The organism is Flavobacterium sp. ZB4R12, from assembly GCF_048276375.1.
In the GTDB taxonomy this organism is placed as follows: Bacteria; Bacteroidota; Bacteroidia; order Flavobacteriales; family Flavobacteriaceae; genus Flavobacterium; species Flavobacterium gawalongense.
Map to the genome: position 1 here is coordinate 1 of NZ_JBLNKS010000015.1, position 115343 is coordinate 115343.

A 115343-nucleotide genomic window follows, 5' to 3' on the forward strand; every position below is an offset into this window, starting at 1 on the left:
AATATAAAGTTAATAAAATTTACAATGAAAAATAAACCCATTTTAGGATTAAGAATTAATGTAAATTTATATCAGGATTAATAACAAAAAGTGTAAACTTTTTTCAGGACGAGACACAATTTAAATCTGTGTTAATTTGTTCGATCCGTGTTATCTGTGTTCTATTTTCAGATGTGTCCAGACGGTAGGCCATTTTGGTTCTCTTCTGTATTTAACTCCAATGTGAGATCATTTGTAATAATCTTTCTTCAAAAAACGGATTGTTTGATTTACAAAACTTAATTTTGCAAACCCGTTTCAGAACATAATCCAACATTTAAAATTTTACTTTATGTCTTACCAACCTGTATTTGCACTTTTCTGGGAAAAGGTAAAAGAAAGCATCCAAAATGGTACTTACGCCAAATTAACGTTAGCCAAAACCATTGGTGATACTGAATTGAAAAATATTTATGTGCGTCCTGTTTTATTAGAAAATGACGTTTTCAGTCTTTCCGTTACGGCACGATATAAAACCGAAGAAGTAGAAAGTTTCCACACACTTGATGAAGCTTTTATTGTATTGGCTCCTTATATGAACAACCCTTTTTTGACAGCACTATTATTCACAACTGAGAATGATATCACATTTAAACTCAATAAAAAAAGAGTAGGAAGCATTATTGAACAGGCGCCAACTTTTAAAAACGCTTCGGATGTAATTATAGAAATGAAAGCGAAAGGACTTTAGTGTTCAGTGTTCAGAATTTAGTGATCAGTCATCGTTTGTCTGTAAAACAAGACTGAAATCAATATTTTTTTTGAGTAGAGCAGTTCTATTTAGACGTCGAAAAACTGATCACTGAACACTGCCAACTACTTCTCCCCTTCCCATTCGGCATAAAACTGCGAAATAAAACCTTCCATATAACGGTGTCTTTCCTTTGCAATTTGTTTTCCGGTTTCAGTATTCATTTTATCTTTTAAGAGCAATAACTTTTCATAAAAATGATTGATGGTTGGAGAATCGCTGTTCTTGTATTCTTCCTTTGTCATCCTTGTATTTGGCGCTATTTTAGGATCATAGAGCGTTCTGTTTTTAAATCCTCCATAATTGAACGTTCTTGCAATTCCAATGGCTCCTATGGCGTCTAATCGATCCGCATCCTGAACAACATTCAGTTCTATTGAAGAGAATTTCTTTTCGAAATTACCACCTTTATAAGAAATGTTATCAATGATATTGACAACATGAACGATGATTTCTTCGGAAACATTTTCTGACTCTAAGAATTCTCGAGCTATTTTAGGTCCAATAGATTCATCGCCATTATGAAACTTACTATCGGCAATATCATGAAGCAAAGCCCCAAGTTGAACAACAGTGGTATTACAAGCTTCGTTTTTAGAAATCAAAATAGCATTTCTATACACTCTTTCGATATGAAACCAGTCATGCCCACCTTCGGCATTTTCAAGTTTTGCTTTTACAAAAAGAATTGTTTTGCTTATTAAATCCGTCTTTATCATTGTTATATTTGGTAAAAAAAATGTTGATTTTCAAAGACTAACTTCAAAAATCAACATTCATTATTCTTAAATCAAAAATTTAAATTCTAGCTGGCTCTACCCATTTGAAAATATGTGACTCTTGTGGAATGACCAATCTTTCAGATATTTTCGCCATTCTTCCTGGTAATTTCATCAAATAATCACGTGCTTTCTCTGCTTCATCCGTCAAACCGGTAATTTTATCAACTTCCCATTTGTCAATTAACTTTTGCATAATATCTACATAATCCGCAGCGGTATAAACGCCAATTCTTTGCGCCGAATCAGAAAACTGTTCGAAAGCAGTGCTTATTTTTTCACCGGATTCTCTTAAGAAATGTGCTGGCATAACGATTTTTGCTTTCATCATATATTGAAAAGCAAGCATCATTTCGCTAGGATCTACCTGAAAAATACGGTTTACAAATTCGCTATACGCATGATGATGACGCATCTCGTCACCAGCAATCATTTTGCACATTTTAGACAATTTGTTATCACCATATTTCTTAGCCATTTGCGCTACTCTGTTGTGTGAAATATAAGTTGCTAACTCTTGAAAACTAGTATACACAAAGTTTTTGTATGGATCTCTTCCGGTTCCAATATCAAAACCATCGTTGATAAGGTGTTGCGTTGTCATTTCTATTTCACGCATGTTTACGCGACCTGACAAATACAAATACTTGTTCAGTAAGTCACCGTGGCGATTTTCCTCTCCAGTCCATTGTCTGATCCATTTAGACCAACCATTTCTCTCTACGTTATCAATTCCTTCTACGTCCATTAACCAGGATTCGTATGTTGGCAAAGCTTCCTCAGTAATGGTATCCCCTACTAAAGTTACCCAGAAATCATATGGTAAATCTTTTGCAATTTCACGCAGTTCTTTGACCTCATCAAAAAAAGTATCGCTTTGAGAATTAGGCAAAAAATCTGTTGGTTGCCATATTTTTTCTACTGGAATTAGATACTGATCGACAAAGCTATCTACGTTTTTTTCTAAAAACTGCATTACTTCTAATCGAATGTTTTTTATTGACATTATATATAAATTAAATTTTTATTCCTTGAACAACTGCTGTTTTTGTTTTTTCCATTAGTTCCTTAAAATCATACTCTTTAACCGCTAACGGTTTATGTACCACAAAGGTAAGGTGATTTCCTAAACCTAGAGGAAAAAATCCATATTTAACTATTTTCCAAGAATTGTTTATACTTACAGGAATCACATATGCTGATGGCGCATATTTACATAAAATTTTTAACCCACTTTGAGCAAACTCTTTTGGTTTCCCTGTCTTACTTCGCGTTCCTTCCGGAAAAATAACTGCGGAACGATTGTATTTTTCAATATATTCCGACAATCCCTTAATAGCTGGAATAGCTTGCTTTGGATCTTTTCGATCAATAAGTACGGAACCGCCATGACGCAAATTAAACGAAACACTTGGGATTCCTTTTCCTAATTCTTTTTTACTGACAAATTTACAATGAAATCGGCGAAAAAACCAAATCATAGCAATAATATCGTACATACTTTGATGATTGGAGACAAAAATCAGAGGAACATTTTTAGGAATATTTTCTATATTTTCAAATTTATAGGTTGTCCCTAAAAGATTTGTGCATTTTAATAGGAAAAAATTCAGATAATCAACACTTTTTTTATGGGCCTGATAACCAAAAACATGGAAGCAAACCCATTGAATTGGGTGAAAAATAACCAAGGTAAGACCAAAACATAAATAATAAATTATGGATATGGGATACGAAATCAGTTTTTGCATGCTTTAAAAATTTGCGACAAAAGTAAGAAATATATTTTTAGCCCGATTTTAAATCCCAAACAATATACAGGCTCAACGTTTAATCGTAACTTTGCAAGTCAAAATCTATGTCTTTTTTCTATTAAAATGAACTTCACTTACCCAAAAAACGAAAAGCTAAAAAGTAAAATCACCATTGGATTATTGTTTTCTGAAGGGAAATCAGTATCCAAATATCCTTTGCGATTGGTTTATTATTCGGGTGCTTTGGGTAGTCCTGAAACATCGGAAGAAAAAATCAAAATGGGTGTTTCCGTTTCTAAAAAATACTTTAAGAAAGCCGTTGACCGCAATTATTTCAAACGTGTACTTCGTGAAACCTATCGTCTCAACAAACATTTATTGATTGATAATCTGGACCAACCATATGCTTTTATGTTTTTTTACCAAAGCAAGGACCGATTGAGTTATGAAGAGATCAATACCAAAACCATTCAATTGTTTGAGAAGTTTTTGGCTCAAAACAGCAAAAAACATTTGTCAGGAAACGACTCAAATTTAGAAAATAAATAATTTCAATTTTACTAAATAAAGCAAATCAGCGTTTCCATTTAGCCCGGTATTATTATTGGTGATTTATTCTTAATTTAGTAGTCTCAAATTTAGTCCAAAAAACCATGAAATTCTTTTTCAAAAAAAAATTCATAATCCCTATTGTCGCATCGGTATTTCTTTATGTTGGTGCCAGTTTCAAAGACGATTTTTTTGAAATAGCCAAACAAATAGAGATTTTCACCACCCTTTTCAAGGAGTTGAATAAAAATTATGTCGATGAAACTAATCCTGGTGACTTAATGGATAAAGCCATTAAAGGCATGTTAGCCAGTTTAGATCCGTATACTGTTTATTTTAACGAACAGGATGTGGTGAGTTTTAAAATAAACAACACTGGAGAATATACCGGAATAGGTGCTTTACTAACCCGAAAAGACGGCAAATTAATCGTTAAAGAACAATATAAAAATTTCCCGGCAGATAAAGCGGGGCTAAAAGCGGGTGATGAAATCACTCAAGTTGGAGACATTCTTTTGTCTGATTTTAGAGAAGATGCTTCACCGTTGTTTAAAGGAGCAAAAAATACTAAAATTGACATCAAATACATCCGTCAGGGAAAAACTTATACCACCCAAATTGTTCGGGATGAAGTTGAAATAAAATCGGTTCCTTTTTTTGGTAAAATAGATGCCGAAACCGGCTATATTGTTTTATCGCATTTCAACAATAAAGCTGCTGTAGAAACTAAAATGGCATTGGAACAGTTAAAAAATGAAGGTGCAAAAAGAATTGTTTTAGATTTGAGAGGCAATCCCGGAGGACTTTTGAACGAAGCGGTAAATATTTGCAATCTCTTTGTTCCCAAAAATGAAATTATAGTAACCACAAAATCAAAGATAGAAAAATTCAACAATACTTATAAAACAACCAGAGAACCCATTGATACTGAAATTCCTTTGATCATAATTGTAAACGGAAAAAGTGCCTCGGCTTCAGAAATTGTTTCGGGTGCTTTACAGGATTTAGATCGTGCTGTGGTATTAGGAAGCCGAAGTTTTGGAAAAGGATTGGTACAAACTCCTGTTAATTTAACGTATGGAACGCAACTAAAAGTAACTATTTCTCGTTATTACACGCCTTCTGGCAGATGCATTCAAGCCTTGAATTATGCCCATAAAGACAAAAATGGGTTGGCCACAAAAACGGAAGAGAAAAACTATACTGCTTTCAAAACCCGCAAAGGAAGAACGGTTTATGATGGTGGGGGTATTCAACCCGACATTGAACTTGACGAAACAAAATTAAGCCCGATAACAAATGCGTTAGTAAAAAACGATGGAATCTTTAATTATGTGACGAGCTATTATTATAAGAATCCAAATTTAGGGAATAGCATCCCAACGATTTCTGATGCTGATTTTTTAGACTTTAAACAGTTTTTAAAAGCACAAAAATTCTCCTTTGACACTGAAACCGAGTTGGCATTGAAAAACACTTTGGCTGTAGCCAAAAAAGAAAAAATAGACGAATCCATCATCACAGAATACCAACAATTGCTTGCTACTCTTCAAAAAAGCGAAGAAACATTACTGGATAAGAATCAGAAAGAAATTAAGAATTTAATTTTAGAGGAAATTATTAAACGCTATCAATACCAAGAAGGTTTATATCAATATTACATAAAAAACAATTCTGAAATTAAGAAATCCGTTAGCATTTTGAATAATAATACAGAATACAAATCCATTTTAAAATTGTAATGAATAAATATTTTAAAATAACACTCTTATTGTTTTTTGGATATCTTTCAGCTCAAGAAAAATCCGTACAAACTGTCTATTTTGATTTTGATAAATACACCCTTTATGATCAACAAATTAAAACTATCACTGATTTTGTAAAAAAATCAGACACTACAAAGATTGAATCTATCCAAATTTATGGCTATTGTGACGACAGAGGTGACAATGATTATAATTATAGATTATCAACTAACCGTGTAAAAACAGTTCAAGACATACTCACTTCTAATAGTTTCAACAAAAATAAAATTGTCGTTATTGAAGGTAAGGGACGCGTAATTTTGAAAAAAGATATTGAGGAAAATTTAACTGAAACCCGGTCTAAAAACAGACGCGTCGATTTGTTTATTGTTAAAAAAAATAGTTTCGGAAAAGGTATTTACAATTCTTTTCAGGAAAAACATAAAGTTGGAGATCGTGTTTATTTAGAAAACATCTTATTTGTAATGGGTAGCAGTAAACTTACCGAACAATCCAAGCAAGAATTAGACAAAACGGTAATGGTATTGCAAAAAAATCAAACCCTACAATTTGAAATTAGAGGACACGTATGTTGTACGCCCAATTATTACCCTGATGCAATAGATGAATTTACTCGTGAAAGAAAACTTTCGTTGAATCGTGCCCGAAATGTCTACAGATATCTGATATCAAAAAAAATTAGTCCGCAACGAATGACTTACAAAGGTTGCGGAAATAAATTCCCTTTAGGAAAAGGAGATGCGCTTGACAGAAGAGTCGAATTTCTTATTTTAAAAATATAATTATACTTTCTGCATTTCGATATGTGGAATATCATCTTCTAAATACATTTCGCTGGTTTGAACAAAACCATGACTCTCGTAGAATTTTTTCAGATACAATTGGGCGCCAATAGTAATTTGGCTTTCGCCAAAATAAAGCTGAATTCCCGCAATAGCTTCTCTCATTAAATCATGCCCCCATTTCCTGTCGCGGTAATTTGCAGCAACGGTTACTCTTCCAATAGAAGCATTATCAAAACTGATTCCTGCTTTGAAAAGTCGGGCATGAGCCACAATTGCACCTTCAAATTCTCCAAAGAGATGCAACGCCACTTTGTCTTTACCGTCAAGATCCAGATAAACACAGTTTTGCTCCACTACAAAGATCTCACTTCTTAATTTGAGTATATCATATAGTTCATGTACCGTAAGCGCCTCAAAAGGCTTTATTTCCCATTCTAACGCCATGGATTATTTCTTTTTTATATTAATTTTTAATTTAGAGTAACTAGACATTACCTTTTTTCAATTTCAACTGATTTTATAATGGATTCCAACTCATGCATCAGGTCTCGTTTTTCCTTTGATGGTGCATAACAGAAACCTTCCAAAACCAAAATTCTATTATTTTCCTTATCTATAATAGCATAATTGATGAAAGGACCCGCCATAAAATCATTTTTCAATTCCCAAGTTCCTTTGGTTTCGTATGTTTCTTTCCCGTCAAGAGTAATCTTTGAAAGATATGGTGCATAGGCCTCCTCAGTAATCATATGCGTATTTGGTTCTGTACCGCTAATATATAAATTACCTATTGAATCTCGCATTTTTATGATATTCGAAATCAAATTTGAGTTCTTTTTAATGGAGTTTAAAGGACCCTGATAAATTAGCAGACTTGTATTTCCGCCGACAATTTCCTTCTTTAACCACATGAAATTACTTTTGTGAAGCACATAAGTATAACTGGAAGGAATCTTTATGGAGATATGGAATTTATTACTGATTAATTGTGGATTAAGTAGCGACTGACTATTGATTCTCTGGCTTTCGGCTATTTCTGCCTGCTTGATCAACTGAATCATTTGGGGAGCATTTTTTTCTAAGCATGCTATAATATCAGCCCCGGTTTTTCCTGAAATATGAAACACATTTTGAGGTGATGCATATTGATTTTTCTTTATTTCAAATTTATTTTGCTCTTCTTTCTTTACCACAATAATCGCTCTGGTATCCGTCATGAATCCCTCCAGAAGTTTGACCGGATATTGATTTATGGTAAATAGCGGTTCTTCTTGTGGCAATCCAATTACTGGTGATGCAAACTTATTTCGAATACTGTCTCCTATCTCACCATTCCACAACTGATCATCAATAATAACCGAAATGGTATTGATTTTCCCAGTCGTTTTACGATGCAAATTATCGTTCTTCTTTGTACAAGAAAAAAATAAGAAAGAAACAAGAAGGCACAAAAAATGGATTTTATTCATTATAATTTAATTATGAAATCGCCATTAACAACAAGTTTGCGCAAGCAAACACCAATAAATAAAAAGGCGATACCATATATGACAACTAACAATTAAATTTTACATATATGAAATAAAACCCAAATTTATAGAAGTTTATCGTATTATCCGTTTATTTTTAACTTCATTCCGGATTTAATATTCCCCCCGCGAATATCGTTCCATTTTTTAATATCTGAAATGGTTACCCCGGGATATTTTTTGGCAATACTAAATAAGGAGTCCCCTTTTTTGACATAATACTCAATACCTGTTGCTAAGTTGGCTTTTTTCTTGAAGGAATCGGCGGTCGCTTTGTCGGTAGTAATCACAATTTCATCTTTGGCAACAATTAAAGTAGCACCTAGCGCAATGTTGTGGTCCGATAAATTATTCCATTGTTTTAAATCGGCTAAAGTAGTGCCAAATTTATGGGCAATATTTCCTAGATTGTCTCCTTTTTGAACCACATATTCTATGTCTTTTCGTTCTGGATTAGAAGCCAATTCTTCTTCTTTATTAATTTTAACTTCAGAAGCAACTACTCTTTGACTTTCCGAAATTGTTTCTGAAGGAACTGCCTCCACTTTTGGTTCTTTCTTAATCGTTCTTACGATACTTTGTTCGGTAATGATTTTTAAACTTTTACCATAAGGAACAGCATTGCTTTTCAATTTATTCCATTTTTTTATATTGGAAACGGCAACATCATATTTATTGGCAATTTCACTCAAATTATCTCCGCGTTTTACTTTGTAATATTTTGTTTTAGGAAGCGTAATCCGTTGTGTGGTATAATTCGTAGTATCACGTACAACAATCGCTTTTGTAACCTGAAATGGTTTTTCACGAAAGTCAAGTTCGTGTTGGGTATACGCATAAATTTTAGCTTCATTTGAAGTAAATACAGCTACTTTATCTTGTGGCAATCTCAAAAAATGATTTTCATCATGATAAACTGGAACTACATTCAACTTATAGGAAGGATTCAACAACTGCAATTGAGCTACGGGAACATCAAGCAAATCTGAAATTTGTTTGAACGACATTTGCTTCTTAATCATTATGGTATCAGTGGCAAAATGTTTTACTGTTGCTCTATTGGGAATAATTCCGTGTTCCTTGTGGTATTCATAAATATACATTGTCGCCAGGAAAGCAGGTACATAACCTTGCGTTTCTTTTGGAAGATTTTTTCTAATGTTCCAATAATTTTGTTGACCACCAGAACGCCTAATTGCCTTAGAAACATTCCCTGGACCTGAATTATAAGAAGCTAAAACCAAATCCCAATCACCGAATATTTTGTACATATTCGTCATGTATTGGGTTGCCGCTTCACTGGCCTTCAAAGGATCGCTTCGTTCATCAACATAGGAATCAATTTTCAAACCATATTGTTTTCCCGTTTGATACATAAACTGCCATAGTCCTGTAGCCCCCATTTTGGAAACTGCTTTTGGGTTCAAAGCGGATTCCACAACTGCTAAATATTTTATTTCCAAAGGAACATTTTGTTTGGCAAGCGCTTCCTCAAACAGCGGGAAGTAATACTCCGAAATAGCCATTAACCGTTCAAAGGATCTCTTTCTGTTTTTTAGGAATGACTTGATGATATTTTCCAGACCTTGATTGTACTCAATATTGAAAGGTGATTTTGCATCCATTGCCGCCAGTCTTTCTTTCAAAAGTTCAGTAGGCAATTCATAATCCACTTTTTCGTCAATATTGATGTTTTTTATATCATCCGTTATATTGTTGTATAAATCTAAGTTGGTCAATTCTTTCATCCACAAACTATCAACACAAGATGCCATTTCATCTTTTACGAAGGTTTTCTTGATAGAATCTAAATAGGATAATTTTGGTTCTACTTTTACAAAGTTTTTATTTTCAACAACTTCTTGCGAAAACAAATGCACTGATAACAATAGAAATAACGATAGGGTGGTATTTTTTACATTCATATTTTAATGATCAAAGTCCTATATTTCAAATGATTACATTGGTATTTTCTACAAACATAACAGGTTAAAACTAAAAATTTCTTTAAATATTGTTAAAAATGCAACTTTCAGTTCAATTATGAAGAATTTTCCGTGATTTCATTGTGAAAATTCCTTTTAAAACACAATTCATCAAATTTTAAAACTAAAAAAAACCTTAGCGACAAATAGTTCATCGCTAAGGTTTCTTATTATTATAGATAAGGTATTTTTAAATCTGGATTACAGCTTAAAATGAAACCTTTTTAAATCATTGTATTAGTCAAGTATCGCAGCAATTCCTGGCAATACTCTTCCTTCAAGCATTTCTAACATGGCTCCTCCACCAGTTGAAACATAACTCATTTTGTCTTCTAGTCCAAATTGTTTAACTGCTGCTACTGAATCTCCACCACCTACAAGTGAGAAAGCTCCGTTTGCAGTTGATTCAGCGATGAAGTTTCCAAGTGCAATTGTTCCGTTAGCAAAACTTTCCATTTCAAAAACTCCTAATGGACCATTCCAAAGAATAGTTTTAGAATCCATAATTACTTTTTTGAAGTTTTCCAATGATTTTGGTCCAGCATCAAGTCCTTGCCATCCGTCAGGAATTGCTGAAACATCAACAATTTGAGTATCGGCAGTATTTGAAAAAGCATTTGCTGCCACAACATCAACCGGAATATGAATTTGAACTCCTTTTTCTTTAGCTAATCTCAATATTTCCAATGCCAATTCCTGTTTGTCATCTTCACAAATTGAATCTCCAATTTTACCTCCTAATGCTTTTACAAAAGTAAATGTCATTCCACCACCAATAATCATGTGGTCGACTTTATCCAGAATATTCTCGATAACCGTAATTTTAGAAGAAACTTTAGATCCACCAAGAACTGCTGTTACTGGTTTTTCGCTGTTTTTCAAAACTTTGTTCAAGCTTTCGATTTCTTTAGCTAATAATAATCCGAAACATTTTTCAGTTGGGAAGAACTGAGCGATAATTGTAGTCGAAGCGTGTGCTCTGTGTGCCGTTCCAAAAGCGTCGTTTACATAAATATCACCAAGTGACGCTAATTCTTTTGCGAAAGCAACATCTCCAGCTTCTTCTTCGCTATGAAAACGCAAATTTTCCAATAATAAAACTTCTCCCGCTTGTAATTTTTCAGCAGCATTTTTAGCTTCCACGCCAACACAGTTTGAAGCAAACTGAACTGGTACTCCAAGCACTTCCGAAGTTGTTTTTAGGATGTGTTTCAATGAATACTTTTCTTCAACACCTTTTGGTCTGCCTAAATGTGACATCAAAATTACGCTTCCGCCTTGAGCAAGAATAGCATCAATAGTAGGTTTTGCCGCTTCGATACGAGTGGCATCTGTTACATTGAAATTTTCGTCCAAAGGCACATTAAAATCAACGCGTATTATTGCTTTCTTATTTTTAAAATTAAAATCGTTTAAAGTTTTCATTAAGTATATTTTTAGTTTGTTTTTTTTGAAAGAATAACAAATATAGAACTTTTCAGGAACTAAAAAATAAGAATAGTTTGAAAATTAGGGAAATCCACTAACGAAAACGTTGTAATAGTCGCAAATTATTTGTTTTTTGGAATTAATTTCGAAAAACATTCGTCTCTGAAATCTTTCCTTTATGGAATTTCTAAAACGATAAGGAGCGCATTTTCGGATAACGCTTCCCATTCTAAGGAGTCAATTCCTGACAAACTTAATCCGTCTTTTGATTCTAACAAACGATTTTCCACTTCAAAAGCTCCATTAATTACAAAAACAAAAACGCCGTTTGAACTATTTTTTAGCGAATAAACCCCTTCTTTTCTTCCGTCATACATTCCTATAAAACCCAATGCATTTGAAATTTCGAATAATGGAATTAATTGGTTCTTATCGGTTAAACCAAAATCAAACTGTTTGAAATTGCTTTCGAAATCTTGAATTTTGGCATTGAATCCTATTTGTAAATAACTGACATTTTCTTCCTCATAAGAATTAGAAAGTTTGAAAGACATTTCCTTTTCAGCAGAAATAATTCGGATTTGTTCGACTCCTATAAAACTTTCATTCCCAAAACTGTCTTTATAATCTACTCCGCCAAACAGCGGTAAAATAAGTATTGCTGTATTGGCTTCCAGAACTGTTTTGGTTGCATGTTGAGGCACCAGTATTTCTTCATTAAAAAAATGTAAAACTCCGAATGGTTTTCTACTTTCTTCGAAATAACTTCCAAAATTTAAAGTAGAAAAACAGCTGTGTCCATTTGATTCAAACTGCCTTCTCAATTCGGATTTGAATATTTGTGCAGGATTTTGTTGTATCATTTTGATGGCTATTACTTCTAAATCAGCTTCTCTAACCCGCAACATTTATGGTATGCTCCAAGACAAATCCTTCAGCAACACTTCCTGTAATCGTTGACAATTCATTGGCTACACCATCCGAAAACACATTATCACTGGCATTATAAGTATATCCTGTCATTCCTTTAGAATATCCATTAGCAGTTGAGGCATTTACTACTACAACGGCACTACCGGAACCTTCAGGAAATGCAATTTGAGTAACTAATAACGATGTTCCAGAGGCATTATAAACATGGACATGAATGTGTGTTGCTCTACCGCTATACCATCCCGGAAAAATAGACTTGAAACTAACTATTCCATTCGCATTTGTAGTTTGTCTTCCTCTCAAAAAGTGAACTGCTGTAAAATCTGCTGATTGCATTCCGGTTCCGCCATATTCTGAATAATAGCCATCCTTATCACAATGCCAAATATCTACAATGGCTCCTGCTAAGGCGGCACAACTGGCATTGGTGTTTTTTATCGTAACGTTAATGGTAAATCCTACTCCCGTTCTATCGCTAACAATATTAGTCGTCACTAGTGACGAAGGTATTTTGGTAGGAAATGGCCCAGCTGTTTCTGTTGAAGTGACGGTACAACTCCCAGAATTGTTAGTAGAACCTGTACTCGTTGTAGTTTCTGTTGAAGAAATCGCATCATCACTGTTACAGGCCTTAATTATAGGAATGACCAAAGATCCTAATCCTACTAATCCTAATCCTCTTAAAAATTCTTTTCTTTCCATAGCAAATACTATTTTAATGTTACAATTATAAAAGTATTTAAATGTAAATAAGTGCTAAAATTTATGAGGTAACCGAAAGATTTTATGCGGTAAACAAATAAAAATCAGAATAAATTTGTAATTTTTTAACAATAAAACAACATGCTTATTCTTTATTTATTACGGCAAAAAAAGCACTTTCATAACTCGCACTCACCGGAATTTCCTCCTGATTGATGTAAATTATTTTGTTTCGCACTTTTTCAATTTTTGAAATGGGAACAATAAAAGAACGATGTACTCTTATGAATTCAGGGACAGGCAACTTTTGAAGGATCGTTTTCAAAGTCATTCTGGCGACAATTGTTTTCTGATTTTGTATGTGAATTTTCAGGTAATCATCTAACCCTTCATTATATAAAATATCCGAGAACAGAATTTTAATCAAACTATAGTCGGCACGGATAAAAAGATAGCGTTGTTCCGGATTTTGGTTTTGTAATTTCCATTGGGAAAAGGCTTTTTCGACAGCTTGTTGAAATCGTGAAAAAGAAAAAGGTTTCAAAATATAATCGGTAGCGCTCAATGTAAATCCTTCAACTGCATATTCAGAGTATGCAGTAGTAAAAATTACCATCGTTTTATGCGGTAAGTTTTTAAAGAAATCAATCCCGGAAATAGATGGCATATTAATATCCAAAAACAATAAATCAACAGGATATTTCTTCAAATATTTGAATGCCTCATCCGATTTAGTAAATGTTTTTTGCAAATCGACATATTCTATTTTATCGCAAAAACTTTGCAAAATATCCAATGCAGGTGGTTCGTCATCGAGTGCAATCGCTTTTATCATCCTACTTTGATTGTTAAGGTTACGGTATAATTCTCCTGATTATCATCAATTTTTAAAACATGGTTGTTGGGATACAAAAGAGACAATCTCTCGATTGTGTTTTGCAATCCAATCCCGCTATCCGATTGAATGGATTGCACTTTATAATTAGAAACAAATAAAGTCAAATAATCCCCAACAATTGTAATCCGAATAGCGATGTCGGAATTCTGATTTGGATTCACACCGTGCTTGAATGCATTTTCTATAAATGAAATTAAAATAAGTGGTGTGATGCATTTGCCGAAAGCGTTCCCTTCAACAACATAATCAACTTTTACTGTGTTGCCCAAACGGGTTTTTTGAAGCTGAACAAAATTGTTGATATAATACCATTTTACTTTTGATTTTACTGGAATAAAAAACACCGCGTCTCTTCGAGTGATTTTGAATAGTAATGCGACAGCTTTACTATTCAAAATTGTATCGAGAAGCTTACAATGTTAGGGTTCTCGATACATTTTATTAAAAAAAGCTATCGCATTTTTTAATAAAATACTCGAACTGACGCACACAGTTAAATTGATTTATCACAGTAAATTTAAAGTCTAAATGATATAATTAATTCTTTATCCAAAGCAATCACATCATCATTAGCATTCGTTATTATATACCGCATTAATTCGGATAATTGTACCACAGCATCGGCCGTTTTATCATCTTTTTTTATGGCTAAAGAATAAATGCTATTCAAAGTATTAAACAAAAAATGAGGATTAATTTGTGCTTTCAAAAAGGATAATTCCGATTTCATTTTATCCTTCTCCACCTTCTGCAACCGAATATTAATAGCAAATAATAAACTGGAAACAACCCCAATTAAATAAACCAAAGTGGTGTGTCCATATTGAGTTGGCGGCCCGCCAATTGGTTCCGAATTCATGGGTTTTGGCGGAGGCATTCGTCCGTTTGGTGGGTTTCCATGTCCAAAATCCAGAAAATTACGTTCCGGATGATCAAAGACAGTTGAAATCCATAGAAAAAACAATAAAAACAGCACAATGACACTAAAGTATAGCATCTGTTTTTTTGAAAAATAAACTTTAGGGATTAAATAGTAATAATTGAAGTAGAAGAAAACCAGCAACATAAAATAGATAAGAAAATATATTCTGTCATGACCATTACTTGCTAAATTCGGCAAACTAAAAACACTTCCCGATGAAGTAAATGCATAAGGCAAAAGCAAAAATGCTAAACATAAGCAAAAATGCAATGCGTAAAAGGAAATGTTTTTTTTCATGAATACTACTTAACCAATCAAATTTAAGATTCTTATTGGAAGCATTCAAATTATTGCGGTAAAAACATCGATTGTTGCGATTTAAATGAATATTACCCCATTTAAATGTAACCTGATAAATTGCAACGTTTAACTAATTCATTTGAATTATTAATCGTGTACCGGACTTTGTGTACAAGGACAGTTACTAATGCCCGCAAGAAAATCAAGTCCTATTGTAACGACATGAGTTCCTGTATTAAATGCTGCTAACTGATTAAGGGTAAGTTGGTAGGAGTACCCAAAATAAAAATTAGACTTCTTAAAACCAAGCATTGGCCCCAAATTTAACGGTTTAAAAAATTGATCATTAAGAAAACGGTAGGATATTCCAGCCCAATAGTAATCCTCATATTTATTAAAATGCCTGTATTTTATATTAACATCTGTACTGGAACGTTTGTCACTGGCAAAAAATTGATAGAAAACAGAGGGTTCGTACTCCACCCTGCTATTGGTAGGACTTTTAAAAACATAGCCCGAATAAACCTGATAGTTTCTAAGTAATACAGGCTCTACACCTGAAAACTTATCTGCATTTTTATTTAAAATATTACTGGCATTAAGACTCAAATAAAATGATTTGTTTCTATACAATGCGCCTACATCAAAATTGTTATTTGATACAAATCTATTGTCTGTAATACTAGGGTCTATAACAGGAATTTCATAAGTCGTATTAAAATTATTAATATCTATTTTAAAATTATTAATATTATAAGAAATCCCTAAGGACAAATATTGTTTGGTATAATAATCCAGTATTAAATGATGCGCAAAGGAAAATTTAGCACCCGTCTGTCTAGTATTCCCATTACTGTCATTATAAAAAGACACTCCAACTCCTGATTGATCCGCAATTCTAAAATCGGCATACACCGATTGATTATCCGGAGCATCTTTTATACCAACCCATTGAGTCAAACCATTAGCCCTAATTTTAAGATTATCTCCGATTCCTGCGAACGTTGGTGCTATTACGAAATGATTATCTGCTAAATATTGTGTGAAAACCGGCAAATTTAACTCTTGGCTATAACCCGAAGTTACAGCCAAGAGAAGAAATGATAGTATTAATTTTTTCATTTGAGTCATTTTAATTTGGGACACCATGGCCATTGGGTTTATTTATTATCTGTAAAGGGTAAAATGACCTACAAATTCGCGAGCATCTTTCAAATCATTCAATTTTAAAACATACCAGTAATCTCCGGAAGGAAGTTCATTACCATTGTATTTTCCATCCCAATACTGGCCTAAACGATAGGTTGCTATTTTTCGTCCGTATCTGTCAAAAATATCAAATGTCAAGTCTTTATAATTTATTGTACATCCGGGAGCCCATCCATCCATCACTCCATCACCGTTTGGCGTAAAGTAATTTGGAACACATACATCTATGTACTCAAAATATCGGGTAGCTGAAGCCACACAACCATTTGAATCCGTAACCTCAACCGTATAATCCCCCGATTTGTAGATGATGAAAGTATTCTTCGTACCATAGGATTCACCATTAAGTGTATACTGATATCCGCCGCCGCCGCCAGTTGCTGTCGCAACAATCTCATTTAATCCCCCATCGCTCAGCACTAATGCCAGCGGATCAACTTGTAAGATATCAAAATTTGCGGTTCTTTGGATACATCCATTGGTATGTCTGACATCGATATAATGGTTGGTGCCCGGCACCACATTTGTAAATATATTACCCGCCTGATAAGGTGTACCATCCAGTGAATAATCCACATCGGTCAGATCAGTTATGCTGGCATCTACTGTTACAGTAACTGAATTACTGGCCGAATTGTTCACACAACTGTAATCTACCACGGCTATCGGATTTATTTTAACAGATTCCGGCATAGCAACAACAAATTCAACGGCACAACCGTTGGCATCCTGAATATAAACCGTATGGGTTCCTCCTGCCAATCCTGTGAAATCAAATTGTGTCTGAGTCAAAGTACCTGTTGTATAAACTCCGTTAACGTTATCTAAACTGACACCATACGGCATCGTTCCTCCAACAATATCAACACTAAATGCTCCGTCTTTATCTCCAAAACAAATTTCAGGAAGCATTGATCCTGCAATAAGCGACGGAATTATTGGATTCGGTTCACTAATAACAATACCGGTGATGTACTGATAACATCCATTTTCGTCCTGGACAATAACATCATAAAGACCCGGTTGAAGGTTTATGAAAATACCTGAATCAAAAAATTGATCCAATCTAGGAGAAATAGCATATTTAATAATACCGGTACCTCCAGAGGCAGTAACGGTTATTTGTCCGTTTCCTTGACCGAAACAAGTAACATTAATTTCAGTATGCGCTGCACTAATTGAAGTCAAAGGCTCAGTGATAACGATAGGAGAACCTGTGGTTGTAGTACAATCTCCACTGTCCACACGAACTTTATAATTTCCTGCCGGCAATTGTGTGAAAGTACCCGGGGAAGTTTGTGTAGGTACAAATGCTAACGGAAGACCTGCCCCATCCAGTAAAGTGTACACATAATTCCCTAAACCTCCCTGAGCATTGGCAACAATTACTCCTGAAACATCCCCTTTACAATTGATGACAGCATTGGTAGTATCTACATTCAAAATAAGTGTTTCCAATGGCGCTATCTCAATATCATTTGAAACAATACCAACACAACCATTAGCATCCTTAACGTAGTAATGATACGTTCCAACTGGTACCGGGAATGTTATTGAATTAGTGAAAGTGCCCAGATTTGTAGCAAAATTAGAGTCTGCACTATAAGTATAAATTCCTGTTCCACTCGTTGCACTTAATGTAAGTCTGGTTTGAGTTAAACAGGTTTGCGTTGTCGCTACCACTAAACTGGCGCTTACTTTTGTTGGTTGGGCAATAACGATAGGAGTTGAAGTAGCCGAACAGCTGTAGCCATCGGTCACGGTAATCGTGTAAGTTCCTGCACCTAAACCACCAAATACAGGCGAAGCTTGCGGACCACTGGCAGTAGCCGGAACCAACGAAGTGGTATTCAAGGTGTACCTATAATTCGATCCTTGACCACCTGAAGGTGAATTAACCGTAATCGTAGCCGTCTTATCTCCAAAACAACTCAACATCGTTGTATTTGGGCTTGCTGTTACGGTAATTGGTGTTGGAATCACCAAAGTTACATTTGTTGTAGCCACACATCCTTTACTGTCTCTTACGTTAACCGTGTAAGTACCCGCGGTTAAATTGGTAAAATTACGCTGGGCAGAATAGGCTACAGTTACCGGTCCGGTCAATTCAAACTGATAGCCTCCCGGCCATCCGCCTGTGGCTGTTGCAGCAATACTTCCGTCATTATTTCCTGAAACGCATGTGATTTGAGTATGGGTTTCGGCTATCGCCAAAGCTGCTGCAGGTTGTGTGATGGTAAAGTTTTTACTCGCGGTACAATACGGACTATTCGTTAAAGTAGCTGTTATGGTATAGATTCCGGCAGCCAAAGTACTAATCGTGATAGGTCCGGCAGTAGCACTTGTACCGGATGTAACCGAATTGCCAAGCGCATCAACTATTGTATAGCTAAACGGTCCCGCCTGATTCGGATTGGTCGCCGTAATTACCCTGTCGATGAAAGTTACATTGGCGCTGCCGTTTGTTCCTCCAAAACAAGTCACATCTGTGACACTATTGATGGTTAAGTCGAAAGTGTTCGGTTCGTTTACGTAATGAACACTTTTTACACTACAAGCTGTTGCCGGATTTGCAACCGTAATCAGGTAATTACCAATATTTAATCCTGTGAAAACTCCTGTAGTGTTAGTAACATTATAATTAGCCCCAATGACTCCAGTTGTCGCATTAGAATCAGCTACCGTATATTGTAAACTGGCAGGTGTTCCTCCGATGCTGCTTACTGACACCGTGATGTCTTCCAGATTTGTACAGGTAATCGCCCTGTCAACATTTACCGTTACTTTGTCTAAAGCGATAAATGGGACTATTGAAATTGTTGCCGGTGCAGTACCGATACAAGCTTTACTGTCATAAACGTTTACCGTATAGGTTCCTCCCAATAAATTGGCTTCAGTATATACATTGTTAGCTCCAAACTGAACTACCGCCCCGCCTTTTCTAAATTCATAATTATACACTCCTGAACCGCCAGTTACTCCCGTTACGGTAATCGTAGCGAAATTGGTCGCATTCGAACCTGCATTACAACCAAATTGTGACACCGTTGGAGCCGGAACTGTTATAATAGCCGGTTCAACTATAGTAATGGTTTGAGTTGCCACACAACCTCTGGCCGAGGTTACTGTCACTGTATAATTTCCTGCTGTTAATCCACTAAAGATATTAGATACCTGAGCCGGTCTTGTTGCAGTACCTGAAAGACTGTAGCTATAAACCGGATTATCATTCACTCCCGGAGCCGGTGTAGCCATTGTAGCGGTGATGACACCGTTGCTTCCGCCGTTACAGCTCACATCCGTTTTTGAAAGCGCAAAACCGGTGATTGGCGTTGCCGCTCCTAAATTTACCGGAATTGACTTTGTACAAGTGGTTGTAATATCCCTAACCGTTACCGTATGCGGTCCCGCTGCAATAGCAGCAAAGTTTGTCGAAGGTTGATAAGTACCGGCATCTAAACGGTACTCATAAGTACCGGATCCTCCGGTAGCGGAGAGTGTTAACGCGCCATCCCCGTCCATACAACTTGGCAAAGCGGTAATAGCTGCCTGCAATTGCAACGCCGGTAAAATGCTAATTAAACCTGATACAATTGTTGTACAACCATTTTTGTCTTTTACGGTCACATTATAGGTTCCCGGTACATTCACTGTAAAAGTTGGACTCGTTTGGAATCCTGCACCAATACTATATTCGAATGGAGCCATTCCTGTAGCTACATTTACTGTAAAAGTATAAGTTCCTGTTGCACTCGGACATTGACTTAATCCTGTAACTGTTATTCCAGAAGGAAGAGGATCTGTTGCAATAGCAATTGCTAATGGTGTTGTAATCACACAACCATTGCCATCTTTCACATACACATCCCAGGCTGTTGCTATAGCCGGATCTAAAACAGCTGAAGCAGAGCTAGAAAAAGTTCCCGCCAGATTACCGCTTATTACATACGAATAACGATATGGCGCAACTCCTCCGGAAGCAGTAACACTTACTTGGGCACCAAAATTACAATTGGCATTAACAAATGGATTAGCCACTAAAGCCAATGGTGCAGATTGCGCAACATTTATGGATGTTGTAGCAGTACATCCTGTAACCACATCAGTTACTACTATAGTTTGCGTACTTGCGGCTGTTAATCCTGAAACTGTTATCGTTGGATTTGTTTGTGGTGTACTTACAGCTCCTCCGTTGATTGAATAAGTATATGTGCCTGTAAAGTTCCCTATTGTAAACAATACTTCTCCATTAGATCCCGGATTACAGGTCACATTACTCATCAATTGACCTGAAACCGTAATATTATTTACCGGTGCTACCGTATATGATTCCTGGTAGGTACATCCGTTCGCATCGGTTACTTGGAATAAATAGGTTCCAGGTGTCAGACCGGCAAACGTAGTTGTCGTTTGCTTAGGTACTACCACTGGCGAAGGTGCTATTGTTTCATATTGCAACACTCCAACTCCAACTCCACCGGTAACTCCGGTAATTTCAACAGTACCGTTAGCTAAACAAGTAACTGGAGAAGTGGTATTAAAAGTCAAATCTGTCGGTGGGTTTAAAGGCGGGATATTAACACCATTCACTAAGGTAAATAAACATCCGTTGGCATCTTTTACCCAAACGTCAAAAGTGATTCCTGTATAAGACTGATAGGTATTTGATGACGTATAATTAGCTCCGCTATTAAAACTATAAGTATAAGGTGCTGTTCCTGAAACTCCGGTTACCGTAACCGTTGCCAGTTGTGCCGCATTTCCTGCACCGCAACTTAAAGATGTCGTCATTAACGAGGTGGCACTTAAAGCATTTGGCTGGGTAATGCTAATTGAAGTTGGTGCTGAAATACAATTTTTACTGTCTTTTACAATAGCCGTATACGTTCCTGCCGCATTCAGCCCTGTAAATACATTTGAAGGTTGGAAAATTACTCCGTTGTCTATACTGTACTGATAAGGAGCGATCCCATCTGCCGCAGTAATCACAATACTGCCATTCGAACCGCCATTACAACTTACATTAGTTTGAGCAAAAGTCAATGTTGGAGTCGTATTTGGTGTAACAATAATTTCATTAGAAATTGCCTGACAACCTTGACTGTCGGTTACTCTAAATACATAACTACCCGCTGTATTGGTTATAAAAGGAGAAATTGTCGGCGCATACCCGCCACCATTGAATGAAACTTCATAAGTTGTATAAGTTCCTGTGCCTCCGCTTGGAGTTAAAGTAATACTGGCATCAACTGCGCAGGTTAAATCTTGCGTCAAGTCTGCTTGTAATAACACTTGTGGTTTTACTTCATAAGTAGTAGCAGCTATACAACCATTACCGTCTTTGATACTTACATTGTACGTTCCAGGCGCATTGACTGTAAATGTTGGGCTCGTTCGGTAGGCTCCACCTATACTGTATGTTGGTATACCTACATAAGTTCCGGTCAACGTTATCAATAATGGCGATCCTGTAAAACATTGTAAACCTACTGGGTCAATAGTTGGAGACGGATCTATTGTAATTGTTTTATCTATTTTAAATTCACAACCGTTGGCATCTTTAACCCAAATATCCCAATTTAGTTTTAAAGGCAATGGCAAAGGATTTAATACTCCCAAATTACTAGTATTGTATGCTCCGGCTTGTGGCGCATTATCCTGGACAAACGCATATTGATAAGGGCCTGTACCACCAGTTGCAGAAACGGTAATTTGAGTACCCGTGTTACAATTGGCATTTGTTTCATTCGAAATTGTTGCCTTGAGTGGTTGTATGGGTTGTGTTATCTCAAAAGTGTAAGCTGCAGAACAAAGTGTGCCTGTTACTTCTTTTACTTTCAAAACATAATTTCCAGGAGGTAAATTAGCAATATTTCCAGATACTGGTCCGCCTAATGTACCCGTTAATACCCCATCTATTGGTGGAATAAGTGGCATTAAAGTTAAAGCATTTACGATCTCATACTTAATATCTGAAACCGAAGAATCAAAATCCCGAACTGTAAATGAGATATTACCATTTGCACTCCCATTACAAGTAACATTTGTAGTACTTATTCCGGAAATATTGATTGTCGATGGAGAGTTAGGTGTTTTGAATTCATAAATTGAAATACAATCAAAAGCATCTTTTACTTGAAAAAAATAGGTTACACCATGTAATAAACCAGTAAAAGTATAGCTATTACTTGCTATAGCGGCTGTTTCAGGTTGACCAAAAATGGAATATCTATAAGGTCCTGTACCTCCCGAAGTTGTTACTGTAATATCAACACCCGTTGCACAATTATTTGAATCTACTGTACCTGATACTACTAAATATGGAGGTGTTTCTATTCTCTTTTTAATACTTCTGTATTCACATCCTTTTGCATCAACAATTGTAATATAATAATCCCCAAAATTTAAACCTCCAAAATTATGAACTATTGTTGGCGAAGCCCCTGCTTCTGAATAAGTGGCTATTAAATTAAACGAATTGTCATATAAATTATACGTGAATGGTTCCACTCCACCAGAAATAACTGAAACATCAAAACTTCCAGGTGTATTTGCATTGCAAATTATTGGATTACTTACAATCCCAACTGTAATAGGTAACGGTCCTTTTAAAATAATTGTTCCCACTGCATCACAACCTTTATTATCTCTAACAACATAATCATAATTTCCCGCAGCTAAACCGCCAAAAATATTTGAAGAAACAAAAGTACCTGTCACTCCTGTTATACTGTATGTAAAAGGACCTTCTCCTGTTAAGGCTGTTAATTTTATAGATCCGTCTGTGTTCCCATTGCAGGTAGGGTCAACCGCCGTATAACCTGCTGTAGGTGAAACTGCCGTTGTAGTGGTAATATTTGTTTCCTTTGTACAACCATTAGCATCTGTTATTTCAAACTGATAGGTATCTGCCGTAGAAGCTGTATAGGTAAAAGTGTTCCCTGCAAATGCTGTTGCTGCACCATAAGTGCCAGTTCCTATTTTAACTTTATATGAATATGGCAATTTTCCTCCATTAGTAGTCACATCTATAGTAGCACCAGTTGGTAATGAACACGTTAAATCCTTCGTTAAAATAGCATTGGTTGTTAACGGAGGTGACACTATTGTTGGTGTTGTGCTTGAATTGATACAGCCATTCCCATCTTTTACGGTAACCGTATAACTACCTGCGGCATTTACAGTAAACACAGGACTGCTTTGGTAAGAAACACCTCCATTTATACTATAACTTAATGGAGAAATTCCTGTCCCTGTTGCAGTAAAAGTAAAGCCCGTTGAAACAAAACATTGATTTGAAGCTAAAGCTGGTGTACTAACCGTTGGTAAAGCATCACTAATCACGGTTACTGTGGCAGTTGCAATACAGCCATTAGCATCTTTCACATACACATCCCATGATAGGTTTGCTCCTGAATTGGTATCAACAGTTATTATATTACTGTTACCATAAGTTGTCGGAGCGGCAGCACCCGCAATCACAGCCGCATAGGTATAATTTAGCGTTCCTCCTGAAGCAGTTACCGTAATTTGTGAATTATCATTGTTACAATTCACATTTGTGGCAGTGGCGGTAAATGTTAATGTAGCTGTAGGTTCTGTGATTGTTACCGAAGCGTTTTTGACACAACCTGTCGCATTATCTTTAACTTGTACAGTATACGTACCCGCAACCAAATTAGTTAAGGTAATAACATCTCCTGATTGACCTTGCGTGTATGGTAATGCAGCAGGAACCGTTGTTACTGTAATAGTATAATTTCCTGTAGAACTAAATCCCGAAACCACATAAGTAGCAGCTCCTGTACTTCCTCCTTTACACAATACATCGCTGGTTACATTGCCTGAAATGGCAATTGGCGTAACTGACAGTACATTGTGGGATTGGGTATAATAACAACCGTTGGCATCGGTTACTTTGAAAATGTAAGTACCGGGTAATAATCCTGTAAAAACACCTGTAGTATTTGAAGTTGCAGAAGCTAGAGGAAAAGTAATTTCATAAATTAATGTTCCCACACCCGTTCCGGCTGTTGGTACAACTGTGACTGTACTTGTTGTTACAATACAGGTAACCGCAGTGGTGCCAATGGTACCGGCAACAGGCGGGTTTAATTTTAATAGTGTAACGGAGCCTCCTGTTGTACAACCGTTAGCATCCCTAACAGAATACGGAATCGTTTGATCTGTTCCGTTATCATTTATGGTTAAGGTACTGGTATTTGTATACCCTCCACCGTTAAAACTGTACTGATATGGAGCTGTTCCTGTGGTAGGGACTACAATTGTTATTGTCGCTGATTGTTTGGTATTGGTAGCACTACAACTAAATGCAGTTGCAGTTGCTGAAGCTATCAAAGCTGTAGGCTGTGTTAAAGTAACCGTTTTGGTTATAAAACATTCTTTACTGTCTTTGATGTAAAAAGTATAGGTTCCGTCCCCTAATCCTGAGAATAACGAACTCGAAACATACGTAATTCCATCGGTGCTGTAAGTGTAAGGTCCAACTCCACCTGATGGTATTATTTGTACAGATCCATCTGAAACTCCATTACAGGTAGGATTTACAGAATTCAGTGTTGCCGTTACAGGTACTAGAGGATTTATCGTTGCTGTTGCCGTAGTACTACATCCTTTTGCATCTTGTATCTGAAATTGATAGGTGCTTGCAACAGCAGTGGTATAAGTAAAAGTAGTCGCTGTTGGTTGCGCTATTGTCCCGGGACCTGTTCCAGAAAGTACCGTTACCACAAACGGCGCATTTCCGCCTGTGATTGTCCCTGTGATTACTGCATTTGGACTGGCGGTACAATCTAATGTTTTGATATTGGTGATCGCCGCTGTCAATTGAGGCGCAATAGTAATATTACTTATGGTCGCAGTACAACCAAAACTATCTGTTACCACAATACTATGCGTTCCCGACCCCACATTATTGAACGTATTGGTGTTTTGAGCCGGAGCTCCATCTAAACTATACACATAAGGCGAAGTCCCTCCTGAGGCATTTACTACTAATGAAGCTTGGTTCACGCTATCAAAACAGATATCTGAACTTGGATCCAGCGTTGCTGTTACTGTTGGCGGAGTTACTACTGTCAAAACCGTCGTGTCATCGGTACAATTGTTGGCATCATAGCCCCGAACAATATACGTTCCCGGCGCAACATTAGTAAATATTCCGGTATTTTGAGACGGTCTGACATTGGTCGTTCCTACTGCATCCCATAATTCATATCGGTATGCTGTAGTTCCTCCAGTTGAACTGGCAGTAATGGTGGCTCCGGTAGTACAAGTTGCCAAACTAGTTACACCAGCGGTAGTCACCAATGGTGCTGGTGCTGTTAGAATTTGGGTAAATGATTGTACACAGGTTCCAGTCGATGTAACATCATAGCGTACTTTTACATTATAGGTTCCATTGGTTAATCCTGTAATCGTATAAGGAGATGTCATTTGGGTAACCCAATTCACGCCATTATCAACAGAATATTGAAAGCCTTTTGTAGCTTTAAAATATTGAGCTGCTATAGTAATTGTTCCGTCTGCAACTCCAGAACAACTTATAGATTTGAAGCCAGTAATCGCAGCGGTAAACGCATTTCCTGATGCCACCACAAAAGAAAAATCACTTTGAGGCATACAGGATAAGGCAGTACTTGTCGAAGTATATTTAACTGAAATCGTATGATTCCCCGAAGTTACCCCAACAAAAATATTTGAAGGGACATTCGTATTGGGTACTCCATCTAAAAGATATTGATAACTATAATTTGCATTTGGAATAGTTGTAACCGTTACGGTACTCGTTGCAGTACCGTCACAATTAAAGACAGGATCAGTATACGCAATAGTAGGTTCAACCGGTACGGGGTCAATGACAATATTTGACATGGCATAAATACAGCCATTGGCATCTCTAATGTATACCGTGTAGGTTCCCGGTGCTTTATAAACATCGTTAACTGTTGTCCATGTCGCCTGATTGTCAAAGCTATATTCATAAGGGACTGTTCCCCCTTGCGGATTGGTAATACGGATTTTACCTTCTCCGGAAGGGCCACAACCCGCCAGTTCAGACACTCCGGCAGAGGCCGTTAAAGCAGTCGTTGGTTGTGTTATGGTGATTGTTTGAGCCGTAGTGAAACAATCGGTACCAGCCAGTGCGTATTTAACAATCGCATTGTATGTGCCGGCACTAAGGTTTGAAAAAGTCGGATTGGCTAAATAAGAAGCTCCATTATTAATACTATAGGCCAGAGTATAGCCATTGGCATTGGTAACATTAAAATTAATGGCACCGCTGGTATCATTATAGCATTTAACATTGGTTTGACTAACCGTATAAACTGGTGGAGGCGTTGCAGCAACGGTTATTGTGGTGGTTGCGCTACAACCTTTACTGTCTTCAACAATTATGGTATATATTCCCCCTGAAGGAAGTGGATTCGTAACTGTAATTTGTGGAGTGGATTGAAAATTACTCGTGCCATTGATATAATAAGTATATGGCGGGATACCTCCGACAGGATATACTGTAATTTCCCCGTCAGCACAGGTCAATGGTTTGGTAAGAGCCGAAGTGGCCGTAAGCAGCGGAGGATTTATTATTTCAATATCTTCGGAATAATCACAACCATCATTGGTCCAAACTCTCGCGGTATAAATTCCGGGAGTTAAACCCGAAAACTCATAATCACTGGTCATTATAGGGCCTACACTGTTAACCAATGTTGCCCCTTGATAAATACTAAAATAATATTGCGGACGCACATCATTGGCCGCCAATTTTATCGCTCCTTTTCCTCCGTTACAAAGCGGTTGGCTAACAAATTTTGAAACCGTAAAATCTCTTTTTCGGATAAGAATATTCGGTACCGTAAAAATACATGGATTGGTAGCTACCCCTACTTGTCTAATATATACCGTATAGGAATTGGGCGTAGTAATAGAAAACACGTTCGAGGTTTGGTATGGTCCGGCAACATTCAAACTATATTCATATCCACCCGGAACTCCTCCAACTGTAATTTCACCCAAGGTATTACAGATGATATCCCGGGAAGTAACCGTTGGATTTAAAACGTTTTGATATACATTGAAATAAAAAACACTGTAACAGCCTCCAACATAATTTATGGTAACCCTAAATTGTCCCGCAGTATTTGCCGTGTAGTTGGGGCCTGTACCGACCTGATTCCAGGTACATGCTGAATTTTCATTCGCACAATTAGCAACGGTAACTGCCGCACAACTGCTTTCATTTAATTTTTGCCATACAATTGATGCCGCATCACTGATTCCTGTATTAATCAATCGGGTAGCATTGGCACCACACAGGAAAATATTAGGCAAGACCTTTCCGTTGTTCGGACAAATAGGCAATAAATCTGCAAAAGGGATAACCGGGTTCGTAATTGTATTTCCATAAGGAACAACGGTAATCTCTTCATCAATAGACAAACAGGTACCCGAAGCGGTATTACGCACATAATAAACCCCTGTTTGAGTGGCCGTATAGGTTTGAGCGGTTCCAATAACCGGTGTTCCTGTTGGACTTGTTGACCAAGAATAGCTGGCATATCCATCTGAGGCGGATAGTACCACACTGACCCCGCACAAGACTTCGGTTCTCTGAAAGGTACAATTGGTAATTCCTACTAAAAAATTAGTAGGCTGTGCTGTTCCAAAATTACAAATGGTAGTAGAAAAACTAGCATCATCCGTAATTTGATTGGTATTTACTATCCCTCTATACGTTGCAAAAGCCTGATTCTTAATTTCATTCGAACAGGCATTACTCAATTCATTACAAGTGGGAACCACCTGTACTTTTATTCGTATGGTATATTGAGGGTCATTAATTTCTACGGAAGTATTGGGAATCGAAAAAATAATTGTCCTCGTTAACGGATTGTATGGTTGTACCGTTGCCCCGCCTGAATTGGTTAAATCGATATCCCCAGGATAATTAAAAATAATATTTTCCGGAAGTATGTCTTTTATCGTAAAATTAGCCACATTGTCATTCCCAATATTTTGATAATTAATTTCATAATACAAATTTTGCCCTAAAGTAACATTAGCGTTACTGGCATCATTCCCGGAAGCATCTTCCACTGTTTTAGTGAGGGCAATATCAGGGGCAATAACATCTACGGCAAAAGCATTAAAAAAACTAAAAACGGGATCAGCCTGACCTTTAGCTACCTGCACGGTAATTGTCGCAGAAGTGGCATTATGGTTAATAACCGATTTTTCAGCACTTAAAACACTTTCTATACCCGTATCATACCCTAAAGTATTGCTACTGCTGGGGACTCTATCCGTAAAATAACCATTTGCGTCAGTTATAGCACTATTAAAAAATTTATTGGAAGCCCTTTGAGGTGCATTAACGATGGCTTTACCATTGATTTCCGTTTTACTTCCAATCTCTCCTTTATCTCCTTCCAAACTCGCAAAAGCATATTGTATGTCTATAACTCCGGAAGGCGGTGTTCTAAAACCTGAAATAGGAATAGATAAAGTTTTATCATCATAAATACTGCTGAATCCATCAAATGTGGTGATTGATTTAGTGGTTGCCTTAGCATCCTCATAGACCACAAAAAGTGTCCATCCGGCCGATAAACCTGTCGATGAATTAGATCCTAAACTCGAAGTGACATTAGCTACCGTGAAGGTCCCTTGGGGGTTGGCTAAACCGGATACTAAAGTGGTCACATCAGCATAACAAGCGTAAGGGGTATTTGTAGGCTCATTTTTCCCTGCTGCAATGGGAGCAACTACTGCATCATAAATAAGTTCGCCTGTAATATCCTTATAGGTTGTATTTCCGGGCAATTTCAATTTTATTTTATTGATATCGGTTCTACTTTGTGGCACCTGAAGTATGGCTCCCCAATACAATCCCGCATAGGCAATTTTAAAACAGGTTGTAGTAGCGGGCATTTTTAGATTTGCACTACTTGAACTGAAGGTAGTAGCATCAGAATCAATATCAATATATTGCATATTTGTACTCTGGTTGACACTATTGTCATTGAGAGCATTGTTATTCTTACCCAGAATATTGTTCCCAATTAATAACATATTTCCTTTTAACTCTTTATTATACCTAATGGTAAACGGTTTGTAGTTTTGGGCATTGGATGTCAAACACACGAATGCGGTTATAAAAACCAAAAAAGTTTTAAGAATGGGACTTACGAACATAGTCTCCTTTAGTTTGCTATTACCTTTGGTGAATTTCAATCTAAAGAAAACTTCAAACCAATTAAAAATAGGAATGCTATTAACTAAAAATGTTATAACAATTAGTAGGTAGATTTTTAATTTCATTGGGTAAAATTATTGTTCCAAGCAATATTGCCTGAAGGTTTTTTTATTGATTTAAATCAACCCCCAGGGGCATGAGGGTTAATTTAAAATTGTACAAAACTGGATTTATTTTTTAAAAAAAATTAATCATTACTGTCTTTTTCATAACTGATTTTATTCATTAATTTTCTATTTTAACTATAGACAACTTACCATTGTAAGGCTTATTTCCTTTTGATTTTAACGCTTTTTTCGCATCTTCTATAGTATCAAATTTATCATAGTAAATGAAATATTTACTTGTGTTAACATCGTAGAAGAAATCTATATTTGATTGGCCTGCAGCAACCGATCTTGTTAAAAAACCATCTCTTTTAGCAACATCATTATGCACAGCAACTATTAAATAATACCCACTCTCCACATTTTTAATATTTTTTAAGATTTGCATATTAGACTGCTCATCACCATAATCAAAATCCTCCGCTTTTAAAGGAACTGCACTAAAAGGGGTCTTCTCTCTTATTCGGTTTAATGTCGCTTTATCCTGCAAATACCTACCTTGATCATTCTCAAAAGCAGCACGTTTTATTCTTCGTTTTTTCTCAATCTCAGTATCCGCTTTAATTTTTTCTAATGAAGAAATTAAAATCAAATTTGACTGTTCCGTTTTTAATTGTTCCGCTTTTAACGTTTCTACTGTTTTTAGATAGTATTGACTACTTGCGTCGTTTTTATCAGATCTTTTTTTGAGTCTTTCTTTGTATAAATTATCTAATTCAATAATCTTTTCACTCTGACTTCTATTAAGTCCTGCTAGTTCTGATTTTAAAGATTCCAATGCACTGTTTTCTGCAGAAACACTTTTGAAAGCCTTAGGCTCTTTGAAAATACCTTTTTCACTTAAATCATTTTCTTCTTTTAAATCTTTAAGGTCTCTTTCTTTATTCGCAACCATTACATTGAATTTTGTCAATAATTGTTGTTGGATATTTTTAGAATCTCCTACCAATTTGGCCAAATTATCCATCGATTTAGCATTATCATCCTTAGGTATGTCGGCTAATCTCGCTTGGGAGAGAGCATCGGCTTTGGTTTTGGCATCCGCAGCTAATTTCTCTTGGGTAAGAGCATCTGCTTTAACTTTAGCATCAGTAACTAATTTCTCTTGGGCAAGAGCATCCGCTTTGGCTTTCGTTTCAGCAGCCAATTTCGCTTGGGCAAGAACATCCGCTTGGGCTTTGGCATCCGCAGCTAATCTCGCTTGGGCGAGAGCATCCACTTTGGCTTTAGCGTCCGCAGCGAATTTCGCTTGAGCAAGGGAATCGGCTTTAGTTTTAGCATCCGCAGCTAATTTTGACTGAGCAAGAGCATCCGCTTTAACTTTAGCATCTGCAGCCAATTTCGCTTGGGCAAGGGAATCCGCTTGGGCTTTGGCATCCACAGCTAATCTCGCTTGGGCGAGAGCATCCGCTTTGGCTTTAGCGTCCGCAGCGAATTTCGCTTGGGCAAGAACATCCGCTTTAACTTTAGCATCTGCGGCTAATTTCGCTTGAGCAAGAACATCCGCTTTAACTTTAGCATCTGCATCTAATTTCGCTTGGGCAAGGGAATCAGCTTTGGCTTTAGTATCTGCGGCTAATTTCGCCTGAGCAAGAGCATCCGCTTTAACTTTAGCATCCGCAGCCAATTTCGCTTGGGCAAGAGCATCCGCTTTGGCTTTGGCATCTGCGGCTAATTTCGCTTGAGCAAAGGAATCGGCTTTAGTTTTAGCATCCGCAGCTAATTTTGACTGAGCAAGAGCATCCGCTTTAACTTTAGCATCCGCAGCCAATTTCGCTTGGGCAAGAGCATCAGCTTTGGCTTTAGCGTCCGCAGCTAATTTCGCTTGAGCAAGGGAATCGGCTTTAGTTTTAGCATCCGCAGCTAGTTTTGCCTGAGCAAGAGCATTGGCTTTAGTTTTAGCATCCGCAACTAATTTCGCTTGAGCGAGAGTATCCGCTTTGGCTTTTGCATCTGCGGCTAATTTCGCCTGGGCAAGAGCATCCGCTTTAACTTTAGCATCCGCAGCTAATTTTGACTGAGCAAGAGCATCCGCTTTGGCTTTAGCATCCGCAACTAGTTTCGCTTGAGTGAGAGCATCGGCTTTAATTTTAGCATCAGCAGCCAATTTCGCCTGGGCAAGAGTATTGGATTTGGGTTTAACTTCAGTAGCAGATTTTGCTTGAGCGGCAGCATCGGCTTTGGCTTTAGTGTCTGCAACTAATTTAGCTTGAGTAAGAGCTTCGGATTTGGCAGTGGTTGCTAGTTTTGTTTTGGCAGCAGCATCGGCATCCAACTTGGCTTTGATATCAGCGGCTAGTTTAGCTTTGGCATCTGCGATTTCTTTCAGTTTAAACAATCGTATTTCTTCTTTTTCAGCGACCAAAGCAAGTTTAAGCTCCTTCAATCTTTGAGCGTCAACAGGAGATAAAATCGCGGATTCTTTTGGTTTTACAGGAACTGATTTTCTTGTTTCTGCAGCAGGAACAATAGATCCTTCTTCCTCATCATCTCCATAATAGTAATTATTACTTTTAAATTTATAAGCAAAAACAATTTCATGCGAAGATCCAAAATTTGATAGACTACCCATCCCCTTTTCAAAATTATACTCAAGAGAAATTTTTGGAGTTATATTCAAACCTATTCCTCCGGAAATCCCATATACAGTATTATAGCCTGCTTGGGTCCAAATCCCTTTAGGAATAGCAAACATCATTAATCCTGAGATAACCGTTTTATCTTTTTTAAACGCCGTCTTAACTAAAGCAGAAAATTTACTTTTATCAAAAAAACCGTAGGTGTCTAAATATCCTGTATGCATGATGTGGGCTTCAATACTTTTTTCAGGATCGTCTTCAACTGTTTTAGACGTTTTAAGATTATATAGAATCAGATTATTTACTGATAGGCCAAAATCAAGAAATGCTGTCCCGTAGTTTATCCCTGGATTTACAGTAATTAAGGCATTTGAAGGTATGTTTTCTAATGATGGATCCGGATAATTTGTAACAACCTTAGTTTTATTTAAACCACTTTTATAAAATCCTACATTCATACCAAAAGTTAGATTACTATCTTCTTCTAGTACAACATTATGAGCAAAATTTGCAACAGCACCAAAAGTGGTTAAAACACCATAATTTTGTTGAAACAATCCAACAGCAATTCCTTCATTTTCTCTAAATCTTCCGGAATAACTGAATAAATAGGTCTGTGGGGCATCATCAAATTGGATCCATTGTCTTTTATTATAAAAACTGACAATGGTACTCTGTTCTCTAACAAAACTAAAAGTAGGATTTATGAGGAATTTATTAAACTTTAAAGAATTTCGAACCGGGAGCGTAAATGAAACAACTCCATCCTCTTGGGAATAAAGCATCTGTTGGATACAGAAAAAAAAGACGATAACTAAAAAAATGTTTTTCATACTATTCCACTATAGTTATCGATCCCTTTTTAACTTTATGGTCTTGAGTCGTGATGATGTAATAATAAACTGGATTTACATTTTTGAAATCTATTCCGTTTTCTGGCCAATTATTTTGATAATCATTTGTTTTGAGTACTACTTCACCTAAAGAACTGATTAATAACACCTCTGTATTTGTCCCGCTTACATATTCTTGCGGTATAATCCAAGTATCATTTATACCGTCTCCGTTAGGGCTTATTAAATTTGGTATGTTTGCAACATCTGGAAATGGATTAGAATCAACTGCTGTGTTTACTACGAAAGGAAATTCGTTTGACACAACACATCCTGTAGTTTGAGTAATTACTACTTTATAACTTCCTTTGGTCGTTACCCCATAAGTACTTCCTGTGGAACCCGGAATAATAGAATCATTTAAATACCATTTGTATTCAGGATTGGAAGCCGTTGTTGTGACCGTTACTGCCAAAGTTTCATCTGGCGAAATCGTATTTGTATCTGGAACATTGATACTGCTTGTGAATTGATAATTTTGTAAATTGATAGAAGCATTAGCCACACAGGTTCCAAAATTAACAGCTACAGCATACTGTCCTTTTTGATTGGTTATATAGGTTTGACCTGTTGCTCCGGATATAGCTACATTATCCTTATACCATTGGTAGCTATTGCCTGCTACTGTACTTAATGTTGTTGAATTTGCACTCGAACAAAAAGGATTTCCAAGACTGGAAGTTATGGTGGTAACAGCTCCTGAAGTAGCTTCGCTTACGGTTACTCTGTTGGAGTAGGAATCTGAAGTACAGGAGCCATAATTAGTTTCAACATAATATTTCCCTGACTGATTCACGGTTAAACTTTGCCCTGTAGCTATAGGAGTTAAACTTGGTTCCTTAAACCAATTATAAGTTAATGAAGGGTATTTTAGTGGGGAATCATTAGATCCTGTACCGGGATTGTCTATTGTTAAAACATAACTGCCGCCGGAGCAATAAGTGGCGGTCGAAACAAAATTGTTAATGGAAAACGGAGCATCCTGAGCCTTATAATAGGCCGAAAAACTAATAGAATTAGGACTTGTAGCCGCTGGACTTGTACTTTTTATTCTTAGTTTATATTTTTCTCCGGCAGTTGTCGTTGGTACCGAAAAAGTTAAAGTTGCCGGAGAAACAGTAACAGTACCCGCACCAGAAGTAAAAACAACCGTAGGACTGGTAAAACCTCCGTTGGGATCTGAAAGTTCTACTACAAATTGATTTGTAGAACTCAAACCCGAAACTGGTGCAAAAGAAAAGGTTACATTAAAGGTATTAAAAGAAGGATTGGCACAAATTTGACTAAAAGGTAAAGTAGGCGTGCCAATAACTATTTGAGCATTTATACTATTAGTTAAAGGAAAAATAAAAAATAAAAAATAAAAAGAATATTTATTTACAATAGTAGTCATTGTGCATTCAATCTTTATTTTATCCAATTCATGAACATAATTTATAACACTGTTACATTGTATTTTTTACGTCTGAAATGAAAATCCTCCGAAAAAATAGTTCTTTTAATGATCGTTTGATGCCGTGATTTTAGCAATTCGTAATCTAAAGTCAGGCTTTTTTTCATTAAAGAGGTCAATAAATGTTTCCTTATTATCACTTTGAGAATACACATTAGAGAATGCACTATTGCCATACCAATTCTCTAAATCTTCATTATCCGAATTATATTCTGTAAAAATATTCCCTTTACAAAAATTGAAATACATCTCTTCAAATTTTATTTTTTTTAGATTTTCTCCGTTAATTTCAATTTTATTATTCAATAATACTGCGGGGTTAAAACCAGAAATTACACTTCTTTTAAGGTCAATAGAAGCATTTTCAGAAACATATACAGCTTCTTTAACTAAACCTGATTGAATATCGGCACTTATGTTTTCGCTATTATTAATCAATGTTAAATTTGTTGCAATAACTGATGTTTGCTTTTTAGCAAAATCAACTTCTTCTTTTTTATCATAAGAAGCAACATCTATACATCGTGAACCTAAACTACTTGTTAAATAAGAAGATCGAATTGCTAAGGAATTATCTATTCGACATTGTGTTCCAAAATTAAATTTATAATCATCACTACTTGACTTTAAAGAAACCATCTTATTTAAATTAAGTTCTCCACCAAATATTTCAAAAGAATCACCCGCAGAATAACTTACCATTATGTTCTCTAATATCGTTTTGTTCCCTACACCGGCTAACAATAATGCATTAAAATTACCTACTCCCTTAATTTTTTTTCCGGCAAATTCTATCCTTACAAATTTTAAAACACCTGAATTACTATTTACATTGTTACCTCCATAAGACGTTAAAGAAGTATCCAGATCAAAATTCACGGATGAAGCATTTCCAAATTTATTTGTAGGTGCATCTCCCAGTATAATTATTCCTCCCCAATCTCCCGCTTTTCTAGTGCTTCTGTTAGAAGTAAAAACGATTGGATCAGTCTCTAAACCTTCGGCAATTATAATGGCACCTTTAGTAATTATAAGAGAAGCGCCAGATTCATAATCCCCTATTATCACAGTTCCGGGTTCAATGGTAAGAGTTGCATTATTTGTTACGAAAACACTCCCTTGCAACATGTAAATGTTTTTCTTGTATAATTTTGTATTTACAGCAATATTACCCGCCAATATTTGATTTGCTTCACCATAATCAACTTTGTAAGGTTTAAATTCTGTCCAGTTATTTAACCAGTTATTAGAACCCGTTATTCCTTTTTCTTGCTGTGCACTTACCCCACAAACTACTAAAAGGAGCATCCATATAATTTGAGTAAAGTTTTTCATGGTTAAAAAGATATAAAATATTAATACTTGGGAACTATTTGAGTTAATAAAATTAAAAAAACTCATTACGAATTTTCTGAACTGCTTCAGAATACATCGATAACGAGTTTAAAAAAAAAATTAATATTCGATTATCGCTGCAACATTCTAAATCTAAAATTACTTGTTAATGAACATTAAAAAGGGAATTAAACTAAGCCTGACTAATCATTACATATCATTGAATTCATGTAGTGATTTCAATGTGTTTTCATAAAATAAAATTGCTGCCACTAAATTATCGGTATCTGAGTAAGGCACCATTCTCCTTTGAAACGCAACGGTTACGTCAAGAAAACTTGTAGTACTTTCGGCCTGTTCGGCCAAGATCTTTCTATTATCCGCATCATTGGGAATTCCCAAATCAGTCATAGTGACACCTGGTTTTGTAGCTAAGGCAATGTAGGGCAGTGTTTTAACAAGAACTTTTATACGCTCAATATATAATTCTAATAACTCCCCTTTTTTCATCCCTTGCAACTCTTTCTGATCATGGTATTTTTTTATTAATGCGGATGTACTAATAATACTTTTAGGAGCATTTTTATCTTGTGCGGAAACAATGCCTGTTGCTAACAAAAAACACACACTGAAAAAAATAATTTTCCCTTTCATACTTTTAATTTACAAATTAATTTATCAAACAAAAATATACAATAAAATTCAATTTACAACTTTGATACTGTTTTTTTTTGATTACAAAGGATTACAAAATGTAAAAAAAACCGTATTATATCGAACAAATTTGCATTTTATCGGATAGTTTGATTTTTTACTACATAAGTGGTAATAGGGGGATTAACAGGACTTTATAGCATTATGAAAGACTCCAAAAAAAAAACATTAATTCTCGTAACCAAATTTTTATTTATTAATATTAAACCTACACGTAAATAAAATAAAATTGTTGCTTTTTGACAAATAACAAGTGCTTTTATCTTTTTTAAGTCTTTTTTACCCAAAAAAAGTTAATTTTTATCTTAAAAAACAGCACTTATTCAATGTCATTTTTAAACATACTTTTACTGAAACTTTGCATCCTAAAATTTTAGACTAAACCATTTTCTGCTATCTTTGCTTCATGCAATTTTCAGAAATTTTAGGACAAGAACACATTAAAAGTCATTTGACAAAAAGTGCTGATTTGGGCAGAATCCCGCATGCACAATTGTTTGTTGGTCCTGAGGGAAGCGGTACTTTACCTATGGCGATTGCTTATGCACAATACATTATCTGCAGCAATCAAAACTCAGAAAACTCGGGTTCAAACGAAGCTTGCAACATCAAATTCCAAAAAACTTCGCATCCGGATTTGCATTTTATTTACCCAACTGTAAGTACCGAAGATGTAAAAACGAAACCAAAAAGCATCGATTTTATCACGGAATGGAGAGAATTTTTAAACCAAAATTCATACGGAAGTTTGTTTGATTGGTACCAAACCCTTGGTGTTAAAAATAAACAAGGAGAAATCAGGGTTGACGATGCCCAGGAAATCTTGAAATCTTTGGCTTTAAAATCCTACGAAGGCGGCTACAAAGTAATGATTATTTGGATGGCCGATAAATTAAATATTGCCGCTTCCAATAAATTATTGAAATTACTGGAAGAACCTACAGACAGAACGGTTTTCATCTTGATTTCAGAAAATGAAGAAGATATAATCCAAACCATTCGTTCCCGATGCCAAGTCTTACATTTTAATGGTTTGAGCGAGAAAGTTATCTCAGAAGCCTTAGTTTCTAAAGAAAATACAGAGCCTAAAACGGCTTTAAAAATAGCGCATCAAGCACAAGGAAATTATAACAAAGCACTGCAATTATTACAACCGGATAGCGAATCTGTTTTTTTCGAAAAATGGTTTGTTGATTGGGTTCGTGCCGCTTTTAGAGCCAAAGGAAATGCGGCCGCCATTCAGGATTTGATTCAATGGAGCGAGCAAATTGCCAGTTTAGGAAGAGAAACCCAAAAGAAATTTTTACATTTTTGTATCGATATGTTCCGTCAGGCTTTATTGCTGAATTATCAAACTGAAAGCTTGGTTTACATGGAACCACAAGTGGAGAAATTCAAACTGGAGAATTTTGCCCCTTTTGTAAACGGCAACAATATAAATGATATTTTTAAAGAACTTTCGGATGCAATGTATCATATTGAACGCAACGGAAATGCAAAAATTATTTTAACCGATTTATCTATAAAACTTACCCGTTTAATTCACAAAAAATAAAAACATGAACAACATTACTTCTATTTTAATTTTGATTTTTCTGGCTATTACTTTTCTGCAATCCGGTTACGACAAACTGTTTTATTGGAAAGATAATGTTGACTGGTTAAAAGGTCATTTTGCTAAAACACAATTAAAAAACCAAGTGCCTCTGGCTTTACTGAATATTTTAATTTTAGAATTAATCTCAGGTATTTTATGTGTGGTTGGCTGCATCGAATTATTGGTAAACAATGGAAGAATATTTGGCTTTTACGGAGCGGTTTTCTCCTGCATCACTTTATTGATGTTGCTTTTCGGACAAAGATTAGCCAAAGATTATGATGGTGCCAGAACGATTGTTATCTATTTTATACCAGCTATATTGGCCGTTTATTGGTTAAACTAGAAACCACAATATTATTTAAAACAACACTTACTTTTTATACAAAAAAATGACTCCAAAACATCCTTCAGAATCCCTGACGATATTAACCGATTTGGTTTTACCGAGCGAAACCAATCCTTTGAATAATCTTTTTGGTGGCGAATTGTTAGCCCGAATGGATCGCGCAGCGAGTATTGCAGCCGGAAGACATTCCCGAAGAATAACCGTGACCGCATCCGTAAATCACGTGGCGTTTAACAGAGCTATTCCACTGGGAAGTGTCGTAAATGTTGAGGCTAAAGTCTCCAGATCTTTCAGAAGTTCAATGGAAATATTTATTGACGTTTGGGTAGAAGACAGACAATCTGGAAACCGTACCAAAGCCAATGAGGCCATTTATACTTTTGTAGCTGTTGATGAAAGTGGAAGACCTGTAGAAGTCCCACAAATAATTCCAGAAACAGAACTGGAAAAACAACGCTTTGATGCTGCATTAAGACGCAAACAACTCAGTTTAGTTTTAGCCGGAAAAATGAACCCTCACGACGCCACTGAATTGAAGGCGCTGTTCCAGTAACAAGCATAATTAACTTGTTTTGTTTTTATTAGAATTTAGATTTAAATATTATGACTATCCGTAAATAATACTAAAGGAAAATTAAACACTAATTCGTGAAATTTGTGGAAATTCGTGGCTAAAAAAATAATTATAGTCCGCTTAGCGGACAGTCATATAAAATATTCTTGAAAGAGAAAATTTACATTAAAAAAAGAAGTATTTTTACGAAAACAAATGTTCTTACATAAATGAAATTTTCAGGATAATTAGTCACCCTGTCAATTTCTTACAGTTATAAAATAATACAAATAGATGAAAGAAAAGGTAAAAGAGAAGATGAGTACAGAGAAAGAATCCAAATTAAAAGCGCTACAACTTACGCTTGACAAACTAGACAAAACGTACGGAAAAGGAACCGTAATGAAAATGGGAGATAAAGCCATTGAGGAAGTAGAAACTATTTCATCAGGGTCTTTAGGGATTGATTTGGCATTGGGGGTTGGAGGATATCCAAGAGGAAGAATCATTGAAATATACGGTCCAGAATCTTCAGGAAAAACAACTTTGACGCTTCACGCCATTGCTGAGGCTCAAAAAGCGGGTGGAATTGCTGCTTTTATTGATGCGGAACATGCTTTCGACAGAAATTATGCAGAGAAATTAGGTGTAGATATTGAAAACCTAATCATTTCTCAACCAGATAATGGGGAACAAGCTTTAGAAATTGCTGAAAACCTGATTCGTTCAGGAGCAATTGACATTGTTGTAATTGACTCGGTTGCCGCTTTGACTCCAAAAAGTGAAATCGAAGGCGAAATGGGAGATTCTAAAATGGGTCTTCATGCACGTTTGATGTCTCAAGCATTGCGTAAATTAACAGGAACGATCAGCAAAACGCATTGTACCGTTTTCTTCATCAATCAATTAAGAGAGAAAATTGGAGTAATGTTCGGTAATCCGGAAACTACAACAGGAGGAAATGCATTGAAGTTTTACGCTTCGGTTCGTTTAGACATCCGTCGTTCCACTCAAATAAAAGATGGTGACAATGTACTTGGAAACAGAACCAAAGTAAAAGTGGTGAAAAACAAAGTCGCTCCGCCTTTTAAAATTGCTGAATTTGACATCATGTATGGTGAAGGAATTTCAAAAACAGGAGAAATTTTAGATCTTGCAGTAGAATTTGAAATCATCAAAAAAGCGGGATCTTGGTTCAGTTATGGTGAAACCAAATTAGGTCAAGGCCGTGATGCTGTTAAGTCTTTAATAAAAGACAATCCGGAATTAGCGGATGAATTAGAAGAAAAAATTAAAGCCAGAATAAAAGAATTAGCAGAAGCATAAAACTAAAACCCGAAAAATTTTTCGGGTTTTTTTATTTTTACACGCAACCTTTTTCAAAAATTTTTATCTAATAAAAAAAACAGCCTCAACCTCATTTGAAGAAGCTGAATAGTATAAATTTAAAAAATGAAAAAATGAAAAAATTTGCCCTGTTTATTCTGTTAATTACAACCCTGACAGGATGTACTCTTGATAATGACAATCGAGATTCCTACACCTATGAAGTGCTTCCTGTTGATAGTTATACCCTGCCTGAAAAATTTACATTGGGAAATACGTATGAAATAAAATTAAAATATACAAAACCTACTGAATGTCATTATTTTCAAGGCATCTATTATAGTAAAGACCTCAATATACGAACCATAGCCATTCAAACAGCTGTAAATAACAACCAAGTTTGCACGCAATCAATCCCAGCGCAGTCGGAGATTTCTTTTAATTTTTATGTAACAAATACCGGATCTTATATTTTCAAATTTTATATAGGAAAAGATGCCGCTGGTATAGAACTTTTTGAAGAAGTAGAAATTCCTGTAGTCAACTAACAAATAGAATAAATTCTGTGGGATTAGATCAAATAATTAATGACTGTAAAAAAAATTACCCCAAAGCTCAAGAACAATTGTACCAATTGTTTGCTAAAAAGTTTTTTGGGGTATGCTTAAAGTATTCCAGTAATTATGCGGATGCCCAAGACAATTTACAAGATGGATTTTTAATTATCTTCAGAAAAATAGAACAGTTTAGCGACAAAGGCTCTTTTGAAGGCTGGGCCAAAAGAATAATGATAAATAATGCACTCCAAAAATACAGAGGTGTTCGGTATATGGAGGTTATAAATGAAAATATTCCTGATACGGCTATTGAAGTTGACGACGAGAACATTTCTATCGATTATTTAATGCAAATTATTCAAGAATTACCCGACCAGTATCGATTAGTCTTCAGCCTCTACGTTCTCGATGGATATTCTCATAAAGAGGTCGCAGAAATGCTTAAAATAACAACAGGGACCACAAAATCCAATCTTGCCAGGGCACGATTGATTTTAAAAGAGAAAATAGAAGCGTACACAAGAATTGAAATAAAGTCATTGGCAAAATGAACGATAAAAAAAACATAGACCGACTGTTTCAAGAAAGATTCAAAGATTTTGAAGCAGAACCAAACAATCAGGTTTGGATAAACATAGAAGCGGCTTTAAATGAAAAAGAAAAAGAACGAAAAATAATTCCGTTTTGGATGCAATTTTCAGGAATTGCCGCTGCTTTTATTTTAGGTTTATTTGCCTTGAACACGGTTTTAAAAACGAATCCTGAAATTGAAAACAGTATCGTTTTAGACACAAAAGTTTTAATAAATTCTCCTGAACACAAGGATTCTATTCCAAATAAAATGGAAAAAGAAACAAATCCTTTCGATATAAAAAACAGTCAACAAGTAGTAATAACTAACCCAAAAACCGTTAGAAACCATGAAAAAGAAATTACACCTTTTGCTCCATCAAAAGCCGCTGATGACAAAAAAAAGAATCAGAATAATACTAACCTTTATTTCTCAAAAAATCATCCACCGATAAAACAAACAGCGAGTGGTAAAGGCGTCATTAATTACAACTCATTAATTGTAGATAAAAACAGTGCGCAAAATACAAACTCGTTTGAGAACATTCAAAATCAAACGCTGGAAAAAAAGGCGTTCCAAGAGAAAAACGATTCTAAAATTGCAGTAATAGAATCTAAAAAACAACCCTCAATTATTCCGGAATCTCCAAACGAATTAGAGGAAATTCTAAAAAAGAAAGAAGAAGAAAAACAAACTGTAGTTCTTAAAAACAAATGGCAAATTGTTCCTAATGTAGCTGCAGTGTATCTGAATTCAAATTCGGGTGGATCGGCTATTGATCCTCAATTCTCAGAGAATCAAAAAACTGCCGATAACAGCCTAAGTTTTGGTATTGGAGTGAATTATGCTGTTTCTAAAAAAATAGCCTTACGAACCGGAATTAACAAGCTCACATTGGGATATAATACAAATAACGTGGTCTATTCAGCTGGTTTATCAAACAATAATTTGGCGAATATTAGTTATACCTCAAATGCATTAATTGAGATTAAAAACGAAGCCGCCCTTAATACACTAATAACTTTCGAAAAAGACCTGCAAAAAACAAATACAGGCGCATTAAACCAGAAAATGGGCTATTATGAAGTGCCTTTGGAACTTTCTTATGCAGTTTTAAACAAGAAATTTGGTATTAACGTCATTGGAGGAATAAGTATGTTATTTCTAAATCAAAATAAAATATCATTAGTTTCATCTGACACTAATGTGAAATTAGGAGAAGCAAAAAATTTAAACCAAATCCATTTTAGTACCAATGTTGGGTTGGGATTTAAATACCAATTAGTAAAATCATTTCAAATAAATTTTGAACCTATGGTTAAATATCAATTGAATACGTACTCCAGAGATTCTGGAAACTATAAACCTGTTTTTATTGGATTATACTCTGGTATAAGTTATACTTTTTAGTTTTATCAAATACTATTAATTGACTATAAATTATTTCCCGTACTTCCTCCCGAATTTCTTTCCGGTCTACCCCTTTTTTACCCAAAGTTTCCACGTGTGAATGTATTTTAACCCGCATAAGTCCGGGACTCCCACTAAAAAAAGTGTAGGAAAATCTTTTTTTATTGTCAGCAAAAGTAATGGGAACTATAGGTATTTGATGTTCAATTGCCAATCGAAAGGCACCATCTTTAAAAGTATCCAATATAACAGATTCATTATCTGGAACTCCACCTTCGGGGAAAATACAAATACTTAATCCTTGGTTTATCCTCTTTTGTGCCCGATTAAAAACTTCCATTCTACTTTTAGAACAACTTCGATCAACCAAAATACAGGTTCTTTTGTAGAAAAATCCAAATAAAGGAATTTTTGACAATTCTTTTTTACCCACAAAAACAAAAGGATTTCTAATTGCAGCGAGCATCAGCATAATATCTACCATAGAAGTATGATTGGCAACAATCATATAGCTGCTATCCCATTTCAGTCCTTGATTTTTGTCTATTTTGTAATAAAAACCCATTCCGAAAAGAATGATTTTTGCCCAAATACGGGCCATCTTAAAAAAGTAAGGATAACCACTTTCAGTCAAAATAGAAAGCACTAAAAAAGGAAACATCACAAGTATAGGAATGGCCATTAAAACATAAAACCATATGCGCCAAAGTGTCCAAAAAATAATTTTCAATCCTCTCATAAGGTCAAAAATAAGGAATCATATGTTAATATTATTAAAAGAATTAAATTTGAAACCTATTTAGTACTATAAAAACCTAAAAACCTTGTGAACTTTGCGAAAATCTTTGCGAACTTTGCGATCAAGAAAAAAAACATAATGGCAAAAATACTTACTGGTGTTCAAAGTACAGGAACTCCGCATTTAGGAAACTTACTTGGCGCAATCATTCCCGCAATAGCATTATCAAATAAATCCGAAAACGAATCGTTTCTTTTCATTGCCGATTTGCACTCGATAACACAAATAAAAAATGGCGAAACCTTAAGAACAAATACCTACAGTACTGCAGCAGCTTGGCTTGCCTGTGGTTTGAATGTAGATAAAGTAGTTTTTTACAGACAATCGGATGTGCCACAAACAGCGGAATTATCATGGTATTTAAGCTGTTTTTTTCCTTTTCAACGCTTGACATTAGCCCATTCCTTCAAAGACAAAGCGGATAGACTGGAAGATGTCAATGCTGGTTTGTTTTCGTATCCAATGTTGATGGCTGCCGATATTTTATTATACGATGCCCAATTTGTTCCTGTTGGAAAAGACCAATTGCAACACCTTGAAATTACACGCGATGTAGCGTCTCGTTTCAACCACCAAATGGGAGAAACTTTTGTACTTCCTGAAGCCAAAATTCAAGAAGACAGCATGCTTATTCCTGGAACCAATGGTGGTAAAATGAGTAAATCAGCGAATAACATTATCAATATTTTCCTGGACGACAAAGCGTTGCGTAAACAAGTCATGAGTATTGAAACCGACAGCACGCCACTGGAAGATCCAAAAAATCCTGAAACTTGTAATGCGTTTGCCATCTATAAATTATTAGCAAATGAAGAACAACTAGACATTATGAGAACCAATTATTTGGGTGGAAACTACGGGTACGGTCACGCTAAACAAGCCTTATTTGAATTAATCACAGAAAAATTCAAAACCGAAAGAGAAAAATACAATTACTACATGAACAACCTTGATGAAGTTGATGAATTACTTAAAAAAGGAGCCGAAAAAGCAGCAGTTGTTGCCAATGGCGTTTTGAATAGAGTAAGAGAAAAATTAGGGTTTGAGTAAATCTATAGAAAAGTTATCTATCTCATTCTAAATACAATAAAAAAACATAAATTTGCAAGATGCTATCTAAAAAACAAATAAATACCATTATCAAGGTATTAAAGCCTTATAATCCAAAAAGAATTGGGTTGTTTGGTTCTGTGGCAAGAAGTGAAGAAACAGCTTCAAGTGATATTGATATTTTATACAATTTCAATTCGCCTGTTACTTTATTTAACCTTGCAGAGATACAAGATAAACTCCAAAAAATCTTAAAAAAAGAGGTAGATTTAGTCTCAGAAAATGCAATACATCCTAAATTGAAAGATTATATTTTTAATGACTTGAAAGTAATCTATGAAAATTAACAAAAACATTTTCAGATTAGAACACATACTTGAATCTATTGAAAAAATCCAATATATAGTTAAGGATTTAGACTATGGAGATTATTTAGAAGATTGGATAAAACAAGACGCAATCGTCAGAAATTTTGAAATTATTTGGAGAAGCAATTGCTAATTTAGATGATGAAATAAAAGCTAAAAACCCCGATGTTGAATGGAAATTAGCAAAAGATATGCGGAATTTTTTGGTTCACGAATATTTTAAAGTAGATTTCAAAGCCGTTTGGGATACCATAAATATTCATTTGCCAAAGCTAAAAGATCAAATTACTAAGACCCTCGAAGAGACAAAAAACCTTGACTTATAGTAATTTATCTTTTTATATTGCCTCAAACAATTTCCCTGGCAAAGGTCGAATTACCCCTTTCAGTTCCATATTCAAAAGCATTCCTGAAATCCTATAAATGGGAAAATCACAACGCAAGGCAATAATATCCATTACTTCTTTTCCGGTTTTTAAAAGGTAATCGTATACTTTTTGTTCCTCTTCATCTAAAGTCACAAACAATTGTTTTTGCACGGGTTTTGTTTCTTTCTCTAAGTCCCAATTCAGGATATAAATTAAATCCGCTGCGCTGGTGAGCACATTTGCTTTTTGGGTTTTTATCAGGTTGTTGCACCCTTGGCTGTATTTATCGGTAACACGTCCAGGAACGGCAAAAACATCGCGGTTGTAATCATTGGCCATGTTGGCCGTAATCAATGAACCGCCTCTATCGGCTGACTCAATTACGATGGTAGCTTCAGACATACCCGCAACGATTCTGTTTCTTCGAACAAAGTTTTCTTTATCAGGATTCGAGGAACTCCAAAACTCGGTCATAAAACCACCGTTTTGTTCCACTTTGGCCACATATTTTTTATGGGTTTTCGGGTAAATTTGGTTCAAACCATGCGCTACAACTCCTATCGTCTGTAAATTATGTTCCATTGCCAGTTGATGTGCCACGATATCCACCCCATAAGCAAAACCACTTACGATTATGGGATCCAGCGGTGCCAAATCTTCAATCAGTTTTCTACAGAATTCTATTCCGTAAGACGTAATTTGACGCGTTCCCACAATACTGATTATTTTTTTATTTTTTAAGTCGATATTCCCCGAGGTAAATAACAAAAGCGGGCCGTCGATACAATGTTTCAACCGTTCCGGATATCCTTCTTCTTGAAAATAAACGGCATTAATGCCATTCGATTGTATAAACTCAAGCTCTTGAGTAGCTTTTTCGAAAACCGATTTGTCCTTTAAATTTTTCAGCAACATAGAACCCACACCATCAATTGCCGCAAGTTGTCCTGTTTTGGTATTGAAGACTTCTTCGGCACTTCCGCAATGGGTTAACAATTTTTTGGCCATAATATCACCAACTCCTTCTACTCTTTGCAGCGCCAATAAATAAAATAAATCCTGTTCTTTCATGCTAATCATTTGTGGGTGAAATGTATAAATTTTTATGCGGATTGTTAATAAAAATTGTGAATAAAATTTTGATAACTATTTTCGTTGTATAACTTTGTACGTATGAAAATCGAACTATACATCGCGCAGCTTTTATACCGTTATCAATGTGTAACCGTTCCGGGATTCGGAGCTTTTTTGACCGAAATTCAGTCGGCTCAGCTGAATGAAAGCACGAATTCATTTTCTCCACCAAAAAAAATGATTTCTTTCAATGCTAATCTAAAGAATAATGATGGATTATTAGCGAATCATATTGCTCAAGCTGAAAAAACATCTTATGAATATGCCGTAAGCGCCATTCAGTATGAAGTCTTTACTTGGAAAAAAGCATTAGAACAAAACAACGTGTTTTCTATAAAAAACATAGGCGATCTTTGTTTGAATGCCGATAATAATTTGGTTTTCACGCCTTACGATCAAACCAATTATTTGGCAAGCTCTTTTGGTTTAGCTCCTTTTGTTTCTCCTCTTGTAAAAAGAGAAATCTTTGAAAAACAAGTAATAGCAATTGAAGAAAAAGAAACAATTCAATTGGTTCCTGAAACAAGGACAGCAAGTCCATATTTAAAATATGCCGCAATTTTTGTATTAGGATTAGGTCTTACAGGAAGTGTTGGTTATTCTATTTACCAAAACCAAATTGCCTCAGAAACAATACTTGTTGAAACTGCTGTTCAAAAACAAGTACAAAATAAAATTCAGGAAGCTACTTTCTTTATCAAAAGTCCAGTTCCAGCTGTAACATTATCAGTTAAATCAGCCGTTAAGGAAGTAAAAATGCCGTATCACATTATGGCTGGTGTTTATAGAGAAGAAAAAAATGCAAATAAGACATTTAATCAATTAATTCATTTAGGATACAAAGCACGCCGTATTGCTCCTAATAAACATGGATTATTTCCTGTACTTTACGGAAGCTATTCTACTTTTTCAGAAGCGCAAAAAGCACAATCTGAAATTCAGAAAAAGCATAATCCAGAAGCTTGGATATTGATTGAATCACTATAATAAAAACAAAAATTAATAAATTATCTCTTTTCGAGATAATTTAAAATTTTGTGATTCTTGATAGTTGATTAATTTTTAATTAATTTTACATCAATAAGTTAAGATTTAAAAAATGAAACTCACTGCAAATCAAATTAATTTAATCAAGGATTTTTTTTCAAGACAACCCGTTTTGAAAGCCTATTTATTTGGTTCTTATTCAAGAGGTGAAGAAAATGAAAATAGTGATGTTGATTTATTGGTTGAATTAGACTATACACAGCCTATTGGTCTGGAATTCATTCAAATGCAAATAGATTTACAAAAATTACTTTCTAAAAAAGTAGATTTGGTTTCTGCAAGAGGATTGTCAAAATACATAAAGCCTATTCTAGACAAAGAAAAAAAACTAATTTATGCAAGATAGATATTCGTCACTATTTACATTAGAGTTTGTTTTTACGAAAAGCCAGGGCATTCTCTTTTAAAAAATTAATTTCTTTCAATATTTGAATTTCACAAAAAATGATTTTAATTGAAAATAAAATCAAGATAGATTAGGTAATAAAGTAACTCTTTTCAGAATTGGGTTAGTTCAAATTCAAACTCGCTTTGAACATTCTCAACTCTTCCCAGGTAAATTTATCGCCGTATTTTTCTTTTAAAGGCGAAATTGACTCTTCTTTGTAACCATAAAACGCTTCGGTCAATTCCTGAATTTTATCTTCTGGTAAAACATCATTAATGCTTATTGTTTTTGCAATAATCAATTTGGTTAAATGCCCTAAAATAGTATCCTCAGTGAACTTTCTAATAGCAGCAATTTCCTTGATGGAATTCTTCTCCAGCCACAATTCATAGGTTTCCTGCACGGTAGATTTCTTAGGTTCTTTTTTATCTGATTTCTTTTTTGAAGTGTAGCGTTCTAAATCTTTTTCATCCTCGATCAAGGTGATATTTACTTCCTTGAATTGATTTTGAATTGCTTCCGTTTTTCGGCTGATGTACTTTTTTATCTCTGACGAAGTCAATTTCTCTTTCGAAATAGTTTCACCTGCAACAACCGTTTCTATCAATAATTTGGCTTTCATTAATCGCAGAACGGCTTTGGTTTGCAATTCTTCCAGAACGATTAATTCATCGTAAAACGCTTTTACTTTTTTGATGCGTTTTACTTCCTCCAGTTTCCAAAGGATTTCAAAAACCAAATCATCCATTGGCTCCAGAAAGTAACGGAATGCCGCTTGAATTCTTTCCGAAATATGGTTTAAATCGGCGGTTTCCTGGCTGAAAAGCTTATTCAATTGTGATATGAATTTTTTGGATGGATCCAAAAGCTGTTCGATGACTTCCGTTTGTTTTTTGGCCCAAACGGCATGTTTGGATTTCTCTGAATTTTCTGAATTTTCTGTGTAACTGAATTTATGATTGCGCCATTCCTGAGCCAAATCACCCCAATCGAACGTGTTTATCAGATAGTTATGGATAAAATTTTTGGTTTCAAAATGCAATGCATTTTCTAGATACGAATCCGAAGCTTTGTTCAACGAATAATCCATCACATCCTGATCGTTAGAAATCCCGTTCATTTGCAGCGGAGAAAGCAAAATAAGACCCTCTAACGAGCGCAAACGCGACAACGCGACATATGCTTGTCCCGGAAGAAAAACTTGCGAAACATCAAGCGCAGCTTTATCAAAAGTCAATCCCTGGCTTTTATGAACCGTAATAGCCCACGCTAATTTTATCGGATAATGTACAAAAGTACCTAAAACCTCTTCTTCAATTTCTTTGGTCAATTCGTCTACTTTATAACGAATGTTTTGCCATTCATATTTTTCGACTTCTATGGTTTTGTTTTCTTCTGGAAAATGAACCAGAATTTCCTGACTCGAAAGCGATTTGACAATTCCCATTTTTCCATTGAAGTAGTTTTTGTCAAAGGACAAATCATTTTTTACAAACATGATTTGCGCTCCCACTTTCAACTGTAATTGTTGTTCCACCGGAAATATTTTTTCGGGAAAATCCCCAACAACATCTGGTTTATAAGTCACTAGCTTTCCTTCTAAATCTTCCAAAGCCTGCGCATTCATCGTATCGGCTTTGGCATTGTGCGTGGTTAAAGTGATATACCCTTTATTGGCTTTTAAATCAAAATCCGGTTTTACGTATTGATTTAAGGTTTGAATATCTTCTTGAGAAATCTGGTTGTTTCGCAGGTTGTTTAAAACCGCAATAAAAGTATCATCCGTCTGGCGAAAAATCTTGGATAGTTCAATGTATAACGGTGGATTTTGCTGCACGACATGCGAATGGAAAAAGAATTTTCCTTTGTAATATGTTTTTAACGTTCGCCATTCTTCATCCCGAATTACAGGAGGCAATTGTAATAAATCCCCGATAAACAAAACTTGGACTCCACCAAAAGGAGTGTTTTTTTTACGGACCGTTTGCATCATATAATCCATAGCGTCCAATAAATCAGCACGAAGCATACTGACTTCATCAATTACCAACAATTCCATATTGCGAATCACGGATTTCTTCAAACCGCTCATTTTGAAATGCCTGCGCAAAGTAGCTTTGGTTTCAAATTTGGTGCTTTCGGAAAATTGAGGCGAAGAATTGTCCGGAATAAATCCTCCAAACGGCAGCTGAAACATGGAATGTATCGTTACTCCGCCGGCATTTAACGCGGCAATTCCCGTAGGCGCAACAACAACGGTGTTCTTGTGCGTAGTTTGGATAATTTCGCGTAAAAGGGTAGTTTTTCCTGTTCCTGCTTTTCCGGTAAGAAAAACAGAGCGGTGGGTTTGATTGATGAATCGTAAAGTGTAGGTGGCGGCTTCTGAAATGGTTTGCATTAGGCGTGTATATATAGAGCTAAAGTATTGAAAATAGGAATACTATTTTAATTTTTGGAAAACATTTTATGTTTATAATTCGAATGTTTTTTAGCCCCGATAGCAGCGGAAATCCTCGAAATTTAGAAAGTGATTTTTTTCTGGTCGGAAAAGAGCAACCAAAGGAAGCTCCTTTTATGGGTAAGAAAAAACATTTTCTAAACGAGAGATTGAAGCAGATAGCGGGAAATAGCTTCAAAAAAAATGCCTCCAATCTAAATTTAGACGAAGGCAATCTTTTGAATTAATATAAAAAAATTATTTTTTAGCTTCTGCTTTTTCTTCCGTTTTAGCAGGTGACTTGTATTTCTCATTTAACAATTTGATGATCTCTTTTGTGATATCAAATTTGTCCTCAGCGTATAGAATTGAAGCGGCGTCACCTGTACCGTAGATGTATGCATATCCTTTCTCTTTACCGTATGTTTTGATGAATTTTTTCACACCACTTACTAAAGAATCCATTTCTTTTCCGCTTTCTTGTTGCAATTCTTGAGACAACGCTTGTTGCGCATAACTTAATTGTTGCTCTCTTTTTTGCAATTCAGCACCTTTTTGTTGTGCCCAAGCTTGACCATTTGCTTGTGCTTGACTTTGAAAATTAGCTGCATCTTGTTTAAATCTTGCAATTTCAGCTTCTAATTGTCTGCCTTTTTCTTCTGCTCTTGCTTTATATTTTGCTTCAAGGTCTTTTGCCTCTGTATATTCTTTCATTAATTCAGAAGTGTCTACGTAAGCTGTTTTTACTTCCTTAACTTCTGCTGGTTTGTTACAAGATACAAGTGAAATTGAAAGTGCGATAATTACTAATGCTTTTTTACTCATATTTTTAATATTTCTTTTTTGGTATTCGTGAATCTTCGATTTCATTTTAGTTAATTTCTAATTTTTAAGTATTGGTGACAAAAATATAAAAAAATAGATAGCATTGACATAAAGTTTAAAAAATGCTAAATATTTATGATATAAGATTTTACTATTGTGATTAATGAATGTATAATTTATGACTATTAAAAACAGACTTCATATCTTTTAAATAAACCGATTAGTTTAAAAATCCGACAATCACCTCAATTTCACCAAAAAATGCGCTTAAATGCACTTAAAATGAATTTTAGTTGTTTTTCAGGATGTAAATGTGTGAAGAATACTCAAAATTCTTCTTAGCTTCCCAATTAGATTGTAATCCGATAAAAAAGGCTTTTATAAAATTCATTTTTCCTGTTTTGTATTTTTCCGAAAGCAAGCTCACATAAAAAGAATCAAATTTCATAGGAAGCACTTTTACCAATTTCATTTCTTCTTTTTCGAAAAGCATTTTTATAGCCGTTTTAGAAAAATGCCAAAAATGAATCGGCACATCATAAGCAGCCCAAAACTTTCCGTAATGTTTTGCGTCGAAAGATTTAAAATTAGGAACGGCAATAATTAAAGTTCCGTTTGGCTTTAACAATCTTTTCAATTCTTTTATTTGGTTATCCAAATTAGGAACGTGTTCCAAAACATGCCACATCGAAATCACGTCAAAAGAATGATTTTCTAATTCGCTTGTTTTCCCAACAAATGAAACGCCTTTCCTTTTTGCAATAGCCTTTGCTTTTTCGCTTGGCTCCACTCCTATTGTATGCCAACCATTTTCTTTGGCCACTGATAAAAAATCTCCTGTTCCGGCACCAATATCTAAAACACTCCCTTTATTAGATTCTAGTGAATTGATTAAATTCAATTTGTTTTTAAGCGCAATGCTTTTAACAAAATGATACGCTTTTTCAAAGAAAGATTTTTTACTGTCTGTGTGTGAAATATAATCAACACTTTCGTAATATTTCCCTAAATTTTCTAAACTGGGTTGTGGAGATGTAATCAACATATCCAACTTCTCGTCATGATATAAGTCGAACATTTCCTGAGAAACGGAATGATCTTTAACGGTTAAAAAAGGCTGTTTGTTTAAAAAGTCCATTAATTAATATTGCTTTTATATTTTAATTTTAAACTAAACCCTGAAAACACCAAAGGATACTTTCAGGGCTGAATTATTTATTTTTGTAACTCTTCAATTATGCTAAGGCTTTACACCGTAGTTTCACGTGGAACAATCGGTTTAAGATTGTAGATTACCGACTTTTGATTACAGATTTAAATCAAAAATCGGTAATCTTAAATCTGCGATCATAAATCTTACCTTCCCATATAAATCAACAATACCGAAACATCGCTTGGCGAAACGCCGCTGATTCTTGAAGCTTGAGAAATCGTTACCGGACGAATCTTACTTAGTTTTTGCTTTGCTTCAATTGACATTGATTTTATTTTATTATAATCAAAATTCTCTGGGATTTTTACATCTTCCAATCGAGTCAATTTATCAGCGTTGTTTCTTTCTTTTTCGATATAACCGGAATACTTCACTTGAATTTCGGCTTGTTCCAAAATTTCCTGATCCAAATCATTCTCTGCAACATACGTAGCGACCTTTTCGAATTTCATTATATCTTCCAAATCAATTTGTGGACGAGAGAAAACTTTAAACATTTTGTCTCCTTGAGTAATCAGGGCCGTATCTTTTGATTCTAAAATAGGATTTGCTTCTGCAACCGAAACACTCGTTTCTTTGAAGAAAGCCACCATTTTTTCAGATTCATTTAATTTGTGCTCCATTCTGCGTAAACGCTTTTCAGAAGCCAATCCAATTTCATGCGACATAGGTGTTAATCTAAAATCGGCATTATCCTGACGAAGTAACGTTCTGTATTCAGCACGGGAAGTAAACATTCGATAGGGTTCTTCTGTCCCTTTGGTAATTAAATCGTCAATCAAAACACCAATGTACGCTTCATCCCTTTTCAAAATTAACGGGGCTTTTTCATGCACTTTTAAATGCGCATTTATTCCGGCCATCAATCCTTGGGAAGCCGCTTCCTCATATCCGGTTGTTCCGTTTATTTGTCCAGCAAAATATAATCCTTCCACTAATTTAGTTTCTAAAGTATGTTTCAACTGTGTTGGTGGAAAATAATCATATTCGATTGCATAACCCGGACGGAAAAATTTCACGTTCTCAAATCCTACAACGGAACGCAACGCTTTAAATTGAATATCTTCAGGAAGCGAAGTTGAAAAACCATTTACATAAACCTCACACGTATTCCATCCTTCTGGCTCCACAAATAATTGATGTCTTTCCTTATCAGCAAAACGATTAATTTTATCTTCGATGGACGGACAATATCTTGGCCCAAGGCTTTTTATTCTTCCGTTAAACATTGGTGAACGATCAAAACCTTCTCTCAAAATATCGTGAACATCAAGAGAGGTGTACGTCATGTGACACGATTTTTGAATAACCAGTGGTGAAGTCACATCTGAATAAGAAAATTTATCTGGTTTAGCATCTCCTTTTTCTTCATTCATTTTAGAATAATCCAAAGAACGGCCATCCACTCTTGGAGGCGTTCCTGTTTTCATCCTTCCTGCTTGAAAACCTGCATTCACTAAATCTTCGGTAATTCCATAAGCAGCGCTCTCGCCTGCTCTTCCTCCACCAAATTGTTTTTCGCCAATATGAATCAAACCGTTTAGGAAAGTTCCATTCGTCAACACCACAGATTTAGATCGAATCTCCACTCCAAGCGAAGTGCGAATCCCTTTAATTTTTCCGTTTTCAATAATCAACCCTTTCACCATTTCCTGATAAAAATCAAGATTTGGAGTTCCTTCCAGCATCATTCGCCATTCCTCAGCAAAACGCATACGGTCACTTTGAACTCTTGGCGACCACATCGCAGGCCCTTTGGACTTGTTCAGCATCTTGAACTGAATAGCAGTTCTATCCGAAACAATTCCAGAGTATCCGCCCAGCGCATCAATCTCACGCACAATTTGTCCTTTTGCAATTCCCCCCATCGCTGGGTTGCATGACATCTGGGCAATATTCTGCAAGCTCATTGTTACCAATAAGGTTTTCGAACCCAAATTCGCAGCAGCAGCAGCAGCCTCAGAACCGGCATGTCCCGCACCAACAACTATCACATCATATTCATCTAGAAACATCTTCTTGTATGATTTAATCCTTCAATTGTATTCCGGATTGTAATTTTGAAATCTATTTTTGTTTTGTTCCACGTGAAACATTGCATTATAAAATCTGCCGGTTATAAAAATGTTCCACGTGAAACACTTCGGCTTTGCATACTAAAAAAGAATTACCGTTCCACGTGGAACAGCGCTAATTTTTCATCTTCTTTACTACGCATTAAGAGCTCATCGTCCTCACCTTTGTCTTTGTATCCACAGTAATGCAAAACTCCATGAACCAAAACACGCTTCAATTCATCTTCAAAAGGAACATTAAAATCAACAGCATTGTCTTTTACTCTTTCGACAGAAACAAAAACATCGCCACTCAACTCATTCCCCATCGTATAGTCGAAACTAATGATGTCTGTTAATGTGTCGTGATTAAGGTATTCTAAATTGATTTTATGCAAATACTCATCATCGCAAAAGATGTAGTTTATCTCTCCCTCTTTCTTGTTTTCTGAAGTAATAACATTAGACAACCAAAAAGCAATAGCTTCTTCATTGTCTAAATTAAAGTCGGTTTCGTAATTAAAATTGATCATTTTTTATTAAAATATTCTTGAACCTTTTGATTAAAATTCGAGCGCAAAGGTAAGGATTGTCTATTTAATATTTCTATGCTATTCAAATAATCTAATAAAGCAGCTGGCAGCGCATTAGATTGATTATTAAACTCCTTTTTATTGGTTTCTGATTGGCGCTTATTTTCCTCCCCTTGTTGTTGTAGAGCAGTATTTAATTTTAATAATTCCTGCTTCATATTTAGAATTTTTTGAAGGGTTTCGTTTTTAAATCCTTTGTTTAATAACTGCTTTTCAATTTGCTTCATTTGTTCCAAAGCATTTTTTCCATTACCTCCTAAACCTTGTTTATTTAGTTCATTTTCCAAAGCTTCACGCAACTGCTTTTGCTCTTTATAAATTTCCATTATTGCTTGGGCATCGCCTTCACCTCCATCGCCTTGTTGACTTCCATCTTCTCCAGATTTTTCTTCTTTACCGCTTTCCCCTTTTTGACCAGCATCTGGTTTCTGACCTTTTTTAATTCCTTCCTTCATCTTCTCACCTAAGCCTTCTAGTTTTTTTATAATATCCGGCAATTGCATTCCTTGTCCTTGACCTGGTTTTGGTTTTCCTGAACCCATTCCAGACAATGACATTTGCATATTATTAAGCATGTCACTAAGCATGTCTGCCAATTTATTCGCAGCAGCAAGAGAATATTGCTGATGGGATAATCCTTTAGGAACTAAAGCATCGGATAAACTCTCTAAAGATTTGTCAATATTGTAATGTACATTGCCAATTTCTTTAGTCACCTCTTCGGCAATTTTAGGATTTCTTAAAGACATCGCAAACAAACTATCATCTACATGTTTGAACTGTTGTTTTAAATCCTGTTGGATTTTAATGTTTTTATTATAACCTGGAGAACCTGCTTTATGACCTTTAAACTGATTCATTAAATCTTCTTGTGATAAAGAAAATGCCAATAAATTATCCAGAATTTGTCTCAACATAGCGACATCCTCTTGCAATTGTTCCTTCTCATTTCCCTCCAAAGTTTGTGCCATTTTCATTGCCATTTCTTTCATTTTTTTGGCAGCACTTTTTTGATTTGGTTTCGCCTTATCTTTCTTGTCTTTCTTCAATTCCTCAGAAGCTTTCTTTAAATCTTCATCGATACTTTTTTCTTTAGCGGCATCTTTAGGAAGATCCATTGGCGATTTTAATTCCTTGTTCTCCTTTTCTAAATCTTTTAAATCTTCTTGAATTTTGTCAAAATCTGAATTGATATCTTCTTGTTTCTCCAGTTTATTTTCTTTTTCGTCCTCAGATAATTTATTCTGCTTTTCTGAAAGTTTTTCCAATTTATCCCCTAATTGTTCCGCTTTCTTTTCTACATAATACTTCTTAGTCAGCTCGACTAATTGTTCTAAATTTTTAATTTGGTTTTTACTGTTTTGTTTAAATTTATCTAACTTGGAAAGTAGCTCTTCGTTTTTAATTTTATTATTCAGTTCTTTTAATTCATCCAATAACTTTTGGTTTTTATCCAAATCTTTATCGGCTTTATCCATTCGTTTTTGTAATTCTTCTTTTAACCCGTCCTTTTTATCGGTTTTGAATTTATCCAAATTATCTTTCATTTTCTCCGCAAACTGTTTCATCATTTCATCTTGTTGCTTTTGGCGTTTGATGAAATCATTTACTTTCTGTTGATCTTTAAATTCAAGATTGTCTTTTTCTTTTCCTGTTTTTTGCAATTTTTCAATTTCAGCAATTTGCTTCTCTTGGTTTTTTAAGGACTTTTCTAAACCGTTTGTATTTTCATTTTGCTGATGCAAAATTTCATCTTCTTTCTCTTCATCCGTGGAAACACGATTCGAGAAAACGGAAGATTTTGTGCTTTTAAAATGGTGAATGGCATCGTTGTCATACACTTCAAAATAATAGTCATACGAGACTCCTTGTTCTACCGGAAGATTACTCGGGAACGAAAATACAAATTGATCGACTGCTGCTTTTTTAACAGCAATTGTTCCACGTTTCGCAGTTTGTGGTTTGTTTCTTTCGTAATACACAATTTGAAGTTTAGACAATTCATAATCATCGGAGATTTGTCCTAAAACATAGTTCCTCCCGACCTTCAAACTGTCTGGCGCATTGTTTACAGTAATCACTGGAAACTGATCTTTGACAATTGTAAGCTGATAATTCAGTTTTTCGTAGTTTTTTACCTTATCATTCGAAGTAAGAATTTGATAATCTGTGTTTTGAAGTATATTTTTAGATAAAGTAAAGCTGTTTTCAGTTTTCGAAAAAGGAATATTAGACTTTCCGTCAATCCAATCTACTTTTTGTGTCGCTTGTGTATCCATTTTCCAAGTTACACGAGTTCCTTCAGGAATAATGGCGTTACCGGTTCCTTTAATTGTTTCCTGTTTTTTATTCAAATAAGACGGAAAATTCAATTGCATTTCGAAATTAGCAATCGAGGGAACCGTAATCACTTTCAATTCATAATCCGAAGAAGAAACTGAATTGCCCTCCACGTGGAACAAAATAGCTACAGAAGGCTTTAGAATTTTAAATTCAAACTCCCCTGCTTTCGTGTTTTCCATAAAATAACTTTCGTCACCAATGAAAATCATGGCGTTCTCAGGAACAATTTTTCCTTCGGTTTTAACTCGAAGTATAAAGTCTTTCCCTTGTTCGGTTTGCAGATTCGAATTTAAAACCACAAACTTAAAAGGAGCAGGAGGTAAAAAGGCCGAATTGAAATGCACTACTCTATTCAAACTTTGCGAAATCACATTGCTATTACCGGAAAAATAAAAGAAGGCAAAAAACAAAATAGGAATAATCGCCAACGGTAAATATTTCTTATTTGTATTGAAATTTATGGCATTGCCAAAAGGGATTGGTTGTAACGCATTAGCTTTTTGTTCAATCGAAGCCACAAGCAATTCCGATTTATTCTGATGACTATCAGAATCTGCCAACTGCAGAAAATTAGTCAGCTTGTCGCTCACCTCTGTAAAATGATTCCCAATAATTGCCGAAGCTTGATTGTAATCTATTCCTTTTTGGAGTTTGAATAATTTAAAAATTGGAAACAAAATAAATAGGGACAACAAGTACACTTCAACTCCCACAAAGACCCAAAATAAAATCGTTCTTCCCATTGGCTTAAGCCAAAGAAAATATTCGACGAAAAGCGTAAATAGAAAATACAACAACCCTAAACCGATAAAGAAAATGATTCCTCGTATCAATTCATTCGTGTAAAACTTTCTGATAAAAGCTTCCAGTTTCTGATAAATAAAATTTGACTGCTTCAAAATTTATAACATGTTTTTATAACCAATAAAAGTAACCATTTTTAAATTCAGTCCATGTTAAAAATATAATAATCGAAAAAAGGATTAATTTATACCATTTTACTTTTGATTTTTACTGTAATAAAAAAACATCCCGTCTCTTCGAGTGATTTTGAATAGTAATGCGACAGCTTTACTATTCAAAATTGTATCGAGAAGTTTACAACATCAGGGTTCTCGATACATTTTATTAAAAAAAGCTATCGCATTTTTTAATAAAACACTCGAACTGACGCACAGTTAAATTGATTTATCACAGTAAATTTAAAGCCTAAATGGTATTAGATTACTGGTTCACCATAAAGTTCACAAAAGATTAAATAAATATTGCTTGTCCGTAATAACGCCTAAATTTTTTTTAGCCACGAATTACACGAATTATCACCAATTTTAAATCAAAAAAATCTGTGCTAATCCGTTTAATCTGTATAATCTGTGTGCTATTTTTTGTTGCTAGGTAACATTGCGGACAAGCATAAAATAAATTAAACCATAAAAGGCATTTAAGAACATGTAAGGTTAGTATCGAATTAACTTAAATGACCTTAAATACCTTAAAAGGAAATTAAATAAAAGAGAACTTTGTGTCTTTGTGTCTTCGTGGCGAAAAGAACTTCTTATCTTTGCAAAAAATTTACAGCAATGTCTAAACAAGTTCGGGTGCGTTTTGCACCAAGTCCAACTGGACCTTTACATATTGGCGGAGTTCGTACCGCATTATTCAATTATTTGTTTGCCAAAAAAAATAATGGCGTGTTCTTCTTAAGAATTGAAGATACTGACCAAAACCGTTATGTTCCAGGTGCCGAAGAATATATCATGGAAGCACTGGAATGGCTGGGAATTGCACCAGATGAAACGATTAGAAAAAATGAGAAATTTGGTCCATACCGTCAAAGCGAAAGAAAACATTTGTACCAACAATATGCTGATGAATTAATCAATTCCGGTAATGCCTATTATGCTTTTGATACCGCAGAAGCTTTGGACGCAGAAAGAAAGCTAGAAGAAGAACAAGGAAAAACCTTTATATACAATCACCACAACAGAGAAAAACTGGACACTTCTTTGGTTATTTCTGCTTCAGCAACTGCTAAAAGAATTGCTGACGGTTCAGCTTATGTGATTCGTTTTAAAACTCCGGTAAACGAAACCTTGCATTTGCATGACATCATTCGTGGAGATGTAAAGTTCGAAACGAATCTTTTAGATGATAAAGTATTGTTTAAAAGCGATGGAATGCCAACGTATCATTTAGCCAATATTGTAGATGATCATTTAATGGAAACTTCTCATGTAATTCGTGGTGAAGAATGGTTGCCTTCCATGCCTTTACACGTTTTATTGTACAGAGCATTTGGTTGGGAAGCACCCCAATTTGCACATTTACCATTGATAATGAAACCTGTTGGAAACGGAAAATTATCCAAACGTGACGGTGACAAGATGGGATTTCCTGTATTTCCATTGGATTGGAAAACCGAAGAAGGCGTTTCATCCGGTTATAGAGAAAAAGGATTTTTCCCGGAAGCAGTTGTTAACTTCTTAGCTTTATTAGGTTGGAATGATGGAACCGAAAAAGAATTATTCACGCTGGAAGAATTAGTTGCTGCCTTCGATTTGAAAAGAGTTCATAAAGCTGGAGCTAAATTTGATCCAGAAAAAAATAAATGGTTCAATCATCAATATTTGGTAAAACAAGAAAATATTAGTTTAGCGAAATCCTTTGCTCCTATTGTAGAATCTAAGAATGTTAACCGCTATTACTCTTTGGTAGAACTGACAAAGATTGTTTCTTTAATCAAAGAACGCGCCCATTTTGTTTCTGAATTTTGGGAATTAAGTAATTTCTTTTTTGTCTCTCCAACATCTTACGATGAAAAAACACGGAAAAACTGGAAGGAAGAAACACCGACATTGATGGAAGAATTAATTTCTGTCATAGAAGAAATAACCGATTTTACTTCGATGAACATAGAAACTATTGTAAAAGACTGGATGACGAAAAACGAAATTGGAATGGGAAAAGTAATGCAACCGTTTCGATTGAGTTTGGTTGGAGCACTCAAAGGTCCTCACCTATTTGATATCGTGGAAGTAATTGGAAAAGACGAAACAATCAAGAGAATTCAAAAAGCAATAGCTACTTTATAAAAAAGAACCCTTTCAGAATTTGAAACTCTGAAAGGGTTTGATGACAAAAAGCTTCCAATCCTGAAATCTGGATTGGAGGCTTTTCTTTTATAAATAAAGAATCAAATTTCCATTTATAATTCCCGGATTACCTTTGAAATTTACTCCTAAATTTTTGTTTTTCAAATTTTCAAGCATGTTATTGATTCCATATTGATAGGAAACATTAACCCGGAAATGACGAACACCAAAAGTGATTCCAACTGTTGGATAAAAATTAAACTTGGAAATATCTACAATATCTTTGGCCAGCAAAGTAGTTCCTGAAATTATATTATTTTCATTTTCGCTATCTACTTTAAATTTTCCGTTTACTTGAACCAAAGGCCCAAACTCAACACTCAAATGATTTTCGATAAGTTTATAACTCAATTGCAATGCTATTTGAGCAGAAGCCAGTTTATAATTTACATCTTCATTTGCTAAAAAAAGACTTTTTGTAGCAACTGAAAAATTATTTTCACTAAATTGCATTGCGTAGACCATATCCCAATTATTATAGAAATTTCCTCGCATAGAAAGTCCGGCATTCCATCCTGTGGCAGGTTTAGTTTGGAAATTATTTGTGTTCAAAATAAATTGATTGACACCAAAACTAATCCCAATTCTGTTAGAATCCCTATAGTCATATTGAGCAAAAACAGTTATCGAAATCAAAATAAAAACTAAAGTAAGATATTTCTTTTTCATAAAATTAGATTAAACAAAGACAAACCTAAAGTTTTTTTGTAATTTAACAGTAATTTTTTAACTAAATTATTCTTACTATGGACATTCCATTAATTATTTTTCTCGTATTCGGATTATTTATTTTCCTTTCTGCTTTTTTTACCGTCAAGCAGCAAACCTCTGTTGTTGTTGAACGATTCGGAAAATTTTTAAGCATTAGACAATCAGGCCTGCAACTTAAAATTCCTTTAATTGACAGAATTGCCGGACGTGTCAATCTAAAAATCCAACAGTTGGATGTTATTATTGAAACCAAAACCAAAGACAACGTCTTTGTGAAATTGAAAGTTTCAGTTCAATTTATGGTCGTAAAAGAAACTGTCTACGATGCTTTTTACAAACTGGAATACCCACACGATCAAATTACGTCTTATGTGTTTGATGTGGTTCGTGCCGAAGTACCAAAATTAAAACTAGATGATGTTTTTGAGCGAAAAGACGATATTGCCATTGCTGTAAAAAGAGAATTGAACGAAGCGATGACTACTTATGGTTATACAATAATCAATACATTGGTAACGGATATTGATCCCGATATTCAGGTAAAAAATGCGATGAACAGAATTAATGCAGCGGATAGAGAAAAAACTGTTGCAGAATTTGAAGCAGAAGCATCTAGAATTAGAATTGTTGCCAAGGCCAAAGCGGAAGCAGAAAGCAAACGTTTGCAAGGACAAGGTATTGCAGACCAAAGAAGAGAAATTGCTCGTGGTTTAGTGGAAAGTGTGGATATATTAAACAGAGTTGGGATAAACTCCCAGGAAGCCTCAGCTTTAATTGTCGTAACACAACATTACGACACCTTACAAGCCATAGGTGCAGATACAAATTCTAATTTGATTTTATTACCCAATTCTCCACAAGCTGGAAGTGATATGTTGAATAATATGATTGCTTCTTTTAGCGCATCAAATCAAGTGGGCGAAATGATGAAGAAACGCAGCAGAAAACCAAAACCGAAAATTGATGAACCTCAAACGGGTTATCAAGCACCACAAGCTCCAGAAAATCCTGAAATAGAAATATAATAAATGGAGATATTTAAATAAAAAAGAGGCTTAATCGCCTCTTTTTCTTTTTGATAACCAATTTTTAATGAAAGGAACAGCCGTTTTTAGTATAAAAGGAACCGCTGTATTTATGATAGCCCCGTAAGGATTTGATGCAGCTGCAGCTGAACTATACGTTCCTAACAGATCACTTACAATGTTTTGTGGCGTAAAGCTTTCCTTAGTTTTTTTTAGACCAAAAACCAATTTTTGATAATTGATTTCTTTTTCAATCTTCAAAATTTCCAGTTCCCTATCAATTTGAGCATATGAAGAATATTTTTTGGTTTCCATAATTTAGTCGTTAAAAAATATTTCTGAAAATTTCTCCAAAATGGGTCCTTCAATGATTTTATCTTTAACCAAAAATAAAAGTCCCGTTGAAATAAGATAAATTCCTCCAACGATTAAAAAACCCAACGCATAACTATCCAAAGCTACACCTATTGCAAAAGCGGCAGCGATAGAACAAAATAACAAAACCATGCCGAAACACAATAAAATTAATGTGAATTTCAAAATCATGGTGGTCGATTTCATTGCAACTTTAAACCCCCTTAATTTATAATAAGACACATTGCTTTCAATGTACGCATGCACTTGGTCATGAATGTTCTCAGCATTTTCTTTTAATTCTTCAAAAGCCATGTTTTTGTTTTTAATATCAATTAGTTAGTATCAGTAACCAATATTATTTTTGAAGTTTGGCGTTTTGTTCTTTCAATTCCGCCAATTTTGTTTCTAAAAAAGAAATCACGTCTTCTGCTTTATGACTCACATTTGAAATCAAATCTTCATAAGTATCTTGTAGATCGTATTTTTTGTCACAAGAAAATTTGCTTTTCAATTCATTTGATGCATTTTCGAATTTATGTTTTAAATCTCTTTTGGCATCATCATAACCATCTTTAAATTTTTCTCTTGTTCTTGTACCTTTATCCGGAGCAAACAAAATTCCAATCCCGGCTCCAATGGCCGCACCAGTTAATAAAGCTATTAATGTATTTCCCGCGTTATTCGACATGATATTCCATTTTTAATTGTTAATAATCTAAAATTACGAATTTTATTAACATATAGCTGTTAACAAGCCGTTAATTTATTTTAAACAAGGTTAAAAAACGAAATAAAACACGCTATTGAAACAAATCTTTAACAAGTATATTGGAACTCGTAAAACTCAAAAAAAGGCTTTAAATCTAATTTATTTAAGTTGTTTTTAATTAATAAATCTTATAATAAATTGAATTATAATAAAAAACATCAATAATAAAAAAAGCGCCTTATAAAAAGCTCTTTTCATTGTTAAAATCTATATTTTAAATTATGTCTTATAATTTTAGATTATTTAATAATTCCAAAACTTTTTCTGTTTTTTCTGTTTTTTTTAATTCTGAAAGTTGAGTTTCGAAAAGACTGAAATTATTCAAATCATTTTGCAAATTCTGAATAGCCAAAATTCTAACGGCAGCCATTTGACTTTTTAATGACATCGTATATAATTTTGTCAAAGACTCTACTTCGATATCTTTCACTTTTACTTTATCTGAATAATGCAAAATCAAATTAGAAAACAACAATGAGTTATTGTCATTTTTAATATTTTTGACAATTGTCTGAATGATTAAACTGTAATTATCAATACTTTTTATGTTATCAACAATACGATTTATAATCAAATTAGCATTGTTTTCGTCCTTTTCTTTTACATATTTATTGATTTCTTTTTGAGTATTCATCAATAAATTTTCTTCTTTCTTGCCTTTTTCTTCCCATGCATCTTTCAATCCAACGGTTTTATTAAAGACAATTTTACCTTCGGTAGTATCTTTATCAACATTGAAATAACCCAAACGTTGAAATTGGAATTTTTCTCCTGATGCAACAGTTGCTAAACTTGGTTCAACAAATCCTTTTGCAATTTGTAAAGAACTAGGATTCATAAACTCCAAGAAATTTTTCTCCTTATGACTGTCTGGTGCTTCATCAATAAATAAACGATCATACAAACGAACCTCCGTCTCAATTGCATGTTTTATAGAAACCCAATGCAAGGTTCCGGCCACTTTTCTTTGACTGGCTTCACTCCCACTTCCGCTTCGACTGTCTTCATCGTACGTTACATGAATTTCAATACTATTTCCTGCAGCATCTTTTACAACACTTTCTCCTTTAATGATATACCCATTTTTAAGACGCACTTCTCTGCCTAAACTCAATCGGAAAAATTTAGCCGGAGCTTCTTCTAAAAAGTCTTCTCTTTCAATGTATAATTCTCTTGAAAAAGGAACTTTTCTAAATCCTGCACTTTCATCTTCCTGATTATTTTCAGCTTCTAACCATTCTTCTTTATCTTCAGGATAATTTATAATCACCAATTTTATTGGATCTAAAACTGCCATAACTCTTGGAGCTGTTTTGTTTAAATCTTCACGTAAACAAAATTCCAAAAGTGAAAAATCAATTATATTTTCTCTTTTGGCAACACCAATTATATCACAAAATTTACGAATAGAATTCGCTGTATATCCTCTTCTTCTCAATCCTGAAATAGTAGGCATTCTTGGATCGTCCCAACCATTTACAATATTTTCCTGAACCAATTGCAAGAGTTTTCGCTTGCTCATTACGGTGTAATTCAAGTTCAAACGAGCAAACTCATATTGATGTGGTCTCACTTTTGAGTCATCGTAAATCTGGTCTAAAAACCAATCGTATAATTCACGGTGCATTACAAATTCAAGTGTACAAATAGAATGTGAAATTTGTTCGATATAATCACTTTCTCCGTGTGCATAATCATACATTGGATAGATATTCCAATCATTTCCTGTTCTATGATGATGACGGTGTAAAATACGGTACATCAATGGATCACGCATCAACATATTAGTCGAAGTCATATCAATTTTAGCACGTAAAACATGACTTCCTTCAGGGAAATCACCATTTTTCATTCCTTCGAATAAAGTAATGTTTTCTTCAACTGAACGGTTTCTATAAGGTCCATCAACTCCAGGTTGAGTTGGCGTTCCTTTTTGAGCAGCCATGTCTTCAGAAGATTGACTGTCTATATAGGCTTTTCCATTTTTAATCATGGCAACCGCCCATTCATATAACTGCTGAAAATAATCAGAAGAATACAATTCTTCGGTCCAATTAAAACCCAACCATTTCAAATCTTCTTTGATTGCATCTACATATTCCTGCTCTTCTTTGGCTGGATTCGTATCATCAAAACGCAAATTAACTGGCGCATTGTACTTTAATCCTAAACCAAAATTTAAGCAAATGGATTTAGCGTGACCAATGTGTAAATACCCATTAGGCTCAGGTGGAAAACGAAAACGTAATTTATCTTGTGGAAAACCATTAGATAAACTGTCTTCAATGATTTGTTCTATAAAATGGAGTGATTTTTCTTCGGTTGACATTTTTTTGTTTAATTTTAGCAAAGATAAAAAAAGTTTAAGGTTTAAAGTTTAAAGTTTCTCTGGAAACCTATAAAAAGTTAAAAGTTAGCACCACCAACCTTAAACCTTAAACTTTAAACAAAAATTTATGGGATTTATAAAACTAAAAAATATTAGAACCTACTCCTATCATGGCTGTTTGATTGAGGAAGGAAAAATTGGTTCTGATTATTCAGTTGATTTAAAAGTTAAAACAGATTTGAGACAATCTTCAATTACTGACAACCTTGTTGATACGGTTGATTATGTATTATTAAACCAAATTGTAGTTGAAGAAATGGCTATCAGAGCGAACTTACTAGAACATGTTGCACAACGTATTATAGCAAGAATTTTGAAAGAAGTTCCAGAAATTTCGAGAGTTATTCTAGGTGTTTCAAAATTAAATCCTCCTATTGGTGGTGACGTTGAAGCGGTTACAATAGAAATGGAAGAATATAGAAGTTAAATTAAAAATATTTCAAAGGGTTTAATAAATATTTTTTGAAATTTTTAAACTTTAAACTTTTAAACATTAAACTTTTTAAGTACTTTTGCCATCCGTTCAACTACGGCGTCGTGGCCGAGCGGCTAGGCTGGGCTCTGCAAAAGCTCCTACTCCGGTTCGAATCCGGACGATGCCTCTAAAACCTTCAAAGCAATTTGGAGGTTTTTTTATGGCTAATTTTTAAGAAAAATTAAATAAAGTTTTAGTTCGAATCCGTCCCGAAGCTTCGGGAGATACCTCTAAAACCTTCAAAGCAATTTGGAGGTTTTTTTATGGCTAATTTTTAGGGAAAATTAAATAAAGGTATAGTTCGAATCCGTCCCGAAGCTTCGGGAGATACCTCTAAAACCTCCAAAGTAATTTGGAGGTTTTTTTATGGCTAATTTTTAAGAAAAAATATAAAACATTCTCTATTGTAAACCATTAAGATATTTAGAAAATTAAATTTCATTAATAAATATTATGCTTATCGGCAATGTTACCTAGCGGCTAAAAATAGCACACAGATTATACAGATTAAACGGATTGGCACAGATTTTTTGATTGATTAATTTAAAATTAGAGTTAATTCGTGTAATTCGTGGCAAAAAACTTTTTTAGGTATTATTACGGACAAGCATAATATTTATTAATGAAACTTAATTCTTTAAAACTAAAAAGCACTTATATTCAATTTTATTAAAGTAAAAACTAAAATGGTATAAAATATTCGATAGTAAAAAAGCCTTGATTCTATATATTTAGAATCAAGGCTTTACTATTTTAATAAAGGAAAATAAGAGTTAAAATCTTTTATTTCTCAATTTTTTCGAATGCATTTTTTACCATTTCTTTTTCTTTTGGAAACCATCCTTGTGTTATTAAAACTATCCCAAAAACCATCATCACGATACTGATTCCTTTCTTAATTTTAAGGATATTATTCGGTGTTAATTTTCTTTTTAATTGTTTGGCCAATACTATTTTGATGGAATCAATAAGTAAATAAGATAGTATTACACTAATAAAAAAAGTTGTCATTCTAGACGTTTGCATTTCTAATTTTGGTCCTACAGAAATAATAATGGCTAACCAAAAACCAAGAACTCCAATATTGATAATATTTAATAAAAATCCTTTTAAAAAAAGACTTCCATAATTCTTTCTTATAATCTCATTATCTATTGCTTCAGTATTTATTTTTTCTTCTTTTTTTAATCTTACAAAGGAAATTATACCGTAAACTAACATCAATATTCCTCCAAAAATAAAAAGAGCGGGTTTATCTTTTAAACTTTGAATTAATCTGTAACTGCCTAAATATGCTATCCCAATGAAAACAATATCGCCTAAAACAACTCCTAAATCAAAAACTAATGCGGCTCTAAACCCTTTTATAATACTCGTTTCAAGTAAAATAAAAAAAACAGGACCAACCATAAAACTTAAAAAAATTCCCCAAGGAATACCGGATAAAATATCGTTTATCATTAAAAATTAAAATTTATCAGAATAGAATTGCAAAACTATTATTTTTCTATGATTGTACCACCAATGAAAACTTCTTTATTAATTTGTTTTGGTTTTCCATAAATGTAAATCGAGCCACCAGCTTTCACTTTTGCATCAACTAAAGCGGTAGCATAGATTTCTGCTTTTCCTCCTGCAGCAACGCTTATTGATGTTTGCGAAGTATGCAATTCACTTGCTTTCAAAATTCCTCCAGATGTAATAACAACATCTTGATTTAATGCTTTTCCTGATAATTCAATTATTCCTCCTGCATTCGCTTTTACATTCACTTTATCAACATTTATATCAATGTTTATTTCTGATCCGGCTTTCGCATTCAAATCCAATATGGTTTGTTTGAACGTTGCTTCTCCTGAAATGTAACTTCCCTCGTTTGCAACAATACTTTCAATGTTTTTAAAATACAGTTTTACCACAATGTTATTACCTGATAATAATTGTGGAAATGGCATTCTGATTTTTAATTCCCCATTTTTATTTACTGTTTCCACTTCATCCGCTCTGTCCCCTGTTATAACAACTTTATTTTCTGAGGATGAAATTAATTTTACATTAATTTTATCAAATACTTTCAATTCATCAAAATCTCCTAAGTTTCTGGTTACTTGGGCATTTGTTATTTGGCTTAATAATACAAAAGCAATAATCACTAATTTTTTCATTTTTTTTACTTTAATGGTTCTTCAATTCTTCTTAAAAAATTAAAATCCAGTTGTTTTTTAACTAAATCGGCATTTTTTACTTTAACGTAAATTTCATCTCCTAATTGTAATAGTTTACCCGAAGTTGCGCCTGTTAGTGCATATTGTTTTTCGTCAAATGTGTAGTAATCGTCTTTTATATCTCGAATTCTACACATTCCTTCACATTTATTCTCTATAATTTCTACATAAATTCCCCATTCAGTAACACCGGAAATTACTCCTAAAAATTCTTGATCCTGATGATCTTGCATGTATTTTACCTGCATATATTTAATAGAATCTCGCTCCGCATTTGTAGCCAACCCTTCCATAGTTGAAGAATGAACACATTTCGTTTCATACGTTTCTTCATCTACAGATTTTCCTCCATCCAAATAATGCTGCAACAATCGATGTACCATTACATCCGGATAACGACGAATTGGTGATGTAAAATGGGAATAATAATCAAATGCTAAACCGTAATGCCCTATATTATCAGTAGAATATTTGGCTTTACTCATACTTCTGATAGCCAAAGTATCAATTAAGTTTTGCTCTTTTTTACCATTGACTTCTTCCATTAAAGCATTCAATGATTTTGAAATATCTCCTTTATTACGGAAATCAATTTTGTAACCAAACTTTGCAATTACTGTTTGCATAGCAATTAATTTATCTTCATTTGGTTCATCGTGAATCCTATAAATAAAAGTTTTCTTTTGTTTTCCAATGAATTCTGCTACTTTTTTATTAGCCAAAAGCATGAATTCTTCAATCAGATGATTGGCATCCTTTGAAACTTTAAAATAAACTCCCTGAGGTTCACCATTTTGATCTAAATTAAATTTTACTTCTACTTTATCAAAAGAAATTGCCCCTTCGGCCATTCTTCTTTTTCTAAAAATTTTAGCTAATTCATCGAGTTTTAAAGTAGCTGATACAATTTCCTCAGCAACTTGATATGAACTTCCAGTTATTGCAATTTCTTCCGGAATAATATCGTCTTTCGTCTCTATGATATATTGCGCTTCTTCGTAAGAAAATCGTTGGTCTGAAAAAATTACTGTTCTACCAAACCACTGATTGACCACTTGTGATTTTTCAGTAATTTCGAATATAGCTGAAAAGGTATATTTTTCTTCATTTGGTCGTAATGAACAAGCAAAATTCGATAATACTTCAGGTAACATTGGTACTACTCTATCCACTAAATAAACTGAAGTAGCTCTTTGATACGCCTCATCATCCAAGATTGTTCCTTCTTCAAGATAATATGAAACATCGGCAATATGAATACCAATTTCGTAATTACCATTTTCTAATTTTTTAAATGATAAGGCATCGTCAAAATCTTTGGCATCTTTTGGATCAATCGTAAAAGTCAACGTATCACGCATGTCACGACGTTTGGCAATTTCACTTGCTTCTATCGATGTATCTATTTTTTGAGCATAGGTTTCCACTTCAATAGGAAATTCAGCTGGCAAACCATATTCAGCAAGAATAGCGTGAATCTCCGTATCATGTTCTCCTGGTTTCCCTAATACTTTAATTACTTTTCCAAAAGGACTATCCGCTCTGTCTGGCCAATCTTCAATATGAACTAAAACCACATCGCCTTGCTCTGCGGCTCCTATTTTATCTTTTGGAATAAAAATATCCGTGTACATTTTTGGATTGGCTGTAGAAACAAAAGAGAAGTTTTTCTGGATATCAATGACACCCACAAAATCAGTTTTATTTCTTTCAATCACTTCAATCACTTCACCTTCAGGTCTTTTCCCTTTTCTTCTATTGTAAACATATACTTTTACAATATCTTTATCTAAAGCGTGATTTAAATTATTGGTTGGAATGAAGACATCTTCTTCTAAATCTGGACAAACAAAATAAGCTGTTTTACGACCTGTCATATCAATCTTACCTTCGTAATAATCTTTACTGACTGCTTTTACTAAATATTTTCCAGGTTCTGATTCTATAATTTTATTTTGAGAAGCCAGAATCTTCAAATCTTTTATAATTTGATTTCTGCTTTGGGTATCATCGAGTTCCAGCTTTGCACCTATTTGTTTATAATTGAATGCTTTATTAGCACTTTGCGACAATATTTTTAATATTTTATCAGAGAAATCTTTCTCTTTTTTGATCGGCTTTCTTAATCTTTTACTCATACATCTTTTCTTATAGCGTATAAAATTACGAAATAGTTAATCGTTATCAATAAACGGTTAGCAGTTTTAAAGAAAATATAACTTTACAGAATAGTTGTATCTTTATAAAAACAATTAAAATGGAAGAATTTCAAACCATTGCTATTTTTAATTATTCGCATGAAATTGTAGTTCTGAAACATATTTTAGATCAAGAGGAAATCCCTTATTTTTTTGAAAATGAAACTACATTATCCGTGGCTCCTTTTTATTCAAATGCTTTAGGCGGAATTAAATTAAAAGTTCATCTAAACGATTTTGAAAAGGTTCAGGAAATTTTAGATCATTTGAATAACAATCTAACCATCGTTTAATTCAATTTGAATGTTTTATTTTTCAAAGTTGTCAACATATATTAATATAAACAAAAAGAAAAATTAAATTTAAATTATTTTTTTGGTTGTTATTATAGCTTGTTAATAGCTACAATAAATTTATTTTAAAAGGTATTGAAATGAAGTTTAAAGTTGTTATACCGACTTATCAACAATACTATTTTAGGGTAAAGGATTAGTTTTAAAGTGTTTTTAAATTTTAATTAACAATGGTTAATAATTCTAATAGAATTGTTTTTGTAAATAAGTACTTTTTGAATTTTTGTTGATAAACTACTTTTTTATAATGATAACTATTCTAAAAATTCAACAAACAAAATTTGGATTTCTAATGTGGGTTTTGGATTACTTATTTTTTGGTTACAACCAAAAAAAACTTCTAATATTCTATCCAAAGTTATGAACATCTTATGTTGATATAAAGTTAACTGAATATCAAGCAATTAAGTTTTGCTATTAACAATGTGAAAAATTAACATTTTAAATATAAAATCTACATTGATCCACAGCTATTTATAGATTTATTAGAATTGTTAATAAAGCCTAATCAAATAGCAATCTGATAGTTATAGCATCTACAATTTACTTTAATTTTTAATGACTTATTTGAATTGAATTAATCTATTAAAGAAAGCGAGATTTAAATTCAACAAAACTAAATTTCTTTATTTAAATTTGCACCATACAACTTAACATATTAAAAATGAAAATATCCATAGGAAACGATCACGCTGGTCCAGAATACAAACACGCCATTGTTGAAATGTTAAAAGCAAAAGGACATGAAGTAACTAATTATGGAACTGATTCTGCAGATAGTGTAGATTATCCTGATTTTGGCCGTCCGGTTGCTATAGATGTTTCTGAAGGAAAGGCTGATTTTGGAATTGTTATTTGCGGAAGCGGTAACGGAATTTCAATGACAGTAAATAAACAGTCTAAAGTACGTGCTGCTTTATGCTGGATGAAAGAAATTGCAGTATTAGCCCGTCAACATAATGACGCTAATATTATCAGTATTCCTGCACGTTACACTTCAATTCCACAAGCAGTAGAAATGGTGGAAGCTTTCTTGGATACTAAATTTGAAGGAGGAAGACATCAAACAAGAGTGAATAAAATTAGCTGTTAGTAACTATTTTTTCATAAAAATAAAATAATCCAACCGCAATTAAAATCTGGATAATTACAATTTTGTAAAACTTAAAAAGATAGTATTTTTTAGAAGTTTTATGATTGAAAATATACATGGCTAATGCCGAACCAATTGTACCGCCAAAAGCAACAAATGTTAAAAGGGTTTCTTCGGAAATCCTTTTTTTATTGGCAATTGCTAATCGTTTATCATATGCAGTAATTATAAAAGTTAAAATATTCAAGATTAAAAAACTATATAATAAAGTCATAATTGATTATAAATTTCAAGTTTAAAGCTATTATTTTAGCTAAAAAATTAATTAGACGATTTCATTTTTTTCTAATTAAACATTTTTCAAGTTAAAACATTTAAAATTATCTAATTACAGGATGACTAATATACAATTTATAGCTACAGCTGTTACAACAGCCGCAATTAATATTCAGAATACGGTTCAATTATTACATGAGGATTGTACGATTACTTTTATTTCACGTTATCGAAAAGACAAAACCGGTAATCTGGACGAAGTGGTAATTGAGCAAATTGCCAAACTGCAAAAAGAATATGAAGTTATTGTAAAACGCAAAGAAGCGATTTTAAAATTAATTCAGGAACAAAATGCGCTTAGTCCAGAATTAGAGAAAAAAATCCAGCAAAGTTTTGATTTACAGGAACTGGAAGATTTTTATCTGCCATTCAAAAAGAAGAAAAAAACCAAAGCCGATGTCGCTCGTGAAAACGGATTAGAGCCTTTAGCGAAAATCATCATGGCGCAAAATAATGATGCTATTGATTTTATTTCAACACAGTATTTGAATGAAAATGTGATTAATGAAGAAGCGGCGCTACAAGGTGCCAGAGACATTATTGCGGAATGGATTAATGAAAATATTTATGTTCGAAAACAACTCCGAAGATTGTATCAGCGAAAAGCTACAATTACCACAAAGGTTGTAAAGACCAAAAAAGAGGATGAGAAAGCACAAAAATTTGATCAATATTTTGATTGGTCGGAACCATTAAGCAAAACGCCATCTCATCGTTTATTGGCCATGCTTCGTGCCGAAAATGAAGGTTTTGTGAAAATGAAAATCGAAGTTGATACGGATGAAGCCTATGATATTATTGATGAATTGATTTTAAAAAGCCAAAATAGCACAACGCCTCATATACAATTGGCAATTGAGGATAGTTTTAAAAGATTATTAAATCCTGCGATTTCAAATGAAGCTTTGCAAGAAGCAAAAGCCAAGGCCGATGCCAATTCTATTCAGGTTTTCGCGAATAATCTTGGACAGTTATTATTAGCACCGCCTTTGGGTGAAAAACGAATTCTGGCGATTGATCCAGGATTTAGAAGTGGTTGCAAAGTGGTTTGTCTGGACGAAAAAGGGGATTTGTTATACAATGAAACCATTTATCCGCATGCGCCTCAAAAAGAGGAAGCGATGGCAATGAAAAAAATCCGTTCGATGGTCAATTCTTATAAAATTGATGCGATTTCCATAGGAAACGGAACAGCTTCCCGAGAAACGGAATTCTTTATCAAGAAAATAGCTTTTGACAAACCAGTTCCCGTTTTTATTGTTTCTGAGGCCGGAGCATCTGTTTATTCCGCATCAAAAATTGCCAGAGAGGAGTTTCCCGATTATGATGTTACGGTTCGTGGTTCGGTTTCTATAGGGCGACGATTGAGTGATCCATTGGCTGAATTGGTGAAAATTGACCCTAAAGCCATTGGCGTAGGCCAATACCAACACGATGTGGACCAAAATAAGTTAAAAGAGGAATTGGATAACACGGTGATTCGCTGCGTGAATTCTGTTGGGATAAATATCAATACGGCGAGTAAACACTTGTTGAGTTATGTGAGTGGAATAGGAGAGAAGTTGGCCGAAAATATTGTGCAATATCGCTCTGAAAACGGTCCTTTTCAAGACCGAAAACAACTCAAAAAAGTACCTCGCTTAGGTGAAAAAGCGTACCAACAAGGGGTTGCTTTTATTCGAATTTCGAATGCAAAAAATCCATTGGATAATTCAGCAGTGCATCCGGAAGCCTATGGAATTGTGGAAAAAATGGCAAAAGATTTGAAATTGACGGTGAATGATTTGATTGGGAACAAAGAAAAAACGGCTTTAATAAAACCAGAGAATTACATTACCCCAGAAATAGGTTTGCTAGGTTTAAAAGACATTATCAAAGAACTTGAAAAACCAGGATTAGACCCCAGAAAATCAGCCAAAGTATTTGAATTTGATCCGAATGTAAAAACGATAAAAGACGTAAAAACGGGAATGATTTTGCCAGGAATTGTGAATAACATTACCAATTTTGGTTGTTTTGTGGACATTGGAGTAAAAGAAAGTGGTTTGGTACATATTTCACAACTCAAATCGGGTTTTGTGAGTGATGTGAATGAAGTAGTGAAATTACACCAACACGTTCAGGTAAAAGTGACGGAAGTCGATGAGGAAAGAAAGCGTATTCAGTTGAGTATGATAATATAAGAATAAAAAAAAGCCTTTTCAAATTATGAAAAGGCTTTTTTTTATTTTGTTTCTTCTTCTTCTTCTTTTTTATCAGCTGGCTGACTGTCTTTAGCAGCGTTTTTGAATTCTTTTATTCCGCTTCCTAGACCTTTCATTAGTTCTGGAATTTTTTTACCTCCAAAAAGTAATAAAACAATAGCCAATATAACAAGGATTTCTGTAACACCTAATCTTCCCATGATTGAATAATTTATTGCCGTAGCAAATTTGTAATAAATCTAAAGACAAAGGTATATAGAATTAGTTAATAGGAACTCATTTTAATTCATTTATTTGGTTTCAAAAGCGTTAAAAATTTATTAAAAATAAATTCAGGTTAAGAATAGCGGTACAAAAGCAAGCGAATACAATCAATGACAATAATTGTTATATTTGTTGAATAATAAAAAAGGATGTCCAAAAAACGGCTAAAACGGCGCAAACTTAAAGAAAATCTCTTCAATAAAAGACGTTTAATAATTTTAAACGAGGATACTTTTGAGGAAACGTTTTCTTTAAAACTTACTTTGATGAATGTCTTTGTGTTTGCTTCTTTGAGTACAATAATTATTATAACGATTACCACTTTTATCATTGCTTTTACACCTTTACGTGAATTTATTCCGGGATATTCTTCTTCTCAACTTAAAAGAGATGCAACCCAATTGGCTTTAAAAGCAGATTCTTTGTCTTATGCTTTAAAGAAAAATGAAGCCTACATTAAATCAATTCAAAAAGTATTAACAGGAGAGTTGGAATACGCAAAATTCAATAAAGATTCCATTCTTGCAGCAACTGAAGAAGTTCAGCCTCCAGTGGATTTATCTGCTTCAAAAAAGGAATTAGAATTAAGAGAACAAGTGGACAAAGAAGAGAAAAATCCCCTCCCAGCCTTCCCGAAGGGGAGTAGCAGAAAAACGAAATAAAAAAACATCTTTTCAATTTTTTAAAGAACATAAATGTCAATAAAATCAGTTGCAGCAAAACTATTTGCACTTAAAATTTATAAAAAAACGCAAGCTTGGGCCAATAATCCCGTGGAAACCCAAAACAAGGTTTTACAACAATTAATCAAAGAAGCTAAGGGAACTGAATTTGGCATCGACCACCATTTTCATACCATTAAATCAAGTGCCGATTTTGCGGTTAAGGTCCCTATTCGGGATTATGAAGAGTTGAAACCGTATGTTGATAAGGTGGTAAAAGGGGAGGAAAACATTCTTTGGAAAGGGAAACCGTTGTATTTTGCAAAAACATCGGGAACAACATCTGGAGCAAAATATATTCCGTTGACCAAGGAATCGATGCCTTTTCATATTGAAGCGGCTCGAAATGCTATTTTGCATTATATTCATGAAACGGGAAAAGCGGATTTTATTGACGGAAAAATGATTTTCCTTCAAGGAAGTCCTATTCTGGAAGAAAAGTACGGTATAAAACTGGGAAGATTATCTGGAATTGTAGCTCATTTTGTTCCAAAATATTTACAAAAAAACCGAATGCCTTCTTGGGAAACGAATTGTATTGAAGACTGGGAAACCAAAGTAAATGCGATTGTTGAAGAAACATTCAATGAAAATATGACGGTGATTTCAGGAATTCCATCTTGGGTGCAAATGTATTTTGAAAAATTACAGCAAAAAGGAGGGAAGCCGGTGGGAGAAATCTTTAAAAACTTTAATTTGTTTATTTACGGAGGTGTCAATTACGAACCGTATCGCGCTAAATTTGAAAATCTAATAGGCAGAAAAGTAGATAGTATTGAATTATTTCCTGCTTCGGAAGGATTTTTTGCCTATCAGGATTCCCAAAAAGAAAAGGGTATGTTGCTGCTTTTGAACGCTGGAATTTTTTATGAATTTATAAAAAGTGACGAATTCTATGCCGAAAAACCAAGACGTTATACCATTGGTGAAGTGGAATTAGGTGTGAATTATGTTTTAATAATTTCTACCAATGCTGGACTTTGGGGTTATAATATTGGTGATACCGTCCAGTTTACTTCATTAAAACCCTATCGTGTGATTGTGTCGGGAAGAATCAAGCATTATATTTCGGCTTTTGGAGAACATGTTATTGGAAAAGAAGTAGAAAGTGCGTTGCAGGAAGCTATAATTGGGACTAATATTCGAATAAATGAATTTACTGTTGCACCACAAATCACACCAACGGAAGGATTACCGTATCACGAATGGTTCATTGAATTTGAGAACGAACCGGAAGACAGCGCAACTTTTGCGGAAGCGATAGACAATGCCATGCGAAAACAAAACGTATATTACGACGATTTGATTGTGGGACACGTATTGCGAAAAGTTGTGATTACGAAAGTGGCCAAAAACGGGTTTCAGGATTATATGAAATCGATAGGCAAACTGGGCGGGCAAAATAAAATCCCAAGACTTTCTAATGATAGAAGCATTGTGGATTTATTAAACAAAAAATAAAAAGTTTACATTTGAGTTTTAGAAAATAAAAAATAATGAAAGAGACTAAACATATATCGAGATCCAGAGCACAGGAATCATCAGCAGCCATTGAAAAAATGTACATCACGATGCGTCATTTGTTTAATAGAGGATTTTATAAACCGATGGGTGTCTCAGGTGATACTTTGAGAGAAGCTTTGTTGGCCTTACGTCCAGAAATCTACGGAAATATTGGCGAAGAAAAAGTGGAGTTAAATGGTCTTTTGTATGTTATAGAACGGCTGCCTACAGGAATTGAAGAATGTAGATTCATTAATTTAACTTCGGAAGAAGGGTATTCCAAATCCCATTTTCAAGCTATTGTTCCACCAAAAAGGCGCCGTAATTGTTATCGAATTGACGAGGAGCAAATGAATGTGGAAATTACGCGTGGACGTTCAGACATCTATGATATTTTGACGCATTTAACGTTCATTTTTATTGAATCCCATAAAATAAGAAACAGGGTTTTACTTGATGATGCAGGAGAAGTGTCGCGCGATTGGTTTAAACTGGAACAAGCTGTTTCCCAAAACAAAAAATTGACTCTTGTAGAAAAAGAAAAAGCGATTTCACATGCATCAAACATTCTAGGGAGGACATTTGAGGAAGTTTTAGATATTTATGACACATTTGGATCCGTAACAACACCAGATCGCTTTTTACATGTTATTTATTGGTTGGGGAAATTAGCCATAGAAGAAATTGTTGATGACAACAAAAGAACCATAACATTCAGCCCTATTTTAAGAGAACGATTGGGGCATCATATTCATGGCGAAATATGGGCAACGAACATCAAGGAGGTTTTGAAAGAAAATCAACTTTTAGATCGCCCAATTCATGTGATTAGCGCCAATATGCACAGTGTAATGAACTCTATATTTGCGATGCCATCATTAAAAACAAAGTTTAAAGACAAATCAGATTTCTTTATTTATGAAGAATTGAGTAAATCGGGTGCTTATGAAGTTCGCAATCAAGTGGAAGAAGTGGCTTTGAAATACGGAATGATTTCGTTACCGGATACTTCAGGAACTAATATAGATGTGCAAATTTTTGATACTGCCAAAATCGACTGGGCCAAAACCTCATTTCCAACAGCAAATACAGGAGATAAAAAACCGGTGTTAATTGTCATGGATTACGCTTTTGGCGAGCAAGCGTATGAAACGATTGACGAATTATTAAAACCGTATAAAAAAGAGACCTTATTGAATGTGGAATCGGTTTCCATCATGGGAAAAGCGGGGATTCTGGAAGGTGGAAAAGGAGATATCATGATTCCGAATGCGCACATCAATGAGGGAACGGCAGATAATTATTTTTTCCACAATGAATTATCGGCAGCAATGTTTGAAGGGAATGATATTGCAGTTTTTGCAGGACCAATGGTTACTGTACTAGGAACGTCATTACAAAACAGGGATTTATTAAAGTTTTTTCACGAATCGACTTGGGGTGTTATTGGTTTAGAAATGGAAGGTTCCTATTATCAAAAAGCCATTCAATCGGCATCAAAAATCAGAAAAAGCGTTCCTCTGGATATAAAAGTAAGATATGCTTATTATGCATCAGATAATCCACTAGAAACAGGAAGCACATTGGCTTCTGGCGGACTGGGAACCACAGGTGTAAAACCAACGTACTTGATTACCATTAAGATATTGGAACAAATTTTCAACGCAAAATAGAATAGTAGAATGAATAAAAACGTACCCAATAACCTGGAGGATCAGGAGATTGATTTATCGCAAATTTCTAAGAAAATTAGGAGTCTTCTTCAAAGATTTAATACCTTTTTATTCAGATGCATTCAGTTTTTTGTAAAAAATGGGATTGTAGTTTCGATTTTGTTGATAGTTGGAGTAGGTTTAGGATTGTTTTTAGACCAAACAGAAAAAAACTATGAACATCAAATTATAGTTGCACCAAATTTTAAATCAACGGATTATTTATATTCTAAGTAATGAGATTGAAATAATGTCATATTTGTTTTTTAACTAAACCTCAGTCTTTATTGAGGGTTTGACATTATAATATGCGACAATATATCGTTCCTATTACTTAAGATTGATTTATTAGCCTCTAAAATTGCAGAAAAAGATTTTTTTTTTAAAAGTCAATTGGCATTAAAAATACACAAGAAATTAATAAAATTTCAATTGAACCTATTGTCGATATATACAAGTTTATTAACAATGAGGGTCAAAATTTAGAACTATTGCAACTAATGGCACAAAATGGGGATTTAAAAACAATAGCTAAGGAAACCTCAATAAGTAAGAACTATGATTTTCATACAATTATCCTTTCGACACAAGGAATAACAAGCCAAAAAAGAACGGTTGAACCCATATTAAACTATTTGAATACAAGTCCTTATTTTAGAGGGGCTCAAAAAATTTCAATTAGTAATATTCGACAAAATACAATATCCAATCCTAATTTATCTTCTTTATAAAATAGGAATACCGACCAATTTCCATAAAATAAATGTAAAAACGTTTTGGTATATATTGGGTTTTTTATGATAGCCATTTTTATCGCTATGCCGTCAAAAGAATTTATAACTTTTATTTATTTGGCAATCATACCATTTGTCTTTCATTCTGCGAGGATACCATCAAAATACAAGGTCGTTATAACTTTAATGATCGTGGCTTTTTTTGGTGTTTTTTTTCGTTCCTACTTTTTACTGATTCCAGTAATAGCCATTGGGATGTATTTTGTAACCTTAATTGATTTTCAAAACAGAGCGCTTTCCTCTGTTTTTTATGGATTGTTAATTGCAATTTTTATATCATTAAGTGCTGGCGTTATAAAAGGCAAGTATTTATCAGAGAGTTCCCGTGATGTGGTAAATAGGGGTCGAATGAATTCTAAAGATGCCAATTCAATAATCGTTTCACCTATTAGAACTGACACTTGGTATGGAGAAACTGTTGGAATTGTATATGGATTTTTTGCTGTTAACATTCCTTTGGAAGGGTTTAAACATATTTTTTCACCTCAAATTATTGCGTTTATAATTTGGCAAATTCTACTGTTCTATATTCTTTTTGTACGTTTTTCTCGTTGTCTGATTGACCGGAAAAAACATCGGTATTTACTTTGGACGGTACTTATTTTATTTTCTTATTTTATAGTTCAAGGTATTTTCGAACCGGATTTAGGTACTGCAACACGTCATAAAATAGGAGTCTTTCCTCTAATTTATTATGCTTTATATTATGAATATTTCAGAAAAGAACTTCAACAAAATATTTAATGCCTTTCTGTTTTTTATTGCAATTACGATGATTTTTAGAAAACCATGTACCTGGTTAATTATTCTTTTTGCGGTATTTAATTTATTCTTTATAAAAAAATTAAAGTTTACCCAAACATCGTTGTTGCTGGGGGCAGTTATCGCTTCACCATTACTATTGGAAATTTTACTTTTCTGGAACAATGATTCTTATTTAATGGGAATAAAATCTATCGAAAAAAGCATTTCCTTGCTTATTTTTCCATTGTTCATTTTGGGTAATTTCCAGCGAATTAAATTCTTTAAACTGACACAATTGTATTCATTTTTTACAACAGGCATTATACTTTTTTTCTTTATCCGTTTTACGGTTATAGTTCCGGATTTAATGAATAAATATCTAAATGGAATTGATTTATGGGAAATGGGATACGAGTTTTCTAATAGCATCGGAATTCATGCACCGGCGCTAAACATGCATTTGTCCTTTGGGGCTATTATTAATCTTTATTTTGTTTTTAATGCCTTTCGTGAAAGAAAAGGTGTCCTCATTAAAATTGTCAATTTCGCCATTTTTGGACTATCATTCTTTTTTGTCCTTTTTGTGAATACTCGAATGGCCTTGTTTAATATGCTAATTGGTTTTGTTTTGGTTTTTTTCTATCAGGTTATCAGAAAATATAATTTTAAAAAGGGCATTGGAATAGCAGCTGTCGGATTGGTTGTATTGGGTAGCATCTTTTTGCTGTTTGTCCAAAAAAACCCTTATATGAAAGAGAAATACACAGCGGCAACATTTGCTTATATGGATAAAATTGGGAAACTTGATGCCATAGAAAATCCTGAAATAAAAGTATTTAATTCATTTGTTACCCGTGTTTCTATTTGGAAATCAGCATGGGAACTTTCGTTAAAAAACCTGCCTTTTGGAGTTGGAGCTTCTGATGGAAAACCTGAATTAGACAATTATTACAAGCAAACGAATCAACATTTTTTGGCAAAATATGAATTTCCAACTCACAATCAGTTTCTTGATTTTTTATTAAAATATGGGATTTTGGGCCCAATAGTAGTTTTTTTGTACATTTTCTCCATTGGCTATTTAGGTTTTAGGGTAAAGAATGCCATTATTATTGCTTTCTTTTTTATCTTTTTCACTTCGAATCTTACCGATGATTTTTTGCTTCGATTTGACGGAATTGCATTTAGTGGTTTGTGGTTCTCTATTTTTGGAAGTTATTGGCTGCAGGAGAAAATTACCGCTGGTAAAGAGGAATTAGTTTTTTAAAGTTTTTGTTTTTATCATATAAATTATGGCATCTTTCTAACGCATTTTCTCCAAATATTTTTCTTGTCTTTTCGTCCTTTAGAATTTCGAAATAAGTACTGAGTTCATCTATTTCATTAAAAAGAAATCCTGTTTCATTATGACGTACCACATCTTTATTGCCGATTATATTGGTTGCTACGACAGGCTTTTTCATTGCCATTGCTTCTAAGACCGCAATGGGCAATCCTTCCCAAAGCGAGGTTTGGATATAAATATCAATGGCATTGAGTTCTTTCAAGGCATGATCTCTTTCCAAGAACCATCCGGTGATTCGGATATTTGGTGCGGTTATTTCAGGTCTTAATTCGCCATCACCAATCCAAATAAAATTAAAATCCGGAAACTTTAGGGCAATAGCATTGAAAAGTTTCGGATTTCTTGCAAAAGTGATTCGTCCTGCAATCCCAATTGTTAAGACCTCATTTTTATATTCTGCACTCTTTTTAGTAACATATTCAATGTTAATGCCGTTTCTTACTAAAGAAGATTTCCCTATTTTTTTTGCAATTTCATATTCGGTATCACCGCAAGCAATCGTTTCGCCTCCAAATAGTTTCTGAAAGCCTTTTTCAATTATCCAATATATTTTTTTATTCCAAATTGAAATGTCTGTTCGAAGAAAAGAATAGCCATGAGGAGTGTAAAACACTTTCTTTTTTTTTAATAATAGAAAACAGGCAAGTCTTCCCAGAACTCCGGCTTTTGAAGAGTGGAGATGGATAACATCGGGATTTAGTCTTCGGAGTGCTGCAGTTAATTCTAGTGTTGATTTTAAATCTTTAATAGGAGAAAAATTCCTAACCATGCTTACTTCAATAAGCGAAACGCCGTTTGAAAATTCCTCTTTTATTTTTTCCGAATCAATTTCTTTTCGATTGCCACTATAAATAATAGTGGTGTTGATGGTCTCATTTATTTCATGATCTCCAAAAAAAAAGGATAAATCTTTGAAATAAGTATGAACTCCACCGGCTACCGCTTCGACAACATGGACAACTTTCAAAATAGGGCTTTTTTAGTTACACAAAAATAGATAAAATAGAACTAGCGATACTTCTTTTTTGAGCTGCAATAGGGAGAAAAAATAAATTCTTCCGAAGTAGATTAACTAATAATAACCCGTTGGGTGTAATTAGTTTTTGATGATAATTTTCGTCAGTTCGAGTGATTTTCGACAGAAAATTATATCGAGAACTAGAAAATTATTATTAAAAACGGTTCTCGATATATTTTTTGTTCCGTTTTACTCCACAAAAAACACTCGAACTGACGTTTTGAATAATTGCACCCAACGGGTTAATAATAATTAAATTTATGTCTAAAATTTATTGAATCTGCAGCAAGTAAAACGCCATAGTTTCCTTGATAATTTATACCTTGCAATCGTAAAATTGATTTATGAAAAGAATACTTATCACCGGAGCTGCTGGATTTTTAGGATCACATCTTTGTGACCGTTTTATTAAAGAAGGCTATTTTGTCATTGGAATGGATAATCTCATTACTGGAGATTTAAAAAATATAGAACATCTGTTCAAACTGGAGAATTTCGAATTTTATCATCATGATATTACCAAATTTGTTCATGTTCCGGGCCAGTTAGATTATATTTTGCATTTTGCATCGCCTGCAAGTCCAATAGATTATTTAAAAATTCCAATACAAACGCTAAAAGTGGGTTCTCTTGGAACGCATAATCTTTTAGGTTTGGCACGAGTAAAAAAAGCCAGAATTCTTATTGCATCCACTTCTGAAGTATACGGAGATCCATTGGTTCACCCACAAACCGAAGAGTACTATGGAAATGTAAACACAATAGGACCAAGAGGGGTCTATGATGAAGCGAAGCGTTTTCAGGAATCGATAACCATGGCGTATCATACTTTTCATGGAGTAGAAACTCGGATCGTTCGAATTTTTAATACTTATGGTCCAAGAATGAGACTCAATGATGGTAGAGTTATTCCAGCATTTATAGGTCAGGCGCTTCGTGGGGAAGACTTAACTATTTTTGGGGATGGAATGCAAACGCGTTCTTTTTGTTATGTTGATGATCAGGTTGAGGGTATTTTCAGATTATTACATTCTGATTATGTTCTTCCTGTAAATATTGGCAATCCGGACGAAATCACCATTAAAGATTTTGCTGAAGAAATTATAAAACTGACCGGAACCAATCAGAAAGTGGTTTATTTTCCTTTACCAATAAATGATCCTTTGCAACGACAACCCGATATTACAAAAGCAAAAAAGTTGTTAGGTTGGGAAGCCAAAGTAAATCGCGCAGAAGGAATGAAAATTACCTATGACTATTTTAAATCATTGTCCAAAGAAGAACTTTCTAAAGAGGAACATAAAGATTTTTCGGGTTATATTAAATAGCGAAAGAATAGCATTTTTGGATTCATTTTTAAATTAATAGTATCGAATACATTCACTAATTATGACAGCATCACAAATAGGAAGATATTCAAAATACATACGGCCTATTAGTGTTTCAATTGATCTAATAGTTATTTCAGTGCTCAGCTTGTCTGTCTTCAGAGAACTGGATTTAGACATTGAATATTATCTTATTTATCAGACAATTGGATGGATTACTGCTGCTTTTTTCATAAGGTTTTATGAAATATACCGCTTCACTACCCCCATTGAAATTATTTCAAAAATAATCAAACAAGGGGTTTTATTTCTTTTGATAATTATTGCTTTTTTTCCATTTTCAAAACAGGTTGTTTTTAGCGGAGAAGTGATTGCGATGTTTATTTCTTCAGTTATAGTGCTGATTACTATTTCAAAATTTTTACTGTTTTATTATTTAAAAGAATATAGAATACTAACAGGCAGTAATTTTAGAAATACTGTTATTATTGGATATACGCCAGAAGCAATTCAATTAAAAGATCTTTTTGAAACAAGAAATGATTATGGATATCGTTTTTTAGGTTATTTTTCTGATAAGAAATCAAATCAAAATATCAAAGGAAAATTAGCGGATTTAAAGCCTTTTGTAATTGAAAATTGTGTGGATGAAATTTATTGTTCATTAAATGAAATTTCCAATGAGCATTTGAAAGATTTGATTGATTTTGCGGATGAAAACAATAAAACAATAAAATTTATACCAGATACAAAAGAGATTTTCTCTAAAAATTTAAAAATAGACTATTACGAGTTTTTCCCTGTTTTGTCTTTAAAGAAAACGATGCTGCATGAGCCTGCTACAAAAGTATTTAAAAGGTTTTTCGATATTGTTTTCTCCCTTATTATTATTATTATTATTATTGCTTTTCTCTTATCTTGGCTAATTCCATTATTAGCGATTTTAATAAAATTAGAATCCAGAGACCCGGTTTTTTTCAAACAAGGAAGACCTGGAATTGATGAAAACGAATTTTTCTGTTATAAACTTCGTTCTATGAAAATCAATAAGATAACCGAAACTGAAGCCTCAAAAAATGATCCTCGGGTTACTAGAATAGGGAAGTTTATGAGAAAGACAAGTATGGACGAAATGCCTCAATTTCTAAATGTATTACTTGGTGACATGTCAGTTGTGGGCCCGCGGCCACATCTTTGGGCACAAAATAAAGCCTATGGGAATACCGTTAAAAATATATGGTACGCCATTATGTGAAGCCGGGAATTACCGGATTAGCTCAAGTTAAAGGTTTTCGTGGCGAAATTGAAACAGAAGGCGATATGATTAACAGAATAAAATTTGATGTTTTTTATATCGAAAATTGGTCTCTTATTCTAGATTTGAAAATAATTTTCCAAACGGTAGTTAATATTTTAAAGGGCGAAGAAAAAGCATATTAAAAAATTTCTTTTTCAATTAATTCTTTTATTTGAAAATCAAGATTAAAGTTGTTTTTAGCATTTTCAAAAATCTGTTGCTTCATTATTTGAATTTGCTGTTTATCTATTTTTGAAATTTCGATTATAGTAGCATTCAGGTGTTGGAAATTTGCTACTTCTGCGACCCATCCTAAATTATGGTCAGATACAATAGTTTCGCCTTCGCCTCCTCCAAAATAAAGAATGGGTATTCCTAAAGCACTATATTCGAATATTTTAGATGGAACCGAGCCGTAAATCCTCGTTTTCAATGGAACTAAAGCAATATCAAAGGTTGCTAATTTCGAGATCAATTCATTGCGTTCCAGCATCCCATGAAAAACGATATTTTTTTTAGGATTATCCTTTATATAATCTTCAATTTGAACTTTTTCAGCGCCATCACCAAAAATATGAAATTCTAAATTTAGATTTTCCAAATTCATTTTTTCACAAACTTCCAAAACACCTTGCGCGACACCGAGTAATCCTGCGTAAAATAATTTAACAGGTTGGTTTTCAATTAAATTTAATTCAAAATTTTCAATTTGATGGTCTGGGAAATTACGATATAAACGACATTTTTTTTCTGGATATAAAGAGTGAATATGAGCAATAATTTCATTGGACTGGCCTAAAATCAGCGTTGAATTTTTATAAATAAACCGTTCTAAAAACAATGAAACTTTATGTGAAAATGAACCTGCCGGAAGGGCGTTCAATTCAATAGCCGCCAAAGGCCATAAATCGGAAACATTTAAAATAATTTTTTTTCGCTTTAGCGAAAGTACCAAAACACTAATAAAAGATAATAATAATGGCGGAGATTGGATCACTACTTTTTTTGGTGTTTTTTTAAACACTAAATAAAAAAATAATCCAATAGAAAAAGACACTGTTGAAACAATACGTTTGAAGATGTTTTTACTATTGCTTGGATAAATCCAAAGTCGCTTCACGCTTATATTTTGCATCATTTCTTCTACAAAAAACCTTCCTTTGTATTCCGGAAATAACGCTCCTTTTGGATAATTAGCCAATGGACAAATTACGGTTACTTTGTAATTATTTTGATGTAGTTTCAAAGCCAACTGCTCAATTCTATTGGCAGCAGCACCTTTTTCCGGTGGAAAATAATTCGAGATAATTACAATTTCTTCCATTAGTTTTTGGTTAGCAAAATAGCAATAATTCGTTCAGAAGCTTTACCATCCCAAAGTTCAGGAATACCACTTTCTCTCTTTCCATTTTCAAGAAATGAAGTGTAAATTTCGGTCAGTTTTTCGATGCCTATTCCTACCAAAGTATTGGTTCCAATCGATTGTGTTTCGGGTCTTTCGGTATTTTCGCGCATCGTAAAACAAGGAATTTCTAAAACGGTAGTTTCCTCAGAAATGCCACCGGAATCTGTAATTACTGCAAAACTGTTTTTGATAAGATACATAAAGGCTAAATATCCTTGTGGCTCTATACAAATGATATTTTTAAAGTTTAATTTTTTTTCTCCTAAAACAGCTTTGGTTCTGGGATGAACAGGAAAGATTACTTTTTTATCATTAGCTAAAATATCAATACCCAATAATAATTGTTGCAACGATTGTTCTTCATCTACGTTCGATGGACGATGCAAGGTGAGAATGATGTAATTTTCAAGTTCTAATTGGTATTCATCCCAAAAAGCAGGTTTTGTAATTCTATTTAAATTTTGATATAAAGTATCAATCATTACGTTTCCTACGAAATGGATTTTTTCTTTGGAAGTTCCAGATTTCAAAAGATTTTCATTTGCCCAAAGTGATGTGGTGAAGAGATAATCCGAAATACTATCGGTAACAATGCGGTTGATTTCCTCGGGCATTGTCATGTCACCAGAACGGATGCCGGCTTCAACATGCGCAACTTTGATATTCAGTTTTTTTGCTACAATTGCGCAAGCCATTGTCGAATTGACATCGCCAACCACCAAAACTAAATCACATGAATTTTGTAATAATTCTTGTTCAAAAGCCACCATAATCGCAGCTGTTTGCACGGATTGAGAACCACTTTTTACTTCTAGATTGTTATTTGGTTGCGGAATATTAAGTTCTTCGAAAAAAGTTTCGCTCAGGCTTTTGTCATAATGCTGACCCGTATGCACCAAACGATAGAAAATTGCAGCACCTTCGTTTTGCTTTTTCTCTATCGCTTTGATAATAGGGGCGATTTTAATAAAATTGGGTCTAGCTCCTGCAACTATGGTGATTTTCATTCTTTGATTTCTTTAATTAAGGAAATAAACTGCTTTAATTTTCTGTTTTTGTTTCGTTCCAGTTTTTCTTTTCGGGTGAATGAAAAGGTTAAACCGTTTTCTAAATAAGTTGCAATTGCTTTTTCAATTTTTTGAATTTGTGTTGCCGTTAATTCTTTTTCGCTCACATATTCTATTTCAAAAGTATCAATTTTTGTTTGTTTGATTATGAATTCTTTTACGTTTCCGTCATCTTCAATGATGCTTTTTGTCACGTAATAAAACGTCAATCCGGGTGATTTTTTCCCACTTGGCAAAAGGGCAACATCGTTTGTTCTCCCAATTAATTTCTTGAGAATGGTTTTTTTTAATGTGCTGTTTTCGTCTAGAATTCCAATATCGCCAATATCATATCGTATAAATGGATGCGCTTTGTTGAATAAGGAAGTAATCACAATTCGGCCAGCTTCACCGTTTGGAACAGCTTGATTATTTTCATCTAAAATCTCGACAAATAACGTTTCCGAATTCACTTGCCACTCGCCTATAGGGTTTTGAAAAGCAATTAAATCCAACTCAGAAGCACCATATTCATTAATAATTGGAATTCCAAATTGTAGCTTTAAAAGAATTTGATCCTCTTCAAAAAGCATTTCGGAAGTCACCATGCACACTTTCAGGGTGGGACAAATGTCTTTTAAAACAATGTTTTTATTTTGTAAAAACTTAGCAAATAAAACAATTGAGCTTGTATAACCATTTATGTAATCAAATTTTTTATTCTGAAATTTTTTCAGAATCTTTTCTAAAATTTCATCCGATAAATCAAAAATTGAAAACCGAAACCGATGGACTAAAAAATCTTTAAAGCGCTCTTTTTTGTTGCCAATAAAATCCATTGGAATCCCGTAAAAACGTGCTTGATACGAACGGTTAAAATCAATTCCGTACCAGCCAAAACGATAAATAACAGAAGCCCAGGTCAAAGCATGACTGTATTTGTCTTTGGCAAAAATAAACGGATCTCCACTGGAACCGGACGTTTTATTGACATAGCTATTCTTGGTGGAGTAACCATTCGAAAGCCTTTCAAGTAACGGTTTTTGTAAGGTTCTTTTATTTAAAACGGGTAAATCATCCCAGTCGGTAGAATTTGAGCCTACTAATTCCTGATAAAATGGATTGTTTTGTAAATGAAAATTAACGATTTCTACTTTTTTATTTTCAAGGAACGCGCTGTATTCTTTTTCTGAAAATGAAACTATTTTTCGCAATTCGGCTTTGGCTTCCTTCATTGGGAAACCATTTATCTTTAGTGATAAGTCGAAAAGTGGAAACATAGTAAGGGTATATTTCATCAAAAATAATGTTTAAGAACAACTAATGACCAAGAACCAATAACTTTTTGAAAATTAATTATTTTTTAAGTTCAAAAGCAATTATTTTTGCGGTTTACAACTAATTAACGACAACATGACAATTTTACTACTAGGTTCAGGCGGAAGAGAACATGCTTTTGCATGGAAAATGATTCAAAGTCCGCTTTGTGATACACTTTTTGTAGCACCAGGAAACGCTGGAACGGCCGCAATAGCTAATAATATAAACATTAGTCCAACTGATTTTGATGCTATAAAAGCTTTTGTTCTTCAGGAAAAAGTAGAAATGGTTGTTGTGGGACCAGAAGATCCATTAGTAAAAGGCATCTATGATTTCTTTTTAAATGATGCCGAATTAAAACATATTCCGGTTATTGGACCATCAAAAATTGGTGCTCAATTAGAAGGAAGTAAAGAATTTGCCAAAGAATTTTTGATCAAACATAAAATCCCAACTGCCGCTTACGATAGTTTTACTGCCGAAACAGTTGAAAAAGGATGTGAATTTTTGGAAACACTACAACCGCCTTATGTTTTAAAAGCAGATGGTTTGGCAGCAGGAAAAGGTGTTTTGATTATTGAGGATTTGGCGGAAGCCAAAGAAGAATTAAGAAACATGTTAGTGCATCAAAAATTTGGTGACGCCAGTTCAAAAGTTGTGATTGAAGAATTCCTTGACGGAATAGAATTAAGCTGTTTTGTTCTTACTGACGGAAAAAATTATAAAATCCTGCCAACTGCCAAAGATTACAAACGCATTGGCGAAGGCGACACCGGATTAAATACAGGCGGAATGGGCGCAGTTTCCCCAGTTCCTTATGTTGACGCTGTTTTGATGGAGAAAATCGAAACACGCATCGTAAAACCAACCATTGATGGCTTTCAAAAAGACGGAATTCCGTACAAAGGATTTGTTTTTATTGGATTGATTAATGTGAATAACGAGCCAATCGTAATTGAATACAATGTGAGAATGGGCGATCCGGAGACGGAAGTGGTTGTTCCAAGATTGAAAACGGATTTAGTCGAATTGTTTTTGGCTGTTGCCAATGAAAAACTCGATGAAATTACACTGGAAGTTGATGAAAGAAGTGCGACTACAGTTATGGTTGTTTCTGGCGGCTATCCTGAAGATTTCGAAAAAGGGAAAGTAATCTCAGGATTAGAAACCATTGAAGACTCCATCGTTTTTCACGCAGGGACAAAATTAGAAAATGGAAATGTTGTTTCTAATGGCGGAAGAGTTTTAACCGTAACTTCTTATGGAAATGATTTCGAAGAGGCCATAAAAAAATCTTACCAAAACATAGATAAACTAAATTTTGATAAGATGTATTTTAGAAAAGATATTGGAAACGATTTAAAATAGTTTCCAATTACCGCTCACTTTTTTTTAAATTACTTTAAGAAAGAGTGAGCCGTAGTATCTTGGTTTTCTTCTTTATTGTCTTCAAAGATTTTCAATTGTTTGATCCAATATACCATTGCGGCTGCACAAATAATCATGAAAATCCAGTTGATTGTATTAGCAACAAACCAAGATTTTAGCTCTAAGGAGCGTAAAAAGTCTAGAGGAGCAAATAAAATATTTACAAATAAGTATTCTATTCCTTCGAAAAATGATTTCATAATGTATAAAATTAATTTTATTACTTGTTTTAGGTAACTCTGTATATTAAAAAAGTTCTCATTTATGAAGAATCTTTTTGAACTTGCAGGGTTTCCTTTTTAAACAAGTATTATATTTACAATCACAAAAGTATAAAATATCCTTATGATAACAAGTGTTTTTAAAAAATCTACACCATTAAATTTTTCATTGGTTGTAATTTTAATACTGGTTTTCTTTTTAATGTACCAATTTCAAGATTTATCTTGGACCAATTCCCTTTTTTTGATTTTAAAAAAAGGGACTCTGTTTTGTATTTTATTGGCTTCTGTTTTTATTACGAATTTCATTGTAAAGAAAAATGGATTGAGTAAAGACAGTACGTACACCGTTTTTTTTTACTTTTTATTTTTACTTTTTTTTCCTTCAGTATTAGACAATACGAACCTAATTGTTTCAAATTTCTTCATTCTATTAGCACTTCGCCGATTAATTTCACTACAATCTCTTAAAGCTTCCAAAGAAAAAATATTTGATGCGTCATTGTGGATTTTTTTAGCCGCATTATTTCATTTTTGGAGTATTATTTTTATTGTATTGGTTTTTATATCAATAATTTTCCATGTTTCCAGAGATTATAGGAATTGGTTCTTGCCGTTTATTGCCTTTTTTACCGCGGGAATTATCTTCTTATTATATGCTGCAGTATTTAATGTTAACGTAATAGAATATATAACAAGGAGTGTAACGACGGATTTCAGTATTGATTATTTTACTAATAATTACCAAAATGCTGCTTTTTCGATATATGCTACTATTGCATTGTTTTTTGTTGTTTCTATGTTTGCGACATTGTCTAACAGGCCACAGCTTTTACATGTTTCTTTCAAAAAAATAATAGCCTCATTCTTTATTGGAATAGTAATTTTCTTGATTTCGTCTAATAAAAGTAATGATTTATTGCTGTTTACCTTTGCCCCTTTGGCCGTGATGGCAACAAGCCATATTGAAATTGCGCAACTAAAATTAAAACAGGAAATGGTATTATTTGTTCTTATTGCCTGTAGTCTATTTGCTTTTTTCTCGCAATTATAATTTTTCTCCAAAAGCCAAATCTCCCGCATCACCAAGTCCCGGAACGATGTAACTGTGTTCATTTAGTTTTTCGTCTAAAGCAGCGATCCAAAGATGACAGGTGTCAGGCAAATGGTTTTTGAGATAGGCAATTCCTTCAGGAGCTGCGATTACAACTGCAATGTGAATTGCCGCAGGAGTTCCTCTCTCCATTAGTTTATTAAAAGCAGCAACTATAGATTGTCCTGTGGCAAGCATGGGGTCAATCAATATGACACTTTTGTCGTTTATATCAGCAATAGCTTGATATTGAACAACAATTTCAAAGTAATCATCATTATTAGGATGGTGTCTGTAGGCTGAAATAAAACCATTTTCTGCATTGTCAAAATAATTCAAAAAACCCAAATGCAAAGGTAACCCTGCGCGTAAGATGGAGCATAAAACCAATTGGTCTCCAATTTCGGTAGTTTTTTTTATGCCAAGTGGACTTTGAATTTCTATGTTTTTGTAATGCAGTTCTTTACTCAATTCATAAGCCATTATTTCACCGATGCGCTCAATATTTCTACGAAAACGCATGCTGTCGTTATGAACATTTACATTTCTAATTTGTCCTAAAAAATGGTTCAGGACACTATTGTTTTCTGATAAAATATGGATTTGCATGTTTTCAATTTTGGAATTAAACTTCTAAAGTTTTTTTAATCTATAAAAGTATAAAAAAGTATCTTTGCCTTTTAATATATAAAGATATGTTTTCAAAATTAGCTTATTCAGTATTCGAACAAAGTATTAAAGATTATCATCAATTTGATAATGTAGATCAGCCCATAAATAATCCTTTTCCGAAGGATAAATTTGAACATTTATTGTATCATAAAAATTGGATTGACACGGTGCAATGGCATTTTGAAGATATTATTCGTGATCCAAATATTGACCCGGTTGCAGCTTTGACTTTGAAAAGAAGAATCGATGCTTCCAATCAAGAGCGTACAGATATGGTGGAATATATTGACAGTTATTTTCTTCAAAAATACAGCCATGTAGTAGTAAAAGAAAGTGCGAAAATCAACTCAGAAAGTCCTGCTTGGGCTTTTGACAGATTGTCGATTTTAGCCTTAAAAATTTATCACATGAACGAAGAAGCGACTCGTGCAGAAGCTTCCCAAGATCACAGAGATAAATGTCAGGCAAAATTGAATATTCTTTTAGAGCAAAGAACTGATTTGTCTACCGCAATTGATGACTTAATAAAAGACATTGAAAATGGTGATAAATTCATGAAAGTGTACAAGCAGATGAAAATGTACAATGATGATGATTTGAATCCTGTTTTGTACCAAAACAAGAAGTAATTCTCGTTTTAATTTGTCCCAAAAAATCAAACATATAACCGTCATGAGACTTTCCGCAATGGGAGATGTCGCCATGACGGTTCCTGTTTTACGTGCTTTTGTAAACCAGCATCCAGAAGTTAAAATTACGGTCGTTTCCAGACCATTCTTCAAACCTTTTTTCGATTCCATTCCCAACGTTTCTTTTTTTGCTTTCGATGAAAAAGAAAGGCACAAAGGGTTTCTTGGATTGTTGCGTTTGTTCCAAGATTTAAAAAAACTAAATGTTGATGCTTTCGCCGATCTGCATAATGTTTTGCGCTCTAAAATTGTCAGAAACCTTTTTGCGTTAAGCGGAAAAAAAGTGGCTTCTGTTGATAAAGGAAGAGCAGAGAAAAAAGCATTGACCCAGCCCGAAAATAAAGTTTTCAAGCAACTGCCAACGATGTTTGAAAGACACGTAGAAGTGTTCAGACAACTTGGTTTTTCCATTGATTTATCATCCCGAAGTGTCGGGACGGTTTTCCCTGAAAAACAAGCGTTAGATACTGAAATCATCAAATTTACTGGAGAAAAAACCCAGAAATGGATAGGAATTGCACCTTTTGCACAATATGATTCTAAAGTGTATCCTTTGGATTTGATGCAGGAAGTCATCAACCAACTAGCCAAAAATGCGGATTACAAAATATTGCTTTTTGGCGGCGGAAAAAAGGAAATCGAAATCTTAAATTCGCTTTCTTCCAACAAAGAAAACATCATTAACATGGCAGGTAAAATTAAATTTAAGCAGGAATTACAACTCATCAGTAATCTTGATGTGATGCTTTCCATGGATTCCGGGAATGCCCATATTGCGGCTATGCTTGGTGTGAAAATCATTACGCTTTGGGGCGCAACGCATCCGTTTGCCGGATTTTTACCTTTTGGTCAACCAATGGGAAATGCTTTGGTTTCCGACAGAAATCAGTTTCCAAAATTACCCACATCCGTTTATGGAAATAAAAAAGTCGAAGGATATGAAGATGCTATGCGAACGATTTTACCAGAGAAAGTAGTTGAAAAAATTAAAGAAACATTAAACCATTAAGAAATTAAGCATTAATTCTCAATGAAACTTAATTTCTTAATGGTTCAATTATAAATCACAAGATGTTTCATAACATTCAGTAGAGCCTAAAAAAAAAGAGTCTGCAAACTCTTTTTTTATAACTGAATACTGCACTGTAATCGCAATATTTTTTTACTATATAAGTTATATAAGTTCATTTATAGTACAAGTCAAACTGAACACTTTCTTAAACGTCATCATAATCCACATAAATGTTTTCTGATGTTGGGTGGGCTTGACAAGTAAGTATCAATCCATCAGCGATTTCTTTATCAGTAAGAATAGAGTTTTTAGTCATTTCGGCAGTTCCTGAAGTAACACGAGCCAGACAACTGCTGCAGATTCCGCCTTGGCAAGAATAGGGAGCATCAAGACCTTGTTTTAAAGCTGCTTCAAGGATGGTCTGTTTTTGTGACATTTCAAAAGTCGTTTCATCATCATCCACCATAACAGTGATTTTCGAATGACCTTCTAATGATTTTTCGATTTTATGTTCTTTGGTTGAAGCAGAAAACAATTCAAATTTTATAGCTGATTCTTTGATGTTTTTTGCTGCCAAAACACCAGAAACGGTATTAATCATTTCTTCTGGTCCACATAAATAGAACTTATCAAATTCCAATTCCTTGTGTTTGTTATTCAAAACAAAATTCACCGCCGATTTATCTATTCGACCAAATAATGCATTTTCTGCTTTGCCTTGACTGAAAACATAATGTACAAAAAGACGTCCTACATATTGCAATTGTAAATCGTGCAATTCCTGATGAAAGATAGTTTCTTCAAGAGATTTGTTACCATAAACAAGAACAAAAGAACTTTTAGGTTCGCTTTTCAATACTGATTTCAGGATAGAAAGTACGGGTGTGATTCCGCTTCCGGCTACAAAGGCCACATAGTTTTTTTGTTTATCAGCTTGAGGTTCAAATGTGAATTTTCCTTCCGGTTTTCCCACTTCTAGCGCATCACCCGCTTTTAGCTTGGAATTGGCAAATTGCGAAAAAGCACCGTCTTTTACTGCTTTTACCGCAATTCGTAATTCACCACTTTCTGGGGCAGAACAAAGAGAATACGCACGACGAATTTCCTGATTGTCTAAGGTAAGCCGAAGATTAATATATTGACCCGCAATGAAAGTATAGTTTGGTTTTAATTCCTCGGGAACATTAAAAAGTATGGAAACTGCGTCTTTGGTTTCACGTTTTACTTCTTTTATAATAAGTTTTAAAAAGGATGGCATGTGATTAATTTTTTACAAAAATAGGAAACGACAAATAAATGGAGATTATAATTGCCGATTTTTTTATATTAGATGTAACATTTCAAGAATTTAACTACCAATTACGAAACCAAACTATAAATCATGTTCAAAAAATTTATCTATCTCGAATGGAAGGCTTTTACGAGATCAGCTTCCTTCGCAACAAATTTAGGTTTAAAAATCTTGATGCTTTTTTTGGCTATTTATTTTGCTTTAGTTTTTTTGGCTTTGGGAATTGGAGCCTTTTATTTTATCCGGAAAATGAACTTGGAACCACTGATAACAGTAAATAAATTCCTGATTTACTACTTTTTATTTGATTTAATTATTCGTCTGCTGTTGCAGAAAATTCCGGTAATGAATATTCGCCTTTTATTGGTTTTACCGTTTAAAAAACCAACAATTGTTCATTTTTCGTTGGGTAAAACCGTATTGTCTTTTTTTAATTATGGACATGCTTTTTTCTTTTTGCCATTTTCAGTAGTATTAATTATCGAAGGATATGATGTGGTGAGCGTATTGCTTTGGCATTTAGCGATGATTTCGTTGATTTACATCAATAACTTTCTAAATATTGTATTGAGTAATAAAGACAATTTGTTTGCCATTTTCGTCGGGATTGTGATTGTTTTGGGAGGCTGTCAGTATTATCATGTTTTTGATATTACCAATTACACTACGGTTTTCTTTGAGGGTCTATTCCACACAAAATGGATGTTTTTACTGCCAATTTTGGCTTTAATTGGACTGTATTATATTACGTTCAAGTATTTCAAAAACAACATGTATCTTGATTCAGGACTTTCAAATAAACAACAAATCGCCAAAACCGAGGATTTAACTTGGTTGAACCAGTTTGGAACATTGGGAACATTTTTGAAGAATGACATTAAACTCATCAAAAGAAACAAACGATCAAAAACTACAGTTATCATGAGTGTGGTGTTTTTATTTTATGGTTTCCTATTCTTTACCAATGGAATCAAAGCATACAATAATCCCATAATGCACATTTTCGCAGGCATTTTTGTTTCGGGTGGTTTTTTATTCACTTTCGGACAATTTGTGCCTAGTTGGGACAGCTCTTATTATCAATTAATGATGACACAAAACATTCCGTATCGAGGATATTTGAGCTCAAAATGGTGGCTGATTGTTATTGCAACAGTTATTTCGACGATTTTGTCTTCATTCTATTTGTATTTTGGATGGCACGTGTATCTGACAATTGTTGTGGGCGCCATTTATAATATTGGAGTGAATTCACATTTGGTGCTTCTTGCGGGTGCTTATACAAAAACGCCAATAGATTTAGATTCCAGCAAAGGCGCTTTTGGAGATAAAAAAGCCTTTAATGTAAATACCATGTTGATCTCGTTGCCTAAATTGCTATTGCCGTTGGGACTTTATTGGATTGGTTCCACTTTAATGAGTCCCAATTTAGGTTTAACAATGGTGGCTATTGCCGGAATAATAGGTTTTGCTTTGAGAGATAAAGTCTTTTCATTGATCGAAAAGATTTATAAAACCGAGAAGTACAAAACCATAGCCGCTTACAAGCAAAAGAGTTAATAGCCAATTTCCATAAAGCGATTAACCAAATCAACGAATAACCGAATAAACCTTTCTAAAAATGATACAAGTAAACGATCTTTCAAAAACATATAACGGCACGACGGTTCTTAAAATTAAAAATCTAGAAATTCCAAAAGGACAAAGTTTTGGATTGGTAGGGAATAATGGCGCCGGAAAAACCACGTTTTTTAGTTTGCTTTTGGATTTAATCCAACCTTCAACGGGGCACATTATCAACAATGAGATTCAAGTAAATTCAAGCGAAAACTGGAAACCTTTCACGGCATCCTTTCTGGATGAAAGCTTTTTAATTGGCTACTTAACACCCGAAGAATATTTTTATTTCATAGGCGATTTACGCGGACAGAACAAAGCCGATATCGATACTTTGCTGGCCAAACACGAGGAGTTTTTTAATGGAGAAATCTTAAAAAACAAGAAGTATTTGCGAGATTTATCCAAAGGAAACCAAAAGAAAGTGGGAATTATCGCGACACTTATTGGTAACCCGGAAGTGGTAATTTTAGACGAACCATTTGCTAATTTAGATCCGACAACGGTCAATAGATTGAAAAAAATCATCAAAGAATTAGCCGAAAATCCTGACGTAACGGTTCTGGTTTCCAGTCATGATTTATTGCATACCGTCGAGGTTTGCGATAGAATTGTGGCACTGAACAAGGGAGAAGTCGTGAAGGATATTCAAACATCTGCAGAAACTTTGCAGGAGCTGGAACTATTTTTTGCAGTTTAAAATTTAATTTGGGCGTGACCCGGAAAGAAAAATTCCGGGTCGGGCTTTTCACTCCCAATCTTTTTTATTCTTTTTTAAGAATAAAAAAGGATTTCCGCTTTAATCCCTCACGCAAAACCGGCAATCAAAAAGAAACCTAATAATTTCCACGATATCAAAAAGAAACGTATTTTTACAAGTCATTATACTAAATAGTATTTTTAGAAGTTAATTGATAAAAAACGTTTACCATTGAAAACCAACACATTCAAACCTATATTTTCTCTAGTATTTTTGTTGTTTTTGGTAGCGTGTTCTACTAAAAAGGACACTTTTTTGGCGAGAAAATCCCATGCTTTGAGCACGAAATATAATATTTTATACAACGGGCAAATCGGGTTAGACAAAGGGATTAATGGTATAAAATCAAATAGTAAAGATAATTTTTGGAAGCGTTTGCCTATCGAAAGAATGCAAATGGATGAGGAAATATCTCCAGAAGGAAAACCTAAAAATGCTGATTTTGAATTGGCCGAGACCAAAGCCACAAAGGCGATTCAAAAACATTCCATGAACATTGGCGGAAGGGAAAAAAACAGCCAAATTGATGAAGCGTATTTACTGCTTGGTAAATCCCGTTATTACGACCAAAGATTCGTTCCGGCATTAGATGCATTCAATTATATTTTATACAAATATCCCAATAGCAGCAGAATTTATGAAGCCAAAATTTGGCGTGAAAAAACCAACATGCGACTTGGTAATGATGCTTTGGTAGTAAAAAATATGACCAAACTTCTGAAGGAGAAAGAGTTGAAAAAACAAGTTTTTGCTGATGCAAATGCACTTTTATCAGAAGCTTTTTTGAACTTGGAAGAAAAAGACAGCGCTTTAGTAAAATTAAAAATAGCCGAAAGATACACCAAAGTAAAAGCCGAAAGAGCGAGATACCGTTTTATTCTTGGGCAATTGTACGAGGAATTAGGTAAAAAGGACAGCGCCATTTACAGCTATCAATCGGTGATTGATATGAATAGAAAATCCGAAAGGAAATATGTTATTCAGGCTTACGCCAAAAAAGCACAATTATTCGATTATAAAACCGGAGATACCACTGCGTTTTTAAAAACATACAACAAATTAATTGCCGACAGAGAAAACAGACCATTTCTAGATGTGATTTATCGGGAAAAGGCGGTGTTTTATGATAAAAACAACAAACAAAAAACAGCTTTAAATTTTTACAATGCTTCGCTAAAAAAAGTCACAACAGACCAATATTTAATTGCTTCAAATTACAGGGATTTAGGAAATATGTATTTCAAAAATGCCGATTATCCGGTGGCAGCTAAGTATTATGACAGTACTTTAGTAAAGCTGGATGTTAAAACCAGAGAATTTATTCACATTCAAAAAACCAGAAAAGATTTAGACGAAGTAATACAACTCGAAGCTATTGCCAAAACAAACGACAGCATTTTAAATGTGGTTGCTTTGTCAGAAACGGACAGGGTTTTGTATTTTGAAAATTATATCGACAAGTTAAAAAAGACGGATGAAGCCAAAAGAGTTGTAGAGGAAAAACTAAAAGTCAAACAAGAAAATATAGAAAGAAATGCTAAAACTGCTGCTATTGATCCGGCTTCTCCTAATCAGGAATCAGGAAAACCAACGAAGAAATCATCATTAGCACCGCCAACCATGGCCAGTATTTCTGGACAGTCAGCCAGTGTTTTCTATTTTTATAATCCTACGACCATTGCTTTTGGAAAACTGGAATTTAAGAAAACATGGGGAGACCGATCTTCAAAAGGGAATTGGAGATTGTCAGCCAATAAAACAGATTTTGCTGTGAAAGACTCCATAAACGGAGACAAAGCAACATTGGAAGACAAATTAGCAGCAGACAAGCCAGTTGAAAAATACACCATCGATTATTATCTAAAACAACTTCCAACAAATCAAACCGCGATTGATAGCATTGCCAAAGAACGTAATTTTGCCTATTATCAACTTGGGGTTATTTATAAAGAAAAATTCAAAGAATATGAATTGGCCAGTGCTAAACTGGAAGAGTTATTAAAAAATAATCCAGAAGAAAAACTGATTCTTCCTGCATTGTATAATTTATATAAAATTTACCAAATTACAGATGCTGCTAAAGCGGAGACATTTAAAAACAAAATTTCGAGTCAATTTCCAAATTCTCGTTATGCACAAATAATAAACAATACCAATTCGAATGTAGCTTCAGATAATGAATCACCGGAGAAAGTATATAACAAATGGTATAAATTGTATCAAGAAGAGCAATATGTTGTTGTGCTAGCAAAAATTGACGATTTGATTAATCAGTTTTCTGGTGATGAAATTGTTTCAAAATTTGAACTTTTAAAAGCAACCACTCTTGGAAAACTTAGAGGATTACCAGCCTATAAAAAAGCATTGCAGGAATTGGCGGATAACTATCCTAACAGTGAAGAAGGTAGAAAAGCAGTAGAGATCCTGACAACTCATGTTCCGTTTTTAGAAGAAAAGGATTTTAGTATTGTTGATGCGAAGAATTGGAAAATTCTTTATAAAGTAGCCGCAAGAGCCGATAAAAACACAAAGGCAATTGAAGATAAATTGAAGTTGTTCATTGCCAATGAGAATTTTCAGACGATTTCCTATTCCTATGATATTTATACTGAAAAAGAAAATTTCATTACCATTCATGGAATTAATTCGGAGCCTTATGCAAAAAATATCATTCAGGTTTTAAAAGAAAATAAGAAGTATAAAATTGACGAACCAGCAATAGTTGTTTCCGCAGAAAACTATAAAGTAATCCAAATCAAGAAAAATCTTGAGGCTTATTTAGCCCCTAAAAACCCATAATCATGTTTGATAAAAAGCCAAAATCATATACTGATCTTTTGGGTAAAACCAATAGAATAGTAGAGGGAACCATTATAAAAGGGGATATTATTTCTCAGGCCGATTTTAGATTGGATGGGGAATTAATAGGCAATTTTCAATCCAGTGGTAAAATTGTTATTGGACCTGCGGGAAGCGTTACCGGTGATATAGTTTGCAAAAATGCCGATATAGAAGGGAAGTTCAATGGTAAAATTCATGTAACTGAAATCTTGAATGTAAAATCCAAAGCAAGTATTCAAGGCGAAGTTTCAGTAGGGAAATTGTCTGTGGAACCCGGTGCTGAATTTAGTGCTTCTTGTGCAATGAAGACCAATATAAAAAATCTAATGCCAAACGATGGAGAACAAACCCAACAAAAAACAAGCTAGTAAGTGGCTGGCCCTGATTAATATCCCGATTCAAATGGGGGCAATCATCTTTCTGTTTTCCTATCTGGGAGACTGGTTAGACGAAAATCATCCCCATCCAAAAGTGTATTACAATAAAATTTTAGTGATGGTTGGTGTTGCATTGGCTTTGTATAATGTAATAAGACAAGTAAACGAAATCAACAAAAAGCAGTAATTTTCCAAAAGACAAAGTCATTAAGAACCAACTATAAAACATTGTGATTTTGTTACAAATCAAAATAACTTTGCGCCGTAGTGCCTTTGCGACAAAAAACAAACCCAATGAATTTACAAAATTCCAAACCGCTTCTAAGCTTACTGTTATTGGCTGGATTAGCTTACCTCCTTCATAAAATTGTTTTTTATGTTTTACATATAAATGACCAAGCTTTTTATTATTCGATAGAAACGCTCTATTTACTTTTTTTAGGTTTATCAACAATAGTCTTTATTGTTTTGTTGAAAGTCAAAGAACGCAGTTTTGATAATGTTGGAATGTCATTTCTTCTGGGAACAAGCATTAAAATGGTTTTTTGTTATTTGATTTTAAGACCATTATTACAGGTTTCAACTCAAAACATTGCGATAGAGAAAAAGAATTTTTTTGTAATGTTTATTCTCTTTTTAGCAATTGAAACGATATTAACGATACGCATATTAAATGAAAAGCAATGAATATGTCATTTATGTGTCAAATGTTCCAAAAATAATTTTTTATATTCTTTTGAATATTAATAAAAAATGTACCTTTGCACCAAATTTCAGAAACGTAATAAATTAAGATAATTAACTGTTATGGTGATTTCAAACAAACCACTTAGATTTATATTAGTAGCTTTAGTAGCGTGTCTTCCTCTAATTAGTTTTGCAAATCCTGAAGAGGGTTCTGTGAAAGTAAAAACGGAAGCTGCTCATGAAGTGACAGAAGAGGCTCATGCTGAACCAACAGATGTAAAATCTAAAATTAAGGAATTTATCAATCATCACCTTTTGGATGCTCATGATTTTACATTTTCTGTAAATGAAGAAACAGGAGAGCATTATGGTTTTTCATTACCAATTATTCTTTGGGATAATGGTTTACAAGTATTTTCTTCTTCAAAATTTCATCATGGTGAAGAAGTTGCAGAACATAATGGTAATTATTATGTATTGCACCACGAAAAAATATACAAAACGGAGGCGGATGGAGCTTTAACAGAAGAGCACGGTCACCCAACAAATGCAACTCCACTAGATTTATCTATTACAAAAAGTGTAATAGGTATTTTAGGAATAGCAATCTTAATGTTTGTATTGTTTACAGGCTTAGCAAAATCGTATGCTAAAAATGGAGGTATTGCTTCAGGAGCAGGTCGTTTCTTTGAACCGCTTGTTCTTTATGTAAGAGATGAAATCGCAATTCCAAACATTGGAGAAAAAGGATATAAAAAATACATGAGTTATTTATTGACTATATTTTTCTTTATTTTCTTTTTAAACATATTAGGATTAACTCCGCTAGGATTTAACGTAACAGGGAATATTGCTATTACAGCTTCGCTGGCCTTGTTGACGTATTTAATTACAACTTTCACAGCTAATAAAAATTATTGGGGACACATTTTCTGGATGCCAGGTGTGCCAACTCCAATGAAATTTATTTTGGCTCCAATAGAGTTACTGGGAACCATAATCAAACCATTTTCATTAATGATACGTTTGTATGCTAACATTTTGGCTGGGCACGTAGTTTTAATGAGTATTATCGGTTTAATGTTTATCTTTAAAAGCTGGATTGGAAGTACGCTATCTTTTGGATTGGCATTTGCGCTTTCTATCCTTGAAATATTAGTGGCGTTTTTACAAGCGTATATTTTCACAATGTTATCTGCACTTTATTTTGGAGCAGGAAACGAAGAGCATCATCACGAAGAATCGCATTAGGCATATGCTATATGCACAAGGCTATTTAGCATACGGGCTTACTGCCTAAAGCGTATAGCTTTCAAACAAGAATGTTTAATTTTTAATTTATATATTATGGAAATTCCAACTATTGTAGGAGCAGGATTGATTGTTATTGGAGCAGGTTTAGGTATTGGTAGAATTGGTGGTTCAGCAATGGACGCTATTGCTCGTCAACCAGAAGCTTCTGGAAAAATCCAAACAGCTATGCTTATTGCAGCTGCACTTATTGAAGGTATTGGTTTCGCTGCGTTATTCGCATCTTAATTAAAACACAAAAAGCAACAGTTACAACGGTTGGTTGTGACTGTTGTTTTTAAAATTAAAACATTAAAAATTGCGATTAAAAGCAATTCATACTTTAAAATTTATAATTAGATATAATGGATAAGTTAATAAATGATTTTTCGTTTGGTTTGTTTATTTGGCAGATAGTAATATTTGTTGGATTGATATTCTTGTTAAAAAAATTCGCATGGAAACCTATTCTTGATGCAGTTAATGAAAGAGAAGAAGGAATTAAAAACGCATTGCTTTCAGCTGAGAACGCTAGAAAAGAAATGCAAAATTTGCAAGCGGATAACCAACGCATTTTACAAGAAGCAAGATTAGAGCGTGACAACATGCTTAAAGACGCTCGTGAAATGAAAGAGAAAATGGTTGCTGATGCTAAAAACGAAGCGCAGGCTCAAGGTCTGAAAATGATCGAGCAAGCGAAAGCAGCAATTGAAAGTGAAAAAAATGCAGCTATGGCCGAATTGAAATTACAGGTTTCCACTTTGTCATTGAGTATCGCAGAAAAAATATTGAAAGACGAATTATCTAACAAAGAAGCTCAAACTAAATTAGTTGAGAAAATGTTAGGTGACGTAAAGATAAACTAACAATTATGGCAAGTACAAGAGCAGCAATTCGTTATGCAAAGGCAATTCTAGACTTAGCAAACTCCATTGGAGTGGACAATGAGGTGAGCAGCGATATGACTTTAATTGCTTCAACAATCAATGGAAATAAGGAATTGAACACTTTTATTGGAAATCCTACCATTAAAGTTGAAGTGAAAGAAAGTGCACTATTGGAAGTTTTTGCAGATGCGAATGGGGTAACAAAAGGACTTTTCCATTTGTTGTTCGAAAACAAAAGATTCGAAATTCTTGAAGCTATTGCTTTAGAATACAACAAATTGTTTGACGAGATGAATGGCATTGAGGTAGCAAAGGTAACTACAGCTATTCCTATGGATGCAGCATTAGAAGCTAAAGTTTTAGCGAAAATTGCAACCCTTTCAGATAAAAAAATCACAATAGAAAATATAGTAGATGCTTCAATCATTGGAGGATTTATTCTAAGAATAGGAGACAAGCAGTATAACGCTTCAGTAGCCAACAGATTACAAGTATTAAAAAGAGAGTTAAGTAATTAGTTTTATTACACATTTAAGTGTCTAAATTATAAATTAAGATGGCGGAAATCAAACCTGCTGAAATTTCAGCAATATTAAGAAAGCAAGTAGAAGGTTTTGAATCTGGTGCTACACTGGAAGAAGTAGGAACAGTACTTCAAGTTGGAGATGGTATTGCTCGTGTTTACGGGCTTTCTAATGTTCAATATGGAGAGTTAGTTGAATTTGACAATGGTTTAGAAGCTATTGTTTTGAATCTTGAAGAAGATAATGTAGGTGTGGTACTTTTAGGGCCATCAACAGGAATCAAAGAAGGCTCAACTGCAAAAAGAACACAACGTATTGCTTCTCTTAAAGTAGGAGAACAAATGGTAGGTCGTGTAGTAAACACTCTTGGTTTTCCAATTGATGGAAAAGGACCAATTGGTGGAGATTTATACGAAATGCCTTTGGAAAGAAAAGCTCCTGGAGTTATCTTCCGTCAACCGGTTACTGAGCCATTACAAACAGGAATAAAAGCAGTAGATGCTATGATTCCAGTTGGTCGTGGACAACGTGAGCTAGTTATTGGTGACCGTCAAACAGGTAAATCAACTGTTTGTATCGATACCATCTTAAATCAAAAAGAATTTTACGATGCAGGAAAACCTGTATTTTGTATATATGTTGCAATTGGACAAAAAGCGTCAACTGTAGCTGGAATTGCTAAAATGTTAGAAGAAAAAGGCGCAATGGCTTACACCATTATTGTTGCTGCTAATGCTTCTGATCCAGCTCCAATGCAAGTTTATGCTCCTTTCGCAGGTGCTGCAATTGGAGAATATTTTAGAGATTCAGGTCGCCCGGCTTTAATTGTTTATGATGATTTATCTAAACAAGCTGTTGCTTATCGTGAGGTTTCTCTTTTATTAAGAAGACCACCGGGACGTGAGGCATATCCTGGAGACGTTTTCTACCTTCACAGTAGATTATTAGAACGTGCTTGTAAAGTAATTGCAGATGATGGAATTGCTAAAGACATGAACGATTTACCGGATTCATTGAAATCAATTGTAAAAGGTGGTGGTTCATTGACTGCTTTGCCAATCATTGAAACTCAAGCTGGTGACGTTTCTGCATATATCCCAACAAACGTAATTTCGATTACAGATGGTCAAATTTTCCTTGATGGAGATTTGTTTAACTCAGGGGTTCGTCCTGCGATTAACGTAGGAATTTCTGTATCTCGTGTTGGAGGAAATGCACAAATTAAATCAATGAAAAAAGTAGCAGGTACTTTGAAACTGGATCAAGCACAATTCCGTGAATTGGAAGCGTTTGCTAAATTTGGTTCTGATTTAGATGCAGTTACTTTAAACGTAATTGAAAAAGGAAAAAGAAACGTTGAGATCTTGAAACAAGGTTTGAATGATCCTTATACTGTTGAAGATCAAGTTGCGATTATCTATGCTGGTTCTAAAAATTTATTGAGAAATGTTCCTGTAAATAAAGTGAGAGAATTTGAGAAAGATTTCTTGGAATTCTTAAACAATAAACACAGAGCTACTCTTGATGCTTTGAAAGCAGGAAAATTAACAGACGAAATTACTGATGTAATCGAAACTGTAGCAAAAGAATTATCAGCAAAATATAACTAAGAAATGTATATTGTATAATGTAAATGGTATCGAAAGACGCTTTTTACATTATACATTTTACAATTTTTTACAATATACTATTTAAAAAAAATGGCAAATTTAAAGGAAATCCGTAATAGAATTACTTCCGTTTCATCTACGATGCAAATTACATCGGCAATGAAAATGGTTTCTGCAGCAAAGCTAAAGAAAGCACAAGATGCAATCACAGCAATGCGCCCTTATGCCGAAAAATTAACGGAATTATTGCAAAATCTTTCTGCTACACTTGAAGGTGATGCAGGTGGGGAATTTACAACACAACGTGAGATAAAGAAAGTTTTAGTTGTAGCCATAACTTCAAATAGAGGTTTGTGTGGTGCATTTAATACGAATGTTATCAAAGAAGCTAAAAGCCGTTCTGAGTTTTATGCAGGAAAACAAGTTGATATTTTTGCTATTGGTAAAAAAGGAAATGATGTTTTGAGCAAATCACTTTCGATTGTGGATAATCAAAGTGCTATTTTTGATGCATTGACTTTTGATAATGTTGCTAAGATTTCTGATATATTAACGGAGAAATTCGTTTCTGGTGAATATGATAAAATTGAGTTGATTTACAACCAATTTAAAAATGCTGCGACACAAATCGTTCAAACAGAACAATTTTTGCCATTAGCACCTATAAAATCAGATCTTACAGTTTCAGCTGGAGATTATATTTTTGAACCTTCAAAAGAAGAAATCGTGTTGACTTTGATTCCAAAATCATTGAAAACACAATTGTATAAAGGAATTCGTGATTCATTTGCTTCAGAGCACGGAGCGCGTATGACTGCCATGCACAAAGCAACTGATAACGCAACGGAATTGAGAAATCAATTGAAATTGACTTATAATAAAGCACGTCAAGCTTCTATTACTAATGAGATCTTAGAGATTGTTGGTGGTGCCGAAGCATTGAATGGATAATAAATTATTGATTCAAAATATATTAAGAGCCAACAGATGTTGGCTCTTTTTTTGTTTAATTTTATAGTTTAAAACACAATAGGAAGAATGCAATTAGAAATTAAGGAACTGACCACGTTAGATGAAATGCTTAGCAACATTGAAGTGATGCGATTTTTATATCCCACATTTACTTTAGAAAAATATGAATCGCATTTGGTCGAGATGATTCCACACAATTACAAGCAAGTAGCCGTTTTTGAAAATGAAATTTGTGTGGCTGTTTCAGGATTTTGGTCGGGAACAAAACTTTGGTCGGGAAAATACATCGAGATTGACAATTTTATCGTTCATCCCGAACATCGCTCTAAAGGTTTAGGCAAAATGATGACGGATTATATAGATGCAAAAGCAAAAGAAACGGGTTGTACTATGATTGTTCTCGATGCTTTTACGGGAAATTTTACCGCGCATCGTTTTTATTACAACCAAGGATATGTTCCAAAAGGATTTCATTTTCTTAAAATTTTAAACGAAGAAGGATTAAGTTAAGCCTCAAAAAGATGAAACCGTATAAAAAAATAATTTTCTTCTTTATAATTGCAATTAGCTTTACTTTTTGTGCCATGAAACAAGAATTTCAAACGGAATTTCCACAAGAAATAAAATCAGTTTATTTTCAGAAATGGATTGGTGGACAGGAAGAAACCGGAAGCGCAACTGATTTTTATATTGAATTCAAAAAGCCTCTTTCTAAGGAAATTAAATTAGATAAAATCTATTTCAGAAATCAGGAAACGAATTTTGAAGAAGTTACCAAAAATACTTTTGTTGCACATTTTCCTCCAAAAAACAGAATTCCAGATTTAATCTTGGATAGTGATTCCTTAAAAGAATATGGGAATAAAGCACCAGTTATAATAAAACCTAAATTCGATTTAAAACCCAACGAAGCGGTATTAGAATACACGAAAAACAATGAAACCCAATTTTTCAAAATAAGCAATCCCAAAGAAAAGCCAACAATTACCCATCCATCGATGAAATAGTAGTAATCAAGAATGAAGATTTTTCTATCATGAGTATTCCATGTTCCAAGAAAACAAATATTATCTTCACGGGATTAAACCAAAGAATTAGTTATTTTTGTTTTTATAAATATAAACAGACAAACCATTTTGGGATTATATAAAAGTCTTTTCAAACAAACAGCAATTTACGGACTGGCAACGGTTCTACCGAGAATGTTCAGTTTTTTACTAGTTCCACTTTATACTGATTTACTGCCAAAAGCCGAATATGGAAAAGTTTCTATAATTTTCGCTTGGATGATTTTTTTCAATGTTATTCTTGCCTACGGAATGGAAACCGCTTTTTTTAGGTTTTACAATAATGAAACCAACAAGAAATCAGTTGTAGAAACTACAATGGTTTCGATTTTTTGGACCTCAATTTGTTTTCTGTTTGTTGCACTTTTATTCCGAAACACATTGGCACAATGGTCTGGAATAGACGCGCAATATATTACGTATACGATTTGGATTTTAGTGTTGGACGCTTTGGTAATTATTCCGTTTTCAAAATTGAGAGCTTACCAAAAACCAATGGTTTATGCCGCAATCAAAATTGGAAATGTTGTAATTAATCTTTCTTTAAGTGTTTTCTTTTTGCTCTTTTTGCCCAAAATTGCCGAATCCCATCCAAATGGATTTTTAGGTTCTTTATACATTGAAAATTTCCAGATTGGGTATATCTTTTTAGCCAACATCATTGCCAGTTTGTTGACATTTGTAATCCTGTCACCAGATTATATTTTGTTAAAATGGAAGTTTGATTTCGCACTTTGGAAGCGAATGATGCGTTACGGATTACCCATAATGGTCGCTGGAATCGCATTTGCCATCAACGAACAGTTCGACAAAATTTTATTAGGGAGATTATTACCGGCAAATATCGCTGAAGCCGAAGTTGGAGTGTATTCCGCCTGTTATAAATTAGGGTTATTCATGGTTTTGTATAGAACTGCATACACCTTAGGAATAGAACCTTTCTTTTTTAGCCATGCTGCAAACAAGGACGCACCTCAAACGTATGCTACAGTGACCAAATATTTTGTCATTTTTGGGTCCTTTATTTTATTGGCGGTAATCGTTTTTGCCGATATTTTAAAATACTTTATGATTAGGGATACCTCCTATTGGGAAGCCATGAAAGTCGTTCCGTTGATTGTTCTAGCCAATTTTTTCCTTGGAATTTACACGAATCTTTCCGTTTGGTACAAACTCATCGACAAAACATATATAGGAGCCTATATCTCCATTGTTGGCGCCATAATAACATTGGTGTTAAACTATATGCTCATCCCAACCATGAGTTATTATGGATCGGCAATCGCTACCATAGCAGCGTATGGAAGCATGATGTTTATCTCTTATTATTTAGGAAATAAATACTACCCAATACCGTACGATGCCAAGAAAATAGGAGGATACCTTTCCCTATCAATAGGATTTTCGGCCATTTCATTCTATGGTTTCAGAGAAAACTATTTTGTTGGAATTTCACTATTACTCGCATTTATGTATTTCATATATTACAACGAAAAAGAAATGTTAACCCGAATTTTGAACCGAAAAAACAATTAGAATTTAATTAGGAGCTAATCGCGCTGTACGTTACAAGCTTTACTTTAAAATTGGTTTTTTCTAAGTCCAAAAAGGAGCTTCCTTTGGTCGCTCTTTTTGCCCAAGAAAAAATACAATTTTAAAGTAAAGGCTTTTCACTTTCATCACGGCTAAAAAACAACAACAATGACGATAAACAGTATCAATTAATCACAGCACGATTTGCCAAACTATGAAACTGCGCATACAAACAACAAAACATATTGACTAAAACTGAATTATATATAAAAAAATCTTCTTGAAAACCAATATTTATTATAGAAGGTAATGTCCCGCTTGAGCCAGCGATGATGATACCATTTAGGAAGCTAAAAAAAAATTATAGGAGATCGAAAAAAACAATTAAAGTTATGTCGGGTACATTTTCTCAAATTTATATACAGATAGTTTTTTCGGTAAAAGGCAGACAGTCTTTAATTAACAATAGTTGGGAAGAGGAACTATATAAGTACATAACAGGTATTGTTCAAAATAAAGGACAAAAAATGTTAGCTATAAATGGAATGCCGGATCACATCCATATATTTATAGGAATGAAACCTTCGTGTTGCTTATCTGATTTAGTTAGAGAAGTGAAAAAATCTTCAAATGAATTTATAAATGATAAGAAATTTTGTTCTAGAACTTTTAGTTGGCAAGAAGGCTACGGAGCATTTTCATATAGTCATTCTGCATTAGACAATGTCATTGCCTATATTATGAACCAAAAGCAACATCATCATGTGAAAACTTTCAAGGAAGAATATTTAAAGATGTTGAAAAAATTTGAAATAGAATTCAAAGATGAATATTTGTTTGAATGGATTGAGGATGAATAATTTTTTGTGTAAAAAGATACCATACCAGAGACCCCAACGGGGTCAAATGTTTATAGAAACAAACGCGTCACATGGGTTCGACCCCGAAGGGGTCGTACAATCTCGGGAAATGATGTTTTCTATAAACATGAAATCCCTTCGGGATCAGAAAGTAAAATAATATAAAATAAAAAAATGAACATAAAAATTATCAACAAATCGCAACATGCTTTGCCAAACTATGAAACCATAGCTTCGGCAGGAATGGATTTAAGAGCAAATTTAACGGAATCAATAACCCTAAAACCATTGGAAAGAGCCATCGTAAAAACAGGACTTTTCATAGAATTACCAATAGGGTACGAAGCACAAGTGCGCCCAAGAAGTGGTTTGGCTGCCAAAAAAGGAATAACAGTTCTCAATTCTCCCGGAACAGTTGATGCTGATTATCGTGGTGAAATAGGAGTGATTTTAGTAAATTTATCCAATGAAGCTTTTGTGGTCGAAAACGGAGAACGCATCGCACAACTTATCATCGCACAACACGAACGTGCGGAGTGGATAGAAGTTCAGGAATTAACCGAAACTTCAAGAGGCGAAGGCGGTTTTGGAAGTACGGGAGTGAAGTAGTAGTCAGTGTTCAGTATTTTAGTGTTCAGTCGCAGTTGCTAAACGAGATGATATTTTGCAACAAATTTCAAATAAAAAATCCGTGGAAATCGGTTTAATCCGTTTAATCTGTGGCCAAATAATATAAGAAAACCTTCGTGAACTTTGCAGAAAACGCTGCAAACTTTGCGGTTAAAAAAAATAACAAATGAAAATAATTGTACCAATGGCTGGGCGAGGTTCCAGATTAAGACCACACACATTAACCATTCCTAAACCATTAATTCCTATTGCCGGAAAACCTATTGTGCACCGCTTGGTAGAAGATATTGCGGGTGTTTTAAATCAACATATTGAAGAAATTGCCTTTATTATTCATGAAAGTTTTGGAGCAAAAGTGGAAGAAGATTTAATCGCAATCGCTCAAAATTTAGGTGCCAAAGGGACAATTTACTATCAAAACGAGGCGCTTGGAACAGGTCATGCCATTATGTGTGCCAAAGATTCTTTGAGCGGACCAGCTGTTATTGCTTATGCCGATACTTTAATTCGTGCCGATTTCGATTTAGATCAAAATGCGGACAGTGTTATTTGGGTAAAACAAGTAGATCAACCAGAAGCTTTTGGTGTGATAAACTTAAACGAAGCGAATGAAATAGTCGAACTGGTGGAGAAACCTGCGGCATTTGTTTCGGACCTTGCCGTTATCGGAATTTACTATTTTAAAGATGTTGCCGTTTTAAAAAACGAACTTCAATTAGTATTGGATAATAATATTATTCACGGTGGAGAATATCAAATTAACGATGGAATAAAGCAAATGATGGCAAAAGGCATGGTATTTGTTCCCGGTAAAGTAGACGAGTGGATGGATTGTGGAAACAAAGACGTTACCGTGGAAACGAATTCCAGAATGTTAGGGTTCTTGCACAACGATGGAATACATTTAGTAGACTTTGATGTTAAGTTAGAAAATTCAACCATCATTCCGCCATGTTATATTGGAGAAGATGTGGTTTTGATAAATGCAACTGTTGGTCCTAATGTGTCATTAGGAAATGGGTGTCATGTTTCAAACAGTACCATAAAAAATAGTTTGGTTCAAACACATTCTCATATAAAAAATGCGAATCTGGATAATGCCATGATAGGGAATCATGCCAGTTTTGACGGTAACTTTACAAGTATAAGTATTGGAGATTATTCTGTGTTGGAATAAATAAGTCATTCAATTCCTGCACCGTTTTCAAAACGGTGTAGGTATTTAAATTACAATGAAAAAAAGAGTTTTCATAATTCTATTTTTGGTTTTGCAATGCAATTCAACTTTGCTATTGGCGCAAACTGAGCCGGAAGAAATTAAGCAGGATATTGATCAGTTTCAGGAGTTTTTTTATGAATCGTTGCTTCAAAAAGGAATCGAAAACTATGACAAAGCCATTAAGGCTTTGGAAAAATGTGTAAAGTTGCAGCCGAATAATGCCACAGTGTTTTTCGAATTAGGGAAAAACTATTTGGCATTAAAGGATTATGAAAATGCCTATAATTCATTTGAACACGCCACACAAATTGATCCAAAAAACAGATGGTTTTGGGTGGGGATGTATGATGTGAGTTATGAAACCAGCAATTATAATCAGGCCCTAATTGCCATTAATAAATTAATACCATTTGATGAAAAGTACAAAGAGGATTTAACGTCTCTTTATATGGGCACCAGGCAATTTGATAAAGCGCTTAATCTCATCAATGAATTGAATGATACTTTTGGAAAAACTGAAAGAAGGGAATTATACAAAATGCAGATTTTATCGGAGGGGAAGTTTCAAAATGTTGAAGAATCCAATTTAATAACACAAATCGATAAAAACCCAAAGGAAGAATCTAATTATATTGCGCTAATTAATTTGTACTCTAAGAATAATGAAGCTGAAAAGGCTTTTGAAGTAACAAAAAAGTTAGCGGCTGCAATTCCAACTTCTGAATGGGCACAAGTGAGTTTATTCAAAGTTTATTTGGAGAATAATGAGGCGCCAAAAGCTATAAATGCGATGAATATTTCTTTGGCCAGTGCCAAAATAGATTCAAAGATAAAACATAGAATGCTGAATGAGTTTTTGATTTTTGTGGATAGAAACCCTCAATATTCCTCTGATTTAGAAAAAGCAATTGCCTATTTTGATACTGATGCAGCAATTAATGTAGCCAAAGAAATTGGTAAATATTATAACAGTAAAAAGCAATGGGACAAAGCCATTACGTTTTATGAACAAGCATTAAAGAATAGTTCAGGCGAAGATATCGAAACGAATTTGCTTTTGCTTCAAGCGTATACCGAAGTAAAACAGTTTGATTTGGTTGCCAAAAAAGCCATGACAATGATTGAAACATTTCCTACGCAACCGCAGTTTTATTATTATTCGGGTTTGGCAAACAATCAGTTGCGACAGTATAAAAAAGCGGCAGCAATTCTGGAAATGGGATTGGATTATTTGGTTGACGACATAACATTAGAAACAAATTTCAATATCCAGCTTGGAGAAGCATATAACGGTTTGGGAGATTTCAAGAAAAAAGAAGTGTATTTCTCCAAAGCCAACGAATTATTAAAACAAAAAAAATAATGAAAAAATTTTCAATACTACTAGTACTTGCAGTCTTTATGGCTTCGTGTAAATCGAAAGCCATTGTAGCTGAAGCAAGTGTGAAATCGACCTATTTGACCGCTGATAAAATAATAGAAAATCATTACAACAATAAAAACAATTTTTCTACATTATATATTAAGTCCAACGCAAGATATGCGGATGACAAACAAACCCAAAATGTTACCGCCGAAATAAAAATTAAGAAAGACCAACAGATTTTGATTAGTATTCGGTTTTTGGGAATTACTATGGCAAAAGCATTGATTACGCCAACTGCAGTAAACTATTATGAAAAAATAAATGGCAGTTATTTTGAAGGGGATTTCAGCGGATTGAGCCAATGGCTGGGAACTGATTTAGATTTTAATAAAATTCAAAATATGTTATTGGGCGATGCAATAGATGATTTGAATAAAGGAAAATATACGGAATCATTAGTGGAACAGACCTATAGATTGGATGATGTTTCGAATAACAATACGAAAAAATCGTTCTTTTTTGATGCGGAGAAATTTTTGGTCAAAAGACAGGAAATAAAACAAACTGCTGAAGACAGAATGATTCAGGTGGCTTATTCAGATAACAAGGTGTACAATGAAGCCACATTGCCTTCAAATGTTTTCATAAATACGTTTCAAAAGAAAGGTAAAACAGAAATTAATTTAGATTACAACACCATAACGTTCAATGAAGAACTTTCTTTTCCTTATAGTGTTCCAAATGGGTACAAAAGAATTATAATTAAGTAAATTTGCAAAAAATATTTTTTTAAGATGCCAAAATTTCTCCTAAGCCTAATTTTTATAAGCATGACTTCACTACTGTGGAGTCAAACATCTCAACAAGAAAAATTAGAAGAACGAAAAGCCCAGATTCAAAAAGAAATTCGCGAAAATGAAAAGCTGTTACAAACCGTAAAGAAAAAAGAAAAAACGGCTGTAAATGTAATCGTTATACAAAGCAATAAGATAAAGCTTAAAGAAAAACTGATTAACACTACTGAAAGGCAAAAGAAGCTTTTGGGGAATGACATGTACATTAATCAAGTAAAAATCAATAAACTTAAAAAAGAACTGGAAATACTAAAGGCAGATTATGCTGAGATGATTGTGAAATCGTACAAAAGCCGTTCTGAGGAAAGTAGAGCAATGTTTTTATTATCGTCTGAGAATTTTTTGCAGGCCTATAAAAGAGCACAGTACATGAAACAGTACACGAAT

The 115343-nt window shown here is 34.2% G+C and carries 101 protein-coding genes and 1 tRNA gene (1 of these 102 running past the window's edge); 59 read left to right on the plus strand and 43 right to left on the minus strand.

All coding sequences use genetic code 11. The features are described from left to right. The first annotated feature begins 331 nt into the window (after positions 1–331). Positions 332–730, plus strand: coding sequence for a hypothetical protein (locus tag ACNO7W_RS11840; RefSeq protein ID WP_417938297.1), 399 nt, complete (start codon positions 332–334; stop codon positions 728–730). 125 nt (positions 731–855) lie between these two features. On the opposite strand, the gene ACNO7W_RS11845 is transcribed toward ACNO7W_RS11840, so the two are convergent. The 3 genes from ACNO7W_RS11845 to ACNO7W_RS11855 form a co-directional block, all read right to left on the minus strand. Beyond that, positions 856–1509, minus strand: coding sequence for an HD domain-containing protein (locus ACNO7W_RS11845; protein ID WP_417938298.1), 654 nt, complete (start codon positions 1507–1509; stop codon positions 856–858). 79 nt (positions 1510–1588) lie between these two features. After that, entirely contained in the window at positions 1589–2575 is a 987-nt protein-coding gene (locus ACNO7W_RS11850) for an acyl-ACP desaturase (protein WP_143388029.1), read from the minus strand. A 10-nt stretch (positions 2576–2585) separates the two neighbouring features. Beyond that, positions 2586–3320: a lysophospholipid acyltransferase family protein gene (locus ACNO7W_RS11855; protein ID WP_417938299.1), complete on the minus strand. Its 735-nt coding sequence runs from the start codon at positions 3318–3320 to the stop codon at positions 2586–2588. A gap of 126 nt (positions 3321–3446) precedes the next feature. On the opposite strand from ACNO7W_RS11855, the gene rnpA reads away from it, so the two are divergent. The 3 genes from rnpA (at position 3447) to ACNO7W_RS11870 (ending at position 6420) form a co-directional block, all read left to right on the plus strand. Then, positions 3447–3872, plus strand: coding sequence for a ribonuclease P protein component (gene rnpA / locus ACNO7W_RS11860; protein ID WP_143388031.1), 426 nt, complete (start codon positions 3447–3449; stop codon positions 3870–3872). A 104-nt stretch (positions 3873–3976) separates the two neighbouring features. After that, positions 3977–5614, plus strand: coding sequence for a S41 family peptidase (locus ACNO7W_RS11865; RefSeq protein WP_143388032.1), 1638 nt, complete (start codon positions 3977–3979; stop codon positions 5612–5614). Continuing rightward, the gene (locus tag ACNO7W_RS11870; protein ID WP_417938300.1) at positions 5614–6420 is read left to right on the plus strand and encodes an OmpA family protein; all 807 of its coding nucleotides are present in this window, start codon (positions 5614–5616) and stop codon (positions 6418–6420) included. The genes ACNO7W_RS11865 and ACNO7W_RS11870 overlap by 1 nt, the downstream gene beginning before the upstream one ends. Here ACNO7W_RS11870 and ACNO7W_RS11875 read toward each other — a convergent pair whose 3' ends face one another. The 15 genes from ACNO7W_RS11875 to ACNO7W_RS11945 all read right to left on the minus strand — a co-directional run bounded on the left by ACNO7W_RS11875 (position 6421) and on the right by ACNO7W_RS11945 (position 36629). Then, positions 6421–6867 carry a GNAT family N-acetyltransferase gene (locus tag ACNO7W_RS11875; protein ID WP_417938301.1) on the minus strand — a complete coding sequence of 149 codons (447 nt, stop codon included), beginning with the start codon at positions 6865–6867 and terminating at the stop codon, positions 6421–6423. 47 nt (positions 6868–6914) lie between these two features. Next, the gene (locus ACNO7W_RS11880) at positions 6915–7892 is read right to left on the minus strand and encodes a DUF4837 family protein (protein WP_417938302.1); all 978 of its coding nucleotides are present in this window, start codon (positions 7890–7892) and stop codon (positions 6915–6917) included. A gap of 143 nt (positions 7893–8035) precedes the next feature. Next, a complete protein-coding gene (locus tag ACNO7W_RS11885) occupies positions 8036–9877 on the minus strand; it encodes a LysM peptidoglycan-binding domain-containing protein (RefSeq protein WP_417938303.1) in 1842 nt (613 codons plus the stop codon). A 297-nt stretch (positions 9878–10174) separates the two neighbouring features. After that, positions 10175–11362 (minus strand): phosphoglycerate kinase, encoded by a 1188-nt coding sequence (locus ACNO7W_RS11890; RefSeq protein ID WP_417938304.1) that lies wholly within the window; start codon positions 11360–11362, stop codon positions 10175–10177. A gap of 179 nt (positions 11363–11541) precedes the next feature. Then, positions 11542–12273 (minus strand): pirin, encoded by a 732-nt coding sequence (locus tag ACNO7W_RS11895; protein WP_143387253.1) that lies wholly within the window; start codon positions 12271–12273, stop codon positions 11542–11544. Continuing rightward, positions 12260–13000, minus strand: coding sequence for an intradiol ring-cleavage dioxygenase (locus tag ACNO7W_RS11900; protein WP_417938305.1), 741 nt, complete (start codon positions 12998–13000; stop codon positions 12260–12262). The genes ACNO7W_RS11895 and ACNO7W_RS11900 overlap by 14 nt, the downstream gene beginning before the upstream one ends. 145 nt (positions 13001–13145) lie before the next feature. Beyond that, positions 13146–13835 carry a LytR/AlgR family response regulator transcription factor gene (locus ACNO7W_RS11905; protein ID WP_417938306.1) on the minus strand — a complete coding sequence of 230 codons (690 nt, stop codon included), beginning with the start codon at positions 13833–13835 and terminating at the stop codon, positions 13146–13148. Beyond that, on the minus strand, positions 13832–14293 hold the full coding sequence (locus ACNO7W_RS11910) for a hypothetical protein (RefSeq protein WP_417938307.1): 462 nt from the start codon (positions 14291–14293) through the stop codon (positions 13832–13834). The genes ACNO7W_RS11905 and ACNO7W_RS11910 overlap by 4 nt, the downstream gene beginning before the upstream one ends. A 122-nt stretch (positions 14294–14415) precedes the next feature. Beyond that, entirely contained in the window at positions 14416–15117 is a 702-nt protein-coding gene (locus tag ACNO7W_RS11915) for a histidine kinase (RefSeq protein ID WP_417938308.1), read from the minus strand. Between the two features lie 150 nt (positions 15118–15267). Next, positions 15268–16242 (minus strand): type IX secretion system membrane protein PorP/SprF, encoded by a 975-nt coding sequence (locus tag ACNO7W_RS11920; protein WP_417938309.1) that lies wholly within the window; start codon positions 16240–16242, stop codon positions 15268–15270. Between the two features lie 45 nt (positions 16243–16287). Then, positions 16288–29673 carry a T9SS type B sorting domain-containing protein gene (locus ACNO7W_RS11925; RefSeq protein WP_417938310.1) on the minus strand — a complete coding sequence of 4462 codons (13386 nt, stop codon included), beginning with the start codon at positions 29671–29673 and terminating at the stop codon, positions 16288–16290. 160 nt (positions 29674–29833) lie between these two features. After that, positions 29834–33127, minus strand: a complete 3294-nt coding sequence (locus ACNO7W_RS11930; protein ID WP_417938311.1) for a PorP/SprF family type IX secretion system membrane protein — start codon at positions 33125–33127, stop codon at positions 29834–29836. A gap of 1 nt (position 33128) precedes the next feature. Then, entirely contained in the window at positions 33129–34580 is a 1452-nt protein-coding gene (locus ACNO7W_RS11935; RefSeq protein WP_417938312.1) for a gliding motility-associated C-terminal domain-containing protein, read from the minus strand. Positions 34581–34685: 105 nt separating this feature from the next. Continuing rightward, a complete protein-coding gene (locus ACNO7W_RS11940; protein WP_143387261.1) occupies positions 34686–35975 on the minus strand; it encodes a hypothetical protein in 1290 nt (429 codons plus the stop codon). Positions 35976–36185: 210 nt separating this feature from the next. Further along, on the minus strand, positions 36186–36629 hold the full coding sequence (locus ACNO7W_RS11945; RefSeq protein ID WP_314895749.1) for a hypothetical protein: 444 nt from the start codon (positions 36627–36629) through the stop codon (positions 36186–36188). Between the two features lie 466 nt (positions 36630–37095). Here ACNO7W_RS11945 and ACNO7W_RS11950 point away from each other — a divergent pair, with 466 nt between their 5' ends. From ACNO7W_RS11950 to ACNO7W_RS11980, 7 genes are all read left to right on the plus strand, one after another. Next, positions 37096–38244 carry an ATP-binding protein gene (locus tag ACNO7W_RS11950; RefSeq protein ID WP_417938313.1) on the plus strand — a complete coding sequence of 383 codons (1149 nt, stop codon included), beginning with the start codon at positions 37096–37098 and terminating at the stop codon, positions 38242–38244. A 4-nt stretch (positions 38245–38248) separates the two neighbouring features. Next, on the plus strand, positions 38249–38632 hold the full coding sequence (locus ACNO7W_RS11955; protein ID WP_143387264.1) for a DoxX family membrane protein: 384 nt from the start codon (positions 38249–38251) through the stop codon (positions 38630–38632). 46 nt (positions 38633–38678) lie between these two features. Next, entirely contained in the window at positions 38679–39188 is a 510-nt protein-coding gene (locus tag ACNO7W_RS11960; RefSeq protein WP_143387265.1) for an acyl-CoA thioesterase, read from the plus strand. 318 nt (positions 39189–39506) lie between these two features. Continuing rightward, positions 39507–40514 carry a recombinase RecA gene (gene recA / locus ACNO7W_RS11965; RefSeq protein WP_035674074.1) on the plus strand — a complete coding sequence of 336 codons (1008 nt, stop codon included), beginning with the start codon at positions 39507–39509 and terminating at the stop codon, positions 40512–40514. Positions 40515–40648: 134 nt separating this feature from the next. Next, complete coding sequence (locus tag ACNO7W_RS11970) at positions 40649–41062, plus strand: hypothetical protein (protein ID WP_417938314.1); 414 nt, start codon at positions 40649–40651, stop codon at positions 41060–41062. Between the two features lie 17 nt (positions 41063–41079). Further along, positions 41080–41622 (plus strand): sigma-70 family RNA polymerase sigma factor, encoded by a 543-nt coding sequence (locus ACNO7W_RS11975; protein ID WP_314895753.1) that lies wholly within the window; start codon positions 41080–41082, stop codon positions 41620–41622. After that, positions 41619–43052, plus strand: coding sequence for a hypothetical protein (locus ACNO7W_RS11980; RefSeq protein WP_417938315.1), 1434 nt, complete (start codon positions 41619–41621; stop codon positions 43050–43052). Before ACNO7W_RS11975 ends, ACNO7W_RS11980 begins: the two co-directional genes overlap by 4 nt. Here ACNO7W_RS11980 and ACNO7W_RS11985 read toward each other — a convergent pair. Then, positions 43015–43791, minus strand: coding sequence for a lysophospholipid acyltransferase family protein (locus ACNO7W_RS11985; protein WP_417938316.1), 777 nt, complete (start codon positions 43789–43791; stop codon positions 43015–43017). The two genes, ACNO7W_RS11980 and ACNO7W_RS11985, sit on opposite strands and share 38 nt — an antisense overlap. A gap of 138 nt (positions 43792–43929) precedes the next feature. On the opposite strand from ACNO7W_RS11985, the gene trpS reads away from it, so the two are divergent. The 4 genes from trpS to ACNO7W_RS12005 are packed head-to-tail and all read left to right on the plus strand — an operon-like array spanning position 43930 to position 45595. Next, positions 43930–44901 carry a tryptophan--tRNA ligase gene (trpS, locus tag ACNO7W_RS11990; RefSeq protein WP_417938317.1) on the plus strand — a complete coding sequence of 324 codons (972 nt, stop codon included), beginning with the start codon at positions 43930–43932 and terminating at the stop codon, positions 44899–44901. Between the two features lie 59 nt (positions 44902–44960). Beyond that, a complete protein-coding gene (locus tag ACNO7W_RS11995; RefSeq protein WP_417938318.1) occupies positions 44961–45248 on the plus strand; it encodes a nucleotidyltransferase family protein in 288 nt (95 codons plus the stop codon). Further along, a complete protein-coding gene (locus tag ACNO7W_RS12000) occupies positions 45238–45402 on the plus strand; it encodes a DUF86 domain-containing protein (RefSeq protein ID WP_417938319.1) in 165 nt (54 codons plus the stop codon). Before ACNO7W_RS11995 ends, ACNO7W_RS12000 begins: the two co-directional genes overlap by 11 nt. Further along, a complete protein-coding gene (locus ACNO7W_RS12005; protein WP_417938320.1) occupies positions 45374–45595 on the plus strand; it encodes a DUF86 domain-containing protein in 222 nt (73 codons plus the stop codon). The genes ACNO7W_RS12000 and ACNO7W_RS12005 overlap by 29 nt, the downstream gene beginning before the upstream one ends. A gap of 12 nt (positions 45596–45607) precedes the next feature. Here ACNO7W_RS12005 and dprA read toward each other — a convergent pair whose 3' ends face one another. Beyond that, positions 45608–46708, minus strand: a complete 1101-nt coding sequence (dprA, locus tag ACNO7W_RS12010) for a DNA-processing protein DprA (protein ID WP_417938321.1) — start codon at positions 46706–46708, stop codon at positions 45608–45610. 102 nt (positions 46709–46810) lie between these two features. Between dprA and ACNO7W_RS12015 the strand changes: the two genes are divergently transcribed. Beyond that, positions 46811–47758 (plus strand): SPOR domain-containing protein, encoded by a 948-nt coding sequence (locus tag ACNO7W_RS12015; protein ID WP_417938322.1) that lies wholly within the window; start codon positions 46811–46813, stop codon positions 47756–47758. Between the two features lie 112 nt (positions 47759–47870). After that, the gene (locus tag ACNO7W_RS12020; RefSeq protein ID WP_143387273.1) at positions 47871–48164 is read left to right on the plus strand and encodes a nucleotidyltransferase family protein; all 294 of its coding nucleotides are present in this window, start codon (positions 47871–47873) and stop codon (positions 48162–48164) included. A 163-nt stretch (positions 48165–48327) separates the two neighbouring features. Here ACNO7W_RS12020 and ACNO7W_RS12025 read toward each other — a convergent pair whose 3' ends face one another. The 6 genes from ACNO7W_RS12025 to ACNO7W_RS12050 all read right to left on the minus strand — a co-directional run bounded on the left by ACNO7W_RS12025 (position 48328) and on the right by ACNO7W_RS12050 (position 58570). Further along, a complete protein-coding gene (locus tag ACNO7W_RS12025; protein ID WP_417938323.1) occupies positions 48328–50604 on the minus strand; it encodes a helix-turn-helix domain-containing protein in 2277 nt (758 codons plus the stop codon). Positions 50605–50901: 297 nt separating this feature from the next. Then, positions 50902–51513, minus strand: a complete 612-nt coding sequence (locus tag ACNO7W_RS12030; protein ID WP_417938324.1) for an OmpH family outer membrane protein — start codon at positions 51511–51513, stop codon at positions 50902–50904. Positions 51514–51757: 244 nt separating this feature from the next. Continuing rightward, positions 51758–52606, minus strand: a complete 849-nt coding sequence (locus ACNO7W_RS12035) for a class I SAM-dependent methyltransferase (RefSeq protein ID WP_417938325.1) — start codon at positions 52604–52606, stop codon at positions 51758–51760. Positions 52607–52824: 218 nt separating this feature from the next. After that, positions 52825–54696, minus strand: coding sequence for a tRNA uridine-5-carboxymethylaminomethyl(34) synthesis enzyme MnmG (gene mnmG, locus ACNO7W_RS12040; protein ID WP_417938326.1), 1872 nt, complete (start codon positions 54694–54696; stop codon positions 52825–52827). Between the two features lie 152 nt (positions 54697–54848). Beyond that, complete coding sequence (gene ybeY, locus ACNO7W_RS12045; protein WP_143387278.1) at positions 54849–55268, minus strand: rRNA maturation RNase YbeY; 420 nt, start codon at positions 55266–55268, stop codon at positions 54849–54851. Beyond that, complete coding sequence (locus ACNO7W_RS12050) at positions 55265–58570, minus strand: hypothetical protein (protein ID WP_417938327.1); 3306 nt, start codon at positions 58568–58570, stop codon at positions 55265–55267. Before ACNO7W_RS12050 ends, ybeY begins: the two co-directional genes overlap by 4 nt. A gap of 681 nt (positions 58571–59251) precedes the next feature. Here ACNO7W_RS12050 and gltX point away from each other — a divergent pair. Continuing rightward, positions 59252–60763: a glutamate--tRNA ligase gene (gltX, locus tag ACNO7W_RS12055; protein WP_417938328.1), complete on the plus strand. Its 1512-nt coding sequence runs from the start codon at positions 59252–59254 to the stop codon at positions 60761–60763. Positions 60764–60850: 87 nt separating this feature from the next. Here the strand turns inward: gltX and ACNO7W_RS12060 are convergent, their stop codons facing one another. Then, entirely contained in the window at positions 60851–61492 is a 642-nt protein-coding gene (locus ACNO7W_RS12060) for a PorT family protein (RefSeq protein WP_417938329.1), read from the minus strand. A 77-nt stretch (positions 61493–61569) separates the two neighbouring features. On the opposite strand from ACNO7W_RS12060, the gene ACNO7W_RS12065 reads away from it, so the two are divergent. Next, on the plus strand, positions 61570–62559 hold the full coding sequence (locus tag ACNO7W_RS12065) for an SPFH domain-containing protein (RefSeq protein WP_144064534.1): 990 nt from the start codon (positions 61570–61572) through the stop codon (positions 62557–62559). Positions 62560–62589: 30 nt separating this feature from the next. Here ACNO7W_RS12065 and ACNO7W_RS12070 read toward each other — a convergent pair whose 3' ends face one another. The 4 genes from ACNO7W_RS12070 to ACNO7W_RS12085 all read right to left on the minus strand — a co-directional run bounded on the left by ACNO7W_RS12070 (position 62590) and on the right by ACNO7W_RS12085 (position 66014). Further along, positions 62590–62874: a DUF6327 family protein gene (locus ACNO7W_RS12070; protein ID WP_417938330.1), complete on the minus strand. Its 285-nt coding sequence runs from the start codon at positions 62872–62874 to the stop codon at positions 62590–62592. Between the two features lie 3 nt (positions 62875–62877). Beyond that, on the minus strand, positions 62878–63228 hold the full coding sequence (locus tag ACNO7W_RS12075) for a phage holin family protein (protein ID WP_143387285.1): 351 nt from the start codon (positions 63226–63228) through the stop codon (positions 62878–62880). A 43-nt stretch (positions 63229–63271) separates the two neighbouring features. Then, positions 63272–63604, minus strand: a complete 333-nt coding sequence (locus ACNO7W_RS12080; protein WP_417938331.1) for a YtxH domain-containing protein — start codon at positions 63602–63604, stop codon at positions 63272–63274. A gap of 307 nt (positions 63605–63911) precedes the next feature. Beyond that, positions 63912–66014: a glutamine--tRNA ligase/YqeY domain fusion protein gene (locus ACNO7W_RS12085; protein WP_417938332.1), complete on the minus strand. Its 2103-nt coding sequence runs from the start codon at positions 66012–66014 to the stop codon at positions 63912–63914. A 127-nt stretch (positions 66015–66141) separates the two neighbouring features. On the opposite strand from ACNO7W_RS12085, the gene folB reads away from it, so the two are divergent. Together folB and ACNO7W_RS12095 are read left to right on the plus strand one after the other, a co-directional pair. Then, complete coding sequence (folB, locus tag ACNO7W_RS12090) at positions 66142–66501, plus strand: dihydroneopterin aldolase (RefSeq protein ID WP_143387288.1); 360 nt, start codon at positions 66142–66144, stop codon at positions 66499–66501. 104 nt (positions 66502–66605) lie between these two features. After that, a tRNA-Cys gene (locus ACNO7W_RS12095) sits at positions 66606–66676 on the plus strand. A gap of 656 nt (positions 66677–67332) precedes the next feature. On the opposite strand, the gene ACNO7W_RS12100 is transcribed toward ACNO7W_RS12095, so the two are convergent. The 3 genes from ACNO7W_RS12100 to rnr are packed head-to-tail and all read right to left on the minus strand — an operon-like array spanning position 67333 to position 70912. After that, positions 67333–68010 carry a LysE family translocator gene (locus ACNO7W_RS12100; RefSeq protein ID WP_143387289.1) on the minus strand — a complete coding sequence of 226 codons (678 nt, stop codon included), beginning with the start codon at positions 68008–68010 and terminating at the stop codon, positions 67333–67335. Positions 68011–68048: 38 nt separating this feature from the next. Beyond that, positions 68049–68714: a head GIN domain-containing protein gene (locus tag ACNO7W_RS12105; protein ID WP_417938333.1), complete on the minus strand. Its 666-nt coding sequence runs from the start codon at positions 68712–68714 to the stop codon at positions 68049–68051. 5 nt (positions 68715–68719) lie between these two features. Beyond that, the gene (gene rnr, locus ACNO7W_RS12110) at positions 68720–70912 is read right to left on the minus strand and encodes a ribonuclease R (RefSeq protein ID WP_417938335.1); all 2193 of its coding nucleotides are present in this window, start codon (positions 70910–70912) and stop codon (positions 68720–68722) included. A gap of 119 nt (positions 70913–71031) precedes the next feature. On the opposite strand from rnr, the gene ACNO7W_RS12115 reads away from it, so the two are divergent. Further along, complete coding sequence (locus tag ACNO7W_RS12115) at positions 71032–71265, plus strand: DUF2007 domain-containing protein (RefSeq protein ID WP_143387292.1); 234 nt, start codon at positions 71032–71034, stop codon at positions 71263–71265. Positions 71266–71989: 724 nt separating this feature from the next. Continuing rightward, positions 71990–72418, plus strand: a complete 429-nt coding sequence (gene rpiB / locus ACNO7W_RS12120) for a ribose 5-phosphate isomerase B (protein ID WP_143387293.1) — start codon at positions 71990–71992, stop codon at positions 72416–72418. On the opposite strand, the gene ACNO7W_RS12125 is transcribed toward rpiB, so the two are convergent. Continuing rightward, positions 72408–72692, minus strand: coding sequence for a DUF1294 domain-containing protein (locus ACNO7W_RS12125; RefSeq protein WP_235890187.1), 285 nt, complete (start codon positions 72690–72692; stop codon positions 72408–72410). The two genes, rpiB and ACNO7W_RS12125, sit on opposite strands and share 11 nt — an antisense overlap. A gap of 121 nt (positions 72693–72813) precedes the next feature. On the opposite strand from ACNO7W_RS12125, the gene ACNO7W_RS12130 reads away from it, so the two are divergent. Next, the gene (locus ACNO7W_RS12130; protein WP_417938337.1) at positions 72814–74937 is read left to right on the plus strand and encodes a Tex family protein; all 2124 of its coding nucleotides are present in this window, start codon (positions 72814–72816) and stop codon (positions 74935–74937) included. A gap of 41 nt (positions 74938–74978) precedes the next feature. On the opposite strand, the gene tatA is transcribed toward ACNO7W_RS12130, so the two are convergent. Further along, on the minus strand, positions 74979–75158 hold the full coding sequence (gene tatA / locus ACNO7W_RS12135; RefSeq protein WP_417938338.1) for a twin-arginine translocase TatA/TatE family subunit: 180 nt from the start codon (positions 75156–75158) through the stop codon (positions 74979–74981). Positions 75159–75371: 213 nt separating this feature from the next. Here tatA and ACNO7W_RS12140 point away from each other — a divergent pair, with 213 nt between their 5' ends. From ACNO7W_RS12140 to ACNO7W_RS12170, 7 genes are all read left to right on the plus strand, one after another. Further along, complete coding sequence (locus tag ACNO7W_RS12140) at positions 75372–75884, plus strand: peptidase (protein ID WP_143387297.1); 513 nt, start codon at positions 75372–75374, stop codon at positions 75882–75884. A gap of 33 nt (positions 75885–75917) precedes the next feature. Next, positions 75918–77405, plus strand: a complete 1488-nt coding sequence (locus ACNO7W_RS12145) for a GH3 auxin-responsive promoter family protein (RefSeq protein WP_417938339.1) — start codon at positions 75918–75920, stop codon at positions 77403–77405. Positions 77406–77440: 35 nt separating this feature from the next. Continuing rightward, positions 77441–79120: a DUF6909 family protein gene (locus tag ACNO7W_RS12150; RefSeq protein WP_417938340.1), complete on the plus strand. Its 1680-nt coding sequence runs from the start codon at positions 77441–77443 to the stop codon at positions 79118–79120. A 9-nt stretch (positions 79121–79129) separates the two neighbouring features. After that, positions 79130–79396 carry a hypothetical protein gene (locus ACNO7W_RS12155; RefSeq protein ID WP_417938341.1) on the plus strand — a complete coding sequence of 89 codons (267 nt, stop codon included), beginning with the start codon at positions 79130–79132 and terminating at the stop codon, positions 79394–79396. A 254-nt stretch (positions 79397–79650) separates the two neighbouring features. Further along, complete coding sequence (locus ACNO7W_RS12160) at positions 79651–79890, plus strand: hypothetical protein (protein WP_417938342.1); 240 nt, start codon at positions 79651–79653, stop codon at positions 79888–79890. Between the two features lie 66 nt (positions 79891–79956). Next, positions 79957–80697 carry a hypothetical protein gene (locus ACNO7W_RS12165; protein WP_417938343.1) on the plus strand — a complete coding sequence of 247 codons (741 nt, stop codon included), beginning with the start codon at positions 79957–79959 and terminating at the stop codon, positions 80695–80697. Then, the gene (locus ACNO7W_RS12170; protein ID WP_417938344.1) at positions 80660–81964 is read left to right on the plus strand and encodes an O-antigen ligase family protein; all 1305 of its coding nucleotides are present in this window, start codon (positions 80660–80662) and stop codon (positions 81962–81964) included. The genes ACNO7W_RS12165 and ACNO7W_RS12170 overlap by 38 nt, the downstream gene beginning before the upstream one ends. On the opposite strand, the gene ACNO7W_RS12175 is transcribed toward ACNO7W_RS12170, so the two are convergent. After that, on the minus strand, positions 81933–83009 hold the full coding sequence (locus ACNO7W_RS12175; protein ID WP_417938345.1) for a glycosyltransferase: 1077 nt from the start codon (positions 83007–83009) through the stop codon (positions 81933–81935). The genes ACNO7W_RS12170 and ACNO7W_RS12175 overlap by 32 nt on opposite strands. 395 nt (positions 83010–83404) lie before the next feature. Between ACNO7W_RS12175 and ACNO7W_RS12180 the strand changes: the two genes are divergently transcribed. The 3 genes from ACNO7W_RS12180 to ACNO7W_RS12190 all read left to right on the plus strand — a co-directional run bounded on the left by ACNO7W_RS12180 (position 83405) and on the right by ACNO7W_RS12190 (position 85828). Further along, positions 83405–84388: a UDP-glucuronic acid decarboxylase family protein gene (locus ACNO7W_RS12180; protein ID WP_417938346.1), complete on the plus strand. Its 984-nt coding sequence runs from the start codon at positions 83405–83407 to the stop codon at positions 84386–84388. Between the two features lie 61 nt (positions 84389–84449). Continuing rightward, positions 84450–85643, plus strand: coding sequence for a sugar transferase (locus tag ACNO7W_RS12185; RefSeq protein ID WP_417938347.1), 1194 nt, complete (start codon positions 84450–84452; stop codon positions 85641–85643). After that, positions 85625–85828, plus strand: coding sequence for a sugar transferase (locus ACNO7W_RS12190; RefSeq protein WP_417938348.1), 204 nt, complete (start codon positions 85625–85627; stop codon positions 85826–85828). Before ACNO7W_RS12185 ends, ACNO7W_RS12190 begins: the two co-directional genes overlap by 19 nt. Here the strand turns inward: ACNO7W_RS12190 and ACNO7W_RS12195 are convergent. From ACNO7W_RS12195 to ACNO7W_RS12205, 3 genes are read right to left on the minus strand one after another with little or no spacing between them, the layout of a single operon-like run. Beyond that, positions 85825–87009 carry a glycosyltransferase family 4 protein gene (locus tag ACNO7W_RS12195; protein WP_417938349.1) on the minus strand — a complete coding sequence of 395 codons (1185 nt, stop codon included), beginning with the start codon at positions 87007–87009 and terminating at the stop codon, positions 85825–85827. The genes ACNO7W_RS12190 and ACNO7W_RS12195 overlap by 4 nt on opposite strands. Further along, positions 87009–88097 (minus strand): non-hydrolyzing UDP-N-acetylglucosamine 2-epimerase, encoded by a 1089-nt coding sequence (gene wecB, locus ACNO7W_RS12200; RefSeq protein ID WP_417938350.1) that lies wholly within the window; start codon positions 88095–88097, stop codon positions 87009–87011. Before wecB ends, ACNO7W_RS12195 begins: the two co-directional genes overlap by 1 nt. Continuing rightward, positions 88094–89416, minus strand: coding sequence for a phenylacetate--CoA ligase family protein (locus ACNO7W_RS12205; protein ID WP_417938378.1), 1323 nt, complete (start codon positions 89414–89416; stop codon positions 88094–88096). Before ACNO7W_RS12205 ends, wecB begins: the two co-directional genes overlap by 4 nt. Before the next feature lie 133 nt (positions 89417–89549). Between ACNO7W_RS12205 and purD the strand changes: the two genes are divergently transcribed. After that, positions 89550–90824, plus strand: a complete 1275-nt coding sequence (gene purD, locus ACNO7W_RS12210) for a phosphoribosylamine--glycine ligase (protein WP_417938351.1) — start codon at positions 89550–89552, stop codon at positions 90822–90824. Between the two features lie 29 nt (positions 90825–90853). Here the strand turns inward: purD and ACNO7W_RS12215 are convergent, their stop codons facing one another. Then, positions 90854–91084: a DUF6341 family protein gene (locus ACNO7W_RS12215; protein ID WP_143387311.1), complete on the minus strand. Its 231-nt coding sequence runs from the start codon at positions 91082–91084 to the stop codon at positions 90854–90856. A gap of 145 nt (positions 91085–91229) precedes the next feature. Between ACNO7W_RS12215 and ACNO7W_RS12220 the strand changes: the two genes are divergently transcribed. Then, complete coding sequence (locus tag ACNO7W_RS12220) at positions 91230–92159, plus strand: DUF6427 family protein (RefSeq protein WP_417938352.1); 930 nt, start codon at positions 91230–91232, stop codon at positions 92157–92159. On the opposite strand, the gene upp is transcribed toward ACNO7W_RS12220, so the two are convergent. Beyond that, positions 92154–92807, minus strand: a complete 654-nt coding sequence (gene upp, locus ACNO7W_RS12225) for a uracil phosphoribosyltransferase (protein ID WP_417938353.1) — start codon at positions 92805–92807, stop codon at positions 92154–92156. The genes ACNO7W_RS12220 and upp overlap by 6 nt on opposite strands. Before the next feature lie 86 nt (positions 92808–92893). Here upp and ACNO7W_RS12230 point away from each other — a divergent pair, with 86 nt between their 5' ends. After that, entirely contained in the window at positions 92894–93499 is a 606-nt protein-coding gene (locus ACNO7W_RS12230) for a DUF4254 domain-containing protein (RefSeq protein ID WP_417938354.1), read from the plus strand. A gap of 43 nt (positions 93500–93542) precedes the next feature. Then, positions 93543–94568 carry a glycosyltransferase family 9 protein gene (locus ACNO7W_RS12235; RefSeq protein ID WP_417938355.1) on the plus strand — a complete coding sequence of 342 codons (1026 nt, stop codon included), beginning with the start codon at positions 93543–93545 and terminating at the stop codon, positions 94566–94568. Between the two features lie 208 nt (positions 94569–94776). On the opposite strand, the gene ACNO7W_RS12240 is transcribed toward ACNO7W_RS12235, so the two are convergent. Then, on the minus strand, positions 94777–95829 hold the full coding sequence (locus ACNO7W_RS12240; protein ID WP_417938356.1) for a 2Fe-2S iron-sulfur cluster-binding protein: 1053 nt from the start codon (positions 95827–95829) through the stop codon (positions 94777–94779). Positions 95830–95952: 123 nt separating this feature from the next. Here ACNO7W_RS12240 and ACNO7W_RS12245 point away from each other — a divergent pair, with 123 nt between their 5' ends. The 21 genes from ACNO7W_RS12245 to ACNO7W_RS12345 all read left to right on the plus strand — a co-directional run. Next, complete coding sequence (locus ACNO7W_RS12245; protein ID WP_417938357.1) at positions 95953–97422, plus strand: DUF5687 family protein; 1470 nt, start codon at positions 95953–95955, stop codon at positions 97420–97422. Between the two features lie 61 nt (positions 97423–97483). After that, a complete protein-coding gene (locus tag ACNO7W_RS12250; RefSeq protein WP_417938358.1) occupies positions 97484–98179 on the plus strand; it encodes an ABC transporter ATP-binding protein in 696 nt (231 codons plus the stop codon). Between the two features lie 231 nt (positions 98180–98410). Next, positions 98411–101038 (plus strand): tetratricopeptide repeat protein, encoded by a 2628-nt coding sequence (locus ACNO7W_RS12255; protein ID WP_417938359.1) that lies wholly within the window; start codon positions 98411–98413, stop codon positions 101036–101038. 2 nt (positions 101039–101040) lie between these two features. After that, positions 101041–101448 (plus strand): bactofilin family protein, encoded by a 408-nt coding sequence (locus ACNO7W_RS12260; RefSeq protein WP_417938360.1) that lies wholly within the window; start codon positions 101041–101043, stop codon positions 101446–101448. Then, a complete protein-coding gene (locus ACNO7W_RS12265; RefSeq protein WP_143387325.1) occupies positions 101417–101644 on the plus strand; it encodes an AtpZ/AtpI family protein in 228 nt (75 codons plus the stop codon). The genes ACNO7W_RS12260 and ACNO7W_RS12265 overlap by 32 nt, the downstream gene beginning before the upstream one ends. 107 nt (positions 101645–101751) lie before the next feature. Further along, a complete protein-coding gene (locus ACNO7W_RS12270) occupies positions 101752–102144 on the plus strand; it encodes a hypothetical protein (protein ID WP_417938361.1) in 393 nt (130 codons plus the stop codon). 120 nt (positions 102145–102264) lie between these two features. Further along, a complete protein-coding gene (gene atpB / locus ACNO7W_RS12275) occupies positions 102265–103395 on the plus strand; it encodes a F0F1 ATP synthase subunit A (protein ID WP_417938362.1) in 1131 nt (376 codons plus the stop codon). A 96-nt stretch (positions 103396–103491) separates the two neighbouring features. Continuing rightward, positions 103492–103683, plus strand: a complete 192-nt coding sequence (gene atpE, locus ACNO7W_RS12280) for an ATP synthase F0 subunit C (protein ID WP_073353856.1) — start codon at positions 103492–103494, stop codon at positions 103681–103683. A 116-nt stretch (positions 103684–103799) separates the two neighbouring features. Continuing rightward, on the plus strand, positions 103800–104300 hold the full coding sequence (locus tag ACNO7W_RS12285) for a F0F1 ATP synthase subunit B (protein ID WP_143387328.1): 501 nt from the start codon (positions 103800–103802) through the stop codon (positions 104298–104300). A 5-nt stretch (positions 104301–104305) separates the two neighbouring features. After that, positions 104306–104839, plus strand: a complete 534-nt coding sequence (gene atpH / locus ACNO7W_RS12290) for an ATP synthase F1 subunit delta (protein ID WP_143387329.1) — start codon at positions 104306–104308, stop codon at positions 104837–104839. A 38-nt stretch (positions 104840–104877) separates the two neighbouring features. Further along, positions 104878–106455: a F0F1 ATP synthase subunit alpha gene (atpA, locus tag ACNO7W_RS12295; protein ID WP_035669021.1), complete on the plus strand. Its 1578-nt coding sequence runs from the start codon at positions 104878–104880 to the stop codon at positions 106453–106455. Positions 106456–106545: 90 nt separating this feature from the next. Next, positions 106546–107406 (plus strand): ATP synthase F1 subunit gamma, encoded by an 861-nt coding sequence (gene atpG, locus ACNO7W_RS12300; protein ID WP_417938363.1) that lies wholly within the window; start codon positions 106546–106548, stop codon positions 107404–107406. 87 nt (positions 107407–107493) lie between these two features. Further along, positions 107494–107937 (plus strand): GNAT family N-acetyltransferase, encoded by a 444-nt coding sequence (locus ACNO7W_RS12305; RefSeq protein ID WP_417938364.1) that lies wholly within the window; start codon positions 107494–107496, stop codon positions 107935–107937. Positions 107938–107948: 11 nt separating this feature from the next. Continuing rightward, positions 107949–108434, plus strand: a complete 486-nt coding sequence (locus tag ACNO7W_RS12310; RefSeq protein ID WP_417938365.1) for a hypothetical protein — start codon at positions 107949–107951, stop codon at positions 108432–108434. A 129-nt stretch (positions 108435–108563) separates the two neighbouring features. Next, on the plus strand, positions 108564–110030 hold the full coding sequence (locus ACNO7W_RS12315) for a lipopolysaccharide biosynthesis protein (RefSeq protein WP_417938366.1): 1467 nt from the start codon (positions 108564–108566) through the stop codon (positions 110028–110030). Between the two features lie 389 nt (positions 110031–110419). Then, positions 110420–110887 (plus strand): IS200/IS605 family transposase, encoded by a 468-nt coding sequence (gene tnpA, locus ACNO7W_RS12320; RefSeq protein ID WP_417938367.1) that lies wholly within the window; start codon positions 110420–110422, stop codon positions 110885–110887. A gap of 174 nt (positions 110888–111061) precedes the next feature. After that, the gene (dut, locus tag ACNO7W_RS12325) at positions 111062–111496 is read left to right on the plus strand and encodes a dUTP diphosphatase (RefSeq protein WP_143387043.1); all 435 of its coding nucleotides are present in this window, start codon (positions 111062–111064) and stop codon (positions 111494–111496) included. Between the two features lie 187 nt (positions 111497–111683). Beyond that, the gene (locus ACNO7W_RS12330) at positions 111684–112694 is read left to right on the plus strand and encodes a sugar phosphate nucleotidyltransferase (protein ID WP_417938368.1); all 1011 of its coding nucleotides are present in this window, start codon (positions 111684–111686) and stop codon (positions 112692–112694) included. A gap of 55 nt (positions 112695–112749) precedes the next feature. Further along, complete coding sequence (locus tag ACNO7W_RS12335; RefSeq protein ID WP_417938370.1) at positions 112750–114099, plus strand: tetratricopeptide repeat protein; 1350 nt, start codon at positions 112750–112752, stop codon at positions 114097–114099. After that, complete coding sequence (locus ACNO7W_RS12340; protein WP_417938371.1) at positions 114099–114872, plus strand: DUF4292 domain-containing protein; 774 nt, start codon at positions 114099–114101, stop codon at positions 114870–114872. The genes ACNO7W_RS12335 and ACNO7W_RS12340 overlap by 1 nt, the downstream gene beginning before the upstream one ends. A gap of 24 nt (positions 114873–114896) precedes the next feature. Beyond that, positions 114897–115343, plus strand: the beginning of a protein-coding gene (locus ACNO7W_RS12345) for a murein hydrolase activator EnvC family protein (protein ID WP_143387047.1). It continues 864 nt past the right edge of the window; the window shows 447 of its 1311 coding nt (coding positions 1–447); its start codon is at positions 114897–114899; its stop codon lies off the right edge, out of view.

What these genes read in the sequence shown, in the direction of transcription:
- ACNO7W_RS11840 (WP_417938297.1), top strand. Translation starts at nt 332, where the DNA reads ATGTCTTACCAACCTGTATTTGCACTTTTCTGGGAAAAGGTAAAAGAA.
- ACNO7W_RS11845 (WP_417938298.1), bottom strand. Translation starts at nt 1,509, where the DNA reads ATGATAAAGACGGATTTAATAAGCAAAACAATTCTTTTTGTAAAAGCA.
- ACNO7W_RS11850 (WP_143388029.1), bottom strand. Translation starts at nt 2,575, where the DNA reads ATGTCAATAAAAAACATTCGATTAGAAGTAATGCAGTTTTTAGAAAAA.
- ACNO7W_RS11855 (WP_417938299.1), bottom strand. Translation starts at nt 3,320, where the DNA reads ATGCAAAAACTGATTTCGTATCCCATATCCATAATTTATTATTTATGT.
- rnpA (WP_143388031.1), top strand. Translation starts at nt 3,447, where the DNA reads ATGAACTTCACTTACCCAAAAAACGAAAAGCTAAAAAGTAAAATCACC.
- ACNO7W_RS11865 (WP_143388032.1), top strand. Translation starts at nt 3,977, where the DNA reads ATGAAATTCTTTTTCAAAAAAAAATTCATAATCCCTATTGTCGCATCG.
- ACNO7W_RS11870 (WP_417938300.1), top strand. Translation starts at nt 5,614, where the DNA reads ATGAATAAATATTTTAAAATAACACTCTTATTGTTTTTTGGATATCTT.
- ACNO7W_RS11875 (WP_417938301.1), bottom strand. Translation starts at nt 6,867, where the DNA reads ATGGCGTTAGAATGGGAAATAAAGCCTTTTGAGGCGCTTACGGTACAT.
- ACNO7W_RS11880 (WP_417938302.1), bottom strand. Translation starts at nt 7,892, where the DNA reads ATGAATAAAATCCATTTTTTGTGCCTTCTTGTTTCTTTCTTATTTTTT.
- ACNO7W_RS11885 (WP_417938303.1), bottom strand. Translation starts at nt 9,877, where the DNA reads ATGAATGTAAAAAATACCACCCTATCGTTATTTCTATTGTTATCAGTG.
- ACNO7W_RS11890 (WP_417938304.1), bottom strand. Translation starts at nt 11,362, where the DNA reads ATGAAAACTTTAAACGATTTTAATTTTAAAAATAAGAAAGCAATAATA.
- ACNO7W_RS11895 (WP_143387253.1), bottom strand. Translation starts at nt 12,273, where the DNA reads ATGTTGCGGGTTAGAGAAGCTGATTTAGAAGTAATAGCCATCAAAATG.
- ACNO7W_RS11900 (WP_417938305.1), bottom strand. Translation starts at nt 13,000, where the DNA reads ATGGAAAGAAAAGAATTTTTAAGAGGATTAGGATTAGTAGGATTAGGA.
- ACNO7W_RS11905 (WP_417938306.1), bottom strand. Translation starts at nt 13,835, where the DNA reads ATGATAAAAGCGATTGCACTCGATGACGAACCACCTGCATTGGATATT.
- ACNO7W_RS11915 (WP_417938308.1), bottom strand. Translation starts at nt 15,117, where the DNA reads ATGAAAAAAAACATTTCCTTTTACGCATTGCATTTTTGCTTATGTTTA.
- ACNO7W_RS11920 (WP_417938309.1), bottom strand. Translation starts at nt 16,242, where the DNA reads ATGAAAAAATTAATACTATCATTTCTTCTCTTGGCTGTAACTTCGGGT.
- ACNO7W_RS11925 (WP_417938310.1), bottom strand. Translation starts at nt 29,673, where the DNA reads ATGAAATTAAAAATCTACCTACTAATTGTTATAACATTTTTAGTTAAT.
- ACNO7W_RS11930 (WP_417938311.1), bottom strand. Translation starts at nt 33,127, where the DNA reads ATGAAAAACATTTTTTTAGTTATCGTCTTTTTTTTCTGTATCCAACAG.
- ACNO7W_RS11935 (WP_417938312.1), bottom strand. Translation starts at nt 34,580, where the DNA reads ATGACTACTATTGTAAATAAATATTCTTTTTATTTTTTATTTTTTATT.
- ACNO7W_RS11940 (WP_143387261.1), bottom strand. Translation starts at nt 35,975, where the DNA reads ATGAAAAACTTTACTCAAATTATATGGATGCTCCTTTTAGTAGTTTGT.
- ACNO7W_RS11945 (WP_314895749.1), bottom strand. Translation starts at nt 36,629, where the DNA reads ATGAAAGGGAAAATTATTTTTTTCAGTGTGTGTTTTTTGTTAGCAACA.
- ACNO7W_RS11950 (WP_417938313.1), top strand. Translation starts at nt 37,096, where the DNA reads ATGCAATTTTCAGAAATTTTAGGACAAGAACACATTAAAAGTCATTTG.
- ACNO7W_RS11955 (WP_143387264.1), top strand. Translation starts at nt 38,249, where the DNA reads ATGAACAACATTACTTCTATTTTAATTTTGATTTTTCTGGCTATTACT.
- ACNO7W_RS11960 (WP_143387265.1), top strand. Translation starts at nt 38,679, where the DNA reads ATGACTCCAAAACATCCTTCAGAATCCCTGACGATATTAACCGATTTG.
- recA (WP_035674074.1), top strand. Translation starts at nt 39,507, where the DNA reads ATGAGTACAGAGAAAGAATCCAAATTAAAAGCGCTACAACTTACGCTT.
- ACNO7W_RS11970 (WP_417938314.1), top strand. Translation starts at nt 40,649, where the DNA reads ATGAAAAAATTTGCCCTGTTTATTCTGTTAATTACAACCCTGACAGGA.
- ACNO7W_RS11980 (WP_417938315.1), top strand. Translation starts at nt 41,619, where the DNA reads ATGAACGATAAAAAAAACATAGACCGACTGTTTCAAGAAAGATTCAAA.
- ACNO7W_RS11985 (WP_417938316.1), bottom strand. Translation starts at nt 43,791, where the DNA reads ATGAGAGGATTGAAAATTATTTTTTGGACACTTTGGCGCATATGGTTT.
- trpS (WP_417938317.1), top strand. Translation starts at nt 43,930, where the DNA reads ATGGCAAAAATACTTACTGGTGTTCAAAGTACAGGAACTCCGCATTTA.
- ACNO7W_RS11995 (WP_417938318.1), top strand. Translation starts at nt 44,961, where the DNA reads ATGCTATCTAAAAAACAAATAAATACCATTATCAAGGTATTAAAGCCT.
- ACNO7W_RS12000 (WP_417938319.1), top strand. Translation starts at nt 45,238, where the DNA reads ATGAAAATTAACAAAAACATTTTCAGATTAGAACACATACTTGAATCT.
- dprA (WP_417938321.1), bottom strand. Translation starts at nt 46,708, where the DNA reads ATGAAAGAACAGGATTTATTTTATTTATTGGCGCTGCAAAGAGTAGAA.
- ACNO7W_RS12015 (WP_417938322.1), top strand. Translation starts at nt 46,811, where the DNA reads ATGAAAATCGAACTATACATCGCGCAGCTTTTATACCGTTATCAATGT.
- ACNO7W_RS12020 (WP_143387273.1), top strand. Translation starts at nt 47,871, where the DNA reads ATGAAACTCACTGCAAATCAAATTAATTTAATCAAGGATTTTTTTTCA.
- ACNO7W_RS12025 (WP_417938323.1), bottom strand. Translation starts at nt 50,604, where the DNA reads ATGCAAACCATTTCAGAAGCCGCCACCTACACTTTACGATTCATCAAT.
- ACNO7W_RS12030 (WP_417938324.1), bottom strand. Translation starts at nt 51,513, where the DNA reads ATGAAATCGAAGATTCACGAATACCAAAAAAGAAATATTAAAAATATG.
- ACNO7W_RS12035 (WP_417938325.1), bottom strand. Translation starts at nt 52,606, where the DNA reads ATGGACTTTTTAAACAAACAGCCTTTTTTAACCGTTAAAGATCATTCC.
- mnmG (WP_417938326.1), bottom strand. Translation starts at nt 54,696, where the DNA reads ATGTTTCTAGATGAATATGATGTGATAGTTGTTGGTGCGGGACATGCC.
- ybeY (WP_143387278.1), bottom strand. Translation starts at nt 55,268, where the DNA reads ATGATCAATTTTAATTACGAAACCGACTTTAATTTAGACAATGAAGAA.
- gltX (WP_417938328.1), top strand. Translation starts at nt 59,252, where the DNA reads ATGTCTAAACAAGTTCGGGTGCGTTTTGCACCAAGTCCAACTGGACCT.
- ACNO7W_RS12060 (WP_417938329.1), bottom strand. Translation starts at nt 61,492, where the DNA reads ATGAAAAAGAAATATCTTACTTTAGTTTTTATTTTGATTTCGATAACT.
- ACNO7W_RS12065 (WP_144064534.1), top strand. Translation starts at nt 61,570, where the DNA reads ATGGACATTCCATTAATTATTTTTCTCGTATTCGGATTATTTATTTTC.
- ACNO7W_RS12070 (WP_417938330.1), bottom strand. Translation starts at nt 62,874, where the DNA reads ATGGAAACCAAAAAATATTCTTCATATGCTCAAATTGATAGGGAACTG.
- ACNO7W_RS12075 (WP_143387285.1), bottom strand. Translation starts at nt 63,228, where the DNA reads ATGGCTTTTGAAGAATTAAAAGAAAATGCTGAGAACATTCATGACCAA.
- ACNO7W_RS12080 (WP_417938331.1), bottom strand. Translation starts at nt 63,604, where the DNA reads ATGTCGAATAACGCGGGAAATACATTAATAGCTTTATTAACTGGTGCG.
- ACNO7W_RS12085 (WP_417938332.1), bottom strand. Translation starts at nt 66,014, where the DNA reads ATGTCAACCGAAGAAAAATCACTCCATTTTATAGAACAAATCATTGAA.
- folB (WP_143387288.1), top strand. Translation starts at nt 66,142, where the DNA reads ATGGGATTTATAAAACTAAAAAATATTAGAACCTACTCCTATCATGGC.
- ACNO7W_RS12100 (WP_143387289.1), bottom strand. Translation starts at nt 68,010, where the DNA reads ATGATAAACGATATTTTATCCGGTATTCCTTGGGGAATTTTTTTAAGT.
- ACNO7W_RS12105 (WP_417938333.1), bottom strand. Translation starts at nt 68,714, where the DNA reads ATGAAAAAATTAGTGATTATTGCTTTTGTATTATTAAGCCAAATAACA.
- rnr (WP_417938335.1), bottom strand. Translation starts at nt 70,912, where the DNA reads ATGAGTAAAAGATTAAGAAAGCCGATCAAAAAAGAGAAAGATTTCTCT.
- ACNO7W_RS12115 (WP_143387292.1), top strand. Translation starts at nt 71,032, where the DNA reads ATGGAAGAATTTCAAACCATTGCTATTTTTAATTATTCGCATGAAATT.
- rpiB (WP_143387293.1), top strand. Translation starts at nt 71,990, where the DNA reads ATGAAAATATCCATAGGAAACGATCACGCTGGTCCAGAATACAAACAC.
- ACNO7W_RS12125 (WP_235890187.1), bottom strand. Translation starts at nt 72,692, where the DNA reads ATGACTTTATTATATAGTTTTTTAATCTTGAATATTTTAACTTTTATA.
- ACNO7W_RS12130 (WP_417938337.1), top strand. Translation starts at nt 72,814, where the DNA reads ATGACTAATATACAATTTATAGCTACAGCTGTTACAACAGCCGCAATT.
- tatA (WP_417938338.1), bottom strand. Translation starts at nt 75,158, where the DNA reads ATGGGAAGATTAGGTGTTACAGAAATCCTTGTTATATTGGCTATTGTT.
- ACNO7W_RS12140 (WP_143387297.1), top strand. Translation starts at nt 75,372, where the DNA reads ATGTCCAAAAAACGGCTAAAACGGCGCAAACTTAAAGAAAATCTCTTC.
- ACNO7W_RS12145 (WP_417938339.1), top strand. Translation starts at nt 75,918, where the DNA reads ATGTCAATAAAATCAGTTGCAGCAAAACTATTTGCACTTAAAATTTAT.
- ACNO7W_RS12150 (WP_417938340.1), top strand. Translation starts at nt 77,441, where the DNA reads ATGAAAGAGACTAAACATATATCGAGATCCAGAGCACAGGAATCATCA.
- ACNO7W_RS12155 (WP_417938341.1), top strand. Translation starts at nt 79,130, where the DNA reads ATGAATAAAAACGTACCCAATAACCTGGAGGATCAGGAGATTGATTTA.
- ACNO7W_RS12165 (WP_417938343.1), top strand. Translation starts at nt 79,957, where the DNA reads ATGATAGCCATTTTTATCGCTATGCCGTCAAAAGAATTTATAACTTTT.
- ACNO7W_RS12170 (WP_417938344.1), top strand. Translation starts at nt 80,660, where the DNA reads ATGAATATTTCAGAAAAGAACTTCAACAAAATATTTAATGCCTTTCTG.
- ACNO7W_RS12180 (WP_417938346.1), top strand. Translation starts at nt 83,405, where the DNA reads ATGAAAAGAATACTTATCACCGGAGCTGCTGGATTTTTAGGATCACAT.
- ACNO7W_RS12185 (WP_417938347.1), top strand. Translation starts at nt 84,450, where the DNA reads ATGACAGCATCACAAATAGGAAGATATTCAAAATACATACGGCCTATT.
- ACNO7W_RS12190 (WP_417938348.1), top strand. Translation starts at nt 85,625, where the DNA reads ATGGTACGCCATTATGTGAAGCCGGGAATTACCGGATTAGCTCAAGTT.
- ACNO7W_RS12195 (WP_417938349.1), bottom strand. Translation starts at nt 87,009, where the DNA reads ATGGAAGAAATTGTAATTATCTCGAATTATTTTCCACCGGAAAAAGGT.
- wecB (WP_417938350.1), bottom strand. Translation starts at nt 88,097, where the DNA reads ATGAAAATCACCATAGTTGCAGGAGCTAGACCCAATTTTATTAAAATC.
- ACNO7W_RS12205 (WP_417938378.1), bottom strand. Translation starts at nt 89,416, where the DNA reads ATGTTTCCACTTTTCGACTTATCACTAAAGATAAATGGTTTCCCAATG.
- purD (WP_417938351.1), top strand. Translation starts at nt 89,550, where the DNA reads ATGACAATTTTACTACTAGGTTCAGGCGGAAGAGAACATGCTTTTGCA.
- ACNO7W_RS12215 (WP_143387311.1), bottom strand. Translation starts at nt 91,084, where the DNA reads ATGAAATCATTTTTCGAAGGAATAGAATACTTATTTGTAAATATTTTA.
- ACNO7W_RS12220 (WP_417938352.1), top strand. Translation starts at nt 91,230, where the DNA reads ATGATAACAAGTGTTTTTAAAAAATCTACACCATTAAATTTTTCATTG.
- upp (WP_417938353.1), bottom strand. Translation starts at nt 92,807, where the DNA reads ATGCAAATCCATATTTTATCAGAAAACAATAGTGTCCTGAACCATTTT.
- ACNO7W_RS12230 (WP_417938354.1), top strand. Translation starts at nt 92,894, where the DNA reads ATGTTTTCAAAATTAGCTTATTCAGTATTCGAACAAAGTATTAAAGAT.
- ACNO7W_RS12235 (WP_417938355.1), top strand. Translation starts at nt 93,543, where the DNA reads ATGAGACTTTCCGCAATGGGAGATGTCGCCATGACGGTTCCTGTTTTA.
- ACNO7W_RS12240 (WP_417938356.1), bottom strand. Translation starts at nt 95,829, where the DNA reads ATGCCATCCTTTTTAAAACTTATTATAAAAGAAGTAAAACGTGAAACC.
- ACNO7W_RS12245 (WP_417938357.1), top strand. Translation starts at nt 95,953, where the DNA reads ATGTTCAAAAAATTTATCTATCTCGAATGGAAGGCTTTTACGAGATCA.
- ACNO7W_RS12250 (WP_417938358.1), top strand. Translation starts at nt 97,484, where the DNA reads ATGATACAAGTAAACGATCTTTCAAAAACATATAACGGCACGACGGTT.
- ACNO7W_RS12260 (WP_417938360.1), top strand. Translation starts at nt 101,041, where the DNA reads ATGTTTGATAAAAAGCCAAAATCATATACTGATCTTTTGGGTAAAACC.
- ACNO7W_RS12265 (WP_143387325.1), top strand. Translation starts at nt 101,417, where the DNA reads ATGGAGAACAAACCCAACAAAAAACAAGCTAGTAAGTGGCTGGCCCTG.
- ACNO7W_RS12270 (WP_417938361.1), top strand. Translation starts at nt 101,752, where the DNA reads ATGAATTTACAAAATTCCAAACCGCTTCTAAGCTTACTGTTATTGGCT.
- atpB (WP_417938362.1), top strand. Translation starts at nt 102,265, where the DNA reads ATGGTGATTTCAAACAAACCACTTAGATTTATATTAGTAGCTTTAGTA.
- atpE (WP_073353856.1), top strand. Translation starts at nt 103,492, where the DNA reads ATGGAAATTCCAACTATTGTAGGAGCAGGATTGATTGTTATTGGAGCA.
- ACNO7W_RS12285 (WP_143387328.1), top strand. Translation starts at nt 103,800, where the DNA reads ATGGATAAGTTAATAAATGATTTTTCGTTTGGTTTGTTTATTTGGCAG.
- atpH (WP_143387329.1), top strand. Translation starts at nt 104,306, where the DNA reads ATGGCAAGTACAAGAGCAGCAATTCGTTATGCAAAGGCAATTCTAGAC.
- atpA (WP_035669021.1), top strand. Translation starts at nt 104,878, where the DNA reads ATGGCGGAAATCAAACCTGCTGAAATTTCAGCAATATTAAGAAAGCAA.
- atpG (WP_417938363.1), top strand. Translation starts at nt 106,546, where the DNA reads ATGGCAAATTTAAAGGAAATCCGTAATAGAATTACTTCCGTTTCATCT.
- ACNO7W_RS12305 (WP_417938364.1), top strand. Translation starts at nt 107,494, where the DNA reads ATGCAATTAGAAATTAAGGAACTGACCACGTTAGATGAAATGCTTAGC.
- ACNO7W_RS12310 (WP_417938365.1), top strand. Translation starts at nt 107,949, where the DNA reads ATGAAACCGTATAAAAAAATAATTTTCTTCTTTATAATTGCAATTAGC.
- tnpA (WP_417938367.1), top strand. Translation starts at nt 110,420, where the DNA reads ATGTCGGGTACATTTTCTCAAATTTATATACAGATAGTTTTTTCGGTA.
- dut (WP_143387043.1), top strand. Translation starts at nt 111,062, where the DNA reads ATGAACATAAAAATTATCAACAAATCGCAACATGCTTTGCCAAACTAT.
- ACNO7W_RS12330 (WP_417938368.1), top strand. Translation starts at nt 111,684, where the DNA reads ATGAAAATAATTGTACCAATGGCTGGGCGAGGTTCCAGATTAAGACCA.
- ACNO7W_RS12335 (WP_417938370.1), top strand. Translation starts at nt 112,750, where the DNA reads ATGAAAAAAAGAGTTTTCATAATTCTATTTTTGGTTTTGCAATGCAAT.
- ACNO7W_RS12340 (WP_417938371.1), top strand. Translation starts at nt 114,099, where the DNA reads ATGAAAAAATTTTCAATACTACTAGTACTTGCAGTCTTTATGGCTTCG.